Genomic DNA, 113,885 nt, shown 5'->3' on the forward strand with positions numbered 1-113,885 from the left:
GGCCGAACTCAACACACCCAACCGCGTGTGGACTACGGGCGCACATAACGGCCGAACTCAACACACCCAACCGCGTGTGGACTACGGGCGCACATAACGGCCGAACTCAACACACCCAACCGCGTGTGGACTACGGGCGCACATGACGGCCGAACTCGACACGCGTGAACCGGGTGGTGGGCTGCGGGCATCAACGGGTGTGAACGACCTACGCTCGCAACCGATGCACATCGCCGACGACGTGCTGATCCGGGAATCGGTGCGGGAGCCGGAACAGTTCGCGCCGCTCTTCGACCGGCACGCGGTGACCATCCACCGCTACCTGGCCCGCCGGATCGGGGCGCCCGCGGACGACCTGCTCGCCGAGACCTTCCTGATCGCCTTCCGGCGCCGTGCCGCCTATCAGCCGCTCGGCCTGGAGGTACGCGCCTGGCTGTTCGGGATCGCCACCAACGTCCTGCACCGGCACGTGCGGCAGGAGGAACGGCGGTACCGCGCGCTGGCCCGGGCCGCCGCGGAGGAACCCCGCCCGCACGCCGACGACGCGGTGGACGCCCGGGTGGACGCCACGGCCCTCCGCGCCGATCTCGCCGCGGCGCTGGCGGAACTCAAGGCCCGCGACCGCGACGCGCTGTTGCTGCTGGCTTATGCCCAGTTGTCGTACGCCGAGATCGCCACCACCCTGGACATCCCGATCGGGACGGTCCGTTCCCGGATCAACCGCGCCCGCAAGGTGACCCGTGCCGCGTTGAATCTCCCCGAGGAGGGCATGTGAACGACATCGACCTGCTCAACGAGCACGGGCCGGAGGCGACCTCGCTCTCGGACGAGGCGTGGCGCTCCGCCCGTACCAAGTTGGGGTCGGCGATCGCGGCGCCCACCCGCACCCGGCGCTGGGGCCTGATGCCCCGCATCGCCATCGTCGGCCTGGCCGGTGTCGCCGCCGTCGCGGCAGCCGTCGCGGTCCTGCCGGAGAAGCACCCGGACTGGGAGCGCACGCCGAACGTCGCGGCACAGGGCCGGACGGGCTCGCCCGGGCCGGTCCGGCTGGTCGCGGCCACCGCGCCGCAGTTCCCGTTCCGCCTGCCCGGCTTCGACGAGGTGACCTACACCGCCGATCCGGGCGGCCCAGTGATGGGCATCTTCGGCCCGTTGAACGGCGGGAACGGCCCGAACGACACCGTCGTGCTCATCCCGCTGGCATCGGAGCCGTCGGGCGGCTCCCGGAGCGAGAAGGAGATCGACGTGGACGGCCGCCCCGGCCGGATCGAGTCGTTCCGGGACGGAGTCACCGGCGGTGTCAGCGCGGTGCAACTGGACTGGGAACGCAAACCCGGCCAGTGGGTGACGATCGTCGGCAACGGAACGCGGGCGAACGAGGGCGAGGTGCTGCGCCTGGCCCGGTCGATCGTGGACGAGCCGCAGCGGCTGAACTTCAAGGTCACGCTCGGGCTGGCCCCGGACGGCTGGGTGCTCGGCGGGTTCAAGGGCGACGACCGGGCCGTCTCGATCATCTCCTATCAGGAGCCCGGAACCGACCGTGATCTGCACGTGGTCTGGTACGGCGCGAAGCCGGAGGACTCCGGCTGGGAGGGTTTCGAGGCGGAGACCGCGGTGACCGTGAACAAGCGCCCGGCGAAGCTGGTCCGGACCACCCTGCACTGGATCGTGGTGGGGTCGTACCCGGACGGCTCGGCCTATCAGCTGATGGCGCCGCGGGACTTCACCACGAAGCAGGTGACCGATTTGGCCGCTTCGATTCGAGTTCACTGAGATTGATATAAGCCACGGCTGAAACTTGACGGAAAATTGTCAGACCCCGTGGCTAGATTTCTTTCTGCGGACCGGCGCCACGGGGGCGCCGGTCCGTCCATGGTGTTCACCGCGCATGACGTGTCAGGTTCTCGCCGGTCCGGCGCACCCGCTCGCGCAGCTCCGCCGGAGACTCCACAGTGAACGGCGCGTTCAGCACCCCGAGCACCATGACCGGCCAGCCGAGGTCGTCGAGGCTCATGCGCAGCCGGCAGCCGCCGGTCACCTCCTCCACCGCGCCCCAGTGGCCGACCGTCGCGCGGACCGTCTCCGGGTCCGCCTCGATCACCACCGAGACGTCGTACCGGGTGGGGATCCGGCGCATCCGGGAGCGCAGCCACTCCACCGGGTCGCCGCCGGGCAGCTCGCGCGGGCGGAAACGGGCGCCGGTCGGCTGCGGCGCGGTCAGCCGGTCCACCCGGAAACTGCGCCAGTCGCCACGCTCCACATCCCACGCCACCAGGTACCACTTCTGGCCCAGGGAGACCAGCCGGTGCGGCTCCACGTGCCGGCGGGTGGCCTCGCCGTCGCGGGCGGCGTAATCGAAGCGCAGCCGCTCCTCGCCCCGGCAGGCCATCGCGATGGTGGTCAGGATCAGGGCGTCGAGGCTCGGGCCGCCGCCGAACACCCCGGGCGCGGTGACCGCTTGGAGCGCGTCGATGCGGCGCCGGAGCCGGGGCGGCAGCAGCTGGATGACCTTGGCGAGCGCGCGTACCGAGGTCTCCTCGAAACCGGCGACCGCCCCGGCCGCGGCGCTGCGCAGGCCGACCGCGATGGCCACCGCCTCCTCGTCGTCGAGCAGCAGCGGCGGCATCGCCGCCCCGGCCTGCAACTGGTAGCCACCGGCCACCCCGCGCGAGGCGTCCACCGGGTAGCCCAGCTCACGCAGCCGGTCCACGTCCCGGCGCAAGGTGCGGGGACTGACCTCGAGCCGGCCGGCGAGCTCGGAGCCCGGCCAGTAGCGGTGGGTCTGCAGCAGCGACAGGAGCCGCAGCATCCGTGCACTCGTATTCGCCATGGCACCAGACTCCGTCGAATTGCGGTCAGGAAGTGGCCTCAACGAATCCTACGGTCATCACATGATTGAGACGCGAGAGCTGACGAAGCACTTCAAGGAGGTCCGCGCGGTCGACGGCGTCAATCTCCGGGTGGCGCGCGGCGAGCTGGTCGCGCTGCTCGGGCCGAACGGCGCGGGCAAGTCGACCACCCTGCGGATGCTCACCACGCTGATCCCGCCGACCAGCGGCAGCGCCGAGGTGGCCGGCTTCGACGTGGTGCGGCAGCAGCGCGAGGTGCGCCTGCGGATCGGCTACATCGGCCAGGGCAACGGCGCCGGCCACAGCCAGCGCGGGCGTGACGAGCTGGTCAGCCAGGGCCGGGCGTACGGGATGCGGACCCGCGCCGCGAAGGCCCGCGCCGACGAGCTGATCGAGTCGCTCGGTCTCGGCGAGGTCGCGAACCGGACCGTCTCCACCCTCTCCGGCGGGCAGCGCCGCCGCCTCGACATCGCGATGGGCCTGATCCACGCGCCCGACCTGCTGTTCCTCGACGAGCCGTCGACCGGCCTGGACCCGCAGAACCGGGCCAACCTGCAGGAGCACATCGTGCGGCTGCGCGCCGAGCACGGCACCACCATCGTGCTGACCACGCACTACCTGGAGGAGGCCGACTCGATGGCGGAACGGGTGGTGATCATCGACCACGGCCGGATCATCGCCGACGACACACCGCAGCGGCTCAAGGCGTCCCACGTCGGCGACCGGGTGGTGCTCGGCTTCGACTCGGAGAGCGCGGCGGCCGACGCGGCCCGCGCCCTGGACGGCGCCCGGCACGGCGCCGAGGTGCGGCTCACCAGCGACGACGGGCCCCGGCTCGCGGCCCGCTCGGCCGCCCTCGCCCCCGCCTCGATCGAGGTCGTCCGGCCCACGCTGGACGACGTCTTCCTCACCCTGACCGGGCGCAGCCTGCGCGAAGAGACCCTGGTGGAGGTTCCGTCATGACATCGCTCGTCACCGACGTCGGCGTCGTCTTCAGCCGTGAGCTGCGCCCCGTCGTCCGGGACCCGTTCTCGGTGATCTTCTCGATGATCCAGCCGCTGTTCTTCCTCGGGCTGTTCGCGCCGCTGCTGCCCGACGACTCCTCGCTGCAGTGGTTCGTGCCCGGCGTGATCGTCATGTCCTGCCTCTTCGGCTCGTCGATGACCGGCTCGAACCTGCTGTTCGAGATGCAGACCGGCTCGCACGAGCGGATGCTGGTGACCCCGCTGCGGCGGCCGGCGCTGCTGATCGGCCGGGCGCTCAAGGAGATCGTGCCGATGCTGCTGCAGGCCGTCCTGATCGTGGCCGTCTGCATCCCGTTCGGCTTCGAGCTGCACCTGGCCGGGGCGCTGCTCGGGCTGCTCATCCTGGCGGCGTTCTGCGTCGGGCTCGGCGCCCTGTCGTACACCCTGGCGCTCGCCTCGAAGAACCGGGACTGGCTGTTCTGGACCGTACAGCAGACCCTGCTCTTCCCGCTGTTGCTGCTGGCCGGGGTGCTGTTGCCGATCGAGAACGGGCCGGGCTGGCTGCAGGCGCTGTCCAAGGCCAACCCGATGACGTACGTGGTGAACGCGGAACGGGCGCTGTTCAGCGGGGACGTGCTGGCCCGTACCACGCTGTGGGGTTTGATCGCCGCCGCGTTCGTCTGCGCCCTCGGCCTGATCGCCGGCGTCCGGTCCATGCGCCGCTCCGACTGACGGTCGACTCCGGCTGGTCGTGAGTGCTGTCTCGGCGGGGTGGAGACAGCACCCACGACCAGCCGGATCCGGCCCGCTACCTTGTACCGCATGCTCGGTCGGAAGCTCCTTCGCCTGCCCGGCACCGTCAAGCACCTGCTGGACACGCTGACCCGGCCCGCGGATGGCGGGCCGGCGCCACGGTCCGGCAACCCGGACGCGATCGTCGACTGCGCGGTCTACGCCGGCGGGCTGCGGCACGGTGGCCCGGCGCAGGTGCCGTTCCCGGACGCCGCCCGGCTGGCCCGGCGGCGGCGCGGCTTCGTCTGGCTGGGCCTGCACGAGCCCGACCCGGCCACCATGCACCGCGTGGCCGAGGTCTTCGGGCTGCACGATCTGCTGGTCGCGCAGGCGCTGGCGGACGGGCACCGGCCCGGCGTGCAGACCCTCGGCGACGTGACCCGGCTGGTGCTGCGGACCGCCCGCCATGTGGCGAACGACCGGCTCACCGCGACCAGCGAGGTGGTCGAGACCGGGGACGTCACGCTGCTGATCGGGCCCTGGTTCGCGATCACCGTGCGGCACGGGCCGGTCGGCCCGCTGTGGGCGGTGCGCAAGGAGCTGCAGGACCGGCCGGACGTGCTGCGGCAGGGTCCGTGGTCGGTGGCGTACGCGGTCGGCAGCCGGATGGTGGACAGCTACCTGGACGTCGCCGAGCACGTCGAACGGGACCTGGAACGCATCGAGGAGGAGACCTTCGCGTCGGTGCGCACCTCGGAGTTCGCCCACATCTACCAGTTGAAGCGGGAGATGGTGGAGTTCAAGCGGGCGGTGCTGCCGCTGGCCGAGCCGCTGGCCCGGCTGCTGGAGTCGGGCGTGCTGCCGGCTCCGCTCCTGCCGTACCTGGAAGACGTGCGCGGCCGGCTGGCCCGGGCGGTGGACCGGGTGGCCGGGTTCGACGACCTGGTCAACTCGATCCTGCAGGCCAGGCTGGCGCAGGTGTCGGTGAACCAGAACGACGACATGCGCAAGATCGCCGCCTGGGCCGCGGTCGCCGCGGTGCCGACGGTGATCGCCGGGATCTTCGGGATGAACTTCGAGCACCTGCCGGGGCTCGACTCGCCGTACGGCTTCTACGGCTCGGTCCTGGCGATGCTGCTGATCGGTGGCGGGATCTACCGTCAGTTCAAGCGAGCCGGATGGCTGTGAAAATCACGCAGAGTAGTCGGCCTGACCGGCGTCTCCCCCGTTCGGCCGATTTCCACTCCGGACAGTAGTCAAATCTCGGACGTCCTGCCCTCCCCCGCGAAACCGGCGAGTCATTAGTTTCCGACTGCGTCGATCTTCAGGGGGTTATCAGAGTGACGGCAACCGACGCCGTACCGGTCAAGGGCGGCATCCTCGCGGCGCTCAAGGGTCACGTCGATCTCTTCCTGAACGCGGGCTCGCTGATGGCGACCACGCTCGTCACGTCCGTCTTCGGGTTCGCCTACTGGTGGGTCGCGGCGCACCTCGCCCCGCAGGCGGCGGTCGGCCAGGCGTCGGCCGCGGTGTCGGCGATGACCCTGATCGGCACCATCGGCATGTTCGGCATGGGCACCATGCTGATCTCGGAGCTGCCCGGCATCGCCCGCGGCAAGTGGGACCTGATCTCCACCTGCGTCCTCACCGCCGGCACCGCCGCCACCGTCGGCGGCCTGGCCTACGTGCTGCTGGCCGAACTGTGGGCGCCGAGCCTGCGGGACGCGCTGGGCGGCGGTTTCGGCACCGTCCTGCTGGTCGCCGGCATCGCCCTGAACGCGATGACCCTGGTCCTGGACGAGGCCATGGTCGGCCTCCTGCAGGGCCCGTTGCAGCTGATGCGCAATGCCTGGTTCTCGCTGCTCAAGCTGGTGCTGCTGGGCGTGGTCGCGGTGCTGCCGGGGATCGCGCTGACCGGCCCGGTGCTGCTGCTGACCTGGGTGGCCGGCATCGTCGCGTCGACCGCGATCCTGTTCCGGGCGCTGCGCCGGCGCGGCATGATCGACACGCTGCGCCCGCATCCGGGGCTGATGCGCGGCCGGGGCCGGGCCACCTTCGACCACAACCTGCTCAACCTGGCCACCTACCTGCCCCGGGCGGCGCTGCCGCTGATCGTCACGGCGACCCTGTCGGCCGAGGCGAACGCGGCGTTCTACACCGCCTTCATGGTGCTGTCGTTCATGGCGATGGTGCCCGGCAACGTGGCGATCACCCTGTTCGCGGTGACCGCCGGCGACAAGGGCGCGCTGCGGAGCAAGGTCCGGGTCGGCCTGCTGATCTGCCTCGCCGGCGGCTTCCCCGCCTCGCTGGTGGTGCTGTTCCTCTCCGACTGGATCATGGGGCTGTTCGGCGCGGAGTACGCGACGACCGCCGGCGATGCGCTCGCGATCCTGGCGCTGACCTACGTCCCCTTCGTCTTCCACCACTTCTTCCTGGCCATCTCCCGGGTGCAGGGCAAACTGCGCGGCGCGGGGATCTTCTCGGTCTTCGCGGGCGTCGCCGAGTTGCTGGCCGCCTGGTGGGCCGGCGCCAACGGCGATCTGAACGACCTGGTCACCGCGGTGGCAGTGGTCATGGGGATCGAGATGGTGCTGGTCGCCCCGATGGTGCTGAAGGTCGTCTTCGCGCCGGTCGCCGACATGTCCGCGGTAGCAGAGGGAGTAAACGTCATGTCCACCACCAGCCTGACCCTGCGCGAGCGTGCCTGGCTGCCGCTGGAGTACATCCGCACCGTCGGCCCGCTGACCGGGGTCGACGCCGGCCGGGTGCGCAACGCGCTGATCGGCCTGCACGCCGCCGACCCCACCCACCGGGCGGTGTCCCGGCTGGACCGGTCCGGCGCGAAGTGGCAGCACATGGACGCCGCGTCGTTCGCCGCCTACGTGCAGGACGCCGTCACCGACCTGGGGCACGGGCCGGTCGACTTCGACGCGATGACCCGGCATCTGCAGGCCGAGCCGCGGGCCCACCATCCGGTGCGGATCCTGGTCGGCGGCGGGTACTTCGCGCTCAAGGTGTCACACGCCTACGGCGACGCCGGCCCGGTGAACACGCTGGTCCACGAGCTGATTCAGGCGGCGTACGAGGGCCGCGCGGCCCGGATCACCCCCTCGCGGCGGCACCGCACCGCGCTGCCGAAGGCGTGGTGGAAGCAGTTCGGCCTCAAGCCCGGCCGCTGGAAGGAGGGCCTGAGCTTCGCCCGCCCGCCGCACACCGAGCAGGGCCCGGCCCGCCCCTGGCAGCCCGGCCTGACCGTGGTGACGGCCCGGTCCGGCGCGGTGCTCGGCCAGATGCGGACCTGGCGTGACCAGCACGCGCCCGGCGTCACCACGTCGGCGATCACGTTCGCGGCGTTCACCTCGGCGCTGATCGAGCTCGGCCTCCGGCCGGACCTGCGCGGCGGCACGTTCCTCGCCGACGCCCGCCGGTACCTCGGCAAGGGCGCGAGCATCGACAGCAACTTCTGCATGGGGCCGTTCCTGACCCCGCCGAGCCTCACCGACCCGCTCGCCATCCACCAGACGCTGAAGGCGGAACTGGCCACCGGCCGGATCCTGACCATGATGCTGCTGCGCGAGGGCAAGATCCTGCTGACCGGGGCGCCCGGCATGCCGGACCCGTTTCCGGCCGAGATCGCCGTCGAGGCGCAGCCCCGGCTCACCTTCAGCAACCAGGGCCGGCACGACATGCTCAGCGACCTGCCGTGGGCGGTCGAGCCGGCCGGCCGGGTCAACCAGAGCGTGCCGACCCTCAACGGTCCCGAGGGCATCACCCTGACCACCAGCGAGATGAACGGCGTCCTGCACCTGGAGGCGACGTTCCACGCCACCACGTACGACCCGGCGGTCGTGCAGCGGGCCCTGGACCTGGTGTGCAGCGACCCGGCCGGGCTCATCATGGCGCGCCGCTGAGCAGGGCGCCCGGCCGGGCAGCCCCCCGATCCGGCCGGACGCCCCATGATCCTTTTTTCGAAGGAACACTGCCCGCCGAGCATTCTGCTCGGCGGGCAGTTTTGCCATTCCGGAATTGCACGGCATTTGAGCTGCGAAAAGTGTGACGCCCGGCCGTTGTCGAAACAACGGCCGGGCGTGTTGTGCGAGCCGGCCGGGAGAACCGGTGATCAGTTGTACGTGCCGCCCTGGTTGCCGCCAGGACCGCTCTGACCCGTTCCCTGCTGGCCCTGCGGGCCCCGGGGTCCCTGCGGACCCTTCGGGCCCTCGCCCCAACCGTCGTGCCCCGGAGCGCCGGGACCGCCGTGGTTCGGGCCACCCGGCTGGCCGTGCCCGGGAACGCCCGGACCGCCCTGCCCACCCGGGCCGGTGTTGCGCAGCACGGGCAGCGACAGCGCCGCCGTGCGCGTCTGGGTGCGCGACTTGAAGCCGCACTCGTCGTACGAGATGGTCGCCCACAGGCGCGTCACGCCCGGCCGCTGCTGGTACGGCGTGACGCGCACCCGGGTGAAGTCGGTGCGCCCCGGCCGCAGCGAGGTGCCGCGGGAGAACGTGGCCGAGCGCCGGAATCCGGCGTAGTCGACCCGGACCCGCTCGCCCTGGACGCGGACCTGCGCGTCGCAGACCGGCCGGTCGGTACGCCAGTGGATGGTCACCCAGCTGCCGGTGTTCGCCCGCACCGACTGGAGCCAGTTAGACACCGGCTGGGGTCCGCTGGGCGCCGCCGTGGCCGGGGCCGCGGAGATCGTGCCCGCCATGCCGAAGGCTGCCGTGGCCAGGGCGAGGATCGCGCCGAGTCGCCGTGTCTTCTGCATCAGAATTCCTCCAGTGCCTGAGTCCGCCGGCCACATTCGGCCGGCTTCGACAAAACGGACAGTAGGCGGATTTCCGACGAGAGCGGATCTTTTGACCAGCGTTTCGCCGTGAAAAAGATAATCCGGACAAAACGTTTAGATCGGCTCAACCGAAAAGATGATGTTGCCGAGGTCGGCTGAATTGCCTCGTAGCCGGGTAAAAGACGACGTCATGACACAGAACACGGCACCCGAGGATCTCGGAGCTCCGGTCTCCTACCTGGTCGTGAGCGACGGCACCGCCGTCTACGACCGGTCCGGCGACCAGGTCGGCACCGTCGACCACGTGCTCTCCGACGAGCACACCAACGTCTTCCACGGCTTGCTGATCAAGACTGGGGACGGGCACCGGTTCGCGGGCGGCGACCAGGTGGACGGGATGTTCGAGCACGGCGTGATCGTCGCCGAGCCGGCCGGGCGGCTGGCCGTGCCGAGCGCCGAGACGCCCGCCGAAACGACGGAGAGCCACTCCACCGGCCTGCGGCGCGCGTGGGAGTGGCTCATCCAGCCGAAGTAGGAGGGGATCAGCGGCCCCAGCGCAGCAGGCACGCGCCCATCGACATGCCGCCGCCGAACCCGGCCAGCAGCACGAGCTGACCGTCACGCAGCGATCCGTTGCGGTTCGCCTCGTCCAGGGTGACCGGGAGCGAGGCGCTGCCCACGTTGCCGTACCAGGGCAGGGTGAGGTGGGTGTGCGCGTTCCGGAAGCCGGCCGCCTCCACCAGCTCCTGCAGCATGATGCCGTTGGCCTGGTGCGGGACGAAGTGGTCGACGTCCTCGGCCTTCAGCTCGTTGCGCAGCAGCAGTTCGTCGAGCGCCGGCGGCACCGCGGAGGCGACGAAGTCCCGGACGCCCCGCCCGTTCATCCGGAAGTAGTGGTCGCCGGCCTCGACCGTCTCCGGGGACGCCGGGAGCCGGCTGCCGCCGCCCTTGACGTAGATCAGGCCGTTCGCCTCGCCGCGCGACGTCAGGTCGAGGTCGACGATGCCGTAGCCGTCGGGCACCCGGCCGACCACCGCGGCGCCGGCGCCGTCGCCGAAGAGCACGGCGGTGCGCCGGTCGCCGAAGTCGAGGATCCGCGAGTAGATGTCCGAGGCGATCACCAGGACCCGCGCGTCCGGGTCGGTCTGGAGGAGCCCGTTGGCCACACCGAGCGCGAAGACGAATCCGGCGCAGACCGCGTTGACGTCGAAGCACGCGGCCCGGGTGGCGCCGATCAGATTCTGCACCAGGTTGGACGTCGGCGGTTGCGGAGAGTCACCAGTGGAGGTCGAGATGATGATGTAGTCGATCTCTTCGGCGGTTACTCCGGCCGCCTCCAGCGCGGCCCTGGCGGCGTTCGCCGCGAGGTCCGAAGCCGCCTCCTCGGGGGCCGCGAACCGGCGCGCCTCGATCAGGGTCTTGCGGGCCACCCACTCCGGGTCCGCGTCCGGCACGAGGGCGAGGAGATCGACGTTCGTCACCACTCGTGCCGGCAGATAGGAACCAGTTCCAAGAATCCCGACCGCCACACTTACCCCCAGGTTCACCTGCACTTTTACGCCCTGCGAACCCTACTCACGCAGGCCGGTGACGTGCGGTTCGATCACCTGGCGGATCGGTCGGCAAAATGCGGACGGACGGACTACGACCGGTCGCGGTACGTCCAGTTGCCGTCGCCGAGGGTGGTCCGGCCGGCCCGGCCCGGCGGCTGCTGCGGGGGCTGCTGCTGACCGGCCGGCGCACCGCCGAACGGGACGGCGGGCTGCTGCGCCCGCTGCGCCGCCTCGGCCGCGTGCCGGCTGTCGATCCGTTGCCGTAGGTAATCGGCGGCCGCGCGGTCCTCCTCGGTCGGAGCCGACACCAGGGCGTAGCCCATGCCGACGATCGCGAAGATGACAGCCGCGCCGACCGGCACCAGCAGACCCGAGGCGGTGGCGCCCTCGACCGAGCCGAAGGTGTTCTCCTCCGGCGTCACCGACATCGCCAGCATGCCGGTGAAGTGCATGCCGTTCACCGCGACGCCCATCAGCAGAGCGGACCCGAAGATCGCGATCGGCTTGCTGACCACCAGGGTGAGCCAGAGCGCGACGGTGGCGGCCACCACCGCGATGGCGATCGAGGCGGCGACCTCGCGGCCGGAGTAGTGGATCTCGCCGCGCAGCTCCATCGCCGCCATGCCGGTGTAGTGCATGGCGCCGACGCCGAGACCGGCGAGGATTCCACCGATCAGGATCCGGACCTTCGACGCGGTCGCGCCGAGCAGCGCGATGGCCAGGCCCACACCGACCGAGACCAGGGCGATGACCGCGCTGGCCACGGTGAGGCCGATGTCGTAACGGATCGGGGTGCCCTCGACGTCGAAGCCGAGCATCGCCACGAAGTGCATGCTCCAGATGCCGGTGGCACCGATGGCGACCGCGGCAAGGACCAGCCACCAGAACCGCTCGCCGTTGCTCTTCGCCGCGCGCAGCCGTACCGCACTGGTGAGGCCGAGTAGTGACCCGAGCACCGAGAGGATGTAACTGACCGTGGGGGTCAGCGCCCCGTATTCAAAGTGATGGATCTGCGCCATCTCGCGCCGTTCCTCTCGTTCGCGATTCCGCCGGGCTGCATCCTGCCCACACCACCGCCATGGGCGTGACTGATTGTGACGCAACTTTCGTTACGGGAGAACGTGCAGCGGATCTCGATTTGGATCACGCCAAACGTGAGACGGCACGGTTTACCGCATGTTTCGCCACGTAAGGACACAGAATGCCACAGAGCGATCACATGGGAACAGTGCGTATGAATATAACTTTAAGTGATTCAGGCGGCGCGTGCGAGCAGGATCAGAGCCTGGGCGCGCTGCGAGTGCAGGATCTGGACGGTGTCCTCGGTGCAGGTGCCCGGTGTCTCGTCCATCACACAGAGGGTGCCGACCACGTGGCCCTCCGCCGAGTTGAGGGGCACGCTGGCGTACGACCGCACCCCGCTCACCGAGAACAGCGGCGAGTTCGCGTACTCCTCGTCGGCTGCGCTGTCGCTGATCAGCACCGGCACGTCCTCGGCCACCACGATGGTGTCCGGCGACCACTCCACCGGCACGCCACCGGCCTCCCGCACCCAGCGCGGCATGCCGTGCGATCCGGCCACCACCACGCTGTCGTTGAGCACCAGCGTGATCGCCGCGGTGGGCACCCCGGTCATCTCGGTGAGCCGCTCGGCGAACGCGTCCAGGGCGTCGGCGTGGGCCGGCCGGGTGAGGAAGTCGGAGACCGCGAGCAGCCGCTCGACGTCGACCAGCTGGGCGGCCGCGTCGTGCTGCGGGTGCTCGGCCGGCTCGCTGCCGTCGCGGGACGCGAGCAGCTCGTTGGCCGCCTCGACCACGTGCTTCGGCCGCACCGGCTTGGAGATCGTCACGTCGCACAGGCCGCGGGCGGCGGCCGGCGCGGCGGCGGACAGCATGATCAGCGGGATGGTCGCGGTGGCCGCCTCGCCGCGCAGGCGGGCGGCGACGTCCAGGCCGCTCATCCCGGGCATGTGGTGGTCCAGGATGATCAGATCCGGCCCGGCCTCGGCGATCATGTCCAGGGCGGCCGGCCCGGTCGGCGCGGTTCGTACCGTGTGCCCGGCGTTGCTCAGCACCGTGTCCAAGAGCTGCGCGATGTCGGTGTCGTCCTCGGCCACCACGATCGACGCCATGCCGTGTCCCCCTACGCTCCCGCTCCAAGCGATCTCAACTTAACCCGGATCACCCTGGCCGGGGCTGTGAACAGGCCATACCGTGTGGCGATGCGCGAACGTCTGACCAACTGGGCCGGGAACGTCGTCTTCGGAACCGAACGGCTGCATCGTCCGGAATCCGTCGCCGAGCTACGGGAGGTGGTCGCCGGCGCGGACCGCCTGCGGGTGCTCGGCAGCGGCCACTCGTTCAACCGGCTCGCCGACACCGACGGCGCGCTGATCTCGCTGGCCGGCCTGCCGCGCACCGTCGAGATCGCCGCCGACCGGCGGTCGGTCCGCGTCGACGGCGGCATCCGGTACGGCGAACTGGCCACCACCCTCGCCGCCGAGGGCCTGGCCCTGCACAACATGGCGTCCCTGCCGCACATCTCGGTGGCCGGCGCGGTCGCCACCGCCACCCACGGCTCCGGGGTACGGCACGGCAACCTGGCCACCGCGGTCTCCGGCCTGGAGATCCTGCGCGCCGACGGGACGATCGCGGTGCTGGACCGGGCCCATCCCGACTTCGCCGGGGCGGTGGTGGGCCTCGGCGCGCTGGGCGTCGTGGTGGCGCTGACCCTGGACGTGGCACCCGCCTTCGAGCTGCGGCAGTACGTCTACGAGAACCTGCCCGGCGACGCTCTGGACGACCACCTCGACGAGATCCTGTCGGCGGGGTACAGCGTCAGCCTCTTCACCCGCTGGACCGGCGAGGACATCGACCAGGTGTGGCTCAAACGCGCCGAGCCGCTGACCGGTGACCTCTTCGGCGCCCGGCCCGCCGGCGGCCCCCGGCACCCGGTGCCCGGCATGCCCGCGGAGAACTGCACCGAGCAGGGTGGCGTGCCCGGCCCGTGGCATGCCCGGCTGCCGCACTTCCGGATGGAGTTCACCCCGAGCAGCGGCGAGGAGCTGCAGTCGGAGTGGCACCTGCCACGCACCGCCGGCCGGGCCGCGATCGCGGCGGTGGCCGGTCTGCGCGAGCGGGTCGCGGCGGTCCTTCAGGTGTGCGAGATCCGTACGATCGCCGCCGACGACCTCTGGCTCAGCCCGCACCACCAGCGGGACAGCCTGGCCCTGCACTTCACCTGGATCGCCGATACCGCGGCGGTCCTGCCGGTCGTCGCCGATCTGGAGGCGGTGCTGGGGCCGCTCGGCGCCCGCCCGCACTGGGGCAAGGTCTTCACCGCCGAGCCGTCGGGGCTGCGGGCCGCGTACCCCCGCTTCGCCGATTTCGCCGCCCTGGTCGCCCGCTTCGACCCGAAGGGCGTCTTCCGCAACCCCTGGCTCGACTCGCTGCTCGGCTGAACCGAACGCGTGTGGATTTGCGGCGGACCGGTCCGCCGCAAATCCACACGCCAGTCAGCAGCCGCAGGCAGCGGCGACGGGGGCGGTCAGCTCGTCGGCGGGCCGCGACCACTCCCCCGCGGCGCCCAGCACCGGGAAGCCCTCCCGGACCCAGTACTCGTACCCGCCGATCATCTCCTTCACCTCGTAACCGAGCGTGGCGAAGGCGAGCGCGGCCCGGGTCGCCCCGTTGCAGCCCGGCCCCCAGCAGTAGGTGACGACCGCGCTGCCGGCCGGGACCAGGCCGGCGGCCCGGTCCGCGATCTCCCGGCCCGGCAGGTGGATCGCGCCCGGAAGGTGCCCCTGCTCCCAGGACTCGGTGCTGCGGGAGTCGACGAGCACGAAGCCGGGCGTGCCGGTGGACAGGGCGTGCTGGACGTCGCTGACGTCGGTCTCGAAACGGAGCCGGTTGCTGAAGTGCTCGATCGCGCTGGTCATGCCGTTGATCCTGCCGCCCTCCGGGGAAGCGGCCCAGTGGCGCTGATGCCACCGGACGCTAAGATCGCGCCATGCTTGAGATAGGCAGGCGCGGCCCCTCCGTCACGGTGCTGGCCTTCGACGGGATGTCGGTGTTCGAGATGGGCATCGTCACCGAGGTGTTCGGCCTGCCCCGGCCCGAGTTCGACCGCCCGTGGTACGACCTGACCATCTGCGCCGAGACCCCCGGCCCGCTGCGGGTGGTCGGCGGCGCGTCGCTGTACACCGAACACGGCCTGGACACCTTCGCCGCCGCGGAGACCCTGATCGTGCCGGGCGTGCCGGACGTCCGCGCCGACCCCTCACCCGCGCTGGTGGCGGCCCTGCGTGCGGCGCACGCCCGCGGCGCCCGTGTCATGTCGATCTGCTCGGGCGCGTTCGCGCTGGCCGGGGCCGGTCTGCTGGACGGCCGCCGGGCCACCACCCACTGGCGGTACGCGGACCGGCTCCGCGCCCGCTATCCCACGGTCGAGGTGGACGCCGACGTTCTCTACCTGGACGACGGCGACGTGCTGACCAGCGCGGGCAGTGCCGCCGGGCTGGATCTGTGCCTGCACGTGGTCCGCCGTGACCACGGCCCGGCGATCGCCAACGCGGTGGCCCGCCGCCTCGTCGTGCAGCCGCACCGGGACGGCGGGCAGGCCCAGTTCATCGAGGCGCCGGTGGCCGACGATCCGGCAGACGACCGGCTGGCCCGCAGCATGGAGTGGGCGCTCGGCAACCTGACCGAACCGATCACGGTGGAGGTGCTGGCGCGGCGGGCGCACATGTCGTCGCGGACGTACCTGCGGCACTTCGCCCGGGCCACCGGCACCACACCGATCCGCTGGCTGATCAACCAGCGGGTGAACGCGAGTCTCGCGCTGCTGGAGACGACGGGGTCGCCGATCGAGGAGGTGGCGGCGGCGGTCGGTTTCGAGTCGGTGGTGACGTTCCGGCACCACTTCGCCCAGATCGTCCGCACCTCCCCGTCCGCCTACCGCCGCGCCTTCACCACCGCCTGAGTCGCGTGTTGAGTTCGGCCGCTATACGCGCCCCAACTCAACACACCGGAAGCCGCCGGGCTGCACGGTGACCGGCGGAGATGCGGGCAGCGGCACCGTACCGGGCACCTCGCCGTGGTTGAAGAGGAACAGCAGGTCGCCGCGGCGGACCGCGGTCACTCCCGGCGGCAGCCCGGGCAGGATCGGCGTCACCCCGGCCTCGGCGGCGACCCGGTCCAGGAACCGGCCCAGCGCCGCGTCGTCCAGACCGGGTGAGACGTACCAGGCGGTTCCGGCGCCGTGCCGGTTCCGGGTGATCGCCGGGGCGCCGGCCAGCACGTCCCCGGCGTACCGCGCCACTGTCTCGGCGCCTGCCGTCTCGACCCGCTCGCTCCAGCGGATCGCCTGGTCGCCGTTGTCGAGCGCGACGGGCGTACCCCCGGCAAGGGGTCGCCACTCGACCACCCGCAGGCCGAGGACGTCGCGGAAGGCGCCGGGATATCCGCCGAGCCGGATCCGGCCCGCCGGGTCGGCGATGCCGCTGAGGTGATCGACCACCAGGTGCCCACCGTCCGCGACGAAGTCGCGCAGCGCCGCCGCGGCCTCGTCGGAGACCAGGAACAGGTGCGGCAGGACCACCATCCTGTACGCCGTGAGCCGTTCCCGCAGGTCGTCCAGCCCCGGGAACACGAAGTCGACAGCCAGCCCCGACCGGTGCAGCACCCGGTGCGCCTGCTGCACCGCCGTCAGGTAGTCGATCTCCTTGGACGGCAACCCGCCGGCCTGCAGCGCCCACCACGACGGCGCGTCCCAGGCGACCGCGACGTCGGCCACCGGCCCGTCGCCGGGAAGCCGGGGGGCGAGCGCCTGCAGCGTGCGCCCGAGCCCGACCGCCTCCCGGAAGACCGGGCTGTCCGGCCCGGCGTGCGGCACCAGCGCCGAGTGGAACAGTTCGGCCCCGCCGCGCGGCTGCCGCCACTGGAAGTACATCGCGCCGCGCGAACCCCGGGCGATGTAGTCGAGGCTGTTCCGGGTGAGCTGTCCCGGCTCCTTGGCGTGCATCCGGCCGGCCGTGTAGATCAGATTCGGCGCGGTCTCCATCAGCAGCCACGAGCCTCGCCCCCAGCCACGGGCCAGGTCACCCCCGAACGCGGTCTCCACCTCGGCGCCGGCGCCCGTCGCCGCCGGGTAGTGGTCGACAGCGACGATGTCGACCTCGCCGGCCCAGCGCGCGTGGTCGACGCTGACCCAGCCGCCCTGCACGAAGTTGGTGGTGACCGGCACGTCCGGGTTGGCGGCGCGCAGCAGGTCACGCTGCTCGACGTAGGCGCCGAGCAGCTCGTCGGAGAGGAACCGGCGGTAGTCGAGAACGTGCGCGGGGTTCGGCAGGTACTGGGTGGCGCGCGGCGGCATGATCTGCGCCCAGTCGGAGTAGCGCTGGCTCCAGAACGACGTGGTCCACACCTCGTTCAGCACGTCCAGGTCGCCGTGCTTCGTCCGCAGCCAGTTACGGAACGCGGCGGCCGAGGCGTCACAGCGGCAGTCCGTCCCGTACTCGTTGTGCACGTGCCACATCGCCAGCGCCGGATGATGGGCGTAGCGTCCGGCCAGCTCGGCGGCGATGGCGCGGGCGGCGGTGCGATAGGCGGGAGCGGAGACGCAGTACGTGTCCCGGCTACCGTGCGTGAGCCGGACCCCGTCGGCGGTGACCGGCATGGCCTCCGGATGGGCGAGCGTGAACCAGGGCGGCGGCGACGCGGTCGGCGTGGCCAGGGCGACCTGGACGCCGCCGTCGTGCAACCGGTCGAGCACCCGGTCGAGCCAGCCGAACTCGTACCGCCCCGGCTCGGGCTCCAGATCGGACCAGGCGAAGACGCCGACGGTGGCGATGTTCACGCCGGCCCGCCGCATCAGCGCGACGTCCTCGTCCAGGATCTCCGCCGGCCACTGCTCCGGGTTGTAGTCGCCACCGAAGAAGATCATCCGCGCACCCACCCTTGACATTTAGTTTGACCGCTAAACAAAGTATGAGCTGTGCAGAGCAACGTCAATCCGTCTTTCCGTGACGACCAGATCGCCGAGGACTGGGAACACGCGCTGATCAGCGGCAACGGCGGGCAGGGCGCGCTCTGCCACGGCTCGCCCGCGGCGCTGCGGTTCACCCTCGCCCACGAGGACCTGTTCCAGCCGGTCACCGAGCCGCTTCCGGCGCCGCACACGGCCCCGGAGCTGCCGCGCCTGCGCGAGCTTCTCGACGGCGACCGGTTCCGCGACGCGGCTCGCGCGGTGTGCGACATCGCCGTTCACGAGCATCCGGGGTACGGGGAAACGCGCTGGATCGACCCCCTGATCGGCGCCGGAACACTGACCTTCACGCCGGAGTCCCCCGGTGACGGCTACGTCCGGGGCACCGACTTCACCACCGGTGTCGTCCGGCAGTCGTGGCATCCGGCTGGCTCTCAGGGCGGTCTCACGCCTGCCGAGACAGCCCTGAGAACCAGCCGGGAAGTGGTGGTCGACGCGTTCGTGTCCCGGGCGGACGACGCGCTGATCATCCGGATCACCGGAACGGACGGAACGTTCGTTCTCGCGCCGATCGACGGCAGCCCGGAGCGCCCGATCGACTTCACCGTCGACCGCCTCGGCGACGACCTGGTCCTCACCGGCCGCTTCACCCCCTTCCCGCGTGTTGATTTCGGCCGTCAGGACGACCGCAACCCCACACGCACACCGCAGCCCCCACGTGGTGACCTCGACCGTCAGGACGACCGCAACCCCACACGCACACCGCAGCCCCCACGTGGTGATTTCAGCCGTCAGGACGACCCGAACTCCACACGCGGGACCGGGGACGGGTGGACCGTGGCGGTGCGCGTACGGCGTACGCGGGAAGGGATCTTGATCGTTGCTCGAACCGTGACCGGGACGCGGACGCCCGCCGAAGCCCTCGCCGCCCTGCCCGGCGGAAGCTTCGACGAACTGCTGGCCAGGCACGTGCCCGGCCACCGCGACCTGTACGAACGGGTTCATCTCGACCTCGGCGGCGATCGCGCGCAGCAGCTGTTCGACGCCGGCCGGTACGCGATCATCAGCAGCACCGGCACCCGCCCGCCGACCCTGCAGGGGGTGTGGAGCGGCACGTACACGCCGCCGTGGCGCAGCGGCTGGACCATCGACGGCAACCTGCAGGCCGCGCTGCTCGCCGTGCACTCCACCGGCACGCCCGAGCTGATGCCGCCGCTGTTCGACCTGCTCGACGACCTGAGCGACGACTTCCGGGAGAACGCGCGGCGGCTGTACGGCGTACCCGGCCTGTTCGTCCCCGCCCACCTCGGCACCCACGGCAGGCAGAACCACTTCGGCCCGATCTGGTGCCTGACGTTCTGGACGGCGGGCGCGGCCTGGCTGGCCCGGCTCTACCTGGAACACTGGCAGCACACCGGCGACCTCTCCTTCCTGCGCGACCGCGCGTGGCCGTTCCTGCGCGAGACCGCCGCCTTCCACCTGGGTTTCACCGAGATCGTCGGCGGCCGCGCCCGGTTCAGCCCGTCCTACTCCCCCGAGAACGACCCCGGCCGTTCCGGCGACCAGGCCACCGTCGACGCCACACTGGACGTGCAGGCCGTCGGCGCTCTGCTGCGCGGGCTTCTCGACATCACCGAGATCCTCGGCGTGACCGATCCCGATCAGGAACGGTGGCGGGCGTTGCTGGCCGCGCTGCCGCCGTACCGGATCAACGACGCCGGTGAACTCGCCGAATGGATCGACAGCCGGTTCCCGGACAACCACGGGCACCGGCACTGCAGCCACCTGTACCCGTTCTTCCACGGCGGCGACCCGGCGTTCGACGAGGATCCGGCGTTGCGCGCGGCGGCGGTGCGGGCGGTGCGTTCCCGCTTGCGGTGGTGGCTGAGCGAGGCCTCCGACGAGATGGGGTACGGGCTCGCGCTCCTCGGCGTCGCCGCGGCGCATCTGGGGCTGGCCGAGGAGGCGTACGCGGCCCTCACCCGTATCGCCGACGCGTACTGGCGCCCGAACCTGGTGCCCACCCACAACCGCGACCACATGTTCAACGTGGACCTGGCCGGCGGTTTCCCCGCCCTGGTCGTGGCGATGCTGCTGCGCAGCCGTGACACCGGCCCGGACGGCACGGCCCGCATCGACCTGCTGCCCGCCCTGCCCGCCGCCTGGCCCACCGGCAGCGTCCGCGGCCTGATCGCCCGCGGCCCCGTCACCGTCGACCTGACCTGGACCGCCACCACCCTGGCAGCGACCCTGTCCGCCTCCACCGCGCGCACTGTCCACATCGGGCTGCCCGGCGGCACGACGGAGAAGGTCACCCTCGACGCCGGCCGCCCGCACCACCTGACCACGCGCCGCTGATCCCGGCACGAGGCCGGACCCGGCTGGTTCTTCAGAACCAGCCGGGTTTCAGCCCTTGACGGCGCCGATGATCACGCCCTTGGTGAAGTGGCGCTGGATGAACGGGTAGATGATCAGGGCGGGCACGATGGTGACCACCACGACGGCCATCTTGATCGCCAGGCTGGGCGGCATCGCCGAGCCGAGGCCCGTGATCGCGCCGCCGCCCGAGGCGGTCGGAGTCTGACCGGCCAGGATGAACTGCTGCAGCACCCGCTGGACCGGCTGCAGGTCGGACCGGTCGATGTAGAGGATCGCGTTGAAGAACGCGTTCCAGTACCCGACCGCGTAGAACAGGCCCACCACCGCGGTCACCGCCTTGGAGAGCGGCAGCACGATCCGCCAGAGGATGCGCAGTTCCCCGGCGCCGTCGATGCGGGCGCTGTCGTAGAGCTCCCCGGGGATTCCCATGAAGAACGCCCGCAGCACGACCAGGTTGAACGCGCTGATCGCGGTGGGCAGGATCAGCGCGAGCAGGTTGTCCTTCAGGCCCAGGCCGGTGACCACCAGGTAGCTGGGGATCATGCCCGGGTAGATCAGGAACGTCAGCAGGAAGTAGAACAGGATCGACCGGTGCCCGAGGGTTCCGGGGCGGGACAGGCCGTACGCGGCGAGGACCGTGACGACCAGGCTCAGCGCCGTGCCGGCGACCGTGACGATCGTGCTGACCAGGATCGCGTCGGTCACCTGCCCGCCCGAGAAGATCACCTGGTACGCCGAGAAGTCGATCTCACGGGGCAGGAAGACGTACCCACCGGCCTCGTTGATCGTCTTCTCCGACGAGAGACTCGTGATCAGGACCACCCAGAGCGGCACGACCACGACCGCCACCACGAGAGTGAGGATCGTGCCCTTGCTGAACTGGCCGAACAGGCTGGGCTTCTCCTCCCACGCGGGACGGAGCGAATTGCGGCGGGGCCGGATTGCGGCATCTGCGCTCATGACTTGGAATAGATCCCTTGCTCGCCGAACCGGTGCGCCAGCTTGTTGGCGCCCACGATCAGGAGGATGCCGATCACGGCCTTGAACAGACCGGCGGCCGCGCCGACACCCCACTGCTGCACCGCGATGCCCTGGTAGTAGACGTAGGTGTCGACCACCTCGGCGGCTTCCCGCCCGACCATCTCCCGTTGCAGCACGAACTGCTCGAAGCCGACGTTCAGCGCGTCGCCCAGGCGCAGGATGAGCAGCAGGATGATCACTCCCCGCAGACCCGGCAGGGTGATGTGCCACATCCGCCGCCACCGGTTGGCGCCGTCGGCGGCCGCCGCCTCGTACAGCGCGGGGTCGATGGCCGCGAGCGCCGCCAGGAACACGATCATGCCCCAGCCGGCGTCCTTCCAGAGCGCCTGCGAGGTGATCAGGAACATGAAGGTGTCCGGGTTGGTCATCATGTCCGGCGGCGTGTAGCCCGCCTGCCGCAACGTCTGCGCGAGCAACCCCGCGCCGCCCAGCATCATCTGGAACAGCGAGACCACCAGCACCCAGCTGAAGAAGTGCGGCAGGTACACCACGCTCTGCACCAGGGACCGGATCCGCGGCGACATGATGCTGTTCAGCAGGATCGCCAGGAAGATCGGGATCGGGAAGTAGAACAGCAGCTGGAACGCGGTGATCGAGAGTGTGTTGATCACCGAGTCCCAGAACGCCGGGTTCTTGAACAGGTACTCGAAGTTGCCGAACCCGATCCACTCGCTGTACAGGAACGCTTCCAGGGGGTCGTCCCCGACGAACGGGTTGTAGTCCTGGAAGGCGATGATGTTGCCGAGCGCCGGCAGGTAGTGGAAGACCAGCAGCAACAGCATCGCCGGCAGGCACATGAGCAGCAGCGGCCAGTCCCGCCGCAGCCGCTGCCCGAAGGACAGCTGCTGCCGCGAGACCGCCTTGACTTTCCTCTTCGCCTTCGCCGCGGGGGCCTGCGGCTCGGCGATGGGTGGCGCACTCATCGCCCGTTGTCAGCCAAGATCTTGGCGTAGAAGTCGCGTCCGGCGTCGCCGCCCGCGGCCCGCCAGTCTGAGACGACCTTGTCGAACTCGCTGACCGGGGTCCGGCCGCGGTGGATGTCGGTGATCTTGTCCTCGGTCGGCTGCGCGAGGGCGGCCTGCTGGGACGGCGTCTCGACCTTGATGCCCTCCCACGGGTTCTTCTCCAGGTACTTCGTGGCGTCGTTGCCCCAGCTCACGAAGTCGCTGGCGTAGGTCGGGATCTCCGGGCCACCGACCACGACCGGCGGGCGGCCACCGAGGAACACGTACTGGTTGGCGAACTCCTTGACGAACAGGTCGTTGGTGACCGGCGAACCGGTGGCGTCCCGCTTGAAGTGCGTGCCCTCGACCCCGTAGTTCTGCAGCTCCCACTCCTTGGTGCCGAACGGCGCCGCGGTGTAGTTCAGCACGCGCAGCAGCTCCTGCGTACGCTCCTGGCCCAGGCCCTTCTTGATGAAGGTCCAGATGATCGCCGAGCGGGCCTTCCAGCGCACCGGCGGGGTGCCCTTGTCCGCCCCGAAGACCTTGACGGCCTGCATGTTGAACTTCGGGTTGGTCAGCGCGGCCGGACGCCACGTCTCCTTCCAGCTGCCGCCGCCCGTGCCGTACATGAAGATCTTGCCGCCCTTGAACAGGGTGGTCTGGTCACCGCCCTTGCTGGCGGCGACGTCCGGGTGGACCAGCTTGTCGGCGTAGATGCGAGCCATGAACTCGACGGCCCGCTTGTACTCCGGCAGCTCCATCCGGTGCACGACCTTGCCGTCGGCGGTCTTCAGCCAGCCGTTCTCCGAGCCACCGGCGCCGCAGATCTGCTGCACCTCCAGCCAGATGTCGCCGAAGGCCCACTCGCCCTTGTCCGGGTTGGTGAACTTCTTGCCGAAGTCGTACAGCTCGTCGAGAGTGGTCGGCGCCGCGATGCCACGCTCGTCGGCGACATCCTTGCGGTAGAACAGCACCGACGGGAACGGCGCGTCGACCGGGAACGGGACGGCCATCAGCTTGCCGCCCCACACCGACTCCTGCCAGGCCACCGAGTCGATGCCGGCGAGCAGCGGGTACGCGTCGACCTTGTCCCCGGAGAGGAACGGCGTGAGGTCCTCGAAGAGCACCGGCACACCCTCGGAGAACCGGGCCAGCTTGTCGACCTCCCAGCCCGGGATGCAGGTCAGCTCGGGCACGTCCCGGGCGCCGAGCATGGTGTTCAGCTTGTCGCCGTAGGTGTTGCCGTCCTGGATGCTGAAGTTGATCACGGCGCCCATGTCGGCGTTCACCGCGTCGTGGAGCTTGTTCGAGGACGGCGGCGCCGGGCCCCACCACGGGGTCGTCGCGGTGATCGGCTTGCCGCTCGGGGCGGCCTTCTCGCTGATCGCGTCGACGAGCGACGCCGGGTACTTCGCGTAACCGTCCGCCATCGGCCGGACACCCTTGATGTCCGGCGGAACCAGGGTGGAGTCCTTGAACTTGGGGATGACACCGGCGGCCTGCTCGGCGGTGGTGGACGCGCTCTTCGCGCCCGGCTCCTTGCTGCAGCCGGCGAGCGTCCCGCCGCTCGCCACCGTGGCCGCGCCCAGCCCGACCAGTCCCAGGAAGTTCCGCCTGTTCGTCGACGCGCCCGAAAGCGTATTCCGCACGGCGCACCACCCTTCCGTTATGGGTTCAGTTTGGTTAGCGTCTAAACTAAGTACATCGAAGACAAGCTAACCGAAGCGGTGACGACCCGACAAGAACCAAATGGGAGCGCACCCACCGGCAAGCGCCGATCAGGGGAGACGTGGAACCGCGGTGATGCGGCAAAATGACCAGGCGGACAGCACACGCCCGGCCGAGAGCGGAGCTTGATGTGAAGACCACCCGGGCCGACCCACAACCGGCCGACTTCACCGACGTTCGCGCCACGAACCTGGCGGTCGTGCTGCGCCATCTGCGCGCCAACGGGCCCAGCTCACGTGCCTCGATCGCCGCGTCCACCGGCCTCAACAAGGCCACCGTCTCCAGCCTGGCGGGCCATCTGATCGAGCAGCGGCTGCTGCGCGAGACCGGCCTCAGCGGCAACCGGATCGGGCGGCCCGGCACCGCGCTGGCACTCGACGGTTCGGCGTACGCCGCAATCGGTCTCCAGGTCGCCGCCGACCGGCTCACCGCGCTCGCCCTCGACTTCGCCGGCGACCGGCTGCTGCTGTGGCACCGGGCCGTCACACCGGCCGGCGGGACCGCCGGCCGGGACGTCAGCGCCATCGCCGCGCTGGCCCAGCGCGCCGCGAGCCGGGTCCGCCAGCAGGGCCGGCAGGTCCTCGGCATCACCGTGGCCGTGCCCGGCCTGGTCGAGGACGGCGGCACGGTCCGGCTGTCCCCGCCGCTCGGCTGGTCCGACGTCGATCTGCGCGGCCTGCTCAGCGGGTCGCTGCGCCAGCCCGGGCTGGACATCGCGGTCGCCAACCAGGCCGGTCTCGCCGCCCTCGCCGAGCTGCGGCACAACGGCGACCCGCGGCTCGACCTCACCTATGTCACCGGCGCGGCCGGGATCGAGGCGGGCATCGTCGCCGGCGGGCAGCTGCTGCACGGCTCACGCGGGTTCGCCGGGCAGATCGGCCGGTTCGCCCTCGGCCCGGCCGGCTCCCCCACCCTGGCCGACCTGGCCGGCATCGAGCCACTGATCCGGCGGGCGCTGCCGGCCGGAGCCGACCCGGAGTCCCTGATCGACCTGGCCCCCGCGGTCGAGGAGGTGGCGATCCGCGCCCGGGCCGGCGACCCGGCGGCGCTGGCCGCGCTGCGGGACACCGGCGGTCACCTCGGGCAGGGCCTGGCGCTCCTGGCGAACCTGGTGAATCCCGAGGTCATCGTGCTCGGCGACCACTACGCCGCATTGGCCGAGTGGCTCCTCCCGGCAGCCGGGGCCGAGCTGGCCCGCAACAGCCTGGCGCCCTCCGCCGGGGGCGCGCGGTTGACGGTGTCCACGCTGGGGCTGCACGCGGCCGCGCTGGGCGGTGCGGTCACCCACCTGGACCGCATCGACACCGGCTCGATCCCGGCGCCTTCCCGGGCGTCCTCGGATTGACTCTCCCCTTGGGGCAGGCCACAGACTCGAAGCATGATGACGATCGGGGAAGTCGCCCAGCTGACCGGCCTGAGTGTGAAGGCGCTGCGGCTCTATGACGAGCAGGGCCTGCTGGAGCCGGCCTGTGTGGACGAGTGGTCGCGCTACCGGCGATACACCGCTGCCCAGCTGGCCCCGGCGGTTCAGCTCGTCGCGCTGCGGCGGGCCGGGGTCGGCTTGGCCGACGCCGGTCGCATCGTCACCGGGGGCGAGCCGGCGGAGCGTGTCCTGGCCGAGTTCCGGGACCGGATCGCCGCCGACCGGGCCCGACAGGATGCCGCCCTCGCCGCCGCCACGGATTACCTGACGGCGCCCCCACGCGCCTGGGACATGCGGGAGCGCGACGTCGCCGCCCAGCCGTGGGCCGGCGTCGTGCTGCCGGTCGATCAGGAGGCCGACGAGGAGATCACGACGGAGCAGGCCAACGAGGCGTTCACCGCGTCGTGGCACGCGCTGTCCGCGGTGGGCCGGCAACCGACCGGCCCGTGCTGGTCGGTTCCGCGGATGTCGGAGGACGGCTCGGTTCTCCAGCTGGTGTGCTGCTGGCCCGTCGCCGGGCCACCGCCCGAGGGCTGGTCCGTGCCCGGGCACACGGTGGTGACGGGTGAGACTCCCGCGGGCCCGGAGCTGTCGGTGTCCTGGCGCCACGACGACGAGGTCCCGCTGATCGACGGCGCGGCGCACCCCGCGGTGCTCGCGCTGATGGCCGAGGCCGAGCGGCGCGGCGTCGAGGCCGACCTGTCCCAGGTGCGCCAGATCGTGACGATGGACGAGCCGGGCGTCGAGGTGGCGGTGCCTCTGCTCCGCCGGAGATCATGAGCCCCACAACGCCGCGGCCTCGTCTTTTCGTGACGGTCGCGGTGATCTCGCCGAGCCGCGACCCGGACGCCGCAGCCTCGCGAAGCCCACCGGCCGGACACCAGCGCCCTCCGACGGCGGCGGTGACCTATCGAACGCCACGGCCTCTCGAAACCCACCGGCGTCGCCATGGCCGGACGATTCTCACGCCGGCCTCGCGGCGTCGATACGCTCTTCAGCCGTCAGCCCATGAGCGCCACGCCAACGTCCCGAGGGCTGCTCTGACCGCGGACACCATGGGCCCTTGAGCCCCGAGGGCATCTTCGCCCGCGGACGCCATCGGCCCTTGAACCTCCGAGCCGACCTCACGAGGGCTGCTCTGACCCCCGGGTGCTTCCCGTCCCTTGGACCTCACGCCGATGTTTCAGGTGCCCGACCCGGCCGGCGCGCCCCCGCCCTTCGAGCCCACACCGCTGACCCGCCGCAAACCTCGACCCCGAACGGCAACCGCCTCGCGAGCCTGCGCCGATCTTGGGGCGCCGATGCGGCGCGGACACGGCCGCCTATCGACTGCCGCCTCTACCCGAAACGACCTGGTGATCCGTGCTGTCGATCGGGTCGCCGCGCGCCTGCCGGGCCGGAGCGGTGGGCGCGCGGCGGGTAACAATCGATGACCAAACATGCCCGCTGCGCCTTGACCGAGGCGTAACTGTGGTGCGAGCCTCAGGGAACTCCGTCCGAAACATTCGCGAAACCCACTCGCGGAGGCTTCTTTCGCCGCGTTGTCGAAGCGCTTCGACAACGCGGCTCGGCCCGAAGGAACACGTTGTGACCGCATCCCCCTCTCGCATCGTCTTTCGCGACCCGCAGCAGAAGCTCGCCGCGCGGGTGTCCGACCTTCTGGGCCGGCTCGACGTGGCGGAGAAGATCGCCCTCCTGCACCAGCACCAGGCCGCTGTCCCCCGGCTCGGCGTCGCCTCCTTCCGCACCGGCACCGAAGCGCTGCACGGCGTCGCCTGGCTCGGCACAGCAAGCGCTTTCCCGCAGGCCGTCGGCCTCGCCTCCAGCTGGGACCCGGACCTGCTGCGCCGGGTCGGCACGGCCGTCGGCACCGAGGTCCGCGCCATGCACCACCGCGACCCGGAGAACGTCGGCCTCAACGTCTGGGCCCCGGTGGTGAACCTGCTCCGGGACCCCCGGTGGGGCCGCAACGAGGAGGGTTACGCCGAGGACCCGTGGCTGACCGGGGTGCTGAGCACGGCGTACTCCGGCGGTCTCCGCGGTGACGACCCGCGCTGGCTGCGCACCGCGCCGACGCTCAAGCACTTCCTGGCCTACAACAACGAGACCGACCGCTGCCTGACCTCCAGCAACATGCCGCCGCGCGTGCTGCAGGAGTACGAGCTGCCGGCCTTCCGCCCGGCCCTGGCCGCCGGAGCCGCGGTCGCCGTGATGGCCTCCTACAACCTGATCAACGGCCGGCCCACCCATCTCAGCCCGCTGATCAACGAGGTGCTGCGGGGCTGGGCCGAGGACGACGTGATGGTGGTCGGTGACGCGTACGCGGTCCACAACCTCGCCGGTGACCAGCACCTGTTCGACGACCACCCGGCCGGGTTCGCGGCCGCGCTGAAGGCCGGCATCGACTGTGTGACCGAGGCGGGGCCGCTCTCCGAGGAGTCGTTCACCACGGCTCTCGAACGCGGGCTGATCACCGAGTCCGACGTGGACGCCGCGGTCCGGCACATCCTGTCCGTACGGGTCCGGCTCGGCGAGTTCAACCCGGAGGAGGACCCGTACCGGGACACCGGACCCGAGGTGATCGACTGCCCGGAACACCGGCTGCTGGCCCGGGAGGCCGCCCGCGCCTCGGTGGTGCTGCTCGGCAACGACGGCATCCTGCCGCTGAACCCGGCCGCAACCGGCCGGATCGCGGTGATCGGGCCGCTCGCCGGCGCCACGTTCGACGACTGGTACAGCGGCACCCCGCCGTACCGCCGCACCCTGCTCGACGCCGTCGCGGAACGCGCCGGTGAGGTTCTTCACCACGAGGGCACCGACCGGGTGGCGCTGCGTTGCGACGCCGGTTTCCTGAGTGTCGGCGACGGCCCGCTCCGGGTGATCCCCGCCGGCGACGTCCCGGATGTGGCGCTCTTCGACCTGCTGGACTGGGGTGAGGAGACGTTCTCGCTGCGGGCGGTGGCCGGTGGCCGGTTCGTCGGCGCCGACGGCCTGGGCGCCGAGTCGCACCTGCTGGTCGCCGACCGGCCCGGCCCGAACGGCTGGGAGGTCCGCGAGACATTCCGGTTCGAGCCGTCCGGCGACGGGGTGGCGGTGCTGCACGTGCAGAGCGGCCGTTACCTGACGGCCGGCCCGGACGGGCTGGTCCGCACCGCCGCGGAGCGGATCGGGGATGCCGCCGTGTTCACGGTGGACCTGCTGGTCGACGGGGTCGCGGCGGCCGCAGCGGTGGCGGCCGGCGCCGACGTGGTGGTGCTGGCGCTCGGCAATCATCCACTGGTCGCCGGCCGGGAGACCGCGGACCGGCGTGACCTCGCGCTCCCCGGCACCCAGGACGACCTGCTCCGGGCCGTGCACGCGGCGAACCCGCGGACCGTGCTGGCCCTGACCAGCAGCTACCCGTACGCGGTGAGCTGGGCCCGGGACAACCTCCCGGCTCTGCTCTGGTCGTCGCACGGCGGTCAGGAGCACGGCGCCGCCATCGCCGACGTGCTGTTCGGCAGCGACCCGGCCGGCCTCCCGGTGGACCCGGCGGGCCGGCTCACCCAGACCTGGTACGCCGACGCGGGCGAACTGCCGGACCTGCTCGACTACGACATCATCGCGACCGACGCCACCTACCTCTACTACCGTGGCACGCCGCTCTTCCCGTTCGGGCACGGCCTGTCGTACACCCGTTTCCACTACGACAACCTGCGGATCAGCGCGGACAGCATCGGCCCGGACGGCGAGGTCACCGTCACCGTCGACGTGGTCAACACCGGCGACCGCCCGGGCGTCGAGGTCGTACAGCTCTACACCCGGCAGCAACGTTCCCGGGTGAAGCAGCCGTTGCGGCGCCTGCGTGGCTACCGGCGCCTGCGCCTCGAACCCGGCGAGCGGTCCACCGTGGAACTGTTGCTTCCGGCGGCCGAGCTGGCGTTCTGGGACGTGACCCGGTCCCGCTGGGTGATCGAGGACGCCGCGCACACCGTCGCCGTCGGCCGGTCCAGCACCGACTGGCGCCTGACCACGACGCTGCGCGTCCACGGCGAGCGCATTCCCCTTCGCTCACCGCGGTCCGTGTTGCGGATGATCGACAACGATGGGTACGCCGGAACGACCCCCGCCGCCATCCCGGCACCGCCCCTCGAGGCCCTGCGCAGCACCGAACCCGGCGCCTGGGCGGTCTTCGACGACCTGGACTTCGACGAGCCCGTGACCAGCGTGCGGGCCGTGCTCTCCGCCGGCACGGAGTCCGCCGTCGTGCTGCGCCTGGACGACCCGTTCACCGGCCCGATCCTGGCCACCTTGACCGCCTCGGCCGGCGAACCGGCCGAGGTCTCGGCCCCGGTCCCCCCGACCTCCGGCACTCACGCCCTGTTCGTGCTCTTCGAGAACCCGGACATCACCGTCGCCACCCTGTCCTTCCACCCCTGACCTCCCGCAGCTGGTTGTCAGGGCTTGTCTCCAGCCACCCCTTCCCAGCTGGCCGTCATGGCTGTCTCAGGGCGGCGGAGACAGCCATGACGACCAGCCGAGATCTTCCGGGCTGGCTACCAGTGCTGTCTGTACTGACCCGAGACAGCACTGAGGACCAGCCGACGAGGGTGGTGTGCTGCGTCGGGACGACACGGAGGAACGGGCGGAGAGGCTCGGCTGGTGCGGGGAGGAGGGCGGGCGGGTGAGGATGGGGTATGAGTTCGTGGGGGCAGGTACTGGCGTTCGGCGGGGTGATCGGGCTGGCGGCGATGTCGCCCGGGCCGGACTTCGCTGTGGTGGTGCGGCGGTCGGTGGTGGCTGGGCGACTGCACGGTCTGGCCGCGGCAGCCGGGGTCGCTGCCGGAGTGTTCGCCTGGTCGGTGGCCGCCGCCTTGGGGGTGGCCGCGCTGCTCGCCGCGTCGGCGGTCGCGTTCACGGTGGTCAAGCTCGCCGGGGCGGCGTACCTCATCTGGCTCGGGGTCACCGCGCTCCTCGCCGCCCGGCGTCGCGGGGCCGGGCCGGAGCAGACGCCTTTCGCAAGCGGTGAAGCGCCCTTGCGGATCTCCTTCCGGGACGGCTTGCTGACCAATGTGCTCAACCCGAAGTGCGGCGTGTTCTTCGTCGCGGTGTTGCCTCAGTTCGCCCCGGTCGACGGCGCACCCGCTGACGTGCTGCTGCTGTCGCTGGTCGCCGTGACGGTGACGATCGCCTGGTTCGCCGTGGTCGCCAATCTGGTGTCCGCGTTGCGGCGGTTCCTGTCGCGCCCGGGAGTGCGCCGCTCCCTGGACGCTGTCACCGGCGCCGTCCTGATCGCTCTCGGTCTCCGCCTCGCCACCACCGCCTGAACCGGTCACGACCCTCGCCCGGCCGGCCCGCGAAAGGCCGGCTCTCGAAAAGGCCGGGCGATGACCGGTTCGGATCAGGCCCCGGAAACCACTGGCCGAAAGGCGAGGCGACGCAAGGGTGAGGCGAGGCAGGGCGAGGCGCGGGTCAGGCGAGGCAAAGGCCGGGCGGCGCAAAGACCGGGCGGCGCAGCGGTGGCCCCACCGCTGCGCCGCCCGGACGTCCGGTCAGCCGGCGAGGGCTCCGGTGACCACGTCTCCGGTGCGGGTCACCCGGTAGGAGACGGTCTCGCCGCTCCAGAAGACGAACGTCAGCGTGACCACCGCGCCCTCGGTGACCTCGGCGAAGAACTCCGGGGTCAGCCGGATCGTGCCGGCGGTGTAGTCCGGGGCGAACGCCCGGTCGAACTCCTTGTACGGCGTCCATCCGTGCGGTCCGGCGTTGCCGCCGTCCGCGTAGGTGGCCGTCATGGTGGCGAGACGGTCACCGTTGAAGACGGTGGGAACGGCGTACGCGGCGGTCGTCCCGGTGACGGCGGACAGCGACGGCGTGTCGTAGCTGACGATGTCGAGCCGCCACGGGACGCCCCGGGAGAACCGGAGGGTCAGTGACGCTTTCACCCCGTACCCCGCAGGCTTCGTCAGCTTCTGCAGCAACCCCGCGCTGAGCGTGAGCCGATCGCCGGACACCTGGTAGTCGGGGCCCCGGCGCAGCGTGGTGTCGCCGAGCCGGACGTGGGTGAAGCCGGTGCCGTGGGGATCGAGGGTGATCGTCTGCGCGGTGACCGGCGCGGACCGGCGCACGAACAGCACGTCGGTCGCGGCGGTGCCGCTCCGCGTCTTCCAGCTGGTGGAGATGTGGGCGAACAGCTCACGGTCTCTCCAGACCGCGGCGGTACGGTCGAAGTGCTGCCCGTTGTCCCACAGCATCGTGGTGATCCCGCTGATCCGCGCCTGGTGGCCGAAGAGTTCGAAGAACTTCAGCTTCTCGCCCTGTTCGATGGTGCCGGTGTGGCGGTCGAAGCCGAGCAGGCCGTACTCGCCGAGGATCACCGGGATGCCCCGGGCGCCGAACGAGTCGCGGAGCCGCTGGAAGGTGCCGAGCAGTTCCTGCTGGGCGGTCTCGTCGAACCGGTAACCGCCGGCCACGTTGACGCTGAACGGCCAGTACCCGTAGTAGTGCACGGTCGCGATCAGGTACGGGTCGTTCAGGGCGGCGAACTCGGCGACGGTGGCGTCGAGGCGGCCCTGGTCGGCGTTGGTGTGCAGGGTCGGCAGGACGAGCGCCCGGGTGGTGTTGCCGCCGCCGGTGCCGCGCACGATCCGGTGGAAGGACGTGTTGAGTTCGGCGAGCAGCGCGTAGTTCTCGGCGTCGCCGGAGCTGCCGGCGAACTGCGGCTCGTTCACGCTCTCCAGGACCAGCCTCGGAGACGTGTCCCGGAAGGCCGTCGCCACCTGGGTCCAGATCGCGTTGTAGCGGGCGAGCACGGTGTCGTGGTCGGTGGGCATCGTGTTGATCCACTGCCACGAGTCGTGATGAATATTGATCATCACGTAGAAGCCCTGGTCCAGCGCCCAGCCGACGACCTCCTGCACCCGGGCCAGGTAGGCGGGGTCGATCGTCCAGTCCGGCGCCGGGCCCTGGTGCTGGCCCCAGGTCACCGGGATGCGGATGCTCTTGAAGCCCTGCTTGCGGATGTTCGCCAGGAGTTCGCGGGTGACCCGCGGGTTGCCCCACGAGGTCTCGTCGGCCCCGGTGGCGTCGAAGGTGTTGCCCAGGTTCCAGCCGGGCTGCATGGCCCGGGTTATCGCGGCGGCGGACGGCGCGGCCTGCGCCGGGGTGGCCCAGGCCAGCCCCGAGGCGATCAGGGCGAGCGCGAGCAATCTGCCGAGTAGTCGCGTCATGACGCTCCTAGCGAGGACGGCGGGAGGAAGACCTGGGCAGATTATGTTTGGACACCAAACTATGTCAATCGATGTACACACATGGATGCGGACCACCGGGTGGCGAGCGGGGATGCGCTCCTCACCGCCGGTGGCCCGCGGTACCTGGCCGCACCACACCCGCCGCGTCGTCGAAGGGTGAGCCCCACCGGCTTTCGTGATCGAGGTGAACACCTATCGTCCACCGCGCGAAGGCTAGTACTCGGTGCATTCCACAGAAAGGCTGATCCACGGGATCGTGCACTTTCCAGAACCGATTCCAGCCGCGTTTCCCACGAATTGCCGACAAGGACTCCGACGGGTACGATCCGGCTTCTCCACCTGCAACTACGCAAGTTGCAGAAACATCACCCAAGGGCATCCCTCCTTACTGGAATGGCACATTTAATTCAGCGCAACGCATTGTCGCGGCACGATTGCTCTTCGTACTCTGTTGGTCAACTGTCATCGACCTACATAAGTACGAGGCGCAGGGGAGCAGCCATGCTTGTCAAGGTCCTCGCCCAGATCACCGATGCCCAGCTTCTGGAGGCAGCCTGGACTCTCTACAGGGACGCGTTCGAGGAGCTGAACTCGCGAGCCGCCCAGCGGCATCTCATGCACCGCGAGGAGTTCGACGAGGTCATGGTGGACAGCCGGGTCGACAAGTACCTGGCCATGGAGGCCGACGGCAGCCTGTCGGGCATCGCCTGCTACACCAACCACCTCGAAGCGATCCCCTTGATCGCGCCGCAGTACTTCGAGCGCCGATGGCCCGATCACTTCGCGGCGAGGCGCATCTGGTACATCGTCTTCGTCGCGGTCAGCCCGCAGGCCCAGGGCAAGGAAGCCTTCGCCCAGCTGGTCGAGGAGATGTACCTGGTGGCGGCCACCCAGAACGGCATGGTCGGTCTCGACATCTGCACCTACAACGACGAGGTGCGCCGCATGTCCCGGATCTTCCGGCTGATGGTGGGCCGGCTCTGCAACAACAACATGCGGTTCAACAAGATCGACGAACAATCCTTCTGGATGTACGAGTTCCCCGCCGCCGCTTAGCGGACGCGAGAGGGTGTCAATCCGCCATAGGCGCCCTCCACATCGTCCAGAGCGGCGGCCCGTCGGGTAGCTGGATCACGGACCGGACCTGATACCCGTGCCGCAGGTACAGGTCGCGGTTCCGGGGATCGTTGGCCTCCAGATAGGCCGGGATCCCGGCGTGATCGAGCCGGGCGTGATGGCGGTCGAGCAGGGCGCTGCCGACGCCGCGGTTCTGCTCCTCCGGGCGTACGGCGAGGAACGCCAGGTAGTGGTGCGGATCGAGCGGGTGGTGCTCTTCGATCGCCAGGTCCAGTTGACAGGCACGGTCGAAGGCGTCACCCGCCGCCTCCTTCAGCCGGCGCTCGTAGTCGACCGGCGGCGGGATCAGCGACGTGAGCGGGAACCAGAGGGCGACGCCGGAGAGACGGCCGCTCTCCGCATCGGCGGTCGCGTAGACCTCACCGTGCCGGGTGGCGTGCTCCACGAAGATCGAGAAGTAGTGGGGGGCCTCGCGGCGGCGTACCTCGGGATCGGTGTGCAGCCACCGGGCGACCGGGCCGTCACGCATCGCCTCGGCGACGAGATCGGTGATCTCGTCGGTGTCGACCGGGGTGACATCCCGGATGACCAGTTCCTGGATGGCGTACGTCATCGGTTTCCTTTCCGGACGGACGTTCAGTAGTGGTAGCCGCGTGCGCCCACCGGAGTGATCGGCGGGAGCGGTGGCGGGAAGTCGTTCTCGACGGCGGCGGGAACGTGCACGTCGGCGCCGCGGCCGATCGCCGCGTAGACCTCCGGCCGCACGGCCCGCATGATCAGCGCCCAGAGCACACCCAGCCCGGCGACACCCAGGTAGGCGACCGGGAAGACCCATCGGAACATCGAGTCCTCGGACACCTGCAACAGGTCGCCGAACCCGATGATCGTCGCGGCGAGGACGATGGACAGCAGCAGGAAGGCCAGGAACGGCGCGATGTAGGCACGCCAGGCGTTCTCGCCCCGCCGATGCTGCTGGAAGAACGCGATCACCGAGGCCGACGCGGCCCACATCAGGATCAGCACGCCCAGGCCGCCGATCGTGGTCAGCCAGGCGAACAGGTAGAGCAGCGGCTCCGCCCCGGCGGCGGCGTACGCGCTCATCACCACCAGCGCGAGCACGCTCTGGGTGATCGAGCCGAGCAGCGGCGCGCCGGTCCGCGGGTGGGTGTAACCCCAGGCCGACGGCAGCACGCCCTCCCGGCCGAGGGAGAACTGGTACCTCGACACAGCAGCGTGGAAGGCCAGCAGCGCCGCGAAGACGCTGGTCATGAACAGCACGTAGCCGATGTCCACCAGGATGCCCGGCAGATGCGGCCCGACCAGCTTGAACACCAGGTCGGTCTGGTGCTCGCCGGCGACCGCGAGGATCCGGTCCGGGCCGGTGGCGACCGACATCGCCCAGGCCGAGAGGCCACAGAGCAGGCCGGCCAGCAGCACCGCGAGGTGGGTGGCGCGGGCGATGGTGCGTTTCGGGTCGCGCGCCTCCTCGGAGAGCACCACCGTCGCCTCGAACCCGACGAAGCCGGCGATCGCCAGCACCAGCAGCGAGCCGACCACGGGCGTGACCATCGGCGCCGGGGACAGCGTGGCGAAGGAGACCTCGCCGCCGGCCGGGTTCGCGACCATCACCAGGTCGTAGACGAGGACGATGCTGATCTCGGCGATCAGCAGGACGGCCAGCACCTTGCCGCTGAGGTCCACCCAGAGCACACCGAGCACGGTGACCAGCGCCCAGGCCACGAGGGCGCAGACGTACCAGGAGACCTCGAGACCGAACTCGGCGAGGATCCCGGCGGCGGCCGACCCGAAGAGCCCGAAGAGGCCGATCTGCATCAGCGAGTACGCGGGGAGCGCCACGAACGCCGCCCCGACGCCGATCATCCGGCCCAGCCCGTGACTGATGTACGAGTAGAAGGCGCCGGAGTTGACGATGTGCCGGCTCATCGCGACGAAGCCGACCGTGAACAGCGAGAGGATCCCGGCCACCACCAGGTAGGCCACCGGCACGGCGGTGCTGCCCTGAATGGCGTAGATCGCCGAGATGGAGCCGATGATGACCGTGAGGGGCGCCGCTCCGGCGACTCCGAAGAACACCACCGAGGCCACGCCCATGCGGTTGCTGGCCAGGGCCCTGGTGATGATGTCCGGCTCGATGGCGGGTTTGCGGTCCATCAGTAACCGGCCGGCCCACTGATCCTGGTTGTTGTGCCTGAGCGCGTGCCTACCGGAACTCATCCCGTCACCTCCGCTGCGCTCCGGCGCCGCGATGAGCTGTTGAGTTTGCTCATTGATTCGCTCGCAAGCTCGCTCATCGGCGGCCAACGGTCACGACCGAGCCGATCGAGGCCTCGGTGTAGTCGACGATCTCCCGCAGGTCGCTGGGCAGGGATGCGGCGGCGTTGGGGAGGTACTGGAAGGCGTGCGGGTAGTTCTCGAACCCGTAGAGGACCTGCCGGGTCAGGCCGGTCGCGGAGACCAGGCTGACCAGCATCCGGTCGACGACGCTCAGCTCCATGCCACGAACCAGCAGGTTGGCCAGGCGGGTCGAGGCCCAGGCGGCGGCGTTGCGCTGCTGAGCGCTGTTCGGCATGTAGAGCGTCTGCGCGGTGCCCAGCATCCGCCGGCGGGTGACCGGCTCGACCGCGCCCATGCGGACCAGCCGCTCGCCGACCCGCGCCGCCGCGTCCTGGGACAGGAAGGCGAGCCAGGTCCGGACGTCCCGGTGTTGTGGTTGCGCGACGAGAAGGGCCAGGATGTCGTGGTCCAGCGAGTCGAGCGGCGGGTGCCGGTCGAGGATGAAGAGGTCGCCGTCGGTGACTCCGATACGGCCTTCCAGGACCAGCTCGGCCAATAACGCGGCAGCCAGGCCCAGGCCGGTCGCACGAGGATGCAGGCGCGACCGTCCTGTCCGGTCCTCGTGTGCGATCAGGTAGTACTGGTCAGCCAACACTCCGCCCACGCCCCTTAGACGCAAGTTCCAATGATCTTTTTGCCTATGTGTGTAGGAAACAAGACAGAACTCGATGTCCGCAGCATCATGTACCCAACAGCAAGGTCAATACAAGAAGTACTAGACTTCTGATTCAGGCCTCGCCGTTATTGATCAGTGTGAAATGACGATCATGAATGTGGCTCGTGGATCGTGAGACAGCAGTCGTAATATCGACCCCATCAGGACCGTAGGGAGTCCAGGTGTCCGATATCGAAGGTCCGACGCTGCGCCGCCGCCGCTTGGGGACGGAGCTCAAACGATGCCGGGAAGCCGCCGGCCTGACTCAGCAGGATGTGTCGCGCCATTTCGAGTGGCACTCCGCCAAGGTCACCCGGATCGAGACGGCGCGGGTCGCGGTCACCCCGCGGGACGTGCGCGATCTGCTCACCCTTTACAACGTGCGGGATCAGAGCTATCGCGAGGCGCTGGTCGAGCTGGCCCGGATGTCACGGGAGCGGACGTGGTGGACGGATTACCGCGACATCATGCGCCCCGGCAACTTCGTCGGCCTGGAGGCGGCGGCCTCGGCGGTGCGCACCTGGGAGCCGGTGATCCTTCCCGGCCTGCTCCAGACCCCTGCCTACATGCGCGCGCTGATGACCAGCGGGCGGCCACTCGACCCCGAGGAGCACATCGACCGGCGGATCGCTCTGCGCAAAACCCGACAGGGACGGCTGCGCGGGGAGCGCCCGCTGGAGTTCTCCGCGTTCATGGACGAGTCGGTGCTGCGCCGGGTGATCGGCGGCGAAGAGACCATGAAAGAGCAGCTCAGGCATTTGATAGAAATAGCTAAATTGTCGAATGTATTCTTGCGGATCCTGCCGCTGACCGCCGGCGAGCACCTGTTCCTGAGCGGACCTGCCACCCTGCTGGAATTCCGAGAGACCACCCATATGGATGTTGTTTACATGGAAGGCCTTGCGGGAGACTTGTATGAGGAACAACCAGACATGGTTGACTGGTATCGACAGGAGTTCGAGCGATTGAGCGCCAAGGCGCTCGACCATCGCACGACCGTAAAGATGATCGAGAGCCTGCTCGTCGCTTAGCACTCCCCGAGGAATCCTCAGAAAAGGGAGGTGCTTGAGTTGCTCGCGCACCAAATCGATGGTGCCGTCTGGAGGAAGGGCAGCCGTAGCAACGGCAGCGGAGGCAACAACTGCGTCGAGGTCGCATTCCTCGACGGAGAAATCGCCGTCCGTGACAGCAAGGACCGAACAGGTCCGGCCCTCATGTTCACGCAGGCGGAGTGGACCGCCTTCGTGGACTCCGCCAAGGACGGCGAATTCGACATCGTTGTTTCGTGACAGAGTCTACCTATCGGTGCGCACCGATGGAACCCCTGAACTGAGCGGCTCCTTTCACGATGTGCACCCCGAGGTGCCGTAGCGATCCCCCACGGGGGCGCCCGGCACGGCACCGCCCGGCCGCGCAACGCGGCCGGGCGGCTTCATATTCGAGAATTGCTCGGATAAATCGAATGTGAATCGCATTCCAGCAATTATCAGGATCGGTCAGGCGAGCGAGGCCACGAGCCAGGACCCGTCAGGCCGGAACGAGGACGGCCCGGCGCACGGCAGGCCGGGTGACCGCCGGCGACACGATCCGTGCCTCGGCCAGCACCGCCTCCCGCCGCAGGCTGTCCCGGCTGCGGCGGGCCAGCTGCACGTCGTGCCAGGCGGCCCGCTCGGCGGCGACCGCGGCCCGGTGTGCCCGTTCCAGGTACGCCGCGCACGCCCGGTGCACCACCAGCTCCTGCGCGACCGGGTGCAGCCGCGGGTCCCATCCGGCCCGGCCGGCCAGGGCGTCGCCGACCGCGTCACCGGGCAGCTCACCACGCTCCACGGCCGCCCGTACCTCCTGGTGCAGGAACCGCTCGCGGGCCGCGTACTCCAGCGTGGTCCGGGGTGTCCACGGCGTGCCGAAGGCCGCCGCGGCCCGGCTGCGCTCCCACCGCGCGGACGCCGCCTGCCAGGCCGCCGACGTCGCGTCGACCCGGTCGGCGGCTGCCTGCCAGTGCGCCTGCCAGCGGTCGACCGCCTCGGTGGCCTGGGTGGCCGCGACCCGTACCTCCTCGGCATAGCGCACCGTCTGCGCCACCTCGGCCGCCCGCCGCGAACGCCGGGCCGCACGCCGCTCCCCGGTCTGCCACACGAACCGCGCCGTCTCCAGCAGCGCCCGGCGTGGGTCGCGGACCCCTTCCGGCCGGGCCAGCACTACCAGCGCGGGCAGGGTGAGCAGCATCAGCACCACCCAGATGGCCATCGGGGTGGGCTCGTTCAGCAGCATCTCAGCGAAAACGTTCATGGCGGCTTTCCTGTCGCGGAGGGCGCGCGGGCGCACGACGCCGCGGTGACGGCGGGCGCTCAGCGCAAACGGGAGGACGGGCTTCAGGCACGCCCGAGAGCGCACACGAGAGCGGGAGTCAGGCGAGGGCGGTGCGCGGCGGCGCGCGGGATCCCGCGACGCCGGCGGTGCGCGAGGCGATCAGCGCGACGGCACGGTCCGCGACGGCCCGGGTCACGGTCGGCGGCACGGTCACGGCTCCGGCGACGGTCACCGCAGGCGAGGAGGCGGTCGTACGCTCGTCGCGCCCCGCCGCCACCGAAGAGGCCTCGTCCCGCCCCGGCTCTCGCGAGGAGGCCCCCACGGGGCCGGAGTAGGCCGCCACGGGACCGGAGTGAACGGCCAGAGGGCCGGCGGAAGCGGTCACCGGAACCGCGGTGGCCCCCGGCGGCGCGAGAGGCGCGAACAGGGCCAGGAGCAGTGCCCACAGCACCGGGAACGACCGGAGCAGCACTCTGCCCCGGGTCGTCGTCATGCCCCCAACGTACCTAAATAGTCTTTAAAGTCCCTTTTGACGCGCCGTCTGGAGCCGATTGCCGTCACTGCGGCGCCGTCGAGCGGAACGAACGTTCTATCCGGGGTCGTCTGACCGATACGGATCGCTCACGTTCACCCGTTCGTGGCCGATGGGCTCCATCGACACCATGCGCCGACGGGAGCCCTCATGCCGAAGCGATCCGGGATCACCGACCCGGTCCTGCTGGGCCTCGTGGCACTCGGCGTGTTCATCGTCCCCTGGTTCCTGCGGCACGGCGACCAGCGGGCCACGTCCTGGGTGCTGCAGACCGGAATCGACGCCGCGAACGTCTACTTCATCTGGCGGATCGCCCGGCACCCGATGATGACGGCGGCGGGGCGGCGGTTCTGGCGGACCGCTCTGGTCGCCTGCGCCGCCTGCCTGCTCGGCGACGGCTATCAGACCGCGCTGGTCCTGGCGGACCCCGGCCGGACCACGATCAGTGGCGTGCAGACGGCGCTGGTCGTCACCGGGATGACGATCGTGGTCGCGGCGATGCTGCGGCACCCGCTGGGCGGTGAGGGCCGGCAGCGGCTGCGGCTCTGGTTCGACGCGAGCACGGTGCTGACCGGTGTCGCCGTCTTCCTCTGGTACTTCGTGCTGGCCGGCGACCTGAGCGGACGTCAGGCGGCGGACCGGTGGGGCGCCGCGGCCACCGCCGTGGTGATGCTGCTGATCACGTTCGGGGTGCTCAAGCTGATCCTGAGCGGGACCGCCCCGTTCAGCCGCGCGGCCGGTGTCTCGGCGGCCCTGGGCGTGGCCGGTACGGCGTTCGCGGCGCCGATCACCTCCGGGCTGCTCGGCGATCCCGGCGACGGCCTGATGACCGTGGTGCAGCTGCTGCCGTGTGTGCTGGCCTCGGCGAGTTTCCGGCTGCAGCAGTTGCAGGTGTGGCGGCTGGCGGAGGAGCAGCCGAACGCCGGCGGCCGGTCCAGCCGGCTGCCGTACCTGGCCGTGATCAGCACCCAGATCCTGCTGGTCGTGTCGCTGCGGGACGGGCGGGTCGATCTGCGGGTGTGGGGTGTGGCGATCGGCGCCGTGGTGATCACCGCGCTGGTGCTGGGCCGGCAGGTCGCGGCGCTGCGTGACAACGAGCGGCTGGTCGTCGAGGCGCGCGCCCTGCACGACGAGCTGAGCCGGCAGGCCACCCACGACGCGCTGACCGGGCTGGCCAACCGGGTGCTGCTGCAGCGGCGGCTGGCGGCGTCGGCGGATCCGGTCGGGATGCTGCTGATCGACCTGGACGGCTTCAAGGAGATCAACGATCAGCACGGGCACCACACCGGTGACCTGGTGCTGCAGGAGGTGGCGGCCCGGCTGACCGGGCTGCTCGGGGCCGGCGAGCTGGCCGCCCGGCTGGGTGGCGACGAGTTCGCGGTGCTGCTGCCGGGCGCCGACGCGGCCTCCGCGGGCCGGCTCGCCGAGCAGGTCGCCGCGGTGGTGGCCGAGCCGATGCCGATCAGCGGACTGGTGCTGCGGGTCGGCGCCAGCGTGGGTGTCTCGGCCGGGACACCGGGCGTCGGCGACACGCTGTTGCGTGCCGCCGACGCCGCGATGTACGAACGCAAGCGCGAACGCCGCGCTCAGCGGAGCATCGTCAGTCAGCGGGGCTGACCGCGATCACCACCGGCGGTAGCTGGTCTGCGTCTGCGGGTTGAACTGCCAGGTCCGGCTCTTCTTCGCCCGGTCGATCCGGCGATCGTTGATCTGAAGGACGTCGAAGCCCTTCTGGATGTCGTTGGAGAAGATGTAGCCGTTGTACCAGTACGCCGACCAGGAGCCGCCGGTGATCAGGCGCTCGGTGCTCAGCGGCCCGCGCTCCCAGTAGGCGATCTCGACCGGCTTGCGGGAGTTGGTGAAGTCCCAGACCGAGATGCCGCCCTGGTACCACGCCTGGACCATGATGTCGCGGCCCGGCACCGGGATCAGCGAGCCGTTGTGGGCCACGCAGTTCTCGGTCGCCGCGTTCTCCCGCGGGATCTTGAAGTAGCTGCGGAACTCGAGCTTGACGCTCTTGCCCTTGCGCACGATGTCGTAGATCGCGTCGGCGCCCTTGTTCGGCCCGATGGCCGGGTTGCACTCGGCGCCACCGCCGCCGCCCAGCTCGTCGGTGAAGACGATCTTGGTGGCGTCGTTGTTGAAGGTGGCCGAGTGCCAGAACGCGAAGTTCTCCACGTCACGGACCGTGGTCAGCACCTTGGGCGCCGCCGGGTTCGAGATGTCGAAGAGCACGCCGTCGCCCATGCAGGCGCCGGCCGCGAGGTTCTTCTCCGGGTACGCGGTGATGTCGTGGCAGCCGCTGGTCGCGTAGTCACGCGGGTCGTCCGGGTCGCCGGGGAACCCGCCGTCCGGGAAGAGCACCGGCGTGGACACCACGGCGGCGGCGGCCGGGTTCTTCACCGGCACCTTGATGATCGAGATCTTGTCGTGCGGGAGCGGGCAGTTCGGCAGGTTGTTCGCCGTCGTGTTGTACGAGGACACGTAGACGTACACCGAACCGCGGTCCTTGCCCTTGCCCGGGACCGGCGTCAGCGTGTGCGAACCACAGGTGGTGTGGATCGACTTGACGTACTGCGGGTTGTACGGGTCGCTGATGTCCCAGATCCGGACGCCCTCCCAGCGCGGGGTGCCCTCCGGCTCGGTGTTCGGCACGGCCACGCTGTTGCACGAGTCGTCGTTGCGGATCGAGTCGGTGGCGGTGAAGAGCAGGTTGCCCTGGATCGAAACGTCGTTCTGCGAGCCCGGGCAGACCGCCTGGGTGATCGGCTCGGGGTCGCGCGGGTTGCTGATGTCATAGACGGTGAAACCGTTGTAGTTGCCGGCGTAGGCGTACTTGCCCTGGAAGGCAAGGTCGCTGTTGAGCGCGTTCTCCGGAGCGAACGCCCCGTACTTCGGCTCGTTGGCGATCTGTTTGATGTTGGGGCTGCTGACGATCTCATCCACGCCCGGGATGACCGCGTCGGCCTGGGCCGGCGCGGCTGCCACGAAACTGAGCAGGACCGCCGCCGCCCCCGCACAGGACAGGCGCATGAACCGCCCTCGTGGGGCAGAGTGCCTCATGAAGCTCCTTCCGGCTGCGGAGCACCGAGGGCACGGCGAGTCGTGTCGCGCGTGCACCCGGTGACAGCGATATCGGTCGTTACGATAACCGTGTTCGACCGTTCTTGGGGCCGCCCGCCGGAAAGGAAATACATGCAACACCGACGCACTTTGGCATTGACCGGCGCAACTCTGGCTCTGACCGGCGCGGTGGGCGTCGCCTGGCTGGCCCGGGCCTCCGACGAGCCGCGACCGGTGAGCGCGCCCGCCGCGTCCTCGTCACCGGTGCGGGTCCTCCTTCCCGGCAAGCCCGGCGAGTCCGCGGCGGTCACCGACTCCGACAAGGTGACGGCGCCGGCGATGCCGGCGTACAACCAGGCCGACGTGGGGTACGCCCAAATGATGATCGCCCACCACGCGCAGGCGATCGAAATGGCCGGGCTGGCACCCGATCGGGCCACCAACGCCGGGGTGAAGAACATCGCCGCCCGGATCACCGCCGCGCAGGGCCCGGAGATCGCGGTGCTGCGCGCCTGGCTCGCCGACCGGGGCCAGCCGGAGTCCGATCCGGCCCACGACCACGCGACCATGCCGGGCATGCAGTCCGCTCAGGCGATGGCGGATCTGAAAGCGGCCCGGGGCGCCGACTTCGACCGCAAGTGGGTCACGATGATGACCGAGCATCACCGCGGCGCGCAGACGATGGTCGGCGACCTGCTGCAGAAGGGCTCCGATCTGCGGCTGTCCGAGATGGGCAACGAGACCGCGATCGAGCAGGTCGGCGAGATCCGGCGGATGGCGGACCTCGGCGTGCTCTGACACTCCGCCGGTTGAACCGGCCCGGCCGGCTGGGAGTCGGCGGTGAGCCCGGAGCTCCGGCCGTTCCTGATCAGCGGCGGGGGATGGCGTCCTTCACCTTCTTGGCGGCGGCGCGCAGCAGGTCGTACGTCTCCTTGCTGACGTCGTCGTCCTTGCGCAGGTCGGCGAGCTTCTTGCCGAACTCGTCGATCTTGCGGGAGGCGCCCTTCACGTCGCCGCGCCGCAGGCGGCCCGCGGCCTGCTCCAGGCGGCGGTTCAGCGCCTCGGCGGCGTCGTCGTCGAGCCGGTCCTGATCCTCGAGGGCGTTCACCGCGCTGATCAGGCCGGCGATCCACTCGGCGGGGGTGCCCTCGCGCACGGTGACCGGGGCGGTGGTCGGCGCGGTGGCCGGCGTGGCCGCCGGGGTCGTCGTGGGCTCCGCGGCCGGCTCGGTCGTGGTCGCCTCGGTGACCGGCTCCACCGGCGCGCTCGCCACGGCCACCGGCGGTGCGGCCGGCTGCTCGTCGTCGCCGGAGAACAGCCAGACCACGAGCCCCACCAGGACGACAGCGGAGACGCCCGCGGCGATCAGGGCGGTGCGGCGCGGGTCGGCCGCCCGGTACACACCGCGCGGTTCCACCACCGGCATCCGCGCGGTGGGCTGGTGGACGTCGTGAGGCTCCGGCACGGCCGACATCATGCCAGTCCGGCCGGGAAATACCGCCCGGGCCACGATCGGGTCATATGACGACTGTCACTTCGCCCGGGTCACAGGAGCACGCGCCGCGGCGAGCGGGGCGGGCGGACCGGCAGGCGCGGCCGGCGGGCGGTGGGTCGCCGCAGGCGGCGGGGTCGCGGTCCGGCCGCGGCCACGACGATCACGACGTACGAGCGGGGTGGTTCGGGGCTCGTCACAGGTTCTGATCACCTCCAGGGAGGTGTCCACTATCCGACGAACCAGCCACTGCCGGGTGGCCGTTCAGACTTTCTTAAAGATCATCTGAAGGAGAGGTAAGCATCCTTCGAAGCTGGCGGCCGAAATATCCGACTACCCTCCTGGGGACCCTCTCCCGGGATGGAGCAATCGCGCCGCATGTCGTTCCGCACTCTCCGGCACACCGCCGCCGTCATCGCCTCGCTGCTGGCCGCCGCCGGCTGCAGCGCGGGCTCCGGACCCCGGGGCTCGGCCGCCGAAGCGCACCCGCTGCCGGGCACGTCCGCGCCGGCCGTCCCGTCGGCCGCGGCCTCCGCCTCGGTGCCCGTCGAGTCCAGCGTGGTGAAGCCGAACATCGTCTTCGTCCTCACCGACGACTTCTCGATGAATCTGGTGCAGTACATGCCGAACGTCCGGCGGCTGCAGCACGAGGGCACGAGTTTCACCAACTACACGGTCACCGATTCGCTGTGCTGCCCGTCCCGCGCGTCGATCCTGAAGGGCCAGTTCCCGCACAACACCGGGATCATCAAGAACCACGGGTCGGACGGCGGGTTCCTGCTGTTCCACAGCCGGGGCCAGGAGAAGACCACGATCGGCACCGATCTGCAGGCCGCCGGGTACCGCACCGCCTTCCTCGGGAAGTACCTCAACGAGTACCAGCCACGGTTGACCATGAACACCGGTAAGCCGTACGTGCCGCCGGGCTGGGACCAGTGGTGGGTGAGCGGGGACGCGTACAAGAACTTCGACTACCTGATCAACGACAACGGCCGGGTGGTCAAGTACGGCAAGCAGCCGAAGGACTACCTCACCGACGTGATGACGGCCAAGGCGACCGGCTTCATCACGGCGAGCGCGGCGAGCGGCAAGCCCTTCATGATCGAACTGTCGACGTACGCCCCGCACCTGCCGTTCACCCCGGCGCCCCGGGACGCGCACCTGTTCGCCGGGCTCAAGGCGCCGCGTACACCGGCCTGGGACCGGGTCCCGGAGAACTCGGCCTGGCTGTCCGCCAAGCCGAAGCTGACCCCGGCCCAGATCGCCGCGATCGACAACTACTACCGCCTGCGCGCGCAGTCGGTGCAGTCGGTCGACAAGATGATCGGCACGGTGCGTGACACCCTCACCAAGGCCGGGATCGCCGACCAGACCATGATCGTCTTCACCTCGGACAACGGGTATCACATGGGCGAGTACTCGCTGCCCGCCGGCAAGCAGACCGCCTTCGACACCGACGTCAACGTGCCGCTGATCGTGGCCGGACCCGGCGTCGCGGCCGGCCGGGAACTGCCGCAGATCGTGGAGAACATCGACTTCCGGCCGACGTTCTCCGACTGGGCCGGCGCGCCCGCTCCCCGGGAGTCCGACGGGCGCAGCTTCGCCCCGCTGCTGTCCGGCGCGCCGCCGGCCGAGTGGCGGACGGCGGCGCTGGTCGAGCACCACGATCCGGCCTCGGACCCGAAGGACCCGGACTACGAGAAGGACAGCATCAACGTGCCGCCGTCGTACGACGCGCTGCGCACCGAGACCTTCACCTACATCGAGTACGTCGACGGCAAGGCGGAGTACTTCGACCGGTTGGCCGACCCGTACATGCTGCGGAACGTGGCCGGCACGCTCCGCCCGGAGCGCCTGGCCGAGCTGCGGACCGCCCTGCGCGGCCTGGCCACCTGTGTCGGCCCGGACGCCTGCTGGACGGCGGGCCGCGCGCTCAGGTGAACGGCCACACCACCGGGGTGCCACCGGGCGCGTCCTGGCGCTGGATCACCGGGTAGACGCTGGAGTGGGCCTGCCAGGACGGCTGCGCCCGGGGCCGGGCCGCGGCCAGGACCCGGGCCAGCGCCCCGAGCATGTCCCCCAGCGCCAGGTGCAGACGATCGTCGGCGACCAGCCCGGCGGCGTCGATCGCGGCCATCTCCAGCGGCAGGCGCACGCAGGCCGGGCCCAGCAGCCGGGCGCCGGCGTGACCGAGCACCGCCTCCAGCGCGTCCCGGGCGCCGTCGTCCAGGCCGGGCCGGACCACCGACAGCCAGGCGACCGGTTTCCCGCTCAGGTCACCGCCGTCGACCAGCCAGTCGAGCAGGTTCTTCAGGCTGCCGGGGAGGCCGCCCGCGTACTCCGGGGTGCTGAACAGCACGGCGTCGGCCGCGTCGACCATCGACCGGAGCTCGGCGACCGGACCGAGCGGCAGTTCGCCGGGCACGAAGGCGGGCAGCTCCCGGAGATCCTCGTAGAGGGTGGCGGCGATCTCCGGCGGGGCGGTCCGGGCGGCGGTACGGAGGGCGGCGGTGTGCAGGGAGCTCCCCAGGGTGCTTCCCGAGATCAGCAGGACGCGGGTCATGCCCGCGACGATACGACCCTCAAGGGCCTGAATCGGACGCCCGGATGGTGGAAAAGCGCTGAGGCCCCACCTGGATCAGGTGGGGCCTCAGTCATGCCGTGCGCCGCGTAGGACTCGAACCTACAACCCGCGGATTAAGAGTCCGCTGCTCTGCCAGTTGAGCTAGCAGCGCCTTTCGACGGGTAGAACTTTAACACCCGCCGGTGGGCCCCGGCCAATCGGGGGCCCGGGTCCCTGAGATGCGAAAAGGCGGCCACGAAGATCTCGTGACCGCCCCTTGTAGCAGGATGAGTGCGCCGCGTAGGACTCGAACCTACAACCCGCGGATTAAGAGTCCGCTGCTCTGCCAGTTGAGCTAGCAGCGCTCGCCGTGCAACGAGGAAAACGTTAGCACGGGCTGTGAAGATCCTTGAAATCGGCCCTTTACCCCCACAAGGGGGAGCCGTGGGTTGCGCGCATACGTCAGTATGTCTGCGCTGAGAACTCCAGAACGGGGCCCGACGATGGTTCACCTCCGCCGCACCCTGGCGGCGATCATGGCAATCGCCCTGACCGCCGGCCTCGCCGCCTGCGGCGCCGACGACAAACCCGCCCTCTCCGAGCCCGCCGCCGGGACGCCCTCGGCGGCCGCCTCCGCCGGCACGCCGGTCACCGAGAGCACCACCGCCGCCGGCCCGGTGACGCTGAGCATCACCCCGGCCGCCAACACGAAGAACGTGCCGGTCAGCGCCGAGATCGGCCTCAAGGTCGGCAACGGCGAGGTGACCACGGTCACCCTCACCGACGCGAAGGGCAAGCCGGTCGCGGGCTTCCTGCGCGAGGACAGGTCGGCCTGGGTGCCGGCCAAGCCCCTGCAGACCAAACAGACGTACACGGCCAAGGTCGTCGCCACCGGCGGCGACGGCCGGAGCACCACCGCCAGCACCTCGTTCACCACGATGGGCGCGCCCGGCCGGACCACCGGCACCGGGCTGTACCTGTTCGACGGCCGGACCTACGGCGTCGCCATGCCGGTGGTCGTCGAGTTCAACCCCGGGATCAAGAAGGCCGACCGCGCCGCCGTACAGAAGCGGATGTTCGTCACCACGTCGCCGGCCCAGCCGGGCATCTGGTCGTGGACCCCGAACGGCACGCAGGCCTACTACCGGGCCCCGGAGTACTGGCAGACCGGCACCGAGCTGACCGTGCGGGTCGCCGTCGGCGGCCTGCCGACCGGCGGCGGGCGGTACGGCGACAAGGACCGCTCGGCCAAGGTCAAGATCGGCCGCAAGTTCGAGATGAGCGTCGACAACGCGACCAAGAAGATGACAGCGCTCGAGAACGGCAAGGTCGTCAAGACCATGCCGGTGAGCCTGGGCAAGAAGAGCACCCCCTCGGTCCACGGCCACATGGTGGTGATGGAGAAGAAGGAGGCGACCGTCTTCGACACCACCGACACCGACGGCGCCGACGGCTACCGCACCAACATCCAGTACGCGCAGCGACTGACCTGGAGCGGGCAGTACATCCACTCGGCCCCGTGGTCCACCGGTTCACAGGGACGCACGAATGTGTCACACGGCTGTGTCAACGTCTCCCCGTCGAACGCCGCCTGGCTGTTCCAGAAGACCCTGATCGGCGACCCGGTCGTGGTGAAGGGCACCGAGGACCAGCTGGACTACGGCGACGGCTGGACCCCGTGGAACGTGAGCTGGGAGAAGTTCAAGGCGGGCAGCGCCCTGTAAGGCGTACTTCGCGCGGTTTCGTCTCCCCAACGGGGTACATCGATGGCGTCGCACCGGTCACGGCACGAAACCGGGATTGGTGCGACGCTGGTTCTGGAGCACTATTGGGCGCCGGGGAGAACGACGCCGTGAGGGGACCATGGAAATGGATGCAATGCGCCGTGGCGGCCGGAGCCGTCTGCGCCTGGCCGTGACAGCGGTGCTCGCGAGCACCCTGCTCCTGACCGCGGCGTGCAGCGGCGGCGGTGACGACAAGCCGTCCTGGCAGGGTGGTGGCGCCGGCGCCGGCACCGGTCCTGAGGAGTCGACCTCGACGAGCCCGGCCGCGCCCGCCGTGAGCACCGTCGCGGTGACCTCGCCCGCCGCCGACGCGAAGAGCGTCGAGCTGTGGTCCGAGGTGAAGTTCACCAGCGAGGACCCGCAGAACACCGAGGTCAAGGTCACCGACGCCAAGGGCAAGGAGATCAAGGGCACCGTCGACAAGGACGGCAAGCTCTGGGCGCCGAGCCAGTCGCTGGCCTGGGGCACGAAATACTCGGTGACCGTCAGCACCCCGGCCGCCGATGGCAAGCAGAACACCGCGACCAGCACGTTCACGACGATGAAGCAGCCGGCCAACCTGGTCCGGGTGAGCAGCTTCCTGGCCGACGGCAACACCGTCGGCGTGGGTATGCCGCTGATCATGAAGTTCGGCCGCGCCATCCCGGAGCAGTACCGGGCCGAGGTCGAGCGCCGGATGACGGTCACCGCCACGCCGGCCCAGGAGGGCACGTGGCGCTGGATCAGCCCCACCGAGGTGCACTTCCGCCCGCAGACCTACTGGAAGGCAAACTCCAAGGTCTTCTACAAGGTGGCGCTCAAGGGCGTGAAGCTCGGCGACGGGTGGTACGGCCGCTCCGACCTGACCGTCGACCTGAAGATCGGCCGTGAGCTGATCATGACCGTCGACAACAAGACCAAGAAGATGACGGTCAAGGAGAGCGGCAAGGTCATCAAGACCATCCCGGTCAGCCTCGGCAAGAAGAGCACCCCGTCGTCCAGCGGCACCATGGTCGTGATGGAGAAGGCGGCGCACACCGTCTTCGACACCACCGACGAGGACCCGGTGAACGGGTACAAGACCCCGATCGACTGGGCGCAGCGGATCACGTACAGCGGCCAGTTCATCCACGCCGCGCCGTGGTCGGAGGGCCAGCAGGGCCGCCGTAACGTCTCGCACGGCTGCGTCAACGTCTCCGAGGCCCTCGGTGAGTGGTTGTTCGGCAAGACCCTGATGGGCGACGTGATCACGGTCTCCGGCACCGAGGAGAAGCTGAAGAACGGCAACGGCTGGACCGACTGGAACATGAGCTACGAGGAGTACAAGAAGGGCAGCTACCTGAAATAGCGCCCCCGGCACGACGAGAGCGGGCCCGGTCGATCACGACCGGGCCCGCTCTCGTGTCACCGGAAGGCGCCGGTGACCACGACCTGCTCACCGTCGGCGGTGGCGACCGCGCCGTACGTGTCGCCGCCCGCGTCCCGGTCCCCGGCGGCGTGCCAGTACTGCACGGCGAACACGTAGTCGCCCGGCGCCAGCGAGCCCTGCTTCAGGGTGAAGCGGTAGACCAGGCGGTCCTTCTCCTCGGTGACCGCGGTGCTGACCATCTCCGCCGGGATCGTGGTCCACTTCCCGGCGTCCTCGACACCCGCCGTCCTCGCCACGTTGATCACCAGGTCCAGCGCGGTGATCGTCCGGGTGGTGGTGAGTGTGACGTTGCCCTGCGACCAGGTGCTGATCGAATGCGAGTCGACGACGGCGGCGGACTTCAGGTAACCGGCGGACGGTGTCCAGCTCGGCCCGGGCGCGGCGCTCGCCGGGGTGGCCCGGTCGCCGGTGTCCCGGGTGCCGGTGCCGGTCTTCGGCCGGGGCGCGCGGCTGCTCGCCGGGACGGACGACGCCGGCGACCCGGTGACCTCCGGCGCCGGTGATCCGTCGGTGGCGGCCGGGGTGCGGTCCGGCTCCGGGCCGTCGCCGAGCAGCCGGATCCCGGTGACACCGACGATCAGGGTGGCGACCACCGAGGCCGCGGCGGCGACCGGCCGCAATGACAGGGCCCACCGGCTGCGGGCCGGTTCGGCACGGCGCTGGGCGATCCGGTTCAGCATCGCGGTGCGGTCCGGCACGTGCCGGCCGGCCTCCCGGCGCAGCACCGGGCCCAGATCGGGCTCAGGACGCTCAGCCATGGTGGCCTCCCATCATCAGCGGCATCCCGCGCAGGTGCGCGCTCAACTGGGCGGCGCCCCGGGACGTGTGACTCTTGACCGCACCGACCGAGATGCCGAGGATCGCGGCGACCTCCTTCTCCGGGACGTCGAACGCGTACCGCAGGATCACGCACTCCCGGCGCCGCTGCGGCAGCCGTTGCAGCGCCGCGCGGACGTCGAGGACCGCGGGGGTGTCGCTCTCGCTCCGGTCCCGGCGCAGCAGACCCAGCCGCAGCAGGCCGGCCCGCTCCCGGGTCTGCTTCTTGATCCACTGGCGGGCCAGGTTGGTCACGATGCCGCGAGCGTACGCGATCGGGCTGTCCGCGGCCTGGACTCGCTCCCAGTGCCGCCACACCTCCACGAACGCGTCGGCCGCCAGGTCGTCGGCGGCCTGCGAGTCACCGGTCACCAGATAGGCGAGCCGGGACAGGTCGGTGTGATGGTCGTCGAAGAAACGACGGAAGGCGTATTCGGCGCCAAGGTCGGACAACTCACTGTTCCTGACCGTCAGGGGATACGGGGAGTGCCGGCCGCCCCGGGCCGTGGGGTCGGAACCCGGGGCGGCCGAGATCAGCCGATCTTCACGGAGTACGCGGTGGTGTCCAGGCGGCCCGAGCCGGTGAAGATCTCGGTGCCGGCCTGCACGCTGGACAGATACTTGGTCTTGGCGAGCCATCCGCGTGCCACCAGATCGTCGGTGAAATCGGTCAGGTTCAGGGTGGCGGCCGAGGTGTTGGAGGTACGCACGAACGAGTACACCTCCCAGCCGATGTTGCCCTTGTACAGGTCGTACGTGGCGCCGCCGATCGTCACCGTCGCCTGCCTGGTGCCGACCGGGCCGGCCCCGCCGGACCTGTACAGCCACACCATGACCTCGTCGGTCGGGTTGTTCTGCCAGTCCGGGGCGGCCATGTCGTGCAGCCACAGGTCGTAGGCGACGTTCATCACGTTCCCGCCGGCCGGGGTGGCGGTGAAGTTCCAGGTCGTGGTGACCGGCTTGCCGGCGCTGAGCCGGACCGGCAGGCCCGTGGTGGCGCTCGGCACCTTCCAGCCCCAGTGCCAGCCGAGGACCGCGGAGGCGTACGACTTGACCTTGGTGTTGTCCCCGGCCCAGGTCCACCGGGTGCCCCAGCTCAGATTGTCGCCGCTCGCGCCGTTCTCCCAGACGCACTGCGAGCCGGTGCCGTCGGCCTTGCCCCAGACGTTGTTGTTCACCCAGTACTTGCCGCGTACGAGGGCCGCGTAGTCGGTGCAGTTCTCCGCACCCTTGCTGACCGCCGTCTTGGTGGGCGTCGCGGTCGCCTTCGTCGGCGTGGGGGCCGCGGTGGCCTTCGTCGGCGTGGGCGTCGCGGTCGCCTTCGTCGGCGTGGGGGCCGCGGTGGCCTTCGTCGGCGTGGGGGTCGCCTTCGTCGGAGTCGCGGTCGCGGTCGCTGCGGTGCCGCCGCATGTCACGCCGTTGAGGGTGAACCCGGTGGGGACCGCGTTACTGCCGCTCCAGGCCCCGTTGAAACCGACCGCCACCTGGCCGCCCGGCACGATCGCCCGGTTCCAGCCCGCGTCGGTCACGGTGACCGCGGCGCCGTTCTGGGCCCAGGAGCCGTTCCAGCCGCCGGCCAGCTTCTGCCCGGACGGGAAGGTGAATCCGAGCTTCCAGCCGTCGATATCCGTACCACCGGTGTTCTTGATCTTCACGTCGCCGGTGAAGCCGGTGTTCCACTGACTCGGCACGGTGTAGGTGACCGCACAGGCGGCGGCCGCCGCGGCGTCGGCGTTCAGAACACCGGCGACGGCGGCGGCGCTGCCGAGGGTCAGTACCGAGAGCGGTACGACGATGCGCTTGGCGAGCATGAGGGTGTCTCCTGGGGGAACGACTGTTGATCCACACCCCAGTGGCACGGCGAGCCGGAAAGGTTGCGCGCTCCCACGGAAAAGTTTTCGGTTTCCCGCGTGATGGGAGCGAGCCCACCGGAACGACGAAAAAGGCCCCGTCCGCAGACGGGGCCTTTCAGTGGGGTGATCGACGGGACTCGAACCCGCGACCCCCGGGACCACAACCCGGTGCTCTACCAGCTGAGCTACGACCACCATGCCGGCCAGGAATTCGCATCCCCACCGTGCGGAACAATCATAGCCACATGCCCTCGGGCGCCGTCGAGCGGGTTACCTAGAGTTCGGCGGCGACGGCCTTGGCGGCCTCGACGTCGGGGCCGGGCTGCGGCACGAAGATGGTGCGGCGGTAATACTCCAGCTCACGGATACTCTCGCGGATGTCGGCGAGCGCCCGGTGCGACAGGCCCTTGGCGGGCTGCCCGAAATACACCCGGGGGTACCACCGGCGGCACAGCTCCTTGATCGAGGAGACGTCGATCATGCGGTAGTGCAGGTGGGCGTCGAGCGCCGGCATGTCCCGGGCCAGGAAGCCGCGGTCGGTGGCGATCGAGTTGCCGCACAGCGGGGCGGTGCGCGGGTTCGGCACGAACTCCTTGATGTACGCCAGGACCTGCTCCTCGGCCTCGGCCATGGTGATCGCCGACCGGCGGACCTCCTCGGTCAGGCCGGACTTGGCGTGCATGTCGCGCACCACCGGCGGCATCGCGTCCAGCGCCGCGTCGTCGGCGTGGATGACCAGATCGACGCCCTCACCCAACACGTTCAGCTCCGGATCGGTGACCAGGGCCGCAACCTCGATGAGCTTGTCCTTGCCCAGGTCCAGCCCGGTCATCTCACAGTCGATCCACACCAGAAGATCCGCCACGCCGACAGCCTACGCCGGGCGGCGAGCCGCCGTTCGGGGCCGCTCCTCTTGTACGGCCTGTTTGTCCGGTTTGTAGCCCGGACTTCCCACTTCGCCGGTTGCGCGGTAAAGTGTACTTAACGGACGAAGCCCCCCTTCGGTTACTCCGTTCCCCCCGGTAAAGGGCCCTCCGTGTCGGCAGCACGGAGGGCTCTTTCATGCCCAGCGGATCTCGTGGCGGCCGTCCGGGCCGGCGAACGCCATCAACCGGGCGCCCTCCTCCTCGACCGCCGCCCGGTCCGCCGGCGCCAGCGGCCGGAACGGGGCGATGCTCAGCGTCCCCCCCCGCTCGCGACCAGGTCGCCGCCACGAAACCGTCCACCAGCACGGTCGGCCGCACCATCGACCAGCCCGGCGTCACCAGCGACCGGTCACCCGGGTGGATGATCCGGTCCCGGTCGGCGTGGCCCAGCACCGCGTTGTCGAACTCCGGCAGGAACACCACCGGGGCCGGGGCGTCGGGATCCTCGATCGGGGCGTCCGGTACGTCGTACAACTCGACGCCCTTGTCGTCCCGGAACACCCGCAACCGTGGGCGAAGATCGGCCAGCAGCCCCGCCAGCCTGGTCAGACCCGACCAGGTCTGCACGTCCTTGACCGACGCCGGGCCGAACGCCGCCAGATAGCGCAGCACCAGCGCCTCCGGGTCGGCGGCGGCCATCGGAGCGCCGAGCCAGTCCTCGGCGAGAACACAGCCGACCCTGCCGCGATGCCCCCACGTGCCGGCGGGCGGCGGGTGCAGGAGAGCGAACCTGAGGTGTACGACGAGCGCGAGGCTCGCGGCGTCCGCCGCCGGGAACCGGGCCGCCAACTGCCGCGCGATCTCCGGCCGGGTCAGCACTCTGCCGGTCTCGCGGGTCGCCGCGCTGATGATCTCGCGGCCGGCCTCGGTGAACGCGACCGGATCGCAGCCGTTCAGGCGGTCGGCGCGGCCCGCCATCTTCTCGAGGGCCGGTTGCAGGGTCGGCCGCAACCAGCGGTAGTCCACGCCGGTGCAGAGATGCTGGGTGCCCCGGAGCAGTCCGCTGCGCACCACGCTCCGGTCCCGCAGCAGCGCGGTCAGATCATCCCGGCGGAAGTCCGCGGACCGGGCCCACAACTGCAGGTAGGGCGAGTCGGACTCCTGCCCCTGCAACGCCACGAGGTGCTCGACGATCTCCCCGGCCGTGCGGGGAGCCCGCCCGGCGAGAAGCTGCCGCCGCAGATAGGTCCGGTTCAGCACGCGCGTCGAAAGCACCGTCATGACTCGACGGTATTCACCATTGCGGCCACTTCCTGACCGCAAAGCGAAGCGGGCCGCCCCGTCCCGGGCGGCCCGCTTCCTCTCGATACGTCGTCAGTCGGTTTTCGGCTGCTTCGCGTCCTTCTGGCCGGGCCCCTTGCCCTTGGCCTGCCCCGCGACGGTCCGGCGCCGCCGCGTCCCACCACCGTTCCGGGCGAGCAGCTCGGCGGCCTCCTCCCGGTAGCTGAGCGTCCGGCTGCCGCCGGCCTCCTGCTCCTCCCCCGCTTCGCTTGCGGCGGGCATCGGGTCACTGTCTTTCGGGGGTACGGTTTCCGCGCCCGTTCGACCCGCTCCGGCACGGGCCGCCATCGACTCGGCCGCCTTGATCCAGGCCGCCGGAGCCCGCCGCGTCGCCGGGGCCGGGCGGGGTGTCGCGCCTTTGCCGGTGGTACGGCCGGCGGCCCGGGCCATCAGGCGTTCCTCACCGTCCTTGGGGGCCGGGGCCTTCCTCGCCCTGTTCGCAGGCGGCCGCTCGGTTCCGGTCCTGCCCGGGTTCTCAGCCTCGGCCTTCCCCTGTCCCGTGCGCGGGGTCTCGGCTCCGGCCTGCTCCGATTCCGTGCTCGGACCGCCAGCTCCGGCCTTCACCGGCTCCGCGCGCGGGGTGTCAGTCCCGGCTTTGCCGCGCTCCGTGCCCGGGGTCGCGGCGGTCCGTCCACGGGGAGTGTTCTCCGCGGTCTTCCCTGAAGGCAGGCCCTGCGTGGGGACCGGTGCCGGCCCGGCGCCGAGAGCGGCGGGGCCGTCGGCCTCGACGGTATGCACCGAGGCGCGGCTTTCCCGGGTGGACCGTCCCTGGCCGGGCTGGAACGGACCAGGCCGCGGTTTCCCGCCACCGGCCACTGCCGAGTCGGTCACGCCGGGCTGCTCGTCGCCCGGCTGCCCGCCGGCCGGGTCCTCGGTCAGCCGCTCGTCGGGCAGATCCTGGGTGGACTGCTCGAGCACCGGGATCGCGGCCTCCACCGCGTGGATGGAGGTACGGGGTTTGCCGGCCTCCTCCGCGCGGGACGTCGCGGGCGCATCAGAAGTGGCGGTTTCCGGCGTGACCGCCACGGCGGGGATCGGCACGATGGGCCGGCGATCGTCCGGCTCCTCCGGCCTCTCCGCCGTCGCGCGCTTCTCTGTTTGCTTCAGGTGCTCCGGCAGTCGGGGTTTCGCTGCCGCCTCCGGTTCCTCTGCCACTGTCGGCATCGACGACATTTCCGACTTATCGGTTTGACGGTTGGCCGGGGCGGTTTTGTCGCGGGTGGAGACGGCTTGCTCGGCCGGCTCACCGACCGGCGGCCACACCGGCGGAGCGGCGGAAGCGACTTCGACAGCGGCCTCTACTGGTACCCGCTCGGCGGCCGGGGCGGGACGCGGCGACGGGCGGGAGGCCGGCGGAGGGCCAAGGCGAGTCGTCGAGGTGGCCGTCCAGTCGGTGACGGCGGGACCCGTGTGCAGGGCCACCCGGGATGCGATTTCAGTCGGGGCGTCCGCCCGTACGTCACCCGGAGTGGCGGCCGGCTGGGGCCGCAACGCCTCCGCGCCCGGCTCAGGCTCGGCAGTCGGCCGAGGCCGTTCTTTCTTGCCCTGCCCAACAGTCGCCGCTTCAGGTTCGGCGGCCGGTTCCGGTTGCTCTTCCATGGCCGGCTCGACGACAGCGGTGCCGGGGTCGGTAGCCGGGTGCGGCTGCTTCCCCGTGGCCGGGTCCGGACGCTTTTTCGTGCCGGGCTCGACGACCGCGGCCCCAGGGCTGGTAGCCGGGTGCGACTGCTCAGCCGTACCGGGGTCGGTAGCCGGTGGTGACGGATTCTTCGTGGCTGCCGGGGCCGACGTGGTGGCGGCGGTGGCGTCCGGCCTCTGCGGGGCGGCTGCCTCGCTGTCCGGGGTTGCGGGGGTGGGACGGTCGCTGCGGCGTGGGGCGGCGATCGGGATGCCCAGCGGGGGCATGTTGCGGCTGCCGGCCTGGCTGGGGGTGAACTTGCCGGCGTTGCGGCGGGCGGCCTCGGCCAGGCGGGCGGCGGCTCGGGCCTCGGTTTGGCGGGCGCGTTCCGGGGCGGTGGCGGCTACCCAGGCGCCGACCGCGGTGGCACGGAACTCTCCCAGGTCCCCTGGGGTGGGGCGGCGGTGGTCGCCGCGGCGGGCGGGTACCGGGCCGGGGTGGAGGCCGGCTGTCGCGGGCATGTCGCCGATCAGGTTCAGCGGCTGGCCGGGGGCCGGGGTGAAGGCCCCGGCAGGCGCGCCCGCGACAGCAGGTCCCCCTGCAGGGCCTCCGCTGTGGGAGGGGATGCCCGCATGCGTGCCGCCCGGCGAGGCGAAACCGGCCGGAGATCCCGCGTCGGCGGGCATGCCGCCCTGGGAGGCGACGCCCGCGCCGGGGGCCGGACCGGTGACCAGTGCGGTGGCTGAGCCGGCCGGTGTGAACCCAGCCGGGCCGGACAAAGCGGAACCTGCCGAGCCGGACACAGCGGAACCCGCACCGGACGAAGCGGTACCCGCCGCACCGGACAGAACGGAACCCGCCGGGCTGGTGGGAGCGGAACCCGCCGGACCGGCCGGGCTGAGGAGAGCGGTGCCGGGGAGGGGGGAACCGGAGGGGGCCGGGCTCGTCGGGATTCCGGTGAGGGTGGCGGCGGTGAGGGAGCCGGCGGCCGGTTCCGCCGGGGAGGCGGGCAGCGCGGCCGGCGACTGCGGCGGCCAGGCGAACTGCGGCAGGGCCGGGGGCCGGGCCGGGCGGGTGTCGGCGAGGGTCCGGGGCCGGTGGGCGCCGCCGCGCGGGCCGGCGAAGTAGGCGACGCCGCCCGGCAGGGGCAGCGGGGCGCCGATGGCGTGCATGAGTTCGGGGACCTGGCTGGGTTCCACGACGTAGACGACCTCGCGGCGGCGGCCCGGCCAGACCAGGGCGATGACGCCGCCCATCACCAGCAGGGTGCCGAGGGTGAGGAAACCCCAGACGCCGGAGCCGAGCCAGCCGGGGCGGACCTCGGCGATGGCGGCGAGGCGGACCACCGGGCGGGCGGCGGGGTTCATCACGACCAGGCTGTACGGGCGGTCGTCCAGGTCGTCGGGGCTGAACGCGAGCTGCCCGGTGCCGCTGGCGGTCCAGAAACTCCGCATGCCGGGTGTGGCGGTGGGGCCGTGCCGGCCGGGGATCGGGAACGCGTCGACGGGCAGGGCGCCGGTGCCGATGTCGAGGCCGTCGACCCGGCTGTACGGGACGCCGTCGAGGTAGCGGGCCACCTCGTCGGCCGGTGCGAGGCCGAGGAACGCCTGGCCGTCGACGGTGACCGCGGACAGCCCGAGCTCACTCTCGCCGATGCGGGTGAAGGGGGCGTGGTCGCGCAGCAGCCGGTCGATGTCGGGGACGACGAGGGCGTACCCGGGCACGGTGAGCCGTTGGAGTTCGCCGCTGTAGGCGCCTCCCGGGTCGCGGTGCTGCATGACTGCCCACAGGCCGCCGCCGGCCAGCAGCGCGGGCAGTCCGGTGGTCAGTAACAGCATGCCGAGGATCGTGCGGAACACCCGCATCTGTCTCTCCCCCTTCCCGGGCCGTACTGCGCAGACCATACAGAGGCAAATAACCCCAAAGTGGTCAAACAGGCATGCGTATGCCCGATAGATATGAAAGAGGCCCGGCCCCTTCCGGGCCGGGCCTCTGCGAGGCGAGCGATGCGTCAGGAGATCTTGGCGGTCATGGTCAGGGTGCTCTGGTCGATTTCGCTGGTACGGGCGGTGAACTTGAACGTCCACTCCCCCGCCATCGGCAGCCCGATGTCCCCGATCGCGTGATAGTCGGAGATCCTCAGCAGCGGGATCTCGATCGGCTCGATGCCCTTGGCCGGCAGCGCCGCCGTCGCCTTCCACTCCACGACCGTCTGCGGCTTGCTGTCGGGCGTGTAGGCGTACAGGTGGATCGAATTGTTGCCGACCTTCGCCGGGAAGATGTCCACCTGCAGGGACATCTTCTCCGAGGTCAGGGTCTGGGTCACGTTCGTGCTGACCGGGCCGGTCTCGGCGGCCCGCGCGGTCCGCGGCGGCGGCTCCTGCACCAGGAACGACGTCACCCCGAGCACCACCGCGGTGAGCGCCAGCTCGGCCACCACCACCCGGCGCAGCCGCGACGGGCTCTCCTCGGCGGCCCGGGACGCGACCAGCTTGCGGGACCAGGCGGCGATGCCGATCACCACGGCGGCGATGCCGACCTTGGCCAGGATCATCCTGCCGTAGGTGCTGTTGATCAGACCGTCCAGCGTCGACACCTCGATCAACGCCTGCACCACTCCGGCGAAGATCAGCGCGCCGACCGCGGTCATCGCCCAGCGTGACCAGATCGGCAGGATCGCGCCGAGCTCGCGGGCGTTCGCCCGGGGCAGCAGGAACCCGAAGAGCATCACCAGGCCACCCAGCCAGACCGCCATCGCGGCCAGGTGCAGGGCATCGATCACCACCGACACCCCGGCCACCGGCGACGCGGTCGGATGCCCGGTCAGCGGCCAGGTGGCCAGCGCGGCCACCCCGAGGACGCCGAGCAGCGCCAGGTCCAGCCGGGACTCGCCGCCACCGGTGCCGACCAGCAGCGGGCGCAGCAGGAAGGCGGCGGCCGTCACCACGCCCAGGCGCACCAGCATGACCGCGCCGAAGGTGCTGCCCAGGACGTCCCGGATGTCATTGACGGTGACGTCGAAGAGACCGGTGCCGAGGGTGTACGGGGCCTGCAGCCACAGTCCGAGCAGGGTGCTGCCGGCCACCAGCCCGATGCCGGTCCAGACCACCCGGCCGGGTCCGCGCCGCTCCAGCCGGTGCGGCCACAGCAGCGCGAGGACCAGCACCGGGCCGACCAGGAGCACGAGTCCCACGTACCCCAGGAATTTACCCGCGGGAATGAGCGCGCGGACCACCGGATCCACCGCCACCTCGGCGTCCGAATCAGCCGAAGGCGGGGTCGAGGCGGCGCCCACCGAGTAGGTGACGGTGCCCGCGACCGGATGGCTGTCGGCGGAGGTGACCCGGTAGGTGACCAGGTACGTCCCGCGGCCGCCGCCGTTGCGCAGCGGAACCGTCACGACCGAGCCGCTGACCGACGGGTCACCCTGGTCGGCGCGCGAGCCGTCCGGGGCCAGCACCCGGATCTTGCCCTGGATGAGCTGCACCGACTCACTGAACGTGAGGGTGACCTTGTTCGGCGCGTCCGGGATGGTGGAGCCGTTGTTCGGATCGCTGGCGGTCAGGGCCGCGTGCGCGCTCGCCGGAGCCGGGATCAGCAACGGCCCGAACAATCCGATCAGTAGTCCGGCCAGCACGGCGAGTACCCGGCGTCGGTCAGCGGTCATGACTGGCATCCCTGCATGGTTCCAGATCCCCATTGACGTTGCCTGAGCGCGTACCATGACGCCTCGTGACCGCTGGTGACGCAGAGACGGACGAGACCACCGCGCTGGCCCTGGCCGCCCGCGACGGCGACCCGGCGGCGCAGGCGGCGTTCGTACGCGCCACCCAGGCCGAGGTGTGGCGGTTCACCGCGGCGCTCGTCGACTCCGGCGCCGCCGACGACCTGACCCAGGAGACGTTCCTGCGGGCGTTCCGGGCGCTGGACACCTTCGCCGGCCGGTCCAGCGTCCGCACCTGGCTGCTCGGCATCGCCCGGCGCACCTGCGCCGACCACCTGCGCACGGTGGTCCGCCGCCGCCGGCTCGACGCCCGGCTCGCCGCGCAGGCCGCCACCGAGATGCCCGCCCCCGACCCGGCGCACCGGCTCACCAGCGCCGACCTGCTCAACCGGCTCAGTGACGAGCGCCGCACCGCGTTCCTGCTGACCCAGGTGCTCGGGTTGTCGTACGCCGAAGCCGCCGAGGTCGAATCCGTTCCGGTCGGCACCATCCGCTCCCGGGTGGCCCGGGCCCGCGACGAGCTGATCACCGCGGTGGCCCAGGCCCGGGCGAGCTAGGACCAAAGGCCCATCTTTTTCTCAGTTATCCGGGCCAAGATTGCCGGGAACCGGAACGCACCGGATTCCGACTACCCGAGGTGACCATGGAAACCGCACGGCAGAGCCGGATGGCAGTGGCCTGGCCGTGGGCCGGCACCGCTGCCCGGGTCGCCCTCGCCGCCGTCTGGCTGGTCGCCGGCTCGCTCAAGGTCGGCGACCTGGCCGCCTCGGCCCGCGCCGTCAACGCCTACCAGCTGATGTCCTACGACACCGCCAAGGTGGTCGGCGCGGTCCAGCCGTTCCTGGAGATCGCGCTCGGGCTGCTGCTGCTGATCGGCCTGTCCACCCGGCTGACCGCCGCGATCTCGGCGCTGCTGATGGCCGTCTTCATCGCCGGGATCGCCTCGGCGTGGGCGCGCGGGCTGCGCATCGACTGCGGCTGCTTCAGCTCCGGCGGCGAGCTGGCCGAGGGCGTCGGCACGGCATACGGCGTCGACATCCTGCGTGACCTGGCGTTCCTGGCACTCTCCGGGTTCCTGGTGTGGCGGCCACGCACCCGGTTCTCTCTCGACGGCGTTCTGATGGGGGATCGATGAGCAAGGGCAGCAAGGACCGGGCCGCGAAGGCGCGGCAGATCGTCGCCGAACAGAAGGCGCGGGAGCGCCGCCGTACCGTGACGCTCTGGACCTCCGTCGCTGTGGTCCTCGTCCTCTTCGTCGCCGGCCTGATCGGCTACACCCAGCTCAGCGGCCAGGACGACACCACCGCCGCCGCCACCACGCCCGCCTCGGCCGTCGACGACGGCACCGCGTTCGCCGTCGGCAGCGGCCCGGTCACCGTCGACGTGTACGAGGACTTCATGTGCCCGGCCTGCGGCAGCTTCGAGGAGAACACCGCGCCCACCTTGAAGCAGCTCGCCACCGACGGCAAGATCACCCTGCGGTTCCACCCGGTGGCGATCCTGGACCGGTTCTCCAACGGCACCGCGTACTCGACCCGCGCCGCCGCCGCGTCCGCGGCCGCCGCCGAGGCCGGCAAGTTCGTCGAGTTCCACGACGCGCTCTACGCCAACCGGCCCCAGGAGAACACCGACGGCCTCACCGACGCGGCGATGCTCGAACTCGCCGCCGGCGTCGGCCTGACCAGCGACACTTTCACCACCGCGGTGAACGAGGGAACCTACAAGGCATGGGCGGCGCAGGCGACCGAGAAGTTCGCCGCGAAAGGCTACAACGGCACCCCGACCATCACGGTCAACGGCACGAAGCTGACCGGGCCGAACGACACCGTCCCGGACACCGCCCTGCTCACCGAGACCATCGGCAAGGCGGCCGGGTGAGACGGCTCCTCCTCTGGGCCCTCGCGGTGGCCGGCACGGTTCTCGTGCCGGCCACTCCCGCGTCCGCGCACGTCGGCGACACCGCCTCGGTCAGCGACTACCGGGTCACCGTCACCGGGCTGAGCAGCCCGATGGACGGCCTCACCGTCCGGGTCGTCGAGGGCGGCGCCCGCCTCGAACTCAGCAACACCACCGGCCGCACCATCGAGGTGCTCGGCTACTCCGGCGAGCCGTACCTGGAAGTACGCCCGGACGGCACCTACCAGAACGTGAACTCGCCGGCCACGTACGTCAACGAGACCCTCGGCGGCGAGACGCCCGTCCCGCCCGCCGCGAACCCCACCTCGGCGCCGTCCTGGCGCCGCGTCTCCGGCGACACCACCGTCCGCTGGCACGACCAGCGCATCCTCTGGACCGAACCCGGCCCGCCGCCCGCGGTCACCGCCGCCCCCGATCAGCCGCACCGGATCCGCGAATGGGCCGTGCCGCTGCGCGACCAGGTGCGGACCTTCGACATCCAGGGCACCCTCGACTACGAGCCGCCACCGCTCGCCTGGGCCTGGTGGACCGGCGCCGCACTGCTCGGCGCCGCCGTCACCCTCCTGGCCGCGCGGTGGCCACGGTCCGCCGGCCCGCTCGCGGTCGCCGCGGGTCTCACCACCCTGGGGTACGTCGTGACGACCGCCCTGGACGGCGGCGGCTGGGCCGGCGTACCGATCGTCGCGGGCCTGCTCGCCTGCGCGGCCGCCTACCGCCCGCCGCCGTTCTACCTGACGCTCGCCGGTTTCGTGCTGGCCGCGTTCGCCGGTTTCGGCAGCGCCGACGTCTTCTTCGCCGCCGTCGTCCCGTCCGCCGGCCCCGGCTGGTTCCCCCGGGTCGCGGTCGCCGTCGCGATCGGCGCGGGCGCCGGCCTCGCCCTCACCGGCGTCCTCCGCCTCCGCGCCGCCGTCCCGGCCCCCGCCCCAGAGCCGGCCGGAGGCTGATACTCCGTGCGCAGAACACCTTGCACAATGCCGTCGTTTCCGTTCCGGAACGGCTTTCCGGGCGCGCGATGACCACCCCGGAATAGGCCCGGAAACGGAATCCACGGCGCTCGACAATTGGCACTCCACGTAGCGTGAGGAATTGCTAGCGTACGGTCACCGCAATTGCTCGAGGAGGACCGATGCTCTCGCAACGAAGCGACCATTACGGGGACGAGCTCACACTCCGGCTCTCACGAATCAGCGACACCCGGCTCCTCGACGACGACGCCACCCTCACCCGGTTCATGCACGAGCTGGTCAGCCGCATCGGCATGACGGTGATCGCCGGGCCGCTCGTCGCCACCGAGGCCGGCCCGCCCGAGAAAGCCGGAAAATCAGCCGTCGTCATCCTCGCCGAATCGCACGCCGCCATCCACACCTATCCCCACCTGCGGGAGATCTTCGTCAACGTCTTCTCCTGCAAACCGTTCCGCGAAGCCGACGTGCTCGCCGAATTCCACCGCCTCGTCGGCGACTACGAGATCACCGAACGCGTCCTCACCCGCCGCGGCGAGGAATGGCCCCGCGACCTCACCACCGCACGAACCCTCTGGAGCGGCCGCCGAGCCGCCTGAAGAACCGCACTAATCTCGGTTCCATGACAGACAACGCGCGCCTCAGCGCCGGCGACACCGCGCCCGACTTCACCCTGCCGACCGACACCGGCGACAGCCTCACCCTCAAGGACCTGCGCGGGCGCAAGGTCGTGCTGTACGCGTACCCCGCTGCCATGACACCCGGCTGCACCAAACAAGCCTGCGACTTCCGCGACTCCCTCGCCTCCCTCCAGGCCGCCGGGTACGAGGTCGTCGGCATCTCCCCCGACAAGCCCACCAAGCTCGCCAAGTTCCGCGAGCACGACGCCATCACGTTCCCCCTGGTCAGCGACGAGGACAAGAGCGTGCTGAGCGCCTACGGCGCCTTCGGCGAGAAGCAGCTGTACGGCAAGACCGTCACCGGCGTCATCCGCTCCACCTTCGTCATCGACGAGAACGGCACGATCGAGCGCGCCCTCTACAACGTCAAGGCCACCGGCCACGTCGCCAAACTGCGCCGCGACCTCGGCCTCGACTGAACCGAGCGTCCCGCTGACTGGAAAGGTCAGCGGAAACCCACAACTCCGGGCCGCCACGGCCGATGGGGAGAGCAATCGCAGCCCCCTTTTCCGGCAACGCGCGACCCGGACTCACGGCGGCCGTCATGCGGTACCAACCCGCAAGGCGGCCGCCGTGCACGTTTCATGCAGGATCGCCTATATGACACAAGACTAGTGACACGAGACTAGTTACTTGTGTAAGGTGTTCGCATGCCAAGGGCAAACTACACCGCCGAAGTGCTCACCGCAGCAGCCGCACACTCCACCAGCATCGCCGGGGTGCTACGCGTGCTGGGCCTCCGCCCTGCAGGCGGCACCCACGCACACATCAGCCGACGACTGAAGCAGCTCGGAATCGACACATCGCACTTCACCGGATCCGCCCACAACCGCGGTGATCGCAACGTCTGGAACATGCCTCGGCATGAGAGACTCCGGCAACTCCCGGAAGGCTCTCGTCGAGTTCCAGGGAAACGGTTACGGATGGCCCTCATTGACAACGGCCTGCCCGAACACTGCGCATGGTGCGGTTGCGGGACCACCTACAACAACCGGCCACTGGTCCTGCAGGTCGACCACATCAACGGCGACTTCCTCGACAACCGGCCTGAAAATTTGCGCTTCCTGTGCCCCAACTGTCACAGCCAGACAGCGACCTTCGCCGGCCGCAGCCGGGCCGAACAGCACCCTCCGCCCGCCCAGGCCGACGAAACCGATCCTCTCACCGAGGAGGAGCGCATCGGCATCGTTCGGCAGGTGCGACAAAACCAGCTGAGCGTCACCGACGCTGCTCGTGCACTCGGTTGCCATCACAGTCACGTGAACACGCTGACGCACCGCTTGGCGGCATGGGGCAGCCTCACGCCAGCACCCCGACAGGGCCGGATCTCCACCCTCGACCGAGCCGAAGTCATAGCCTTCGCACAAGCACATCCCTCGTGGGGCGCACGGAAAATAGCCGCGTCTCTCTGCGTCAGGCCCTTACGGCCAATCACCATCTCAGCGACCACTGTCGCGGACATCCTTCGGAAGAGCCGGTCGGCTACCGAGGGCGCCTGACCGAGGAGCAGCGGCACTCCGCGAGCACGCGCCACCGATTCCGGCAACTTGACGTGTCCTGAGACCGGCTACCACTACTTCACCTGCCAAGTCGATGGCGGAGCCGTCGAAGACGATGTCACCCGACCGGGAATCCGTCAGGAAGACGGCTCCCACCTCGACAGGAACCTCGACCGGATGTGTACATTTATGCCTCTGAGGGGCCGTAGCCCAACTGGCAGCAGGCACACGGTTTAGGTCCGTGACAGTGCGGGTTCGAGTCCCGCCGGCCCTACAGGCGGACGGGTAGCCTGCTCGATCAATGACCGAGCAGGCTACCCGTTTCTTCGTCTCAGCAGGAGGATTCGGCGCGCTGGTCGGCGGCGGCCAGGTTGACCAAGGGCTGGTCGGCGGTGGTTTCGGTGGGGGTGGCCGGGGCCGCGGCGCTGGGGGCCGTGGAACCGGACTCCAGGAGCGGGGTTGCCGACGTGGCCGCGGACGGGGTCGAGGCCTTGGGCTTGGCGGTGGGGGCCTTGGTCGTGGCCTTCGCGGCAGCCGTCGGGGTGGTGGCCTTCTCGGCGGTAGCGGTGGTGGAGCCGCCGCTGGTGATGCGGGTGCTGGTCTTCTGGACGGTTCCGGGGGTCAGTTTGATGCCGGAGACGGTGGTCGTGTTGCCGTACACGTCAGTGATCTTGATTTTGAAGGGGCCGGAACCGGCGCCGGAGTCGATCAGCCAGTAGTTGTAGTCGGTGCGGTGGGCGGTCTTGAAGCTGCCGCTGCCGCTGGCGACCGACACCTTCGAGAGCAGGTTGGCGTGGTTGTCGATGCGGGCGGCGAACCAGTACCGGGAGGCGCCTTCCTTGATCCGCACGCTGATGCCGGCGGGGGTGACCGGGTTGGTGACCAGCTTGTACTTGATCGGGATGATGCCGTCGATCTCGGCGCCGATCTTCTTGAACGCGGTGCGGCTCAGGTCGATGTGGCCGGCGGGGCATTCGGGGCAGGAGTCGAAGACCTTGACGCGGACCTTGCCCTTGGGGCCGGTGACGTCGAGGTAGGCGCCGCAGGAGGCGCCTTCGGAGTATTCGGCGGGGCCGAGGGCCACGTACAGGTCGTCGGCGGGGACCTCGAACGAGCAGTTGCCGGAGGTGCCGGCCAGGTCGTAGAAGGTGGCCTTGCCGGTTTTGGCGGTGGTGCTCGGTGGCGCGGCGCACGCGGATCCGCTGTTCTGCAGGAGCATGGCGACGCCGAGGATGCCCGCCAGGACGGCGGCGCCGCCGGCAGCGAGCCATCGGGCGGGGAACTTCGGTCGATGAGCACTCACGACCAGGCATCCTGGTCGTCGCGGCGGGGTGGGGGCAACTCTCCTAAGACTCTCCTAAGACACGGTCACCACCACGAGTGATCGCGCTCCCATGATCGGCCGGAGAGTGACGGTGATCGGTTCGGGGAGGGACGGTGATCAGCCGGGCGGGCTGACCGGGTCGCCGACCCGGATCGTGGTGGTGCGGCCGGCGGGGAGGTCGGGGATGAGGTTGACGGCGAAGAGGAGTCCTTTGCCGACGCGGCGGTGGCTGCCGAGGACGGTGAGCGGCTGCCGGCCGGTTTCGCCGGTCTCCTGGTCGATGGTGGTGACGCGGCAGCGTGCGCAGGCTTTGGCGACCCGGAAGCGCGTTTCGCCGATGTCCAGTGTGTGGCCGATCCACTGGTCCTCGGCCCAGGCGGGTGCGCCGTCGACGACGAGGTTGGGGCGGAAGCGGTGCATGGGTACGGGTTCGTCGCCGGTTTCGGTGAGCCAGTCGTTGACGGCGTCGAGGGAGGCGGTGTTGGCGAGGAGGAGGGGGTAGCCGTCGGCGAGGCTGACGCGGTTGCCGGGTTGGGCGGCGTCGTCGACGGCGCGGGCGGTGGGGTCGGCCTGCCAGACGAGGCGGGCGTCGCGGCCGAGGAAGGCGGAGATCCAGGCGGTGTCGGCGAGGCGGGCGGGGAGGGGGTTCTTGTTGCGGAACACCCGTACTTGGATCTTGACGCCGTCGGTGGGTTCGGTGACGTCGAGTTCGGGCCGGCCGGGGGCGCGGAGGGTCAGGCCGCCGGGGCGGGGGTGGGCGGTGAGCTGGGTGAGGATCGGGGTGTCGCGCTGGGTGATGCCGACGCCGTCGGGGTCGATGATCATCCAGCGGCGGTCGCCGGCGAGGCCCCAGGGTTCGACGCGGGCTTCGTGGTGGTCGAGGCGGTGGCAGCCCTTGACCGGGTACGTGTGCAGCGCCGAGATCCGCATGGCCTCAGACTGCCATGTGCGGACCCGGCTCGCGTACGGGCCGGGTCCGCAGCATGTCAGGCGGCGGGGAAGGGCGCCCGGTCCTGGGCGCAGCGGGTGCCGGCGGCGGGGATCTCGCCGTTGAGCAGGTACCGGGTGTACCAGCCGATGACGCAGGCGCTGAAGCTGCTGGTGTGGCCGAAGCCGTCGAGGGTGAGGAGGCGGGCGTTGCCGAGTTGCCGGGACATCCGGACCCCGAAGGTGTACGGCGTGGCCGGGTCGTAGGTCGGGTTGACCACCAGCACGGTCTGTGCGGTGCGTTTGTTCCACGGTCCGGCGTAGCGCTCGTCGACGGCGGGCCAGTTCGCGCAGCCGGCTTCGCTGAACGCCTCGGCGCGCCCGAAGGTCGGGTGTGCGGTCTCGAAGGCGGCGGCGAGCGGCGGGTAGACGGCGGGGTTGCGGGGCAGTGGCGCGTCGGCGCAGTTGACGGCCCGGAACGCGTCGTAGCTGCCGCGGGAGCTTGTCGCGTACGGGTAGTCACCGGACCGTCCGCGGTTTGGCAGCGTCAGGGTCGCCGGGGTCCGGGCTGTCACCGCGCTCCCGGAGATGACCTGGTGGATGTACTGGAGGGTGCCGGCCAGTTCGGGGAAGTATTCGACGACCTGGAGGGTGTCGGTGACGAACCCGGTCAGCACGTCGATGTCGATCGGGCCGCTGCCGGGGAGTTCGACGGGTCCTTGCCGCAGCCGGTCGCGGATGGTGTCGAACTTGGCGCGGGCGCCGCCGGAGAAGGCGCAGTTCGGCCCGGCCGCGTCGCAGGCGGTGAGGAAGCCGTCGAGGGCGGTCTCGAAGCCGCCGGCGCGTTCGAACTTGTTGGCGATCCGGCGGTTGGTGCGCTGGTCGGGGTCGACGTTGCCGTCGAGGACGAGGGCGCGGATGCGGTCCGGGTAGAGGTTGGCGTAGGTGGCGCCGATGAGGGTGCCGTACGAGTAGCCGATGTAGGTGAGCGTGGTGTCCCCGGCGCCTTGTCGCAGCAGGTCCAGGTCCTTGGCCACGTTGAGCGTGCTCATGTGGGTGAGCAGCGGCCCGGCGTTGCGCTTGCAGCCGTCGGTGTAGTCACGGTGGGCCTGCAGCGTGCCGGTGATCTGCGTGTCGGCCAGGGGCACCGTGGCGATCCGGGCGCGGACCGCGGCGGCCTCGGCGTCGGTGGGGAAGCACCGGACCGGATCGCTGGCACCGACCCCCCGCGGGTCGAAGCCGACGACGTCGAAGCGGTCGAGGACGTCCGGCGCGAGGATGGTGGTGGCGGCCCGGACCGTTTCGCGGCCCAGGTCGCCGGGCCCGCCCGGGTTGACGAAGACGGTGCCGATCTTGCGGGCGGGGTCGCCGGCAGGGCGGCGGGCGAGCGCGACGGTGGTGGTGGCGCCGCCGGGCTGGTCGTGGTCGAGCGGCACCTGGTAGGTGGCGCAGTCGTAGCCGGTGAGGGCGGTCTCGGTGCAGGCGGCCCAGGTGATCGGCGGGGCGGCGGAGGCGGGCGTGGCGGGGGCGGCGAGAGCCGTGACGGCGACGGCGACGGCGACACCGGTCCGGAGGGACAGGGTTCTGGCTGTCATTCCGAGGATTTTCACAGTGGTCGATACGGGTGGGCATCCTGCGACGGGGGGACATTCGCCGGGTGGCGCCTCCGCCTTTGGGAGGAGAAGGCCGCCGCTGCGCGTTGTCCCCGGTCAGGGGCGTGCTTACGATTCGCTGCGGTCAATGGCGACTGTCGTTCCCGTACGTCTTCGAGGGAGTTCCCACGTGTCGTCCGAACGTCCGGCGCGCCGTTCATCGCCGACCATCGAACTGCTCTTCGCACTCCTGGATCGCGGCCGTGCCGCGTACCGGACCATCGATCACGCCGCCGAGGGGAACACCGACCGGGCCAGCCTGCTGCGCGGCCATTCGCCGGCGGAGGCGGCCAAGTGCCTGGTGGTCCGCAGCCGGGTGACCAAACGCCGCTATCGGTACGTGCTCGCGGTCGTGCCCGGCCACCGGCACGTCGACTTCGCCCGGATCACGGCGCTGACCGGGGCCCGCGATGCGATGTTCGCCGACCGGCCGACGGCGGAGCGGCTGTCCGGGGCGGTCAGTGGCGCGATCGTCCCGTTCGCCTTCGATCCGCGGCTGGAGCTGTTCGCCGATCCGGAGATCTGTGCGCATCCGGAGCTGTTCTTCAACGCGGCGACCCTGGAGCGCTCGATCGCTCTACGGACCGAGGACTATCTGCGGCTGGCCCGCCCGACTCTGCATCCGATCACCCAGGCGTGAGCCCGGGACTCCTGGCTTTCTGAAAGATTTTATGCATAAGCTGACCGCGTGAATGACGATGCGGTCAGGACGGCGGGGCGCGTGCTGGATCTCTTCCAGGGCGCGCGCCTCACCCCCACCCAGCGGCGGATCGCGCACAGCCTGGTGGAACACGCGGCGAAGGCGGCCTATCTGTCCGCCGCCGAGGTCGCCGAGCTGGCCGGGGTCAGTCAGCCGTCGGTGACCCGGTTCGCGATGGCGCTCGGCTGGTCCGGATACCCGGCGCTGCGACGGGAGCTGCGGGCGCTGACCACCGGCGAGCCGGACGAGCCGGCGGAGCAGAACGCGATGCAGAGCGCGGTGCACGCCGAGACGGAGCACCTGCGGCGGGTCGCGGAGCAACTTCACGAGCTTGACGACGTACGCCGGGCAGCCGGCCTGCTGATCAAGAGCCGCCCGCTGCCCGTGCTGGGCCTGCGGGCCGCCGCACCGCTCGCGGCCTACTTCGGGTACTTCGCCGCGAAGGTGTTCCCCGGCGTGCGGGTGCTCGACGGCGGTGGCACGAGCCTGCTGGACCGGCTCGATCAGGCCCGGGCGGACGGCGCCGGTGCGATGCTGGCCATCGTGCTCCCCCGCTATCCGCGTGAGTCGGTGGAGGCCGTTCGCGAGGCGAAGGCGGCCGGGCTCTCGGTGGTCGCGATCACCGACTCGGCGGTCAGCCCGGTGGCCGAGCACGCCGACGTGGTGCTGCCCGCCGCGGTCGGCACCCAGCTCGTCTTCGACCTGCACACCGGCCCGATGGCGATGGCCATGGTGCTGCTGCAGGCGATGTGTGACGCGGCCCCGGAGCCGGTGCAGCGCCGTCTCGAGGAGTTCGAGGCGACAGCCGCTCGCCGGCACATCTTCATGGCCTGAGGGAGGAAACGATGTCGGAGATCAGGGCGCCGCGCGGTACGGCGTACACCGCGCAGGGCTGGCCGCAAGAGGCCGCCAAGCGCATGCTGATGAACAACCTGGACCCGGAGGTGGCCGAGAGGCCGCAGGATCTCGTGGTGTACGGCGGCACCGGCCGGGCCGCCCGGGACTGGCCCTCGTTCCACGCGATCGTCCGGGAGCTGGACGAGTTGCGGGGTGACGAGACGCTTCTGGTGCAGTCCGGCAAACCGGTCGGCGTGCTGCGCACCCATGAGTGGGCGCCGCGGGTGCTGATCGCGAACTCGAACCTGGTCGGCGACTGGGCGACCTGGCCGGAGTTCCGCCGCCTGGAGCAGCTCGGCCTCACCATGTACGGGCAGATGACGGCCGGTTCGTGGATCTACATCGGGACGCAGGGGATCCTGCAGGGCACGTACGAGACGTTCGCCGCGGTGGCCGCCAAGCGGTTCGGCGGCGACCTGGCCGGAACGCTGACCCTGACCGGCGGGTGCGGCGGGATGGGCGGGGCACAGCCGCTGGCCGTGACCATGAACGGTGGGGTCTGCCTGGTCGTGGACGTGGACCGGACCCGTCTGCAGCGCCGCGTCGACACCCGTTATCTCGATGTCATCGCGGACAGTCTGGACGAGTCCGTGACCCTCGCGATGAAAGCGAAGCAGGAACGCCGCGCGCTGAGTGTCGGCGTCGTCGGCAACGCCGCGGAGGTCTTCCCGGCGCTGCTCCGCAACGGCGTCGCGATCGACATCGTCACTGACCAGACCAGCGCCCATGACCCGCTGAGCTATCTGCCGATCGGGGTCGCGCTGGAGGACATGGCCGACTACGCCCGGAAGAATCCGGACGAGTTCACCGAGCAGTCCCGGGACAGCATGGCCAAGCAGGTCGAGGCCATGGTCGGGTTCCAGGACGCCGGGGCCGAGGTGTTCGACTACGGCAACTCGATCCGGGGCGAGGCGAAACTCGCCGGCTACCAGCGGGCCTTCGACTTCCCCGGGTTCGTCCCCGCGTACATCCGCCCGCTCTTCGCCGAAGGCAAGGGCCCGTTCCGGTGGGCGGCGCTCTCCGGCGACCCGGCCGACATCGCCGCCACCGACCGCGCGGTCCTCGACCTGTTCCCGGAGAACGAGCCGCTCGCCCGGTGGATCCGGATGGCCGGCGAGCGGGTCGCCTTCCAGGGGCTGCCGGCCCGGATCTGCTGGCTGGGGTACGGCGAACGCGACGTCGCCGGGGTCCGCTTCAACGACATGGTCGCGCGCGGCGAGGTGAGCGCGCCCCTGGTGATCGGCCGGGACCACCTGGACTCCGGGTCGGTGGCGTCGCCGTACCGGGAGACCGAGGCGATGCTCGACGGCTCCGACGCGATCGCCGACTGGCCGCTGCTGAACGCGCTGGTGAACACGGCGTCCGGGGCGAGCTGGGTGTCGATCCACCACGGCGGCGGGGTCGGTATCGGCCGCAGCATCCACGCCGGCCAGGTATGTGTGGCCGACGGGACCGCGCTGGCCGGGCAGAAGATCGAGCGGGTGCTGACGAACGACCCGGCGATGGGGGTGCTGCGGCACGTCGACGCGGGGTACGAGTCGCGGTCGGCCGGTGGCGTGCACATCCCGATGTCGTCATGAGCGAGTTCGCGAAGCTGTGGGCGGAGATCGCGCCGGTCGGGCGGGTGGACGGGGGCGGGTACCTGCGGTTCGCGCTGACCGAGCCGGAGCTGACGTTGCGGGACTGGTTCCGGGCGCAGGCCGGCGTCCGGGACATGACGGTGACCGAGGACGGCAACGGGAACCTGTTCGCGTGGCGGGGTGAGCCGTGGGCGCCGGGGACGGTGCTGACGGGGTCGCATTTCGACTCGGTGCCGTACGGCGGTGGTTACGACGGGCCGCTGGGGATCGTGAGCGCGTTCCTGGCCGCCGATCGCCTGCCGCGTGAGCAAAAAGTCGGAATTGCGGCATTTGTCGAGGAGGAGGGCGGGCGGTTCGGCGTACCGTGCCTGGGGTCTCGCCTTATGACCGGCACTGTCACCCCGTCGAAGGCCGCCTCCCTGAAAGACCGGGACGGGATCACCTTCGGGGAGGCGCTCGGCGCCGCGCCGTCTGGATCTATCGAACAAGTGGCGAATATCGCCGCTTACGTCGAGCTGCACATCGAGCAAGGGCGAGCCCTGGAGACGGCGGTCGGGGTCGGGAGCGCGATCTGGCCGCACGGCCGCTGGCGGATGGACTTCACCGGCGTCGGCGACCACGCCGGGACCACCCGGATGGCCGACCGGCACGACCCGATGCTGACCTTCGCGCACACCGTGCTCACCGCCAACGAGCAGGCGATCCGGGAAGGCGCCCACGCCACGATGGGCCGCGTCCAGGTCGAACCGAACGCCACCAACGCCATCCCGTCGCTGGTCCGCGGCTGGCTGGACGCCCGCGCCGCCGACACCGCGACGCTGGACCGGCTGGTGGACGCGGTGGTGCGGGAGGCCACCGACCGGGCGGGCCGGGACGGAACCGCACTGGCGGTGACGGCCGAGTCGGTGACCGGCGAGGTGGCGTTCGACACCGCGCTGGCCGGTCGGCTGTCCGCGCTGCTGGGCGACGCGCCGATCCTGCCGACCCAGGCCGGGCACGACGCCGGGGTGCTGTCGGCGCACGTGCCGACCGCGATGCTGTTCGTGCGCAACCCGACCGGGGTGTCGCACGCCCCCGCCGAGCACGCCTCCGACGCCGACTGTGAGGCCGGTGTGGAGGCCCTGGCCACGGTGCTGGAGGCGCTCGGATGAGGTTCTTCGCGCGGCACGCGTGGGTCGGTGGCCGGATCGAGGACGACGTGCTGATCGAGATCGCGGACGGCAGGTTCGCCGCGGTGACGCCGGGCGCGCGGGGCGACGGCGAGACACTGCCCGGCGTGGTGCTGCCCGGTTTGGCGAACGCGCACTCGCACGCGTTCCATCGGGTGCTGCGAGGGCGTACGCACCTGGGCCGGGGCAGTTTCTGGACCTGGCGGGAGCAGATGTACGCGGCCGCCGACACCCTCGACCCGGACTCCTACCTGGCCCTGGCGCGGGCCGTCTACGCCGAGATGGCACTGGCCGGGATCACCTGCGTGGGCGAGTTCCACTACCTGCACCACGGTCCCGGCGGCACGCGTTACGACGACCCGAACGCGATGGGGGCCGCGCTGATCCGGGCCGCCGACGAGGCCGGGATCCGGATCACCCTGCTCGACACGCTGTACCTGACCGCCGGCGTGGACGGGACACCGTTGCACGGCGTGCAGGAACGGTTCGGCGACGGTGACGCGGCGGCCTGGGCGGACCGGGTGGACCGGCTCACCGCGGGCGGCCACGCCCGGATCGGGGCGGCCATCCATTCGGTACGGGCGGTGCCCGCCGATCAGCTCGGCCAGCTGGCCGGCCGTGGCCCGCTGCATGTGCACCTCTCCGAACAGCGCGCCGAGAACGAGCAGTGCCGGGCCGTGCACGGCTGCACGCCGGCCGAGCTGCTGGACCGGCACGGCGTCCTCGGGCCGGGCACCACCGCCGTGCACGCCACCCACCTCACCGACGGCGACGTGAAGCTGCTCGGCGACAGCGGCGCCGGCGTCTGCCTCTGCCCGACCACCGAACGGGACCTGGCCGACGGCATCGGCCCGGCCGGGCGGCTCGCCGGCGCGGGCGTGCCGCTGAGCCTGGGCAGCGACAGTCACGCGGTGATCGACCCGTTCGAGGAGATCCGCGGGCTGGAGATGCACGAGCGGCTGGCCACCGAGAGCCGCGGCCACTTCCCGGTGCCGGCGCTGGTCGCGGCGGCGGCCAATCACGCGGCGCTGGGCTGGGACGACGCGGGCGGTATCGCGCCCGGCTTGCGGGCCGATCTGGTCGCGGTTGCTCTGGACAGCGTACGGACCACCGGCGCCCGTCCCGACCAGGCGATCTTCGCGGCGACCGGGGCCGACGTCACGCACGTGATCTCCGGGGGCCGGCGGATCGTCGCCGACGGCAGGCACACCCTCGTCGACGTGCCCCGCGAGCTGGCGAAGGTCCTCTCATGAGCATCCTGATCACCGACATCGGTGAGCTGTTCACCAACGACCACGGACTCGGGATCCGGCGGGACATGGCGGTCGTGGCGGAGGACGGGCGGATCGCCTGGATCGGCCCGGCGGCCTCGGCTCCGGCGGCCGACACGATGCTGGACGCGGGCGGGGCGGCGGTGCTGCCCGGCTTCGTCGACAGCCACGCCCACCTGGTCTTCGCCGGGGACCGGGCCGCCGAGTTCTCGGCCCGGATGGCGGGCGAGCCGTACACCGGCGGCGGGATCCGCACCACCGTCGAGGCGACCCGGGCGGCCACCGACGACGAGCTGCGCCGGTCCACCGCCCGGCTGGTCGGCGAGGCGCGGCGGCAGGGCACCACCACTGTCGAGATCAAGTCGGGGTACGGGCTGAACGTCGCCGACGAGGCCCGGTCCCTGCGGATCGCTGCCGAGTTCACCAGCGAGACGACGTTCCTCGGGGCGCATGTGGTGCCGGCCGAGTTCAAGGACGACCCGTGGGCGTACGTCGCCCTGGTCACCGGCCCGATGCTGAACGCGGTGAAACCGTACGCCCGCTGGATCGACGTGTTCTGCGAGACCGGCGCCTTCGACTCCGACCAGGCCCGGACCGTTCTCGCCGCCGGGCAGGCCGCCGGGCTCGGGCTGCGGGTGCACGGCAACCAGCTCGGCCCCGGTCCCGGTGTCCAGCTGGCCGTGGAGATGGGCGCGGCCAGCGTCGACCACTGCACCCACCTCACCGACGACGACGTGGACGCCCTCGCCTCCACGGTGATCGACTGCATGTGCCACTGCGACCGGGCGTCCGGCACGGTCGCCACCCTGCTGCCGGGCGCGGAGTTCTCCACCCGGTCGCCGTACCCGGACGCCCGGCGGCTGCTCGGCGCGGGCGTCACCGTGGCGCTGGCGACCGACTGCAACCCCGGGTCGTCGTACACGTCCTCGATGCCGTTCTGCATCGCGGTGGCCGTACGCGAGATGGGTCTCACCCCGAGCGAAGCGGTCACGGCAGCCACCGCGGGTGGCGCGCACGCCCTGCGCCGCACCGACATCGGCCGGATCTCGGTCGGCGCCCGCGCCGACCTGATCGTCCTGGACGCCCCCTCCCACCTGCACCTGGCCTACCGGCCCGGTGTGCCCCTGATCCGAACCGTTCTGCACGACGGAGTGCCGCAATGATCGTGACCGTTCAGCCCACCGGGGTCTCCCCCGCCGACGTCCTCGCCGTGGCCCGCGGCACCGCACATGTCGAGATCTCGGCAGCCGCCGTCGAGGCGATGGCCGTCAGCCGGGCCATCGTCGACGGCATCGAGGCATCCGGGCGGCCCGTCTACGGCGTCTCCACCGGTTTCGGCGCGCTCGCCGGCACGTCGATCGCCCCGTCCCGGCGGGCCGAGCTGCAGCACGCGCTGATCCGCTCGCACGCCGCCGGGATCGGCGCGCCGATGCCACGCGAGGTGGTCCGGGCGATGATCCTGCTGCGGGTCCGGTCGCTGGCGCTGGGCCGCTCCGGGGTCCGCCCGGAACTCGCGCAGGGCCTCGTCGACCTGCTCAACCACGACATCACGCCATGGGTGCCGGAACACGGCTCGCTCGGCGCCTCCGGCGACCTGGCGCCGCTCGCGCACTGCGCGCTGGTGCTGCTCGGCGAAGGTTGGGTGCTCGCCAAGGACGGCTCCCGGATCGCCGGGGCGGAGGCGCTGCGCGGGGCCGGGCTACGGCCGCTGGACCTGGCCGCCAAGGAGGGCCTGGCGCTGATCAACGGCACCGACGGCATGCTCGGCATGCTGCTGCTGGCGATCGCCGACGCCCGCCATCTGTTCGCCATGGCCGATGTGACGGCGGCCCTCGCGATCGAGGCGATGCTCGGCTCGGACCGCCCGTTCCTGCCCGAACTGCACGACATCCGCCCGCACCCCGGCCAGGCCGCGTCCGCCGCGAACATCCACCGGCTGCTGCAGGACTCGCCGATCATGGACTCGCACCGGGACGACCTGGCGCACGCGGTGCAGGACGCGTACTCGATGCGCTGCGCCCCGCAGGTCGCCGGCGCGGCCCGGGACACCCTCGACTTCGTCTCCGTCACCTGCGGCCGGGAGCTGGTGTCGGTGGTCGACAACCCGGTGGTGCTGCCGGACGGCCGGGTCGAGTCGACCGGCAACTTCCACGGCGCGCCGCTCGGTTTCGCCGCCGACTTCCTGGCCATCGCCGCCGCCGAGGTCGGCGCGATCGCCGAACGCCGGGTCGACCGGCTCCTCGACGTGACCCGCTCCCGGGACCTGCCGCCGTTCCTGTCCCCCGACGCCGGGGTCAACTCGGGCCTGATGATCGCCCAGTACACGGCGGCCGGCATCGTCGCGGAGAACCGGCGGCTCGCCTCCCCCGCCTCGGTCGACTCGCTGCCGACCAGCGGCATGCAGGAGGATCACGTGTCGATGGGCTGGGCGGCGGCCAAGAAGCTGCGGACCGTCCTGGACAACCTGACCAGCCTGCTCGCCGTCGAACTGCTCGCCGCGGTCCGTGGCCTGCAGCTGCGCGCCCCGCTCACCCCGTCCCCGGCCGGCCGGGCAGCGGTGGCCGCGGTCGAGCCGTTCGCCGGCGTCCCCGGCCCCGATCTGTTCCTCGCCCCGATCCTGGAACAGGCCCGCGCGGTGGTCGCCGGCCCGTCCCTGCGCGCCACCATCGAGGCCACTACCGGCCCCCTCCGCTAGCTTTCCCGCGTGTTGAGTTCGGCCGTCCTACGCGCCCCAACTCAACACACCAACGTCGACTTCCTCGCGTGTTGAGTTCGGCCGTCCTACGCGCCCGAACTCAACACACCGGGGTCGATGCGGGAGGCTCGGGGGATGATTCATCGTCACTCCGGGCTCGTGTTCGCCGGGCACACCCTCGCCGTACCCCTGGACCATCGGAAGCCGGACGGGCCGCGGATCGAGATCTTCGCGCGGGAGGTGCGGGCGAACGATCCGGCGGCCGAAGGCCGGCCGTTCCTGCTCTACCTGCAGGGCGGGCCGGGACACCGGGCGCCGCGGGAGCTGCCGGTGTGGCTGCGCCGGGCGGTCCGCGACTACCGGGTGGTGCTGCTCGACCAGCGTGGCACCGGCCGCAGCACTCCCCTCACCCGGCAGACCCTGGCCCGCGTCGACGACCCGGCGGGGTACCTGGCGCACTTCCGGGCGGACAGCATCGTGGCCGACGCCGAGCTGCTACGGGCGCACCTGGCCGGGGACCGGCAGTGGAGCGTGCTGGGGCAGAGTTTCGGCGGGTTCTGCGCGGTCTCGTACCTCAGCTTCGCCCCGCACGGGCTGCGCGAAGTGATCATCACGGGTGGGCTGCCGGGGCTGACCGCGACCGCGGAGGACGTCTACCGGGCCGCCTATCCGCGGGTGCTGGCGCACAACGAGCGGTACTACGCGCGGTACCCGGAGGACGAGGCGGTGGCCCGGCGGGTCGTCGACGCGCTGCGGGAGCAGGACGCCCGGCTGCCCGGCGGGGACCGGCTCACCCCGCGCCGGTTCCAGACGCTCGGCATCCACCTCGGCTCGAACGCCCGCTTCGACTTGCTGCACCACCTCCTGGAGGAGGCGTTCGCCGGGCCGGACCTGTCCGAGGTGTTCCTGCGCCGGGTGGACGCGGCGATCTCGTTCGCCGAGTTCCCGCTGTTCGCGATCGTGCACGAGGCGATCTACGGCCAGGGCGCGGCGACCGGGTGGGCGGCGCACCGGGTCCGTGCCGAGTTCCCGGCGTTCGACGTGGACGCGGGCGGGCCGGTCCGGTTCACCGGGGAGATGATCTACCCCTGGCTGTTCGAGGAGGATCCGGCGCTGGTCCCGCTCGCCGGCGCGGCGGACCGGCTGGCCGCCAAGGACGACTGGCCGGCCCTGTACGACCCGGCGCGGCTGGCCACCAACGAGGTGCCGGTGGTGGCCGCCGTCTACCACGACGACATGTACGTGGACCGGGACATGTCACTGGCCACCGCGTCCTCGATCAGGAACCTGCGTCAGTGGGTGACCAGCGAGTACGCCCACGACGGTCTCGGACGCTCCGAACGCGTCCTCGACCATCTGCTGACGCTGCTGAAGGACTAGCGGGGCAGTTCCTTGGCGATGACCTTGGACAGCTCGCGGAAGGCCTTGCCGCGGTGGCTGATGGCATCCTTCTCGGCGGGGGCGAGCTCGGCGTTCGTACGATCCTGGCCGTCCCCGAGGAAGATCGGGTCGTAACCGAAACCGCCCTCGCCGCGCCGGCTGCGCAGCAGGCGCCCGGTCTGCCGGCCCTCCACCAGGTGCTCGCGCCCGTTCGGCAGGACCAGCGCGGCCGCGCACACGAACGCCCCGCCCCGCTGCTCGTCGGCGACGTCGCTGATCTGGGCCAGCACCAGGTCCAGGTTGGCCGCGTCGTCGCCGTGCTTGCCGGACCAGCGGGCGCTGAACACGCCGGGCATGCCGTTGAGCGCGTCGACGGCGATGCCGGAGTCGTCGGCCACCGTCGGCAGGCCGGTCCGTTTCGCGCCCTCCCGGGCCTTGATCAGCGCGTTCTCGCCGAAGGTGAGGCCGGTCTCGGGGACGTCCGGATAGCCCGGGAAGTCACCGAGGCCGACCAGCTCGACCTGGCTGCGGCCGAGCGCCGCGTCCAGGATCCGCTGCAGCTCGACCAGCTTCTTCGTGTTCCCCGTCGCGAGCAGCAGACGCGCGCTCACGAGGAGAGGGCCTTCTGCTGCGCGGCGGCCAGCTCGGCGCACCCGAGCACACCGAGATCGAGCATGGCGTCCAGCTGAGCCCTGCGGAACACGCCGTTCTCCCCCGTCCCCTGCACCTCGACGAAGTCGCCCTCGCCGGTGCACACCACGTTCATGTCGACGCCGGCGGCGACGTCCTCCTCGTAGTTCAGGTCGAGCCGCGCCTCGCCGTCGAAGATCCCGACGCTGACCGCCTGGATCGAGGTGTGCAGCACCTTCTCCACCTTGCCCGCGAGCGCCTTGCGCGACGCCAGCCAGGTGACCGCGTCGTGCAGTGCCACGTAGGCGCCGGTGATCGCGGCGGTCCGGGTGCCGCCGTCGGCCTGCAGCACGTCACAGTCGAGCACGATCGAGTTCTCGCCGAGCGCCTTCAGGTCGATGCAGGCCCGCAGGCTGCGGCCGATCAGCCGGGAGATCTCCTGGGTGCGGCCGCCGACCTTGCCCTTGACGCTCTCCCGGTCGCCGCGGGTGTTGGTGGCCCGGGGCAGCATCGCGTACTCCGCGGTGACCCAGCCGAGGCCGGATCCCTTGCGCCAGCGGGGCACCCCCTCGGTGACGCTCGCGGTGCACAGCACCCGGGTGTTGCCGAACTCCACCAGCACCGAGCCTTCGGGGTGGATGCTCCAGTGCCGGGTCAGGGTCACCGGTCGCAGCTGGTCGGCCGTTCGGCCGTCGGGACGCGCCATGCCCCAACCCTATGCGTAACGGGCGGCGCCGGCTTCGTCCGCCCCGGCCTCACGCGGTTTTTCGTCGGTGGCGCTGATCCGGCGCGGGGTGGGAACCCCGTTGAGGTACGGCGTGGACGGCACCGCCGGCCGGATCAGCCCCGCCAGCGGAGCCGTCACGGGCTCCGGGATCGCCTCGTGCGCCCGCAGGAAGCCCTCGACCGACGCGGGCCAGCCGTACCGCTCGGCCTGGGCCCGGGCCGCCGCCCGGCGCTCCACCAGGGGCCGCTCCAGCAACCGGCTGACCGCATCGGCGAACGCCTCGGCCGTGCCCGGCACCGCCACCCCGCCGTCACCGACCACCTCGGGCAGCGCGCTCTGCTCGTTGACCACCACGGGCGTGCCGCAGGCCATCGCCTCCAGAGTGGCCAGCCCGAACGTCTCCACCGGACCCGGCGACAGCACCACGTCGGCGCTGGCCAGCAGCGCGGCGACGGCCGGCCGCTCGGAGATGTGACCGGCGAACCGGACCGGCAGCCGGGCGCCCCGATAGGCCAGGGCGGTCCGCCGGGTGCCGTCACCGGCCATCACCAGCACCGCCGGGACCTTGCCGTTGCGCAGCGCGGCGACCGTGTCGACGGCCAGCTCCGGCCGTTTCGCCGCGGACAGCCGGCTGCAGTAGACCAGCAGCAGCTCGTCGGGGCGGGCGTACCGGGAGCGGACGGCGGCGTCCATCGCGCCGGGGTGGAACAGGTCGAGGTCGACGCCGAGTGGCACCTCCACCAGGTTCGGCACGCCGATGCGGCGGAACTCCTCGGCGGCGAACGCGGTGGTGCAGACGATCGTGTCGAACGCCTCGGCGGTGCGCCGGTTGAACCGGTCCGCCAGGGCGTCGCGTTTCGGCATGCCCCAGACGCCGAGCAGGCCCGCCAGGCTCTCGTGCGACACCATCATCGACCGGACCCCGCGACGGCGTGCCCAGTCGCCGGTCCAGCGCAGCGTGGTGCGGTCGGACACCTCGATCCGGTCCGGCTCCAGCCCGTCCAGCAGCTTGATCAGCTCACGGCGGCCGGCGAGCACACGGTAACCACCGGTGCGCGGCAACGGCGCGCCGGGCAGCGTGATGACCCGGCCCTGGGTGGTGACCTTGTCGGAATAGCGACGGCCCGGAACGACCAGGACCGCCTCGTGACCGGCCGCCTGATAGCCGCGGCCCAGCTCGCGCAGCGCCGTCCGCAGGCCTCCGGTGTGAACCGTGACGAAGTTGGCCAGGCGGACGATGCGCATGCAACAGCTCCAAGTCACGTCACGTGATGCGGTCGGTGCTGAGCCGATCTCGCCCCCGTAACCGGCTCAGAGATCGTATCTGGCGCCGGGGCGGACGACTTCGACCGGTCCCGCATAGGCGGCGGTGGCGGCTTCCACAATAGATGCCTCACTGGCCCAGGCGGGTACGAGATGGGTCAGCAGGAGCCTGCCCACATCGGCCTTGGTGGCCGCCTCGCCGGCTTCTCCGCCGGTCAGGTGCAGGTCGGGGGGATTGACCACACCGTCCTGGTAACTCGCCTCACAGAGGAACAGATCGGCGCCGGCGGCCAGTCGCAGCAGCGCCTCACAGGGCGCGGTGTCCGACGAGTAGGCCAGCACCCGGCCGTTGTGTTCGATGCGGACCCCGTACGTCTCCACGGGGTGGTTGACCCGGTCCACGGTGACCGTCAGCGGGCCGATCGGGAACGTGCCCGGCTGCAGTCCGTAGAAGGTGTAGACGTCGTCGACCGGCTCGCCCTCGGTGCTGTAGGCGGCGGCGATCCGCTCGGCGGCGCCCAGCGGGGCGTAGACCGGCAACGGCGGCAGCGCGCCGGCGGGGTCGTAACGGCGCACCACGACGTAGGTGCACGCGTCCAGCATGTGGTCGCAGTGCAGGTGCGTGAGGAGGATGGCGTCGACGCGCCGCATGTCCGAGTATCGCTGCAAGGCCGAGAGTGACCCGGAACCGAAGTCGATCAGGAGCCGGAATCCCTCGGCCTCCACGAGGTAGGCCGAACATGCCGACTCGGGGCCGGGGAAACTGCCGGCACAACCGAGAACGGTTAGTCGCATCCGGATCCCTCTGGCTCACGCTGTGTTGGCCCGACCTGAGTCGTCGGCCACGCCCCACCCGACCGGTCCGTGCCGGACTTGTCAGACCAGTCAATCACGGAGCGAAGCGTACGCCGCGACAACTGCCCGCCGTTAACAACTGATCGATTTGTCGCTAAATCGACAACGCACATCACAGCCCTCATGACCTCGTCCATCACCTTTGCACCGTCACGTCCGGTGATCCACCCGCGTTGCTCAGGGTGAGTGCTTTGAAGATCATCGGATGGAGGCGGCATGACCTCGATCGAACAGGCGCGGACCACCCGGATCGTGACCCAGGCGAACCTTCCGGCCCCGGAACCGCACGCGGCGACGGACCCTTCGCCAGCGGCGCCCGATCCCGAGGTCTCCTTCCGCTTCCCGGCGCCGGACGACCCGGCGCCCGGCGCGGCACGGATGCTCGCGATCGCCCTCTACAGCGCGGCGCTCGGGCTGTGCGGGGTCGCCGTCGGGCTGTGGGCGGTGATGGCCGTCTTCAGCGGCGCGCCCGGCTGGTACCTGCCGGTGCTGGCCCTGCTCACCATGCTGAGCGTGGCGCCGGTGGTGGCCGCGTTCCTCGCCATCCACCAGCGCACCCTGCCCTGGATCCTGCTGCTCGCCGCGGCCCCGCCGATGGCCGGCAACGTGCTGGTCGCCCTGTCCTACTGATCCAGCGTGTGGAGTTCGGCCGCTGTTCGCGCCGCAACTCCACACACGTGATCTAGGCCCAGAGCTGGCCCTCGAGGGCCTCTTCCGCCTCGTTGAGCGTGCCGCCGTACGCGCCGGTCGACAGGTATTTCCAGCCGGCGTCCGGAACCACGAACGCGACGTCGGCACGATTGCCGGCCCGGACCGCCTCGTGCGCGACGGCGAGGGCCGCGTGCAGCACCGCGCCGGTGGAGAACCCGGCGAAGATGCCCTCGACCTCGATCATCTGGCGGGTCCGCAGCACGGCGTCCCGGGTTCCGACGGAGAACCGCCGGGTCAGCACGGAGGCGTCGTACAGCTCGGGGACGTACCCCTCGTCGATGTTGCGCAGGCCGTAGACCAGCTCGCCGTACCGCGGCTCGGCGGCGATGATCTGGATGCCGTCGACCTTCTCCCGGAGGAAGCGGCCGGTGCCCATCAGCGTGCCGGTGGTGCCCAGCCCGGCCACGAAGTGCGTGATCGTGGGCAGGTCGTGCAGCAGCTCCGGGCCGGTGGTCTCGTAGTGCGCGCGGGCGTTCGCCGGGTTGCCGTACTGGAAGAGCATCTTCCAGTCGGGGTGCTCGGCGGCGATCTGCTTCGCGGTCGCGACGGCCTGGTTCGACCCGCCCGCCGCGGGAGAGAAGATGATCTCGGCGCCGTACATCCGGAGGATCTGGGTCCGCTCGGCCGACACGTTCTCCGGCATCACGCAGACCAGGCGGTAACCCCGCAGCTTGGCGACCATGGCCAGGGCGATGCCGGTGTTGCCGCTGGTCGGCTCGAGGATGGTGTCGCCGGGCCGCAGGTGCCCGGACTCCTCGGCCTCGCGCACCATGAACAGCGCGGCACGGTCCTTGATGCTGCCGGTCGGGTTGCGGTCCTCCAGCTTGGCCCAGAGCCGCACCGGCGGCGCCCCTTCGGGCACCGCCGGGGAGAGCCGGGGCAGGCCGACGAGCGGCGTGCCCCCGCACGCGTCCAGCAGGCTCTCGTAACGAGCCATCAGACTTACAGGCCGCCGAGCAGCGCCGCGGCGGCGGCGAAACCGAGGGCGCCACCCGCGACGGCCGGGAGGATGGTGATCGAGTCGCCGTCCTTGACCTTGGCGTCGAGCGCGCCGAGGAAGCGGACGTCCTCGTCGTTGACGTAGATGTTCACGAACCGGTGCAGGCCGCCCTCGGGCGTGATCAGCCGGCCCTTGAGGCCGCTGTGCTTGGCGTCCAGGTCGTCGATCAGCTCGGTGAGCGTGTCACCGGCCCCCTCGACGATCTTGGCGCCGCCGGTGTAGGTGCGCAGGATGGTGGGAACGCGAACTTCGATGGCCATGGCTGCAAATCTCCTGAAGGAGTCGAACGGAAAGGGCGGAGGGTCGGTCGGGTCGCGCTGTTACCGGCAGCGACACTCGTAGAAGACCGACGCCGGGCTCTGCCCGAACATGAACGACTGCACAGCTGTGGAAATCACGCCTTCACCGTCGCATCCACGATGTTGACCTCTTCTTCGGTCACCACACCGTCCACGATACGGAACGAGCGGATCTCTTCCGTATCGGGCTCGCGGGTCGACACCAGGAGATAGTGCGCGTTCGGCTCGCCGGCGAAGGAGATGTCCGTCCGTGACGGGAACGCCTCGGTCGCGGTGTGCGAGTGGTAGATCACCACCGGCTCCTCGTCGAGGTCGTCCATCTCGCGCCAGACCCGCAGATGCTCCATCGAGTCGAACTCGTAGAACGTCATCGAGCGCGCCGCGTTGTCCATCGGGATGTGCCGGGTGGGCACATCACTGCCGATCGCTCCGGCGACGACGCCACAGGCCTCGTCGGGGTGGTCCCGGCGGGCGTGGGCGACGATCGCGTCGATGATCGCTCGGTCGATGGTCAGCACGCCGTTCACATTACCGTGAGATTTCCGTACGCCCACCGTGGCAGTTGCCACACCTACCTGATCTCGGGGAGCGCGTTGAGCAGCGATTCCTGGAGATAGCCGAGGTACGCGTACACCGAGAGCTGGAAGACCCGGCTGGAGCCCGGATCCTCGAGCACCGCGTCGTCCAGCTCCTCGCCCAGGTCGGTGTCGGGCTTGATCTCCAGGCGGGTGCCCATGGCCAGCCGGGCGTCGTTGATCGCCCGGAGCCAGGCCTCGGCAGCCTCGCCGTCCAGGCGCACCTCCCCCTCGCCCTCGTCGGGAAGGGCCGCGAGGATCGCGCCCGCCTGGTCGATCTTGCTGGTCTTGAGATCGCCCTCGGTGTAGAGCCGGAACTCCTGCGAGTCCTCTGGTCGATCGGGATAGATGTCCGGGAAGAGCCGGCTCACCACCGGATCGGTGTGATCCATGCCGTCGGTCAGCAGACCGACCACCTCGGCCGCCACTTTCCGCAGGACTCGCACCTCGTCGTGCGCGAACGTGGCGACACACTGGCCACCGCTGCGTCGGAACATCTTCTTCCCCACCCGCTCGTCAGGCCGTCAACCACGGTCGACAGTCGCCCAGAGACCGTATCCGTGCAGCTGGTTGGCGTCCATCTCCATGCGCTCGCGCGCACCTGTGGAGACCACCGCCTTGCCCTTCGTGTGCACGTCCATCATCAGCCTCTCGGCCTTTTCCTTGCTGTAGCCGAAGAGTTTCTGGAAGACCCACGTCACGTACGACATGAGATTGACCGGGTCGTCCCAGACGATGGTCACCCATGGCCGATCCTCGGCCGGTACTTCCTGTATCTCCGGCGTCTCGACGGGAGCAACCTGAGGCAACGCCATGCCCCCATGTTGCCACCGGATTCGGCGAACCGGTGAACCGGAGCATCGAACCGCTGGTCAACAGCCGCGTCGAGCCCCATGGTCGGCATCCCGGCCCGCGGCGCAATAGGGTGTGAGTCGTGGAGACCATCGCGCCGGCCCTGATGACGGACCAGTACGAGCTGACCATGGTCAGCGCCGCGCTCCGGGACGGCACCGCCGACCGGAACTGCGTCTTCGAGGTGTTCGCTCGAAGGCTGCCCACCGGCCGGCGCTACGGCGTGGTCGCCGGCACCGGGCGGCTCATCGAGCTGATCCGTGACTTCCGGTTCGAGCCGGGCGAGATCGAGTTCCTGCGCTCGGCCGGGATCGTCGACGAGGCCTGCGCGAAGTGGCTCGCGGACTACCGGTTCACCGGCGACATCGAGGGCTACTCCGAGGGCGAGCTGTTCTTCCCCGGATCGCCGATCCTGACCGTTTCCGGCAGGTTCGCCGAGTGCGTGGTGCTGGAGACGCTGATCCTGTCCGTGCTCAACCACGACTGCGCGATCGCCGCCGCGGCCGCCCGGATGGTCACCGCGGCCCGCGGGCGCCCGATCATCGAGATGGGCTCCCGGCGCACCCACGAGCACGCCGCGGTGGCCGCCGCCCGCGCGGCGTACCTGGCCGGGTTCGCCTCCACGTCGAACCTGGCGGCCGGCCGCGCCTACGGCATCCCGACCACCGGCACGTCCGCGCACGCGTTCACGCTGCTGCACGACGACGAGCCGGCGGCGTTCGGGTCGCAGGTGGCGGCGCTCGGCAAGAACACCACGCTGCTGGTCGACACGTACGACATCAGCCAGGGCATCCGCAACGCGATCGCGGTCGCCGGGCCCGATCTGCGGGCCGTGCGGATCGACTCGGGCGACCTGTCGGTGCTGGCCCAGCAGTCACGTGAGCTGCTGGACTCGCTCGGCGCCACCGAGACGAAGATCATCGTTTCGGGTGACATGGACGAGTACTCGATCGCCACCCTCGCCGCCGAGCCGGTCGACATCTACGGCGCCGGCACCGCCGTGGTCACCGGGTCCGGCGCGCCCACCGCCAGCCTGGTCTACAAGCTGGTCGAGGTCGAGGGACGCCCGGTCGTGAAACGCTCCGAGAACAAGGCGACCGTCGGCGGCCGCAAGACCGCGATCCGCCGGCACAAGCCCACCGGCACCGCCACCGAGGAGATCATCTACTCCCAGGGGGTGCCCGACCACCAGGCCAACGACCGGCTGCTGCAGCGCTCCTACGTCGCCGCCGGCACGGTGCAGGACACGCCCAGCCTCACCGAGTCCCGCGACCACCTCCGGCAGAATCTGATCTCGATCCCGTGGGAGGGCCTCAAGCTCTCCGCGGGTGACCCGGCCATCCCGGTCGTCATCGTTCCCACCGCCTGATCCTGGGGGTTTCCATGTCACGCGCGCTGATCATCGTCGACGTGCAGAACGACTTCTGCGAAGGCGGCTCCCTGCCGGTCGGCGGTGGCGCGGCGGTCGCGAAAGGCATCTCGCTGGTGCTCGACAAGGCCGGCCACCGGTGGGACCACGTGGTCGCCACCAAGGACTACCACGTCGACCCGGGCGCGCACTTCAGCGACCACCCGGACTTCGTCGACACCTGGCCGGCGCACTGCGTGGTCGGCTCCACCGGCTCGGAGTTCCACCCGGAGCTGGTCACCGACCGGATCGAGGCGGTCTTTCACAAGGGCGAGCACCAGGCCGCGTACTCCGGCTTCGAAGGCCGCACCGAGAACGGCGAAACCCTCGCCGGATGGCTGCGGGCCCGGGGGGTCACCGACGTCGAGGTGGTCGGCATCGCGACGGATCATTGCGTACGGGCCACCGCGCTGGACGCCGCCCGCGAAGGCTTCACCACCACCGTGGTGCTCGAACTGACCGCCGGCGTGGCCCGGGAGACCACCGAGGCCGCCCTCGAGCAGTTCCGTGCCGCATCGATCGCCGTAACCGGCAGCCCGGTGGTCGACGCCTGACGGCCATGCCCCATCATCGATCCACTGTGTATCGATGATCTTTACGGGATGGTCATTATGCGTTCACTCAAGAAGGCCGCGGTCGCCGTGGCCACCATGCTCCTCGCCATCGGGGGCGCCGCACTGCCGGCCGCCCCCGCCTCGGCCGCGACGAACGTCACGTACAACTTCTGGGTGTGGAACGTCGCCGGCGTGACCATGCACAACGGCAGCACCAGCGACGGTCTGATCAACGTGGCCGCGTCCTCGATCGTCAACCGGAACGCCGACTTCGTGGTGTTCAACGAGATCTGCCAGGGCCAGTACAACGCCCTGATCGCCCGGCTGCGGGAGCTCGGCTACCCCAACGACGACAGCAACTTCTCCCGGTTCACCTCCAGCCGCGACTCGGCCACCTGCCTGCCCGGCTCCGGCAGCGAGCCGTACGGCAACGCCATCTTCAGCAAGCACGCGCTGAACGGCGCCCAGCGCTGGACGCTGCCGTCGGACGGCTCCGACGACGCCCGCACCCTCACCTGCGTCGCCCCGACCGCCCGGCCGAGAATGCACTTCTGCGGCACCCACATCACCACCAGCAACGAGATCGCGTCCAACGGCAAGGCGCACAACGTGAACCAGCTCGACTACGCGCTGGCCCGCATGGAGGACTTCAACGCCGCCGGGGACACCGCCGTCATCGCCGGTGACTTCAACGGCCAGCCGCACTACGGCAGGCTCAACAACTGGTACTCGTCGACGCTGAACGTCGCCAACAACAACGGCAACACCGGCGCCTACCGCGAGCTGGACGACAACGACTCGGGCAACTGCCTCGGGTACGGCGAGTGGACCGCCACCGGCACCCCCGGCGCCACCCCGCCGTGCGGTGGCAGCGCCAAGATCGACCTGATCTTCGCCCGCCAGAACCGGATCGTCGGCAGCTACAGCGGCGACTCGCTGAGCATCTCCACCGCCTGCTCCGGCATCCCGGCGACCAGCGCCTACGCGGCCGGCTCCTGCTCCGACCACCGCATCGTCATCGGTACCGCCACTCTCTCCGTCGCCTGATCTCCGTCACATCGCGGCCCCATGCCCCGGGCGGGGCGTGGGACCGTGCCGTTTCCGGCTCAGCTCGGCCGTCCAGTTCCCTGATCCGATGCAGTCGCCAGCACTCGACCATCGGAGTGAGCCGGCATCCCCGCATTCGTGCGCAGTTGACCAGCGGCGTCGGGCAGCGCACCCGCCCGCTGGACCAGCCGACCACCGGATCCGACAGCCCCCGCCCGCAGGACCAGCCGACCACCGAATCGGACAGCACGCCCCGGGTCCAGCGCCGGAATCGAACAGCTCACCGCCCGCTCGCGCAGCTCGCCACCAGCACTTGCACGACTCTGCGCAGTTGACCACCGAAATCGGCCAGTTCCTCAGCTCGTCACCGAAGTCGGACAGTTCCTCCGCGTGTATGAGCAACTCCCCGCCGGGATCGGGCAGTTCCTCAGCCTGCATGAGCAACTGGCCATCGGCGTCGGCCCGCTCTGCCGCGATCTTGAGCAGTTGACCACCGGGTTCAGCCGGTTCCGTCGCGATCTTGTGCGATTCGCATCGGTTCGCCGCACTCAAGATCGGTGCGGCTCACGATCTTGGGCGCTAATCTCCGGATCCCCGGAGCCGTGTGCACACCTTCGGACCCACTTCGGATCTTGTTCGCGCGACACCAGATTCAGGTCTACAAGATCGACAGCAGGGCTCTGCCCGGAACCCGCGCCCTGGACGTCGCGGTCCGACCACACGGCTCGGACGAGGGATTTCCGGTCGTCCCCACGAACTCGGGAGACTTCCCACGGGTGTTGGCCCGTAGAGGCGCGCCGAGCAGCGGCCGCACCGCAATCAGCCGCTCATGGTGCGAAGTTGGCAACGCGTGATCGACACTCGGACCACAGGCCGACCGCACGCATACAACCGCAGAGGGCTCGCGAGGCGAGGACTGCGACACCGTCACCGCTCCCCACCATCGACGGTCGGCACAGCCGGCAGCGACCCGCGGGCTGGGGACCGCTCCCCATAACGGCGAAGTCAGCGGCCCACGACGTCCTCGGAGACCGGCTCCGGCCTGACGGAGGCATCCGCGGCGCGGCCGCCGGCCACCGGCGGGGTGAGGGCGGGCGCATCCGAGGCGGGCGCATCCGAGGCAACCCCAGCGGAGGCGGACGCATCCGGAGCAGACACGACTGAAGCGGGCGCATCCGAGGCAGGCACAGCTGAGGCAGGCACACCCGAAGCGGGCGCATCTGAAGCAGCCACAGCAAAGGCAGGCACAGCCGAGGTGGTCCCAGCCGAGGCGGGAGACGCCGACGGTGCCGGTGTGTCGCGGCGGCGGCGCAGCTCGGCCGGGAGGACCAGCAACGCCACCAGAACGCCCACCGCGCCCACCGCGGCGAACCCCCACGCCGGGCCCCAGCGGTCGATCGCCAGGCCGGCCAGCGGGGCGCCGCAGGCCACGCCGACGGTCAGGGCCGAGTTGTGCATGCCCATCGCCTCGCCGCGGGCGCCGGCCGGGATCATCCGGCTGATCGCGTCGGAGCTGGCGGTGATCGTCGGGGCGCAGAGGGCGCCCGCCGGGATCAGCAGCAGCGCCAGCAGCCACCAGTGGTCGCCGCCGAGGCCGACGGGGATGGTCAGCAGGGCCATCGGCGTGAAGATCACCAGGATCGGCAGGCCGCGGCGGACGGTGCCGTAGAGGAAGCCGCCGATGAGTGAGAACAGCGCCCACAGGGCCAGCACCAGGCCGGCGAACTCGACGTCGCCGGAGGCCCGGAGGGTGGCGACCACGGCCACGTCGGTGCCGGAGAGGACCAGGGTGGCGGCCATCGTGACGGCCAGGACGGCGAAGAACCGGGGCTTGAGCCAGGTGCTGCGGGGCACCCGCTCGCCGCTGGACACCGGGGCCTCGTGGGCGGCCCGGACCGGTGGGTCGAGCAGCCACAGGCCGATGCCGGCCAGCAGGATGCCGGCGGCCAGGGCCAGCATGGCGCCGCGGGAGCTGCCGGTGGTGACGATCAGGACGCCGAGCGCGGGGCCGGCCATGAACGACAGCTCGGTGGTCATCGAGTCGAGCGCGAACGCGGGCAGCCGGTGCGACTCCGGGGTGAGCGCGGCGATCGCCTGCCGGGCCACCGAGAAGGCCGGCAGGGCCAGGAAACCGCCGACCGCGGCGACCGGGAGCAGCGCCCAGTAGGGCAGCGCCTGGGCGACCAGCCAGTAGACCACCTCGGCGACCGTGGTGAGGACCAGGACCGGCCGCAGCCCCCAGCGGTCGATGAGGCGGCCCATCACGGGGGCGCCGATCGAGCCGCCGATCGTCGACGCGGCGCCGACCAGGCCGGCCGCGCCGTAGCTCATGCCGAGGCCCTCGACGACGTGCAGCGTGAGCACGACCGTCGCCGCCGCGATCGGGATCCGGGCGAGGGTGGCGACCACGAGCACGGACGTGATCTTCGGGAGCGCGAGTGTTTCGCGGTAAGGCGTGAGCAGCATGGTGGATCCTGACCTCCGCCGCCCATCCTGCCGTGGGGGTACGACGAAAAGCCAACGGTTAAGGATGTGACGAAAAGCAAACGGCCCGCGCTCGGGAGAGCGCGGGCCGTTCGATGCGGCGGGTCAGCGGTCGCGGTCGGTGCTGACGTCTTCCTGGTACGTGGCGCCACCGTCCGACTCGGCGGTGAGCGGTTTCGCACCACCCTCCGGCGGGCCGGCGATCGTCTGACCGGCCGCCAGCTCCGGGAACTTCAGGTCGAAGGCGGGCCGCTCGGAGCGGATCCGCGGCATCCGGTCGAAGTTGCGCAGCGGCGGCGGGCTGGTGGTGGCCCACTCGAGCGAGTTGCCGTGGCCCCAGGGGTCGTCGGCGGTGGTCAGCTTGCCGACCTTGTACGACTTCCACACGTTGTAGATGAACGGCAGGGTCGACAGGCCGAGGACGAACGAGCCGATCGTGGAGAACGTGTTCAGGAAGGTGAAATTGTCGGCCGGCAGGTAGTCCACGTACCGCCGGGGCATGCCCTTGGTGCCCAGCCAGTGCTGGACCAGGAACGTGCCGTGGAAGCCGATCATCGTGAGCCAGAAGTGGATCTTCGCGAGGCGCTCGTCGAGCATCCGGCCGAACATCTTCGGGAACCAGAAGTAGATGCCGGAGAACACCGCGAACACGATCGTGCCGAAGAGCACGTAGTGGAAGTGCGCGATCACGAAGTACGAGTCGGAGACGTGGAAGTCGATCGGCGGCGAGGCGAGCAGCACGCCGGAGAGACCACCGAAGAGGAACGTCACCAGGAAGCCGACCGCGAAGAGCATCGGCGACTCGAAGCTGATCTGGCCGCGCCACATGGTGCCGATCCAGACGAAGAACTTCATGCCGGTCGGGACCGCGATCAGGAAGCTCAGGAAGCTGAAGAACGGCAGCAGCACCTGCCCGGTGGCGAACATGTGGTGCGCCCACACCGACATCGACAGCGCGCCGATCAGCAGCGTCGCGGCGACCAGGCCCTTGTAGCCGAAGACGGGCTTGCGGCTGAAGACCGGGATGACTTCGGTGATGATGCCGAAGAACGGCAGGGCGATGATGTACACCTCGGGGTGGCCGAAGAACCAGAAGAGGTGCTGCCACAGCATCGGGCCGCCGGTCGCCACGTCGAAGACGTGCGCGCCGAGGACACGGTCCGCGGCGAGGGCGAACAGCGCGGCCGCCAGGAACGGGAAGACCATCACCGCGAGCAGCGCGGTGACCAGCATGTTCCACGTCATGATCGGCATCCGGAACATGGTCATGCCCGGGGCCCGCAGGGTCAGGATCGTGGTGATCAGGTTGACCGAGCCGAGGATCGTGCCCAGACCGGAGAGGGCCAGGCCGACCACCCACATGTTCCCGCCGACGCCCGGCGAGTGCAGGCTGTTGCTCAGCGGGGTGTACGCGAACCAGCCGAAGTCGGCGGCGCCACCGGGGGTGAGGAACCCGCCGATGGTGATCAGGCCGCCGAACAGGTAGAGCCAGTAAGCGAAAGAGTTCAGCCGCGGGAACGCCACGTCCGGCGCGCCGATCTGGATCGGCACGACGTAGTTGCCGAACGCGAACACGATCGGCGTGGCGAAGAACAGCAGCATGATCGTGCCGTGCATGGTGAACAGCTGGTTGTACTGCTCCGGCGACAGCAGCTGCATGCCCGGACGGGCCAGCTCCGCGCGCATCAGCAGCGCCATCAAGCCACCGAGCAGGAAGAACACGAAGGCCGTGATCATGTACATGATCCCGATCTGCTTCGCGTCCGTCGTCCGCAGGATCCGGGCAAACGCCGAGCCCTTGACCTGCCGCCGGACCGGGTATGGTCGGGTCGCGATCGGCGACGGCGCAACGGTCGTCACGAATTGCCTCCGTTGTCTCGTTCGTCCCTCTCGGGATATCCCGAAGATCGGGCGTACCTGGCTGGCAGAATAGTCCCCCGCGTACCTTCCGCCGTCGCGGGGTGACCAAAGAGCACACCAGGTCACCTCTCCGGTCAGACCGGAGACACACGAGGGCCGGCCCGGAGAGACGGTCGGGTCAGACCGGAGCCACCAGCGCCCGATAGTGATCGGTGAAGATGTGCGCGCCCCGGCGGCGCAGCATCGGGTCGCGCAGGGCCGGTGGCACGTCACGGGTGCGGTCCCGCTCGCGGGTCCGCTCGCGCACCTCGGCGCAGCGTGGCCGGCGCCGCTCCTCCCACGCCCGCAGCGCGGCCGGGATGTCCCCGGCGGCGTCGCGCAGCTCCTGGCCGAGGACCCAGCCGTCCTCGAAGGACATCGCGGCGCCCTGGGCCAGGGTCGGCGCGGTGGCGTGCGCGGCGTCGCCGACCAGCACGACCGGGCCGGTGGACCAGGACGGCAGCACGACCTCGTCGGTGCGGGCCACCTGCACCTTCTCGATCTTGCCGAGGATGGCCGGGACCGGGCCGCCGAACGAGCCGAACAGCTCGCGCAGGCGGGCGAGCGGATCCGCCGGGTTGGGCGCGTCGGGCGCGGTCTCGTCGGCGTGGCAATACAGCCGGCGGCCGCCCATCGGCATCGCCACGAACTGCGAGCGGCGGCCGAGCACCGCCGTCCAGTCGGCCAGCGGCGGGCCGCCGCTGACCACCGCGCGGTAGACGATCTGCCCGGTCGGCACGGCCGGGCCGCCGAGCCCGACCTGGTCGCGGATCGAGGAGCGCCTGCCGTCGGCGGCGACGACCAGGTCGTACTCCGCGATGCCGCCGGTAGAGAACTCGACCTTGGCGGCGCCGTCGACGATCTGGACGTCACGCACCTCGGTCTCGTAGCGCACCTCGCCGCCGACCCCGGTGAGCAGCACCTGCTGGAGATCGGCGCGGGACAGCACCCGGGACTCGCCGACACCGGCCCACAGGGCCGCCGCGTCCATCTCGAACAGCTCGCGGCCGCGGGTGTCGAGGAAGACCTGCCGGAAGACCAGATCGCCCAGTGGGCGCAGCGGGACGTCGAGGCCGAGCTGGCGCAGCGCGCGGGTGGCGTTGCCGGGGAGATGGATGCCGGCGCCGGGCAGGACGGTGGCCGGGAGCGCCTCCACCACCTCGGGCCGGAAACCGGCGACTCGCAGCCCCCGGGCCGCGGCCAGGCCGGCGATGCCGGCGCCCACCACGAGGATGCGCAAGCTCATGACACCAACGCTTTCTTGTCGATTGATACGCGTCGGAGTGACGACATTACCCCCAGCAACCAATGTGGGGGAACACCCGCGATCACCCCGTCGCGGGAAGCGGGCCGTCGGTCTCCGGCGGCGGGATGGCCATCGCCGCCGCGAACGCACGGCCGGCGCGGGCCAGGGCGACGGCCCGCCGGCGCCGGTAGAAGCGGTGCCGGGACCGGGGCGACAAGGTTTCCATGTGGACACTCAACCACCGGGGTATGACACTTTCGGGCCATCGAGTTACACGCCTGTAGTTCCCGGGCAGACAATCGCGTCATGAGCGACCGTCTCGACGAGTACCGGAGCAGGCGGGACGCCCGGCGCACCCCGGAGCCGATCCCCGCGCCCCGCCGATCACCGGAGCGACCGCGGGACGAGGGCGAGCCGCGTTTCGTCATCCAGCAGCACCACGCGCGCAGCCTGCATTGGGACGTCCGGCTGGAACGCGACGGCGTGCTGGTCTCCTTCGCCGTGCCGCGCGGCCTGCCCCGCGAGCCCGCCCGCAACGCCCTGGCCCGGCCCACCGAGGACCACCCGCTGGAGTACCTGGACTTCGCCGGGGAGATCCCGGCCGGCGAGTACGGCGGTGGCCTGATGACGATCTTCGACCGGGGCACGTACGAGGCCGACAAGTGGCGCGACGGCGAGATCGGGGTCACCTTCCGCGGTGAGCGCACCCACGGGCGGTACGTCTTCTTCCGGATCGACGAGCGGGAGTGGCGGGTCCGGCGGATGGATCCGGCCGAGCCGGGCTGGGAGCCGATGCCGGAGGCGGTACGGCCGATGCTGGCGACCCCGTCCGCCGGGCTCCCGCCGGACGACCGGGACTGGGGTTACGAGATGGACTGGGGCGGCCGGCGCGTCCTCGCGTACGTCTCCGGGGGAAGAGTCCGCCTGACCGACGGTGACGGCGACGATGTGACCTCGTGGTACCCGGAGATCCGGCCGCTGGGCGCGGCGCTGGCGCCGGCCGAGGCCGTGCTCGACGGCGAGATCGTCGCCTTCGACGGGCCCCGCCCGGATCCGGCCCTGCTGACCCGGCGCACCGCGCCGAAGGATCCCGCGGCGGCCCGGCGGGCGGCGGACCGCACCCCGGTTCATCTGATGCTGTACGACCTGCTCTGGCTGGAGGGGCACAGCACGGTCGAACTGGTCCGTTACGCCGAGCGCCGGGAGCTGCTGGAGAGCCTGTCGCTGGCCGGCCCGAACTGGCAGACCCCGCCGTACTTCTCCGGCGGCGGCACGTTCGCCCGGGAGACGGCAGCGGCCCAGGGCCTCCCGGGGGTGATCGGGAAGCGCCTGGACTCGCCGTACCTGCCCGGGCGCGCGAGCCGGCTGTGGTCGAGAATCCCGCCGCGATGAGATCCCGCGGCGCAGCCCACTTCGGTGTGTGGATCTCGGGCGCGAATAACGGCCGAAATCCACACGCTGAAAGCGCTAGAAGATCACCACGGAGCGCAGCACGTCGCCGGTGTGCATCTTGGCGAAGGCCTGTTCGACCTCGTCGAGCGCGATCTCCTCGGTGACGAACGCGTCCAGGTCGAGCCGGCCCTGCCGGTACAGCTCGGTGAGCATCGGGAAGTCCCGGGACGGCAGGCAGTCGCCGTACCAGCTGGACTTCAGCGCGCCGCCGCGCCCGAAGACGTCGAGCAGCGGCAGCTCGACGGTCATCTCCGGGGTGGGCACACCGACCAGCACGACGGTCCCGGCCAGGTCACGGGCGTAGAAGGCCTGCTGGTACGTCTCCGGCCGGCCGACCGCCTCGACCACCACGTCGGCGCCGTGCCCGCCGGTCAGCTCGCGCACCTTCTCCACCACGTCGTGCTCGCGGGCGTTGACCGTGTGGGTCGCCCCGAACCCGCGGGCCCATTCCAGTTTCCGGTCATCGGTGTCGATCGCGATGATCGTGGTGGCGCCGGCCAGGGCCGCCCCGGCCACCGCGCCGTCGCCGACCCCGCCGCAGCCGATCACCGCGACCGAGTCGCCACGGGTCACCCCGCCGGTGTTGATCGCGGCGCCGATCCCGGCCATCACCCCGCAGCCGAGCAGGCCGACCGCGGCGGCCCGGGCCGACGGGTCGACCTTGGTGCACTGGCCGGCGTGCACCAGCGTCTTCTCCACGAACGCGCCGATGCCCAGCGCCGGGGACAGCTCGGTGCCGTCCTCGAGGGTCATCTTCTGGCCGGCGTTGTGGGTGGCGAAGCAGTACCACGGCTTGCCGCGCAGGCAGGCCCGGCAGTTGCCGCAGACCGCGCGCCAGTTGAGGACCACGAAGTCGCCGGGCGCCACGTCGGTGACCCCGTCGCCGACGGCCTCGACCACGCCGGCCGCCTCGTGACCGAGCAGGAACGGGAACTCGTCGTTGATCCCGCCCTCGCGATAGTGCAGGTCGGTGTGGCAGACCCCGCAGGCCTGCACCTTGACGACCGCCTCGCCCGGCCCCGGGTCGGGCACCACGATGGTGGCCACCTCGACCGGCTTGCCCTTCTCCCGGGCGATCACGCCCCGCACCCGCTGACTCATCCGCGCACACCTCTCCTCGCTGATCGGGCCGATGAGGGCCGGTCCGATGGGGACAACCCTGCCACCTCCACCGGCGACTCCAGGAGGGCTTCGGCGACTTTCGCGAGCTGCCGGATCTGCGGGCGGGTCAGCCGGTCGAAGATCAGCTGCTGGACCGCCTCGGCGTGGCCGGGCGCCGACTCGGTCACCTTGGCCCAGCCCGCGTCGGTGAGCACGGCGATCTGGACCCGGCCGTCGGCGGCGTCGCGTTCCCGGCGCACCCAGCCCTTCTCCTCCAGCCGGGCCACCACGTGGGAGAGCCGGGACAGTGACGCGCAGGCGCGTCTGGCCAGCTTGCTCATGGCCAGACGGCGGTCCTCGCGCTCGGAGAGGGTCATCAGCACCAGGTATCCCATGTGGGTGAGACCGGCGTCGCGCTGCAGTTGCGCCTCGAGCGCCGCCGGGACCCGGACGAGCACCTCGACCACCTGCCGCCAGACGTGCTGTTGCTCATCGGTCAACCAGCGGGGCTCGTCCATGCTGGCACATTAGTGGCGTTCGGTTACCGCGATGTGCACCGGACGGCAGGGATCCACCACACGGCGTCAGGGATAGGACTCTGATTCGATCGACTTCCGTGAACTTTGCCGGGTAGGCTGTCCGAGGACCTCAACCCCGACACGGCGCCGGAACCGGCTGGCTGGGGGGCCTCGGCCGGTTCCGGCGTCGTGTACCTATGAGCTTCCTCAGTGAGCTTCTCACTGAGCGGGCGGCTCGTCCTTGCCCGCCTCTTCGAGGGCGTCGGCCTCTTCCTTCGTCTTGTGCACGGCGCCGTCCGCGTGCTCCGGCGGGCCGTACACGGTGTAGAGGACCAGCGGGTTCGGGCCCTCGTTGACGAAGTTGTGCTTGCGGCCGGCCGGCACGACCACCAGGTCGCCCTGCTGGACCTTGCGGGTCTGGCCGGAGACGACCGCCTTGCCGACCCCGCTGACGAAGGTCAGGATCTGGTCCACCTCGTGGACCTCCTCACCGATCTCGCCGCCCGGCGGGACGGTCATGATGACGAGCTGGGTGTGCTTGCCGGTCCAGAGCACGCGGCGGAAGTCGGGGCTCTGCTCAGCGACGGTGGCAATCGTGAAGTGCTCCATGACCCCGGACGTACCCAGGTCAGGCTTTTCGCAATCGGCCCGGGACGACCGGCGACGGCCGGCCGATCAGATAGCCCTGGACGTAGTCGACGCCCAGCTCGCGCAGCATCCGCAGGGTGGGCTCGTCCTGCACGAACTCGGCGACGGTGTGGATCCCGTACGCCTGGCAGACCTGCACGAGCGCCCGTACCAGCACCTGGTCCTGGGGATTGTCGACGAGGTCCACCACGTATTCGCCGTCGATCTTGACGAGGTCGATCGGGAAGAGCCGCAGATAGCGGAACGACGCGTACCCCGAGCCGAAGTCGTCCAGGGCCAGGCCGCAGCCGAGGTCGCGGACCCGGTCGGCGAACCGCCGGGCCTCGCTCAGGTTGCCGATCAGCGCCGTCTCGGTGATCTCGAAGGTGAGCTGCGCCGGCTCCACCCGGTAGCGGTCCAGCAGCTTCTCCACCTCGTTGGTCAGCCGCGGGTCGCCGACCGACCGGCCGGAGAGGTTGACCTGGAGGCACAGCCCGGGCTGCTCGGCGGCGAGCCGCATCGCCCGCTCCACCACCCACAGGTCGATGTCGAAGATCGCGTCGAGGCGTTCCGCGGCGTCCAGCACCTGGATCGGGGACTGTGGCCCGTCGCTCTCGTCGAGCACCCGCAGCAGCAGCTCGTGCCGGGTCACCTTGTTGGTCTGCAGTTCCAGGATCGGCTGGGCGTAGAGGGTGAAGCGGTCGGTGCCGAGCGCGTCGGCGACCCGGGAACGGTAGGAGCCCTGCCGGTCCCGGACCGGCACCGGATGCGCGACCAGGGTCATCGGGCGGTCCGCCTCCCGGGACTGCCGCCACGCCTGCTCGGCGTCGATCAGCAGGCCGTGACTGCCGGCCTCGGCGTCGCGCTCGAACCGGACCAGGCCGCCCCACACCCGGGCGTGCCCGCTCAGCAGGGTGACCAGGGCGCGGGCCTGCTCGCGGGCGGCCCGCCAGGTGGTGCGGGCCAGCAGGACGGCGATCTCGTTCGGGCCGACCCGGCCGATCAGGTGTTCCGGGCGGGCGTTCTCCTCGATCAGGCGGGCCGCGTGGTGCAGCAGATCGGCGTTACGCTCCGGTCGTACCCCCGCAGCGGTGTCTCCGGCCTGCACCCGGACCACCAGGAGCGCGCCGCCCGCGCCGCGCAGCGCCCGGTCGATCTCGTCGGCGAACCGCGCCCGGGTCAGCAGACCGGTCGCCGGGTCCGGCTCGATCAGGGAGGCCTGCACGGTCTCGCCGCGGCGGGTGAGCCGGGCCGACTCGCGGCGGGCACGCTCGCGGGCCGAGACGTCGCGGACCGTGCCGCGGATGCCGCGCACCGTGCCGTCCGGGCCGTCCATCGGTTCCAGGGTGCAGTCGATGTCGAACCAGCCGCCGTCGGCACGCATCAGCCGGACCGTCGTGTGCACGGTCCGCTTGCTGGTCCAGGCCTCGGTGATGGCGCCCAGCGCCTTGGCGTGGTCGTCACGATGCACGTGCCGGGAGAGGATCTGGCGGGTCTTGCCCCTCTCCTCCGGGTCGCGGCCGACCATCGCCGACATCGCGGCGGACCAGACGATCTGATCACCGGCGGCGGTGTACGTGAACCACGCCGCCCGGTCGTCGGCCGGCTGCCGGGGCTCGGGCAGGGCGGCCGGCAGTGATGGCGATGGCGCCGGAGTCCAGCGTTCCCGTTCGTCGGGCACCGTCATACCCCGCCACCTCCCCCCTTGCGCACGGCCGTTCCCGTTGGCGCCACCAAGACCCCTCACCTATTACGACCTGTCACCAGGCCGTAGTAACAGTGGACGTAGGCGTCAAAGTTTTGACGTATCCGCAGGCAAGGCCGGGAGCAGGGAATTATCGCCCATCCAGAGTAACGAAACAACCGAATGGATGACCTCGTTCCCTTACATTTCCGTCGAAAAACTCCGGCCCTCTCCATGACAGACAGTCACTACCAGTGTCCGCCACGGAACCTTCCGCAGTTCCCTACCCCGTTCCCACCGTCCACATGCACCCACCGCATTCGCCGATGCGCACAGCGTGACGATCAGGCCGGGGTGATCTGCAACTCATCGATGCGCTGCCAGACCGGCCGCATCGCCACCTCCGGCTCCCGCGCGAAGACGCTGCCGCGGATCCGCACGAACACGCAGTTGCCGACCCGTTCCAGCACGGCCTGCCGGCGTACGTCGCTCTCCCACTGCTCCGGGCCCTGGTAGGCGTCGCCGTCGCACTCGATCGCCAGCCGCCTGCCGTCCGGGGCGTTCAGCACGAAGTCGATCCGGTAGCCGCCGATCCGGAACTGTGGGACCGGCCGGAAACCCCGGCCCACGAGCGACTTCAGGACCGCGCGTTCGAAGTCGGTCTCGCACGGCGCTCCGGCGTCGGCCGCGAGGGCCTCCACGGGCAGATCGATGGCGTACGCCAGGAGCCGTCCCCGCGCGTCGTCGGCCGGCAGCGCGCCCGGGCGTACCGAATGGAAGATCCAGAGCTGGTCCCGGGCTCGCGACGCCGCCACGTTGATCCGCCGGTGGTAGTCCCGTTTGGTGAACGCCGCGATCCGCGGATCCCGCTCCGACACCACCATCGACACCAGCACCACGTCCCGCTCGTCGCCCTGGAACGTGTAGGCGTCGCCGACCCGCAGCCGCCGCGCCTGGATCTCGTCCTCGCCGATCGCCTCCCGGATCTGCTCCAGCAGCCAGCCCGCCTGCCCGCTGCTGCTGAGCAGGCTGATCACGCCGAGGGTCCGGCCGTCGTACCGCGGATCCGCCACGATCTTGGTGACCCGCTCGACGAGGGCGGCGGCCTCCTCCAGGTTGACGTCGCCGTACCCGGCGATCGGCTGGCGCACCCCGTCCGGGCAGTGCACGGTCTGGATCGGCGGCAGGGCCGGCCGGTCCGCCCGCAACGGCCGGATCTTCCCGTCGTAGTAGTGCCGCGAGGAGAACTCGATGATCTGCGGCACGCAGCGGAAATGCTCGGTCAGCAGGATCCGCTCGGGGGAACGGCGGACCGCGTGGTCGTACAGCGACGACTCCGGGTCGAAGTGCTCGGCCGACGGCACCCCGGTCAAATGCCGCCGGATCAGGCCGTCCACCGCGCCGACGAACCCCAGCTGCGGGCCGATCTGCTGGTCGTCGCCGACCACCACGGCTCGTTCCGCCAGCGACAGCACCGGCAGCGCGAACAGATCCGCCTGGGACGCCTCGTCGACGATCACCACGTCGAACGTCGCGCCCCCGGCGAACTGCTCGATCGCCCGGTCCACCGACATGACCCAGACCGGCACGGCGGTGACCGCCTGCTCCATCGCCCGCTGGGCGTGCGCCTGCCAGGCCGCGGCGCCCCGCCCGGTGCCCTTGCCGATCTTGCGGAGGGCGGTGGTCCAGTCGGCCAGCGCGGCCCGGCGCCGGTCGTCCAGCGCCCGCGACACCTCCAGCCACGCCGACGCCACCACCAGCTCACCGGTCAGCCGGCGGATCCGGTCCCGGGCGCGTTCCACCCGCCGGGCCAGCACCGCCGGATCGACGTCACCGACCACGCCGTCGAACCAGGTCTGCGCCCGCCGCCACTCCCAGGCCTCCAGACACGCCTGGCCGGAGACCACCGGGTGCTCGCCGGCCGCGATCAGCGCCGCCCACTCCGGCGCGGCCACCGCCAGCCGATGGAAGGCCGCGTCGAATCGCAGCACGTCCGGCTGCAACAGCACCAGCCGGCGCACCTCGGCGATCCGCTCGTCCCAGTCGTCCAGCGTCCGCCACGACTCGGCCAGCTCCGGCCAGGCCGCCACCCGCTCGGCCACCGCCCGTTCCACCGCTTCGGCCTTGTCCAAAGCGAACATCTCGGCGGACGCCTCCAGCGCCTCGGTCGCGGCGGCCAGGGCGGCGGTGTCGACGGCCAGCTCGTGCTGCGGCATCAGCGCCGTGATCCGGCGGGCCAGCGGCGGCCACCGGTTCAGGTCGAAGTCCAGCGACTGGATGGCCTCGGCGAGCAGCGCGCCGGCCCAGATCTCCGGATCGCCCCAGCCGCCCGGCGGCTCCGGGATCGCCAGCCGCTCCACCCACTCGAACCAGGACTCGCCGAGCCGGGCACGGGCCTGCGACCGCTGGACCGCCTTGACCGCCAGATCGACGTCCGCGGTGGTCCGCAGCGGCTCGTCGTCCACCCGCACCTCGTCGGCCAGCCGGTACAGCCCGGACTGCAGCAGCCGGCTCAGGCCCTTGCCCGCCGCGAACCGCTGCCGGATCTCGGCCAGCCGGGTGAGCAGCAGTTTCGGCTCGGCCAGGATGTGCTCCGGCACCGTGATCCGATGACCGGACACCTCCCGGGTCAGCGTCGCCAGCTCCGCGAACAGCGTCTCGGTGGTGACCACCTGGTCGTTCCAGAGCGTGCGCCAGTGGGGATCGTCGAGCAGCCGGCCCAGTCGGTCGGTCCAGGTGCCCTCGCGCCGGCGGACCCAGGCCACCGCGTCCCGGAGCTCGGTCAACAGCTCGGACATGCCGGGGCGGCGCTCCGCCCGTACCGCCGCAAGATCGACGCCCTGATCGGCGAGCCGGGACAGGCCCGCCCGCGTCTCCACCGCTGTCTCCCGGGACGCCGCGGCAGCGGCCGCATCCGGCAGATCGGAGATCTCCGGCAGGGGCCGCATCGCCGCCGCACGGTCCTCCGGCGTCAGCCGGGAGCTGAGTTTCAGCAGCGTGGTGAACTCTTCGATGGTCAGCGGCGGCGGACCGGAGACCGGATCCGGGATGCCGCCGTGCGCCGCGGCCCGCTCCCGCAACCACGCGCCCACCTCGGCGGGCAGCAGAGCGACGCCACCTATCTGGTACGTCTGAGCCTCGCTCTCGGCGATCAGCCGCAGCCCCGCCATCGCCGCGGCCAGCTCCCGCTCCGCCTCCTCCAGGTTCCGGGTCAGCCGCTGCACCCGGCGCTCCTCGGCCTCGCCGTCCAGCGTGGCGGCCCGGTCCGACAGCTCCCGCGCGGCCAGCTGCAACTGCACCAGCTGATCGGTGGTCCGGCCCAGCACCGCCAGGCACAGCGGCTGCACCTCCTCCGGCAGGCCGTCGCGCAGCACCCGCAGCGGCTCCTCCTTCTGCGCCACCACCAGGACCCGCTTGCCGTTCGCCATCAGATGACAGATCAGGTTGCGGATCGTGTGCGTCTTGCCGGTGCCGGGCGGGCCCTGCACGGCGACGTTGCGGTGATGGGCCAGGCGGCGGGCGATCGACTCCTGCGCCTCGTTCGTCGGCAACGGCATCAGCAGCCGCTCCCCCACCCGCTCCCAGGTCTCCGGGCGGTCGTCGGGCATCCGCAGGCGGCTCGGCTCGTGCGCGACCACGGCGGCCAGCGCGCCGACCCCGCCCGGCGAGCCCTCGAGCAGGCGATCCCGCATGTTCTCCAGGAAGCCCCGGAGATGGCGCTGCTTCGGGCGGGCGAAGAGCACGGACACATCTCTTATGTACGTCTCCGTGCCCGGCTTCTCCTCGGCCCCGGCGACCACCGTCCGATCGAAACCGAGCCTCGTCAGCGCGCGCTCGAACAGCTCCCGGCGGCCGGCGTCGTTCCACAGGTCCACCTCGACCGTGCCGCCGGGGCCGGTCAGGCTGGTCAGCTGGGCCAGGTGCCGCTCGTCCAGGCCGGTCAAGGCCTCGGTCTGCAGGCGGGACGGGCCGGCCGGGGAGACGGTGATCAGGGCGCGGTCGGGGTCGTACTCGATCAGAACCGGTGTCGCGACCAGCGGGTACCGCACGCGGGTCCCGTCGATCACCGTCTCCAGCAGGCCGTGACCCCAGACCAGCTCGGTGGTGGCCGCGGCCATGTCCAGCTGGTGCATCCGGTCGAACAGCCGGCGGTGCAGCTCACGGGTCTGCTCGGTGGTGGCGGTGAGCTCCGCCCACGGCCGCCACACCTGGTCCCGCCAGGTCGTGAACTCCGCGTCACCGGCGCCGGCCGCCGGTTCCTCCGCGGCGGTCACCTCGCCGCGCAGGTGGCGGCGCAGCGTGGCCGGGACCGCGACCGGGCCGGGCGTCTCGGGGCGGCCGACCCGCAGCCAGGACGCGCCGTCGGCGGCCGGGCCCGCCTGGCACTCGGCGTGCCGGGGCAGCGCGTGCAGCCAGTGCGCGTCGGACGGCACGGTGCGCGCCGGGCGGTCCATCTGGGCTCGCACGGCGAGCAGATAGTCGGCGACCGCCACGGCCCGATCCCGGATCGTCGTGGGCGATTCCCGCTGCTCGGCCATCCGCAGAAGTCTAGGGCCTGCTCCCCGGCACGAACCGGGGTCACAGGGGCGGCGCCTGGACTTAAGGAGCCGCTAAGGTGACCCGCGCTGATCTTGTATATCGACGATCATTGAGGAGGCCCGTGAACCAGGGCTGGGCGGAACGCGACGGGAACGGGCACTACTGGCCCGCGCAGCCGCCGACGATTCCGGCGTCGTTCTACGCGACACCGGCTGACCCGCTGGTCAGCCCGAACTACGAGGGCTGGTGGCGGCGCAGCGTCACCCTGGCCGGCCGGATCTGGAAGCAGGCGCTGATCCTGCACGCGATCGTGGTCCTGCCGACCCTCGCTTTGACCGTCCCTGCCGACGCGTACTTCACCGCCGACACCACCCGGCTCCGGGCGTACCTCGTCCTCCTCGCCGCCCTCCTCGTCAACGCCCTGGTCTCGGCGATCGCCACCGCGGTCAGCGTGCGGCTGGTGGTACAGGCCGCCACCGGGCAGCCGGTCAGCCTGCGGGCCGCCACCGCCGCCGGGCTCCGCCGCACCCACGCGGTTCTCGGCTGGGGTCTCCTCGGCGGGCTGATGACCGCGGCGGCCCTGCTGCTGTGCGTGCTGCCGGTCTTCTACGTCGCCGCGGTCCTGACCGTCCTGACCGTGGTCGCCACCCTCGAACCGGGCTCCGGAATCGGCCGCTGCTTCGCCATCTTCCACGCCGACTTCGGCACCTCCGCCGCCCGCGTCGCCACCGTCTTCGGCATCACCGTCGCCGCGGCGGTCACGCTGGGCCTGGGCGGCGCCATCGTGACGGGCGCGGTCGGCGCCGCCGGTGGGCTCGCGGTCTCGGCAGTGCTGGACGGCGCCTACACCCTGGCCGCCGGCGTCTTCCTGCCCCCGATGCTGGTCACCGCATACGCCGACATGCGCTCCCGCCTCGAACCCTTCTCCACCGCCTACCTCACCTGACGGCTTGCGGTCCGCGGTGCTTCTGCCACCCCTCTTGCGGTACGGGCCAGCAGCGTCCCGTGCCTCGCGGCGGCCCCGGCAGGCGTTCCCTCACGACCGCCCCCCGCTGCGGGTCATGCATGCCGTCCCGGTCACCCCCGGCTGTTCCGCCGACTATCGCTGACCGGCGGCCTCCAGCGACCGGCTGACCGGCTACTTCCGGCGTGTGGAGTTCGGGCGCGCATAGCGGCCGAACTCCACACGCTGATCTGGGGGCGTGCCTCCCGGGGATGCGGAAGCGGGCCGGCCCAGGTGGGCCGGCCCGCTTCGGCGTTTCCGGGTCAGGGGAACTGCATGCGGCGTGGACGCGGAATCACCGGGGGCGGCAACGGCAGGTCGTCGAGATGACTCCAGCTCAGGGTGCCGTTGTCAGTGGACTTGATCTCGCCGAGGCAGGCGCGGAGCAGGCCCAGGTTGGGGGCGCCCGCATAGCCCGCGATGACCACCTCGGGTTTCGGGACGATCCGCGCGATCGCGGCACAGATCTTCGCGACCTCGCGTTCGTCGACGGCGTCCAGCGGGAGCGGCGCCTCGACCGGGGAACGGCGCCACGGTGGGCCGAACCGGCGCAACAGCTCACGGGCGAGCCGGCCGAACGAACGGCCGACCTCGGCATCCCGCATGGACATCCGGGCCGACTGCCCGTAGCACCAGGGCACGATCACGTGGCCATTGATCAGCACGAGCTGATAGACCGACCGCGGCACACTGATGATCTCGGCGCCCGGCAGGGTGCCGAGGAAGAGCACGAGCTCCTCGTACGGCAACGACCACCGGGGATTCCCCAGCACACGTTCCATGGTCTGGGTCATGGCCGGGTGAGCGTGGACCTCACGATCGATCGCCGTGCTCAACGCCTCCGGCACGCGGGTCCACAATTCGTCGGCGACCTTGTCACCGAACTGCTCGATCAGCCAATCGCTCGGACCGACGAGAACGTCTGGACGCATTCCTCACCACCACCGTCCGTGATGCCGACGTCACTGCTGGCTAGAAGAGTTGCACTTCCAATGATCGACTGGAAGGGGCAACAACGAGATCACAAATACAACCATGAATGAATGGGAACTTGTGGATCAATCCATGGCCACAACGATGGGGCGGCGAGGTCTGAGACCGCGAAACATGCAACTTGCGCATAGTGCCCATGCGCAAGTTGCATGGGCCGTTTCGCCATTCGCCGGTACCGGATATTCAACCGGATAGTTATTTCCAAGTGGTGACACGGAGGCAAACAGCGCAGCACGCAGCGTGATCAACTCCAGCCTCACCTGCGGCGCGGGTCCCCGACTGATCACCCGCCCGGCAGTCGGCCCGGCGATACCGGCGGCGAAAAGAATTGCAGTACGCGCGTCCCGTTTCAGGGTTCGACGCCAATCGGGTCCATAACTGATCACTGGCCCTCCGGGGACATGGCGGAAGTGTCGGATACCCGTCAGTTCCCGAATGCTGTGCGCGCCCGCCCGGGCAAACGCTCTCCGGCCCCTCGCTGGTCACACCCGAGCCACGACGACGACAGATCGCACCCGTCCGCACCTTCGGCTGTCCACGGTCCGACACCGAGGACCGCCACTGACCGAGAGCCGAAGATCGATGCGGCATCCGATTCGCCCCGTTCACGGCAATCGTCATGGACGCCCGGGCCAGCCACAATGCAAACCTACCCGGCAGTAGATTCCCGGTATTCGGCTGATTCCGCGCCGGATCGATTCCGGCCGTACGACCGAAACGTATTCTGCCCGCCGCAAACAGTCGCCGGAATGGCGGCCACGCGCCGGGAAGTGACGCCTTCCGGCAACGGACGGCTGAAGCGGCGCTCAGTCGTGGCCGCCGCCGTCCGGGAGAAGGCGGGCCGCGTACGTCTCGATGATCGCCTGCCCGGTCGCCGAGTCCGCGCCCACCATCGCCGAGGTCGCGGCCGTGACGGACGCGATCATCGCGATCCGGGCCGCGCGCAGGGTCGTCACGATCTCCCGGGCGGTGACCGCCGCGGGGCGCTGCCGGATGCCCTCGGCCAGGTCGAGGGCGATCAGGTCACCGCCTGCCGTGACCGTGACGGCGATCAGGCCGTCGGGACTCCGCACGGTCTCCCGCAACCGGGCCAGGCGGACCGAGAGGACACGGGCGAGACCGGCCCGCTCCTCGAGGACGCCCCGCCACTCGTCGATCAGCCGCCCTGCCTCACGTAGTTCCCGCCCGTCGAACATCGGCATTCCTCCGTCGGTGATGGCTTCGCGGCCGAAGGTAGCCGGATACCCGGCCAGGCAGAGGACGGCCTGTGGACAACGCGCCGCTGTGGACGACGGCGTCCCGTGCCACGGTGTTTCCGGGGGCGCGGGATACCGTGCCGGGGTGGGTTCCAACGCGCACGTCAGCCCGGCCGAGGAGGCCGCGACAGTCATCGCCGCCGTCCTGGCCGACCTCACCGGCGGCGACCATCGCGGGGTGGTGGTCGACTCCCCACCCGGCGCCGGCAAGTCGACCCTGGTGGTGCGCGCCGCCGGCGAGCTGGCCGCGACCGGCGCCCCACTGATGATCGTCGCGCAGACGAACGAGCAGGTGGACGACCTGATCGACCGGCTGGCCGCCCGCTCGCCGGAGATCACGGTGGGCCGGTTGTCAGCCGTCGACTACGAGCCGTCCGCACGGGTACGAGCCCATCCCGCCTGCCGGGTCGCGGCGAAGGTCGGCGACCTCGGCTCGCCGGCGGTCACCATCGGCACGGCTGCCAAGTGGGCCACCGTGACCGAGGGCACCTGGCCCTGGGCGATCGTCGACGAGGCGTACCAGATGCGCTCCGACGCGTTGCTGCGCGTGGCGCCACGTTTCGAGCGGGCGCTGTTCGTCGGCGACCCCGGGCAGCTCGACCCGTTCTCCACCGTCGAGGTGGAGCGGTGGATCGGCCTCTCCTGGGATCCGATGCAGAGCGCGGTGGCCGTGCTGCTGCGGCACAACCCGGATCTGCCGGTGCACCGGCTGCCGGTCTCCTGGCGGCTGCCCGCGTCGGCGGCGCCGGTGGTGGCCGAGGCGTTCTACCCGTTCACCGGGTTCCGGTCGGGCACCGGGCCGGGCGACCGCACCCTCGCCTTCACCCGGCCCGCGCGCGACGCGTTCGATGACGTGCTGGACACCGCCGCGGCGACCGGCTGGGGGCTGCACGAGCTGGCGGAGCGGTTCACCGTGCGGACCGACGCGGAGGCCGCCGCCGCCTGCGCCACCCTGGCCGCCCGCGCCCTGACCAGGGAGGCGGTCGCCACCTCGGAGTCCGGGACGGGCCCGCTCACCGCGGAGCGGATCGCCATCGGCGCCGCGCACCGCGACCAGGTCGCGGTGATCCGGTCGCTGCTGCCGCCGGAGGCCGCCGAGGTCACCGTCGACACCGCCAACCGGTTGCAGGGCCGGGAGTACGACCTGACGGTGGTGCTGCACCCGCTCTCCGGCAGGCGTGACGCCACCGCCTTCCACCTGGAGTCGGGGCGGCTCTGCGTGCTCACCTCGCGGCACCGGCACGCCTGCGTCCTGGTGGCCCGGGCGGGCATCGCCGAGCTGCTCGACGCGCATCCGTCCACCGAGCCGATGCACCTCAACGTGCCGGTCAAGTTTCCGGACGGGTGGGAGGCAAACCAATCGATGCTGGCCCATTTGTATCGTCGGCGGCGCTAACGTTGATGAATGAACCCTCATCGGGCCTATCATCCGATTCTGCGCCCCCGGCGGGGCGAGCTGACGGCGCTGGCGCACCTGTCGGCGGAGGAGACCGCCCGGGTCACGCCCATCGTCGAGCTGGAGCCGGCGGCGAGCATCCTGCCGCTGGTGCGCGAGCTGCGGCCACGGACGCCGGAGATCGCCGTCGACTTCGGGCACGTTCCCGAGCCGGCGGGCGATCCGGAAGGGCTCGCCGAGCGGCTGGCGGGGCTCGGGTTCACGATGATTCCGGTGCTCCGGCCGTACGAAAGCGGGTCTCGTCTCCTCTCCCACGGCCATGCCGCACGGATGCATCAACGCCGCGCCATGCTGCGGTTGCGTCCGCATGCGGACGCCGGCAATCCGGCGGAGGCCGACACCGCCGTCGACCGGATGCTGCGCGCCGCCAAGCTCGACCAGGATGACGTCGACCTGCTGATCGACCTGGCCGGGACGGCCTGCCTGGCGCACGCCACCGAGGTGCTGGAGCGCGCCCGGCGGGTGCTGCGGTGGGCCCGGGACGCGCCGTGGCGCTCGGTCAGCGTGGCCTCCGGCGCGATGCCGCCGAACCTCGACGATCTGCCGACGGACCGGCCGGTCGCGGTGGACCGGCTGGACGCCCGGGTGTGGGCGCGGCTCGGCGAGCCCGGCGTGGGTTACGCGGACTACGGCGTGACCTCGCCGGTGCGGAGGTACGGCGTGCAGAACCACCGCCAGCTCCCGACCCTGCGCTACACCACGGAGAACGCGTGGTGGATCTACCGCTGGGCCCGGCGCGGTGGCCGCAGCGACGACCGGTGCCACGACCTGTGCCGGGCCCTGGTGACCTCGCCCCGATGGCCGTCAGGCGGCGCCCGGTTCTCCTGGGGCGACGCCGAGATCGCGAGACGTGCCAGGACCGCGCGCGGCGCCGGGAGTTCCGCCAGCTGGATCGCGTGGAGCACCTCGCACCACATAGCGCACGTCGTGCGGAGCCTGCCGGAGGCCTGAGAAGTGTCGTACGGTTGTTCTAATGTCGCTTACGGCTGCCTTGGCGTACGCCCGGCACGGCATCCCCGTCCTGCCGGTGCACACGCCTGACCTGGGTGGCGCCTGTTCCTGCGACAGAGGAGCCCGATGCGATCGTCCCGGCAAGCATCCCCGGCTCCGGCACGGCCTGACCGAGGCCTCGACCGATCCCCATCAGATCCGGCTGTGGTGGACCTTCTGGCCGCGGGCCAACGTGGGCCTGCGCACCGGTGTCGTGATGGATGTGGCCGACGTGGACTCGCCGGAGGGCTGGCACGGGCTGCGCCACGTGCTCGGCGGCGACGTCCCGCCCGGCCCGCAGGTGCGCACCGGCAGTGGTGGCCGGCATCTCTGGTTCCGCCCGACCGGTTACGGCAATCGCGTCCGTCTGCTGCCCGGCGTGGACTGGCGCGGCGTGGGTGGTTACGTGCTGGCCCCGCCGTCCAGGCACGCCAGCGGAGCGGTCTACCACTGGATCCGGCGGCCCGCGGTGACCCTGCCACCCGGCCCGGCGCGGCTGCGGGAGCTGATCGCGGGCCCGCCACCCGGTTCGCACCCGGCGCCCCGCACCCTGGCCCATCCGGACCGTTACGCGGAGGCGGCCCTCGACGCCGAGGCCGGCCGGGTGGCCACCGCCGTGGAGGGCACCCGGAACGACACGCTGAACCGGGCGGCCTTCGCACTCGGGCGGCTGATCGGGGCGGGGCTGCTCGACGAGGCGGAGGTGCGGTGGGCGCTGACGGCGGCGGCCCTGCAGGCGGGGCTGGGGTGGCGGGAGATCCGTGGCACCCTGCGGTCCGGGCTGACGGCGGGGCGGCGGCAGCCGTTCCACACTCCTCCTCCACACGCGGCTTGAGCCGGCCTTTCCCTGCCGACGATTCCCCCGCTCAACACGCCGGTCGAGGCCGCCCTCCCGGCGGGGAGGCTCCTCCAGCCCAGGCCGCTCAGCCGGCGCTCCCCGCCGGCACCACTCCACCACCCAGACCGTTCAGCCGGCGCTCCCCCGCCGGCACCACTCCGCCGCCCTGCCGGCTTGCGGTCGGTTACGACGGCGGCGGGTTGCGGGGGGGGTGGGTCGTCCGTTCGGGCGTGGGGAAACGGATGATCGGGCCTGCGGAGGAACCGGCCGCTCGCCGGTAGCCTGGCGAGCGGGACGGCCGGGGGGCGATGTGCTTCAGTGGGACGTGATCGGCGGCGCCGACCGCGACGTGCTCACCGATCCGCTGCGTCTGCGGTCGGTGCGGCGGATCGTCGGCGGTCCGCTGCCCGACGACGCCTTCGACCGGGTCGCGATGCTGGTGCGCACCATCGTCGACGCGCCGATGGGCGTGGTCTGCCTGGTCGACGCCGAGCGGCAGGTCCTGGCCGGGCAGGCCGGGGTTCCGGATCCACTGGCCTCGGCCCGCGAGATGCCGCTCACCCACTCGTTCAGCCGGCACGTCGTCGCGGCCGGCGCCATGCAGATCGTCCCGGACGTGCGCGCCGACCCCCGGATGCGGGACAACCCGATGATCCACGAGATCGGGGCGATCGCGTACGCGGGCGCCCCCATCACCGACCCCGACGGACTGATCGTCGGCACCCTCTGCGCCATCGACCAGGAGCCCCGGGTCTGGACGCCCAGCGAGATCGCCCTGCTCAGCGAACTGGCCGAGGTCTGCTCGTCGGAGGTGTGCCTGCGGATCGCCCGGGCCGCCGCCGAGGAGGCCCGCCGTGCCGCCGAGTCGGCACACCACCAGCTCGAACTGCTCGCCCAGCTCACCGAGTCGCTGGCCGCCACGATGGACATGGACGAGGCGATGCGCCGGCTCTGCCGGATCGCCACGGCCACCCTCGCCGACTGGTGCGTGGTCGCGGTCGCCGACGGGCCGGGTGACGCCGCCCGGGTCACCGCCGCCCACCGTGATCCGGACCTGGCCGGCGACATGGAGCGGCTCAGCGAGACGGCAGCCGGTTCCCGGGCCGACCTGCGGGCGATCCTGTTCGCCGTCCGCCGGGCCGGCCGGACGGTACGCACCGCCGACGGCACCACCGACCTCCGGAACCGGATCTCCGACGCCGAGCTGGCCGCGATCACCACCCGGGCCGGGTTCGGAGCCTCGATGATCGTCCCGGTCACCTCACCGGTGCGGCAGCGCCCGCTCGGTGCGCTATTACTGGTCAAACGACCGGACCAGGAGGCCTTCACCGCCTCCGAGGAGTGGACGGCAGCCGAGATCGGCCGCCGGGCCGGCCTGGCCGTGGAGAACAGCCGCCTCTACCGGGAACAGCGGCACATGGCCGAGGTGCTGCAACGCAGCCTGCTGACCGAGCTGCCGGACATCCCCGGGATCGAACTGCACGCCCGCTACCTGCCGGCGCAGGACGGGGCAGCCGTCGGCGGCGACTGGTACGACGCCTTCGCCCAGCCCGACGGCAGCGTCATGGTGGCGGTCGGCGACGTCTCCGGCCACGACATCGAGGCCGCGGCCACGATGGGTCAATTGCGCAATCTGGTACGGGGAGACGCGTACGGCCGTGACGACCAGCCCGGTGACCTGCTCACCGCTCTCGACCAGGCGTTGTTCGGGCTGCGGGTGCCGGCGTCGGCGACCATGGTGCTGGCCCGGGTCCGGCGGTCCCGCTCGGGATACACGATCGGCTTCGCCAACGCCGGGCATCCACCGCCGCTGCTGCTTCTGCCGGACGGCGCCGTCGAGGTCTGGTGGGTGCAGCCGGAGCCGTTGCTCGGTCTGCCGCCGCGGGAGCCACGTACCACCGCGGAGCGTCACGTCCCACCGGGCTCGACGCTGGTCCTCTACACCGACGGCCTGGTGGAGGACCGCGACCAGCTTCTCGACGACGGCATCGCCCGGTTGTCGGCGGTCCTGCGGGGGTCGGCCGGCAGCACTGCCGACGAACTGTGTACCCACCTGCTGGATGCGGCCCCACGCCGCAGCGACGACATCGCCCTGCTCCTGATCCGCCTCACCTGAGCCGCCGGTTCACGATCTTCAAAGCATCGCCATGACGGCGGGTGAAGCCGCGCCGGGGCGACCCGCCGGGCACTTGACACAGGCGGCCCACCGGACGCTTGAGGCAGGCGGCCCGCCGGACACTCGATACAGGCGACCCGCCGGACGCTTGACGTGGCCAGCCCGCCGGACGCTTGACACAGGCGATCCGTTGAACGCTTGATGCGGGCGTTCCGCTGGGCGCTTCCCGCGGAAGAGTAGGAGGTCAAACGGAAGGCGCAAGTCGGCTCCGATCTTGTGCGATTCACACCGATCCCTCTCGCTCAAGATCGACAACTTCGGCGATCTTGATTGAGAGGCACCGGATTTCCGGAGCCGGACGCACAAGGATGGGCGATATCCCGACGCTTGTGCACCCGGCTCCGGCGCCAAGGCCTCAAGATCAGCCGCGCATGCTCCGATGCCAAGGGCACAAGATCGGTAGGGCGTGCTCCTGGCTCAGGCCCGGGCGGAACGGTGATCGGCGGCGAATGCCGGCTCGATGTCGGCGAGGGGATCTGGGGCTCCGGCGAGATCGCCGGCGAGCGCCGGATCGATGATCGCGGCCGGGGGAACCGCTGAAGCCGAGTTCACGTCACCAGCCGGCCCGTCAACGACCGCGGCGGCATCCATGGACGGCATGGGGACTTCGCCCGGACCGAGAGCCGCAGATGATCCAGGGTCCGCCGAAAGGGCGGGGTCCGCCGAAGGGGTGGGGTCCGCCGAAGGGGCGGGGTCCGCCGAAGGGGCGGGGTCCGCCGAAGGGGCGGGGTCCGGCGAAAGGGCGGGGTCCGGCGGCGGGTCGTAGGTCGGTGGGCCGCCGTGCGTCCAGGGGGTTTCCGCTGGGTCGGGGAGGCTGCCGCCGGGGCGGTACGCCTCGCTGAGAGTTGTCAGGATCAGGTGTTCGCCCACGGTGGGGACGCTGCCCGGCTCGGCGACGAGTCTGCGGCCCATTCCGCCCGACAGCTCCAGCAGGACGTCGTGGCCGTCGCCGGCTGGGTTGATCGAGATCACCCGGGCC

Annotated in this window: 94 protein-coding genes, 4 tRNA genes and 3 pseudogenes (1 of these 101 only partly in view); 48 read left to right on the plus strand and 53 right to left on the minus strand. The window is 71.0% G+C overall.

Annotated elements, in window-relative coordinates; translation table 11 throughout:
* Positions 1-223 precede the first annotated feature (223 nt).
* Positions 224-775 carry an RNA polymerase sigma factor gene (locus ACZ3II_RS07280; protein WP_465516753.1) on the plus strand — a complete coding sequence of 184 codons (552 nt, stop codon included), beginning with the start codon at positions 224-226 and terminating at the stop codon, positions 773-775.
* A complete protein-coding gene (locus ACZ3II_RS07285; RefSeq protein ID WP_465516754.1) occupies positions 772-1,773 on the plus strand; it encodes a hypothetical protein in 1,002 nt (333 codons plus the stop codon). Before ACZ3II_RS07280 ends, ACZ3II_RS07285 begins: the two co-directional genes overlap by 4 nt.
* Before the next feature lie 106 nt (positions 1,774-1,879).
* On the opposite strand, the gene ACZ3II_RS07290 is transcribed toward ACZ3II_RS07285, so the two are convergent.
* Positions 1,880-2,830, minus strand: a complete 951-nt coding sequence (locus ACZ3II_RS07290; RefSeq protein ID WP_465516755.1) for a helix-turn-helix transcriptional regulator — start codon at positions 2,828-2,830, stop codon at positions 1,880-1,882.
* Positions 2,831-2,891: 61 nt separating this feature from the next.
* Here ACZ3II_RS07290 and ACZ3II_RS07295 point away from each other — a divergent pair, with 61 nt between their 5' ends.
* From ACZ3II_RS07295 to ACZ3II_RS07310, 4 genes are all read left to right on the plus strand, one after another.
* Positions 2,892-3,812 carry an ABC transporter ATP-binding protein gene (locus tag ACZ3II_RS07295; protein ID WP_465516756.1) on the plus strand — a complete coding sequence of 307 codons (921 nt, stop codon included), beginning with the start codon at positions 2,892-2,894 and terminating at the stop codon, positions 3,810-3,812.
* Entirely contained in the window at positions 3,809-4,546 is a 738-nt protein-coding gene (locus tag ACZ3II_RS07300; RefSeq protein WP_465516757.1) for an ABC transporter permease, read from the plus strand. The genes ACZ3II_RS07295 and ACZ3II_RS07300 overlap by 4 nt, the downstream gene beginning before the upstream one ends.
* Positions 4,547-4,636: 90 nt before the next feature.
* Complete coding sequence (locus tag ACZ3II_RS07305) at positions 4,637-5,734, plus strand: magnesium and cobalt transport protein CorA (RefSeq protein WP_465516758.1); 1,098 nt, start codon at positions 4,637-4,639, stop codon at positions 5,732-5,734.
* A gap of 152 nt (positions 5,735-5,886) precedes the next feature.
* Complete coding sequence (locus tag ACZ3II_RS07310) at positions 5,887-8,457, plus strand: lipopolysaccharide biosynthesis protein (protein ID WP_465516759.1); 2,571 nt, start codon at positions 5,887-5,889, stop codon at positions 8,455-8,457.
* Positions 8,458-8,666: 209 nt separating this feature from the next.
* Here ACZ3II_RS07310 and ACZ3II_RS07315 read toward each other — a convergent pair whose 3' ends face one another.
* Complete coding sequence (locus ACZ3II_RS07315) at positions 8,667-9,311, minus strand: hypothetical protein (RefSeq protein WP_465516760.1); 645 nt, start codon at positions 9,309-9,311, stop codon at positions 8,667-8,669.
* Positions 9,312-9,522: 211 nt separating this feature from the next.
* Between ACZ3II_RS07315 and ACZ3II_RS07320 the strand changes: the two genes are divergently transcribed.
* Entirely contained in the window at positions 9,523-9,867 is a 345-nt protein-coding gene (locus tag ACZ3II_RS07320) for a PRC-barrel domain-containing protein (protein ID WP_465516761.1), read from the plus strand.
* Between the two features lie 7 nt (positions 9,868-9,874).
* Here ACZ3II_RS07320 and ACZ3II_RS07325 read toward each other — a convergent pair whose 3' ends face one another.
* From ACZ3II_RS07325 to ACZ3II_RS07335, 3 genes are all read right to left on the minus strand, one after another.
* Entirely contained in the window at positions 9,875-10,885 is a 1,011-nt protein-coding gene (locus ACZ3II_RS07325) for a 3-oxoacyl-ACP synthase III family protein (RefSeq protein WP_465516762.1), read from the minus strand.
* An 89-nt stretch (positions 10,886-10,974) separates the two neighbouring features.
* The gene (locus ACZ3II_RS07330; protein WP_465516763.1) at positions 10,975-11,904 is read right to left on the minus strand and encodes an MHYT domain-containing protein; all 930 of its coding nucleotides are present in this window, start codon (positions 11,902-11,904) and stop codon (positions 10,975-10,977) included.
* A gap of 236 nt (positions 11,905-12,140) precedes the next feature.
* A complete protein-coding gene (locus ACZ3II_RS07335; RefSeq protein WP_465516764.1) occupies positions 12,141-13,016 on the minus strand; it encodes a response regulator in 876 nt (291 codons plus the stop codon).
* A gap of 90 nt (positions 13,017-13,106) precedes the next feature.
* Here ACZ3II_RS07335 and ACZ3II_RS07340 point away from each other — a divergent pair, with 90 nt between their 5' ends.
* Complete coding sequence (locus ACZ3II_RS07340) at positions 13,107-14,345, plus strand: D-arabinono-1,4-lactone oxidase (protein ID WP_465516765.1); 1,239 nt, start codon at positions 13,107-13,109, stop codon at positions 14,343-14,345.
* A 54-nt stretch (positions 14,346-14,399) separates the two neighbouring features.
* Here the strand turns inward: ACZ3II_RS07340 and ACZ3II_RS07345 are convergent, their stop codons facing one another.
* Positions 14,400-14,822: a rhodanese-like domain-containing protein gene (locus tag ACZ3II_RS07345; protein WP_465516766.1), complete on the minus strand. Its 423-nt coding sequence runs from the start codon at positions 14,820-14,822 to the stop codon at positions 14,400-14,402.
* Positions 14,823-14,893: 71 nt separating this feature from the next.
* On the opposite strand from ACZ3II_RS07345, the gene ftrA reads away from it, so the two are divergent.
* The gene (gene ftrA / locus ACZ3II_RS07350; protein ID WP_465516767.1) at positions 14,894-15,865 is read left to right on the plus strand and encodes a transcriptional regulator FtrA; all 972 of its coding nucleotides are present in this window, start codon (positions 14,894-14,896) and stop codon (positions 15,863-15,865) included.
* A 21-nt stretch (positions 15,866-15,886) separates the two neighbouring features.
* On the opposite strand, the gene ACZ3II_RS07355 is transcribed toward ftrA, so the two are convergent.
* Positions 15,887-17,827, minus strand: a complete 1,941-nt coding sequence (locus ACZ3II_RS07355) for a beta-galactosidase (protein ID WP_465516768.1) — start codon at positions 17,825-17,827, stop codon at positions 15,887-15,889.
* Between the two features lie 51 nt (positions 17,828-17,878).
* Between ACZ3II_RS07355 and ACZ3II_RS07360 the strand changes: the two genes are divergently transcribed.
* Complete coding sequence (locus ACZ3II_RS07360) at positions 17,879-20,227, plus strand: glycosyl hydrolase family 95 catalytic domain-containing protein (protein ID WP_465516769.1); 2,349 nt, start codon at positions 17,879-17,881, stop codon at positions 20,225-20,227.
* 48 nt (positions 20,228-20,275) lie between these two features.
* Here ACZ3II_RS07360 and ACZ3II_RS07365 read toward each other — a convergent pair whose 3' ends face one another.
* Genes ACZ3II_RS07365 through ACZ3II_RS07375 form a run of 3 tightly spaced genes read right to left on the minus strand, consistent with a single transcriptional unit; the run spans position 20,276 to position 23,882 of the window.
* On the minus strand, positions 20,276-21,208 hold the full coding sequence (locus ACZ3II_RS07365; RefSeq protein ID WP_465516770.1) for a carbohydrate ABC transporter permease: 933 nt from the start codon (positions 21,206-21,208) through the stop codon (positions 20,276-20,278).
* Complete coding sequence (locus tag ACZ3II_RS07370) at positions 21,205-22,212, minus strand: ABC transporter permease (RefSeq protein ID WP_465516771.1); 1,008 nt, start codon at positions 22,210-22,212, stop codon at positions 21,205-21,207. The genes ACZ3II_RS07365 and ACZ3II_RS07370 overlap by 4 nt, the downstream gene beginning before the upstream one ends.
* The gene (locus ACZ3II_RS07375; RefSeq protein ID WP_465516772.1) at positions 22,209-23,882 is read right to left on the minus strand and encodes an extracellular solute-binding protein; all 1,674 of its coding nucleotides are present in this window, start codon (positions 23,880-23,882) and stop codon (positions 22,209-22,211) included. Before ACZ3II_RS07375 ends, ACZ3II_RS07370 begins: the two co-directional genes overlap by 4 nt.
* 209 nt (positions 23,883-24,091) lie before the next feature.
* Here ACZ3II_RS07375 and ACZ3II_RS07380 point away from each other — a divergent pair, with 209 nt between their 5' ends.
* From ACZ3II_RS07380 to ACZ3II_RS07395, 4 genes are all read left to right on the plus strand, one after another.
* Entirely contained in the window at positions 24,092-25,306 is a 1,215-nt protein-coding gene (locus ACZ3II_RS07380; protein WP_465516773.1) for an ROK family protein, read from the plus strand.
* A 33-nt stretch (positions 25,307-25,339) separates the two neighbouring features.
* Positions 25,340-26,164: a MerR family DNA-binding transcriptional regulator gene (locus ACZ3II_RS07385; protein ID WP_465516774.1), complete on the plus strand. Its 825-nt coding sequence runs from the start codon at positions 25,340-25,342 to the stop codon at positions 26,162-26,164.
* 807 nt (positions 26,165-26,971) lie between these two features.
* A complete protein-coding gene (locus ACZ3II_RS07390; RefSeq protein WP_465516775.1) occupies positions 26,972-29,803 on the plus strand; it encodes a glycoside hydrolase family 3 C-terminal domain-containing protein in 2,832 nt (943 codons plus the stop codon).
* A 257-nt stretch (positions 29,804-30,060) separates the two neighbouring features.
* The gene (locus ACZ3II_RS07395; RefSeq protein WP_465516776.1) at positions 30,061-30,690 is read left to right on the plus strand and encodes a LysE family translocator; all 630 of its coding nucleotides are present in this window, start codon (positions 30,061-30,063) and stop codon (positions 30,688-30,690) included.
* Positions 30,691-30,915: 225 nt separating this feature from the next.
* Here the strand turns inward: ACZ3II_RS07395 and ACZ3II_RS07400 are convergent, their stop codons facing one another.
* Positions 30,916-32,592, minus strand: a complete 1,677-nt coding sequence (locus ACZ3II_RS07400) for a cellulase family glycosylhydrolase (protein ID WP_465516777.1) — start codon at positions 32,590-32,592, stop codon at positions 30,916-30,918.
* A 522-nt stretch (positions 32,593-33,114) separates the two neighbouring features.
* Between ACZ3II_RS07400 and ACZ3II_RS07405 the strand changes: the two genes are divergently transcribed.
* Positions 33,115-33,669 carry a hypothetical protein gene (locus ACZ3II_RS07405; RefSeq protein ID WP_465516778.1) on the plus strand — a complete coding sequence of 185 codons (555 nt, stop codon included), beginning with the start codon at positions 33,115-33,117 and terminating at the stop codon, positions 33,667-33,669.
* 16 nt (positions 33,670-33,685) lie between these two features.
* Here ACZ3II_RS07405 and ACZ3II_RS07410 read toward each other — a convergent pair whose 3' ends face one another.
* From ACZ3II_RS07410 to ACZ3II_RS07420, 3 genes are all read right to left on the minus strand, one after another.
* The gene (locus tag ACZ3II_RS07410; protein WP_465516779.1) at positions 33,686-34,303 is read right to left on the minus strand and encodes a GNAT family N-acetyltransferase; all 618 of its coding nucleotides are present in this window, start codon (positions 34,301-34,303) and stop codon (positions 33,686-33,688) included.
* A gap of 23 nt (positions 34,304-34,326) precedes the next feature.
* A complete protein-coding gene (locus ACZ3II_RS07415; protein WP_465516780.1) occupies positions 34,327-35,925 on the minus strand; it encodes an APC family permease in 1,599 nt (532 codons plus the stop codon).
* 73 nt (positions 35,926-35,998) lie between these two features.
* On the minus strand, positions 35,999-36,640 hold the full coding sequence (locus ACZ3II_RS07420) for a GOLPH3/VPS74 family protein (protein ID WP_465516781.1): 642 nt from the start codon (positions 36,638-36,640) through the stop codon (positions 35,999-36,001).
* Positions 36,641-36,882: 242 nt separating this feature from the next.
* Here ACZ3II_RS07420 and ACZ3II_RS07425 point away from each other — a divergent pair, with 242 nt between their 5' ends.
* Positions 36,883-37,731 carry a helix-turn-helix domain-containing protein gene (locus ACZ3II_RS07425; protein ID WP_465516782.1) on the plus strand — a complete coding sequence of 283 codons (849 nt, stop codon included), beginning with the start codon at positions 36,883-36,885 and terminating at the stop codon, positions 37,729-37,731.
* 39 nt (positions 37,732-37,770) lie between these two features.
* A complete protein-coding gene (locus ACZ3II_RS07430; RefSeq protein ID WP_465517244.1) occupies positions 37,771-37,989 on the plus strand; it encodes a DUF397 domain-containing protein in 219 nt (72 codons plus the stop codon).
* A 238-nt stretch (positions 37,990-38,227) separates the two neighbouring features.
* On the opposite strand, the gene ACZ3II_RS07435 is transcribed toward ACZ3II_RS07430, so the two are convergent.
* Complete coding sequence (locus tag ACZ3II_RS07435; RefSeq protein WP_465516783.1) at positions 38,228-38,989, minus strand: hypothetical protein; 762 nt, start codon at positions 38,987-38,989, stop codon at positions 38,228-38,230.
* A gap of 118 nt (positions 38,990-39,107) precedes the next feature.
* Entirely contained in the window at positions 39,108-39,503 is a 396-nt protein-coding gene (locus ACZ3II_RS07440; RefSeq protein WP_465516784.1) for a hypothetical protein, read from the minus strand.
* Positions 39,504-39,692: 189 nt separating this feature from the next.
* On the opposite strand from ACZ3II_RS07440, the gene ACZ3II_RS07445 reads away from it, so the two are divergent.
* Complete coding sequence (locus ACZ3II_RS07445; RefSeq protein ID WP_465516785.1) at positions 39,693-41,159, plus strand: diguanylate cyclase domain-containing protein; 1,467 nt, start codon at positions 39,693-39,695, stop codon at positions 41,157-41,159.
* Between the two features lie 6 nt (positions 41,160-41,165).
* Here the strand turns inward: ACZ3II_RS07445 and ACZ3II_RS07450 are convergent, their stop codons facing one another.
* On the minus strand, positions 41,166-42,575 hold the full coding sequence (locus ACZ3II_RS07450) for an LVIVD repeat-containing protein (RefSeq protein WP_465517245.1): 1,410 nt from the start codon (positions 42,573-42,575) through the stop codon (positions 41,166-41,168).
* 186 nt (positions 42,576-42,761) lie between these two features.
* Here ACZ3II_RS07450 and ACZ3II_RS07455 point away from each other — a divergent pair, with 186 nt between their 5' ends.
* Entirely contained in the window at positions 42,762-43,403 is a 642-nt protein-coding gene (locus ACZ3II_RS07455; protein ID WP_465516786.1) for a DUF305 domain-containing protein, read from the plus strand.
* Between the two features lie 70 nt (positions 43,404-43,473).
* Here the strand turns inward: ACZ3II_RS07455 and ACZ3II_RS07460 are convergent, their stop codons facing one another.
* Complete coding sequence (locus tag ACZ3II_RS07460) at positions 43,474-44,070, minus strand: FIMAH domain-containing protein (protein WP_465516787.1); 597 nt, start codon at positions 44,068-44,070, stop codon at positions 43,474-43,476.
* Between the two features lie 387 nt (positions 44,071-44,457).
* Here ACZ3II_RS07460 and ACZ3II_RS07465 point away from each other — a divergent pair, with 387 nt between their 5' ends.
* Entirely contained in the window at positions 44,458-46,038 is a 1,581-nt protein-coding gene (locus tag ACZ3II_RS07465) for a sulfatase family protein (RefSeq protein WP_465516788.1), read from the plus strand.
* On the opposite strand, the gene ACZ3II_RS07470 is transcribed toward ACZ3II_RS07465, so the two are convergent.
* The 3 genes from ACZ3II_RS07470 to ACZ3II_RS07480 all read right to left on the minus strand — a co-directional run bounded on the left by ACZ3II_RS07470 (position 46,031) and on the right by ACZ3II_RS07480 (position 47,025).
* Positions 46,031-46,660 (minus strand): NADPH-dependent FMN reductase, encoded by a 630-nt coding sequence (locus ACZ3II_RS07470; RefSeq protein ID WP_465516789.1) that lies wholly within the window; start codon positions 46,658-46,660, stop codon positions 46,031-46,033. The two genes, ACZ3II_RS07465 and ACZ3II_RS07470, sit on opposite strands and share 8 nt — an antisense overlap.
* A 99-nt stretch (positions 46,661-46,759) precedes the next feature.
* Positions 46,760-46,832, minus strand: a tRNA-Lys gene (locus tag ACZ3II_RS07475).
* A gap of 120 nt (positions 46,833-46,952) precedes the next feature.
* Positions 46,953-47,025: transfer RNA gene (locus ACZ3II_RS07480), tRNA-Lys, on the minus strand.
* Between the two features lie 138 nt (positions 47,026-47,163).
* On the opposite strand from ACZ3II_RS07480, the gene ACZ3II_RS07485 reads away from it, so the two are divergent.
* Complete coding sequence (locus ACZ3II_RS07485; protein ID WP_465516790.1) at positions 47,164-48,384, plus strand: L,D-transpeptidase; 1,221 nt, start codon at positions 47,164-47,166, stop codon at positions 48,382-48,384.
* Positions 48,385-48,523: 139 nt separating this feature from the next.
* Entirely contained in the window at positions 48,524-49,771 is a 1,248-nt protein-coding gene (locus ACZ3II_RS07490) for a L,D-transpeptidase (protein ID WP_465516791.1), read from the plus strand.
* A gap of 56 nt (positions 49,772-49,827) precedes the next feature.
* Here ACZ3II_RS07490 and ACZ3II_RS07495 read toward each other — a convergent pair whose 3' ends face one another.
* From ACZ3II_RS07495 to ACZ3II_RS07530, 8 genes are all read right to left on the minus strand, one after another.
* Positions 49,828-50,610 (minus strand): hypothetical protein, encoded by a 783-nt coding sequence (locus ACZ3II_RS07495; protein WP_465516792.1) that lies wholly within the window; start codon positions 50,608-50,610, stop codon positions 49,828-49,830.
* A complete protein-coding gene (locus ACZ3II_RS07500) occupies positions 50,603-51,121 on the minus strand; it encodes a SigE family RNA polymerase sigma factor (protein WP_465516793.1) in 519 nt (172 codons plus the stop codon). The genes ACZ3II_RS07495 and ACZ3II_RS07500 overlap by 8 nt, the downstream gene beginning before the upstream one ends.
* A gap of 80 nt (positions 51,122-51,201) precedes the next feature.
* Positions 51,202-52,479 (minus strand): glycoside hydrolase family 12 protein, encoded by a 1,278-nt coding sequence (locus ACZ3II_RS07505; RefSeq protein ID WP_465516794.1) that lies wholly within the window; start codon positions 52,477-52,479, stop codon positions 51,202-51,204.
* Positions 52,480-52,640: 161 nt separating this feature from the next.
* Positions 52,641-52,716: transfer RNA gene (locus tag ACZ3II_RS07510), tRNA-His, on the minus strand.
* Between the two features lie 79 nt (positions 52,717-52,795).
* A complete protein-coding gene (gene orn / locus ACZ3II_RS07515; protein WP_465517246.1) occupies positions 52,796-53,353 on the minus strand; it encodes an oligoribonuclease in 558 nt (185 codons plus the stop codon).
* 1 nt (position 53,354) lies between these two features.
* Positions 53,355-54,668 carry a winged helix DNA-binding domain-containing protein gene (locus tag ACZ3II_RS07520; protein ID WP_465516795.1) on the minus strand — a complete coding sequence of 438 codons (1,314 nt, stop codon included), beginning with the start codon at positions 54,666-54,668 and terminating at the stop codon, positions 53,355-53,357.
* 93 nt (positions 54,669-54,761) lie between these two features.
* The gene (locus ACZ3II_RS07525; RefSeq protein WP_465516796.1) at positions 54,762-58,211 is read right to left on the minus strand and encodes a hypothetical protein; all 3,450 of its coding nucleotides are present in this window, start codon (positions 58,209-58,211) and stop codon (positions 54,762-54,764) included.
* Positions 58,212-58,357: 146 nt separating this feature from the next.
* Complete coding sequence (locus ACZ3II_RS07530; protein WP_465516797.1) at positions 58,358-60,013, minus strand: copper resistance CopC/CopD family protein; 1,656 nt, start codon at positions 60,011-60,013, stop codon at positions 58,358-58,360.
* A 65-nt stretch (positions 60,014-60,078) separates the two neighbouring features.
* On the opposite strand from ACZ3II_RS07530, the gene ACZ3II_RS07535 reads away from it, so the two are divergent.
* The 8 genes from ACZ3II_RS07535 to ACZ3II_RS07570 all read left to right on the plus strand — a co-directional run bounded on the left by ACZ3II_RS07535 (position 60,079) and on the right by ACZ3II_RS07570 (position 65,402).
* Positions 60,079-60,627: a sigma-70 family RNA polymerase sigma factor gene (locus ACZ3II_RS07535; RefSeq protein WP_465516798.1), complete on the plus strand. Its 549-nt coding sequence runs from the start codon at positions 60,079-60,081 to the stop codon at positions 60,625-60,627.
* A gap of 86 nt (positions 60,628-60,713) precedes the next feature.
* Positions 60,714-61,205 (plus strand): MauE/DoxX family redox-associated membrane protein, encoded by a 492-nt coding sequence (locus ACZ3II_RS07540; RefSeq protein ID WP_465516799.1) that lies wholly within the window; start codon positions 60,714-60,716, stop codon positions 61,203-61,205.
* Entirely contained in the window at positions 61,202-61,948 is a 747-nt protein-coding gene (locus ACZ3II_RS07545; RefSeq protein ID WP_465516800.1) for a DsbA family protein, read from the plus strand. Before ACZ3II_RS07540 ends, ACZ3II_RS07545 begins: the two co-directional genes overlap by 4 nt.
* Positions 61,945-62,931, plus strand: a complete 987-nt coding sequence (locus tag ACZ3II_RS07550) for a hypothetical protein (RefSeq protein WP_465516801.1) — start codon at positions 61,945-61,947, stop codon at positions 62,929-62,931. The genes ACZ3II_RS07545 and ACZ3II_RS07550 overlap by 4 nt, the downstream gene beginning before the upstream one ends.
* A 182-nt stretch (positions 62,932-63,113) precedes the next feature.
* Positions 63,114-63,548 (plus strand): S-adenosylmethionine decarboxylase family protein, encoded by a 435-nt coding sequence (locus ACZ3II_RS07555; protein WP_465516802.1) that lies wholly within the window; start codon positions 63,114-63,116, stop codon positions 63,546-63,548.
* Between the two features lie 23 nt (positions 63,549-63,571).
* Positions 63,572-64,048: a thioredoxin-dependent thiol peroxidase gene (gene bcp / locus ACZ3II_RS07560; RefSeq protein WP_465516803.1), complete on the plus strand. Its 477-nt coding sequence runs from the start codon at positions 63,572-63,574 to the stop codon at positions 64,046-64,048.
* Between the two features lie 231 nt (positions 64,049-64,279).
* Positions 64,280-65,128, plus strand: a complete 849-nt coding sequence (locus tag ACZ3II_RS07565; RefSeq protein WP_465516804.1) for an HNH endonuclease signature motif containing protein — start codon at positions 64,280-64,282, stop codon at positions 65,126-65,128.
* 199 nt (positions 65,129-65,327) lie between these two features.
* Positions 65,328-65,402: transfer RNA gene (locus ACZ3II_RS07570), tRNA-Leu, on the plus strand.
* Positions 65,403-65,459: 57 nt separating this feature from the next.
* Here the strand turns inward: ACZ3II_RS07570 and ACZ3II_RS07575 are convergent.
* From ACZ3II_RS07575 to ACZ3II_RS07585, 3 genes are all read right to left on the minus strand, one after another.
* Positions 65,460-66,431, minus strand: coding sequence for an expansin EXLX1 family cellulose-binding protein (locus ACZ3II_RS07575; RefSeq protein WP_465516805.1), 972 nt, complete (start codon positions 66,429-66,431; stop codon positions 65,460-65,462).
* Between the two features lie 138 nt (positions 66,432-66,569).
* A complete protein-coding gene (locus tag ACZ3II_RS07580) occupies positions 66,570-67,382 on the minus strand; it encodes an MOSC domain-containing protein (RefSeq protein WP_465516806.1) in 813 nt (270 codons plus the stop codon).
* 56 nt (positions 67,383-67,438) lie between these two features.
* Positions 67,439-68,974 carry an alpha/beta hydrolase gene (locus ACZ3II_RS07585; RefSeq protein WP_465516807.1) on the minus strand — a complete coding sequence of 512 codons (1,536 nt, stop codon included), beginning with the start codon at positions 68,972-68,974 and terminating at the stop codon, positions 67,439-67,441.
* Between the two features lie 187 nt (positions 68,975-69,161).
* Between ACZ3II_RS07585 and ACZ3II_RS07590 the strand changes: the two genes are divergently transcribed.
* From ACZ3II_RS07590 to ACZ3II_RS07625, 8 genes are all read left to right on the plus strand, one after another.
* Positions 69,162-69,671, plus strand: coding sequence for a YbaK/EbsC family protein (locus ACZ3II_RS07590; protein WP_465516808.1), 510 nt, complete (start codon positions 69,162-69,164; stop codon positions 69,669-69,671).
* A gap of 48 nt (positions 69,672-69,719) precedes the next feature.
* Complete coding sequence (locus tag ACZ3II_RS07595; protein ID WP_465516809.1) at positions 69,720-70,565, plus strand: MurR/RpiR family transcriptional regulator; 846 nt, start codon at positions 69,720-69,722, stop codon at positions 70,563-70,565.
* An 11-nt stretch (positions 70,566-70,576) separates the two neighbouring features.
* A complete protein-coding gene (gene hutU / locus ACZ3II_RS07600; protein WP_465516810.1) occupies positions 70,577-72,208 on the plus strand; it encodes a urocanate hydratase in 1,632 nt (543 codons plus the stop codon).
* A complete protein-coding gene (locus ACZ3II_RS07605; RefSeq protein WP_465516811.1) occupies positions 72,205-73,359 on the plus strand; it encodes an allantoate amidohydrolase in 1,155 nt (384 codons plus the stop codon). Before hutU ends, ACZ3II_RS07605 begins: the two co-directional genes overlap by 4 nt.
* A complete protein-coding gene (locus ACZ3II_RS07610; protein ID WP_465516812.1) occupies positions 73,356-74,630 on the plus strand; it encodes a formimidoylglutamate deiminase in 1,275 nt (424 codons plus the stop codon). Before ACZ3II_RS07605 ends, ACZ3II_RS07610 begins: the two co-directional genes overlap by 4 nt.
* On the plus strand, positions 74,627-75,811 hold the full coding sequence (gene hutI, locus ACZ3II_RS07615; RefSeq protein ID WP_465516813.1) for an imidazolonepropionase: 1,185 nt from the start codon (positions 74,627-74,629) through the stop codon (positions 75,809-75,811). Before ACZ3II_RS07610 ends, hutI begins: the two co-directional genes overlap by 4 nt.
* Entirely contained in the window at positions 75,808-77,343 is a 1,536-nt protein-coding gene (gene hutH, locus ACZ3II_RS07620; RefSeq protein WP_465516814.1) for a histidine ammonia-lyase, read from the plus strand. Before hutI ends, hutH begins: the two co-directional genes overlap by 4 nt.
* A gap of 135 nt (positions 77,344-77,478) precedes the next feature.
* A complete protein-coding gene (locus ACZ3II_RS07625) occupies positions 77,479-78,723 on the plus strand; it encodes an alpha/beta fold hydrolase (RefSeq protein WP_465516815.1) in 1,245 nt (414 codons plus the stop codon).
* On the opposite strand, the gene rdgB is transcribed toward ACZ3II_RS07625, so the two are convergent.
* The 4 genes from rdgB to ACZ3II_RS07645 all read right to left on the minus strand — a co-directional run bounded on the left by rdgB (position 78,720) and on the right by ACZ3II_RS07645 (position 82,138).
* Positions 78,720-79,334, minus strand: a complete 615-nt coding sequence (gene rdgB, locus ACZ3II_RS07630) for an RdgB/HAM1 family non-canonical purine NTP pyrophosphatase (protein WP_465516816.1) — start codon at positions 79,332-79,334, stop codon at positions 78,720-78,722. The genes ACZ3II_RS07625 and rdgB overlap by 4 nt on opposite strands.
* The gene (gene rph / locus ACZ3II_RS07635) at positions 79,331-80,059 is read right to left on the minus strand and encodes a ribonuclease PH (protein WP_043521931.1); all 729 of its coding nucleotides are present in this window, start codon (positions 80,057-80,059) and stop codon (positions 79,331-79,333) included. The genes rdgB and rph overlap by 4 nt, the downstream gene beginning before the upstream one ends.
* Before the next feature lie 9 nt (positions 80,060-80,068).
* Complete coding sequence (locus ACZ3II_RS07640; protein WP_465516817.1) at positions 80,069-81,325, minus strand: glycosyltransferase; 1,257 nt, start codon at positions 81,323-81,325, stop codon at positions 80,069-80,071.
* Positions 81,326-81,391: 66 nt separating this feature from the next.
* A complete protein-coding gene (locus ACZ3II_RS07645; protein ID WP_465516818.1) occupies positions 81,392-82,138 on the minus strand; it encodes an MBL fold metallo-hydrolase in 747 nt (248 codons plus the stop codon).
* 276 nt (positions 82,139-82,414) lie between these two features.
* On the opposite strand from ACZ3II_RS07645, the gene ACZ3II_RS07650 reads away from it, so the two are divergent.
* Positions 82,415-82,828 (plus strand): hypothetical protein, encoded by a 414-nt coding sequence (locus ACZ3II_RS07650; protein ID WP_465516819.1) that lies wholly within the window; start codon positions 82,415-82,417, stop codon positions 82,826-82,828.
* Between the two features lie 52 nt (positions 82,829-82,880).
* Here ACZ3II_RS07650 and ACZ3II_RS07655 read toward each other — a convergent pair whose 3' ends face one another.
* From ACZ3II_RS07655 to clpS, 5 genes and pseudogenes are all read right to left on the minus strand, one after another.
* Entirely contained in the window at positions 82,881-83,846 is a 966-nt protein-coding gene (locus ACZ3II_RS07655; RefSeq protein WP_360327037.1) for a PLP-dependent cysteine synthase family protein, read from the minus strand.
* 5 nt (positions 83,847-83,851) lie between these two features.
* Entirely contained in the window at positions 83,852-84,169 is a 318-nt protein-coding gene (locus ACZ3II_RS07660; RefSeq protein ID WP_465516820.1) for a MoaD/ThiS family protein, read from the minus strand.
* A 60-nt stretch (positions 84,170-84,229) separates the two neighbouring features.
* Positions 84,230-84,726 (minus strand): annotated as a pseudogene (locus tag ACZ3II_RS07665) (M67 family metallopeptidase).
* A 53-nt stretch (positions 84,727-84,779) separates the two neighbouring features.
* The gene (locus ACZ3II_RS07670; RefSeq protein WP_465516821.1) at positions 84,780-85,280 is read right to left on the minus strand and encodes a DUF2017 domain-containing protein; all 501 of its coding nucleotides are present in this window, start codon (positions 85,278-85,280) and stop codon (positions 84,780-84,782) included.
* Positions 85,281-85,307: 27 nt separating this feature from the next.
* A complete protein-coding gene (clpS, locus tag ACZ3II_RS07675) occupies positions 85,308-85,598 on the minus strand; it encodes an ATP-dependent Clp protease adapter ClpS (RefSeq protein WP_465516822.1) in 291 nt (96 codons plus the stop codon).
* A 119-nt stretch (positions 85,599-85,717) separates the two neighbouring features.
* Here clpS and ACZ3II_RS07680 point away from each other — a divergent pair, with 119 nt between their 5' ends.
* Genes ACZ3II_RS07680 through ACZ3II_RS07690 form a run of 3 tightly spaced genes read left to right on the plus strand, consistent with a single transcriptional unit; the run spans position 85,718 to position 88,644 of the window.
* A complete protein-coding gene (locus ACZ3II_RS07680; RefSeq protein ID WP_465516823.1) occupies positions 85,718-87,004 on the plus strand; it encodes a nicotinate phosphoribosyltransferase in 1,287 nt (428 codons plus the stop codon).
* A gap of 14 nt (positions 87,005-87,018) precedes the next feature.
* Positions 87,019-87,597 (plus strand): nicotinamidase, encoded by a 579-nt coding sequence (locus tag ACZ3II_RS07685; protein WP_465516824.1) that lies wholly within the window; start codon positions 87,019-87,021, stop codon positions 87,595-87,597.
* Positions 87,598-87,654: 57 nt separating this feature from the next.
* Entirely contained in the window at positions 87,655-88,644 is a 990-nt protein-coding gene (locus tag ACZ3II_RS07690; protein WP_465516825.1) for an endonuclease/exonuclease/phosphatase family protein, read from the plus strand.
* Positions 88,645-89,916: 1,272 nt separating this feature from the next.
* Here ACZ3II_RS07690 and ACZ3II_RS07695 read toward each other — a convergent pair.
* The 4 genes and pseudogenes from ACZ3II_RS07695 to ACZ3II_RS07710 form a co-directional block, all read right to left on the minus strand.
* A pseudogene (locus tag ACZ3II_RS07695) lies at positions 89,917-91,110 on the minus strand (MFS transporter); the annotation flags it as partial.
* Between the two features lie 123 nt (positions 91,111-91,233).
* Positions 91,234-92,988, minus strand: a complete 1,755-nt coding sequence (ctaD, locus tag ACZ3II_RS07700) for an aa3-type cytochrome oxidase subunit I (RefSeq protein WP_465516826.1) — start codon at positions 92,986-92,988, stop codon at positions 91,234-91,236.
* Positions 92,989-93,166: 178 nt separating this feature from the next.
* A complete protein-coding gene (locus ACZ3II_RS07705) occupies positions 93,167-94,273 on the minus strand; it encodes an FAD-dependent monooxygenase (protein ID WP_465516827.1) in 1,107 nt (368 codons plus the stop codon).
* A gap of 82 nt (positions 94,274-94,355) precedes the next feature.
* Positions 94,356-94,499 (minus strand): hypothetical protein, encoded by a 144-nt coding sequence (locus ACZ3II_RS07710; protein ID WP_465516828.1) that lies wholly within the window; start codon positions 94,497-94,499, stop codon positions 94,356-94,358.
* Between the two features lie 80 nt (positions 94,500-94,579).
* Between ACZ3II_RS07710 and ACZ3II_RS07715 the strand changes: the two genes are divergently transcribed.
* Positions 94,580-95,665 carry a DNA polymerase ligase N-terminal domain-containing protein gene (locus ACZ3II_RS07715; protein WP_465516829.1) on the plus strand — a complete coding sequence of 362 codons (1,086 nt, stop codon included), beginning with the start codon at positions 94,580-94,582 and terminating at the stop codon, positions 95,663-95,665.
* 75 nt (positions 95,666-95,740) lie between these two features.
* Here the strand turns inward: ACZ3II_RS07715 and ACZ3II_RS07720 are convergent, their stop codons facing one another.
* From ACZ3II_RS07720 to ACZ3II_RS07740, 5 genes are all read right to left on the minus strand, one after another.
* On the minus strand, positions 95,741-96,826 hold the full coding sequence (locus ACZ3II_RS07720) for an S-(hydroxymethyl)mycothiol dehydrogenase (protein ID WP_465516830.1): 1,086 nt from the start codon (positions 96,824-96,826) through the stop codon (positions 95,741-95,743).
* Entirely contained in the window at positions 96,823-97,344 is a 522-nt protein-coding gene (locus ACZ3II_RS07725; RefSeq protein ID WP_465516831.1) for a MarR family winged helix-turn-helix transcriptional regulator, read from the minus strand. Before ACZ3II_RS07725 ends, ACZ3II_RS07720 begins: the two co-directional genes overlap by 4 nt.
* Before the next feature lie 219 nt (positions 97,345-97,563).
* Positions 97,564-97,953, minus strand: a complete 390-nt coding sequence (locus ACZ3II_RS07730) for a cupin domain-containing protein (protein ID WP_465516832.1) — start codon at positions 97,951-97,953, stop codon at positions 97,564-97,566.
* A 19-nt stretch (positions 97,954-97,972) separates the two neighbouring features.
* Entirely contained in the window at positions 97,973-99,658 is a 1,686-nt protein-coding gene (locus tag ACZ3II_RS07735; protein ID WP_465516833.1) for an EAL domain-containing protein, read from the minus strand.
* Between the two features lie 341 nt (positions 99,659-99,999).
* Positions 100,000-104,193, minus strand: coding sequence for an AAA domain-containing protein (locus tag ACZ3II_RS07740; protein WP_465516834.1), 4,194 nt, complete (start codon positions 104,191-104,193; stop codon positions 100,000-100,002).
* 122 nt (positions 104,194-104,315) lie between these two features.
* On the opposite strand from ACZ3II_RS07740, the gene ACZ3II_RS07745 reads away from it, so the two are divergent.
* On the plus strand, positions 104,316-105,140 hold the full coding sequence (locus ACZ3II_RS07745) for a hypothetical protein (protein ID WP_465516835.1): 825 nt from the start codon (positions 104,316-104,318) through the stop codon (positions 105,138-105,140).
* A 320-nt stretch (positions 105,141-105,460) separates the two neighbouring features.
* On the opposite strand, the gene ACZ3II_RS07750 is transcribed toward ACZ3II_RS07745, so the two are convergent.
* A complete protein-coding gene (locus ACZ3II_RS07750) occupies positions 105,461-106,129 on the minus strand; it encodes a hypothetical protein (RefSeq protein WP_465516836.1) in 669 nt (222 codons plus the stop codon).
* Between the two features lie 867 nt (positions 106,130-106,996).
* On the minus strand, positions 106,997-107,386 hold the full coding sequence (locus ACZ3II_RS07755; RefSeq protein ID WP_465516837.1) for a YbaB/EbfC family DNA-binding protein: 390 nt from the start codon (positions 107,384-107,386) through the stop codon (positions 106,997-106,999).
* 145 nt (positions 107,387-107,531) lie between these two features.
* On the opposite strand from ACZ3II_RS07755, the gene ACZ3II_RS07760 reads away from it, so the two are divergent.
* From ACZ3II_RS07760 to ACZ3II_RS07775, 4 genes are all read left to right on the plus strand, one after another.
* Entirely contained in the window at positions 107,532-108,842 is a 1,311-nt protein-coding gene (locus ACZ3II_RS07760; RefSeq protein WP_465516838.1) for an AAA family ATPase, read from the plus strand.
* A 9-nt stretch (positions 108,843-108,851) separates the two neighbouring features.
* Positions 108,852-109,853, plus strand: a complete 1,002-nt coding sequence (locus ACZ3II_RS07765; protein ID WP_465516839.1) for a beta family protein — start codon at positions 108,852-108,854, stop codon at positions 109,851-109,853.
* A 22-nt stretch (positions 109,854-109,875) separates the two neighbouring features.
* Entirely contained in the window at positions 109,876-110,727 is an 852-nt protein-coding gene (locus ACZ3II_RS07770) for a bifunctional DNA primase/polymerase (RefSeq protein WP_465516840.1), read from the plus strand.
* Between the two features lie 313 nt (positions 110,728-111,040).
* Complete coding sequence (locus ACZ3II_RS07775) at positions 111,041-112,846, plus strand: GAF domain-containing SpoIIE family protein phosphatase (protein ID WP_465516841.1); 1,806 nt, start codon at positions 111,041-111,043, stop codon at positions 112,844-112,846.
* 813 nt (positions 112,847-113,659) lie between these two features.
* Here the strand turns inward: ACZ3II_RS07775 and ACZ3II_RS07780 are convergent.
* Positions 113,660-113,885, minus strand: a pseudogene (locus ACZ3II_RS07780) (hypothetical protein) (its annotated part continues 1,178 nt past the right edge of the window); the annotation flags it as partial.

It is taken from the genome of Actinoplanes sp. NPDC019969 (genome assembly GCF_055562375.1).

What these genes read in the sequence shown, in the direction of transcription:
- ACZ3II_RS07305 (WP_465516758.1), top strand. Translation starts at nt 4,637, where the DNA reads ATGCTCGGTCGGAAGCTCCTTCGCCTGCCCGGCACCGTCAAGCACCTG.
- ACZ3II_RS07720 (WP_465516830.1), bottom strand. Translation starts at nt 96,826, where the DNA reads ATGAGTCAGCGGGTGCGGGGCGTGATCGCCCGGGAGAAGGGCAAGCCG.
- ACZ3II_RS07385 (WP_465516774.1), top strand. Translation starts at nt 25,340, where the DNA reads ATGATGACGATCGGGGAAGTCGCCCAGCTGACCGGCCTGAGTGTGAAG.
- ACZ3II_RS07495 (WP_465516792.1), bottom strand. Translation starts at nt 50,610, where the DNA reads ATGGCTGAGCGTCCTGAGCCCGATCTGGGCCCGGTGCTGCGCCGGGAG.
- ACZ3II_RS07395 (WP_465516776.1), top strand. Translation starts at nt 30,061, where the DNA reads ATGAGTTCGTGGGGGCAGGTACTGGCGTTCGGCGGGGTGATCGGGCTG.
- ACZ3II_RS07445 (WP_465516785.1), top strand. Translation starts at nt 39,693, where the DNA reads ATGCCGAAGCGATCCGGGATCACCGACCCGGTCCTGCTGGGCCTCGTG.
- ACZ3II_RS07740 (WP_465516834.1), bottom strand. Translation starts at nt 104,193, where the DNA reads ATGGCCGAGCAGCGGGAATCGCCCACGACGATCCGGGATCGGGCCGTG.
- ACZ3II_RS07735 (WP_465516833.1), bottom strand. Translation starts at nt 99,658, where the DNA reads ATGACGGTGCCCGACGAACGGGAACGCTGGACTCCGGCGCCATCGCCA.
- ACZ3II_RS07345 (WP_465516766.1), bottom strand. Translation starts at nt 14,822, where the DNA reads ATGACCAGCGCGATCGAGCACTTCAGCAACCGGCTCCGTTTCGAGACC.
- ACZ3II_RS07340 (WP_465516765.1), top strand. Translation starts at nt 13,107, where the DNA reads ATGCGCGAACGTCTGACCAACTGGGCCGGGAACGTCGTCTTCGGAACC.
- ACZ3II_RS07605 (WP_465516811.1), top strand. Translation starts at nt 72,205, where the DNA reads ATGAGCGAGTTCGCGAAGCTGTGGGCGGAGATCGCGCCGGTCGGGCGG.
- ACZ3II_RS07585 (WP_465516807.1), bottom strand. Translation starts at nt 68,974, where the DNA reads ATGACAGCCAGAACCCTGTCCCTCCGGACCGGTGTCGCCGTCGCCGTC.
- ACZ3II_RS07410 (WP_465516779.1), bottom strand. Translation starts at nt 34,303, where the DNA reads ATGACGTACGCCATCCAGGAACTGGTCATCCGGGATGTCACCCCGGTC.
- ACZ3II_RS07765 (WP_465516839.1), top strand. Translation starts at nt 108,852, where the DNA reads ATGAACCCTCATCGGGCCTATCATCCGATTCTGCGCCCCCGGCGGGGC.
- ACZ3II_RS07705 (WP_465516827.1), bottom strand. Translation starts at nt 94,273, where the DNA reads ATGAGCTTGCGCATCCTCGTGGTGGGCGCCGGCATCGCCGGCCTGGCC.
- orn (WP_465517246.1), bottom strand. Translation starts at nt 53,353, where the DNA reads ATGACCGGGCTGGACCTGGGCAAGGACAAGCTCATCGAGGTTGCGGCC.
- ACZ3II_RS07320 (WP_465516761.1), top strand. Translation starts at nt 9,523, where the DNA reads ATGACACAGAACACGGCACCCGAGGATCTCGGAGCTCCGGTCTCCTAC.
- ACZ3II_RS07525 (WP_465516796.1), bottom strand. Translation starts at nt 58,211, where the DNA reads ATGCGGGTGTTCCGCACGATCCTCGGCATGCTGTTACTGACCACCGGA.
- ACZ3II_RS07415 (WP_465516780.1), bottom strand. Translation starts at nt 35,925, where the DNA reads ATGAGTTCCGGTAGGCACGCGCTCAGGCACAACAACCAGGATCAGTGG.
- ACZ3II_RS07335 (WP_465516764.1), bottom strand. Translation starts at nt 13,016, where the DNA reads ATGGCGTCGATCGTGGTGGCCGAGGACGACACCGACATCGCGCAGCTC.
- ACZ3II_RS07645 (WP_465516818.1), bottom strand. Translation starts at nt 82,138, where the DNA reads ATGCGACTAACCGTTCTCGGTTGTGCCGGCAGTTTCCCCGGCCCCGAG.
- ACZ3II_RS07545 (WP_465516800.1), top strand. Translation starts at nt 61,202, where the DNA reads ATGAGCAAGGGCAGCAAGGACCGGGCCGCGAAGGCGCGGCAGATCGTC.
- ACZ3II_RS07725 (WP_465516831.1), bottom strand. Translation starts at nt 97,344, where the DNA reads ATGGACGAGCCCCGCTGGTTGACCGATGAGCAACAGCACGTCTGGCGG.
- ACZ3II_RS07770 (WP_465516840.1), top strand. Translation starts at nt 109,876, where the DNA reads ATGTCGCTTACGGCTGCCTTGGCGTACGCCCGGCACGGCATCCCCGTC.
- ACZ3II_RS07465 (WP_465516788.1), top strand. Translation starts at nt 44,458, where the DNA reads ATGGAGCAATCGCGCCGCATGTCGTTCCGCACTCTCCGGCACACCGCC.
- ACZ3II_RS07450 (WP_465517245.1), bottom strand. Translation starts at nt 42,575, where the DNA reads ATGCGCCTGTCCTGTGCGGGGGCGGCGGCGGTCCTGCTCAGTTTCGTG.
- ACZ3II_RS07315 (WP_465516760.1), bottom strand. Translation starts at nt 9,311, where the DNA reads ATGCAGAAGACACGGCGACTCGGCGCGATCCTCGCCCTGGCCACGGCA.
- ACZ3II_RS07400 (WP_465516777.1), bottom strand. Translation starts at nt 32,592, where the DNA reads ATGACGCGACTACTCGGCAGATTGCTCGCGCTCGCCCTGATCGCCTCG.
- ACZ3II_RS07490 (WP_465516791.1), top strand. Translation starts at nt 48,524, where the DNA reads ATGGAAATGGATGCAATGCGCCGTGGCGGCCGGAGCCGTCTGCGCCTG.
- ACZ3II_RS07280 (WP_465516753.1), top strand. Translation starts at nt 224, where the DNA reads ATGCACATCGCCGACGACGTGCTGATCCGGGAATCGGTGCGGGAGCCG.
- ACZ3II_RS07690 (WP_465516825.1), top strand. Translation starts at nt 87,655, where the DNA reads ATGCGTTCACTCAAGAAGGCCGCGGTCGCCGTGGCCACCATGCTCCTC.
- ACZ3II_RS07470 (WP_465516789.1), bottom strand. Translation starts at nt 46,660, where the DNA reads ATGACCCGCGTCCTGCTGATCTCGGGAAGCACCCTGGGGAGCTCCCTG.
- ACZ3II_RS07730 (WP_465516832.1), bottom strand. Translation starts at nt 97,953, where the DNA reads ATGGAGCACTTCACGATTGCCACCGTCGCTGAGCAGAGCCCCGACTTC.
- rph (WP_043521931.1), bottom strand. Translation starts at nt 80,059, where the DNA reads ATGGCGCGTCCCGACGGCCGAACGGCCGACCAGCTGCGACCGGTGACC.
- hutH (WP_465516814.1), top strand. Translation starts at nt 75,808, where the DNA reads ATGATCGTGACCGTTCAGCCCACCGGGGTCTCCCCCGCCGACGTCCTC.
- ACZ3II_RS07295 (WP_465516756.1), top strand. Translation starts at nt 2,892, where the DNA reads ATGATTGAGACGCGAGAGCTGACGAAGCACTTCAAGGAGGTCCGCGCG.
- ACZ3II_RS07710 (WP_465516828.1), bottom strand. Translation starts at nt 94,499, where the DNA reads ATGGAAACCTTGTCGCCCCGGTCCCGGCACCGCTTCTACCGGCGCCGG.
- ACZ3II_RS07640 (WP_465516817.1), bottom strand. Translation starts at nt 81,325, where the DNA reads ATGCGCATCGTCCGCCTGGCCAACTTCGTCACGGTTCACACCGGAGGC.
- ACZ3II_RS07530 (WP_465516797.1), bottom strand. Translation starts at nt 60,013, where the DNA reads ATGACCGCTGACCGACGCCGGGTACTCGCCGTGCTGGCCGGACTACTG.
- ACZ3II_RS07555 (WP_465516802.1), top strand. Translation starts at nt 63,114, where the DNA reads ATGCTCTCGCAACGAAGCGACCATTACGGGGACGAGCTCACACTCCGG.
- ACZ3II_RS07750 (WP_465516836.1), bottom strand. Translation starts at nt 106,129, where the DNA reads ATGCGTCCAGACGTTCTCGTCGGTCCGAGCGATTGGCTGATCGAGCAG.
- hutU (WP_465516810.1), top strand. Translation starts at nt 70,577, where the DNA reads ATGTCGGAGATCAGGGCGCCGCGCGGTACGGCGTACACCGCGCAGGGC.
- ftrA (WP_465516767.1), top strand. Translation starts at nt 14,894, where the DNA reads ATGCTTGAGATAGGCAGGCGCGGCCCCTCCGTCACGGTGCTGGCCTTC.
- ACZ3II_RS07610 (WP_465516812.1), top strand. Translation starts at nt 73,356, where the DNA reads ATGAGGTTCTTCGCGCGGCACGCGTGGGTCGGTGGCCGGATCGAGGAC.
- ACZ3II_RS07670 (WP_465516821.1), bottom strand. Translation starts at nt 85,280, where the DNA reads ATGTTCCGACGCAGCGGTGGCCAGTGTGTCGCCACGTTCGCGCACGAC.
- ACZ3II_RS07300 (WP_465516757.1), top strand. Translation starts at nt 3,809, where the DNA reads ATGACATCGCTCGTCACCGACGTCGGCGTCGTCTTCAGCCGTGAGCTG.
- ACZ3II_RS07580 (WP_465516806.1), bottom strand. Translation starts at nt 67,382, where the DNA reads ATGCGGATCTCGGCGCTGCACACGTACCCGGTCAAGGGCTGCCACCGC.
- ACZ3II_RS07440 (WP_465516784.1), bottom strand. Translation starts at nt 39,503, where the DNA reads ATGACGACGACCCGGGGCAGAGTGCTGCTCCGGTCGTTCCCGGTGCTG.
- ACZ3II_RS07370 (WP_465516771.1), bottom strand. Translation starts at nt 22,212, where the DNA reads ATGAGTGCGCCACCCATCGCCGAGCCGCAGGCCCCCGCGGCGAAGGCG.
- ACZ3II_RS07520 (WP_465516795.1), bottom strand. Translation starts at nt 54,668, where the DNA reads ATGACGGTGCTTTCGACGCGCGTGCTGAACCGGACCTATCTGCGGCGG.
- ACZ3II_RS07565 (WP_465516804.1), top strand. Translation starts at nt 64,280, where the DNA reads ATGCCAAGGGCAAACTACACCGCCGAAGTGCTCACCGCAGCAGCCGCA.
- ACZ3II_RS07660 (WP_465516820.1), bottom strand. Translation starts at nt 84,169, where the DNA reads ATGGCCATCGAAGTTCGCGTTCCCACCATCCTGCGCACCTACACCGGC.
- ACZ3II_RS07715 (WP_465516829.1), top strand. Translation starts at nt 94,580, where the DNA reads ATGAGCGACCGTCTCGACGAGTACCGGAGCAGGCGGGACGCCCGGCGC.
- ACZ3II_RS07355 (WP_465516768.1), bottom strand. Translation starts at nt 17,827, where the DNA reads ATGATCTTCTTCGGTGGCGACTACAACCCGGAGCAGTGGCCGGCGGAG.
- ACZ3II_RS07655 (WP_360327037.1), bottom strand. Translation starts at nt 83,846, where the DNA reads ATGGCTCGTTACGAGAGCCTGCTGGACGCGTGCGGGGGCACGCCGCTC.
- ACZ3II_RS07405 (WP_465516778.1), top strand. Translation starts at nt 33,115, where the DNA reads ATGCTTGTCAAGGTCCTCGCCCAGATCACCGATGCCCAGCTTCTGGAG.
- hutI (WP_465516813.1), top strand. Translation starts at nt 74,627, where the DNA reads ATGAGCATCCTGATCACCGACATCGGTGAGCTGTTCACCAACGACCAC.
- ACZ3II_RS07505 (WP_465516794.1), bottom strand. Translation starts at nt 52,479, where the DNA reads ATGCTCGCCAAGCGCATCGTCGTACCGCTCTCGGTACTGACCCTCGGC.
- bcp (WP_465516803.1), top strand. Translation starts at nt 63,572, where the DNA reads ATGACAGACAACGCGCGCCTCAGCGCCGGCGACACCGCGCCCGACTTC.
- clpS (WP_465516822.1), bottom strand. Translation starts at nt 85,598, where the DNA reads ATGGCGTTGCCTCAGGTTGCTCCCGTCGAGACGCCGGAGATACAGGAA.
- ACZ3II_RS07685 (WP_465516824.1), top strand. Translation starts at nt 87,019, where the DNA reads ATGTCACGCGCGCTGATCATCGTCGACGTGCAGAACGACTTCTGCGAA.
- ACZ3II_RS07365 (WP_465516770.1), bottom strand. Translation starts at nt 21,208, where the DNA reads ATGAGCGCAGATGCCGCAATCCGGCCCCGCCGCAATTCGCTCCGTCCC.
- ACZ3II_RS07755 (WP_465516837.1), bottom strand. Translation starts at nt 107,386, where the DNA reads ATGTTCGACGGGCGGGAACTACGTGAGGCAGGGCGGCTGATCGACGAG.
- ACZ3II_RS07540 (WP_465516799.1), top strand. Translation starts at nt 60,714, where the DNA reads ATGGAAACCGCACGGCAGAGCCGGATGGCAGTGGCCTGGCCGTGGGCC.
- ACZ3II_RS07330 (WP_465516763.1), bottom strand. Translation starts at nt 11,904, where the DNA reads ATGGCGCAGATCCATCACTTTGAATACGGGGCGCTGACCCCCACGGTC.
- ACZ3II_RS07485 (WP_465516790.1), top strand. Translation starts at nt 47,164, where the DNA reads ATGGTTCACCTCCGCCGCACCCTGGCGGCGATCATGGCAATCGCCCTG.
- ACZ3II_RS07435 (WP_465516783.1), bottom strand. Translation starts at nt 38,989, where the DNA reads ATGAACGTTTTCGCTGAGATGCTGCTGAACGAGCCCACCCCGATGGCC.
- ACZ3II_RS07625 (WP_465516815.1), top strand. Translation starts at nt 77,479, where the DNA reads ATGATTCATCGTCACTCCGGGCTCGTGTTCGCCGGGCACACCCTCGCC.
- ACZ3II_RS07650 (WP_465516819.1), top strand. Translation starts at nt 82,415, where the DNA reads ATGACCTCGATCGAACAGGCGCGGACCACCCGGATCGTGACCCAGGCG.
- ACZ3II_RS07290 (WP_465516755.1), bottom strand. Translation starts at nt 2,830, where the DNA reads ATGGCGAATACGAGTGCACGGATGCTGCGGCTCCTGTCGCTGCTGCAG.